Origin of the sequence: Rhodococcus sp. Leaf225 (genome assembly GCF_001426145.1) — a bacterium.
Lineage (GTDB): Bacteria > Actinomycetota > Actinomycetes > Mycobacteriales > Mycobacteriaceae > Rhodococcoides.
On sequence record NZ_LMRN01000012.1, the window covers coordinates 328,722 to 441,596 of the forward strand.

Consider the following 112,875-nt stretch of genomic DNA (forward strand, 5'->3'; position numbering starts at 1 on the left):
GCGGAGGCGGCGCGTCGGGCAGGATCGAGGCCGTGCCCCGCTTCTCCCCCACCACTCCCGACGCGGTGGTGGACCACGTCGTGGACCGCATCGACGCCGTCGACGGACGGTGTGTCGTGGCCGTCGACGGTGCGGACGCCGCCGATCCGGTGGCCTTCGCTCAGCGCGTCGTGGCCCGGCTCCGCGCGGACGGCCGCGCCGCCGATCTCGTCTCCCTGCACGACTGGGTGCGGCCCGCGTCGCTGCGACTCGAGTACGGGCACGAGGACGAACTCTCCTACCGCACCCTGTGGTTCGACTACGACGCACTGACGCGTGAGGTGATCACGGCGGTGCGCACGCGCGATCAGTGGTTGCCCGCGCTGTGGGACGAGCGGTCCGATCGCTCCGCTCGCGCTCGGCCGCGAACGGCGGCGCAGAATCAGGTGGTGGTCGTCGCGGGCCCCATGCTGCTGGGGCGTGGCCTCGATCTCGACGTCACGGTGGCGCTGACGCTCACCGAGCGCACCGCGTCGCGCCTCACCCCGGAGGCCGAGCGCTGGACGGTGCCTGCCCTGACGGCGCACGCGGAGCACGGCGAACGGGCGGACGTCGAGGTGCGGATGGACCACCCCGACCGCCCGGCCCTGCTCGTCGAGCGCTGACCACCCCCGCAGACCGGAGGTGGTGTCAGATCACCAGCCGCGCTCGGCGAGGCGGTGCGGCTGCGGGATCTCGTCGACGTTGATGCCGACCATGGCCTCGCCCAGGCCGCGGGAGACCTTGGCCAGCACGTCCGGGTCGTCGAAGAAGGTGGTCGCCTTGACGATGGCGGCGGCGCGCTGCTCGGGGTTGCCGGACTTGAAGATGCCGGACCCGACGAAGACACCCTCGGCACCGAGCTGCATCATCATCGCGGCGTCCGCCGGGGTGGCGATGCCACCGGCGGTGAACAGGGTGACGGGGAGCTTGCCCGCGCGGGCGACCTCGACGACGAGATCGTAGGGAGCCTGCAGCTCCTTCGCGGCGACGTACAGCTCGTCCTCGGGCAGCGACGTCAGGTGGCGGATCTGGTCACGCAGGGTGCGCATGTGCGTGGTCGCGTTGGACACGTCACCGGTGCCGGCCTCGCCCTTCGAGCGGATCATGGCCGCGCCCTCGGTGATCCGGCGCAGCGCCTCGCCGAGGTTGGTCGCACCACAGACGAAGGGAACCGTGAACTTCCACTTGTCGATGTGGTTCGCGTAGTCGGCGGGGGTCAGCACCTCGGACTCGTCGACGTAGTCGACGCCGAGGCTCTGCAGGATCTGTGCCTCGACGAAGTGGCCGATGCGCGCCTTCGCCATGACGGGGATGCTGACCGAGGAGATGATGCTGTCGATCATGTCGGGATCGCTCATCCGCGAGACGCCGCCCTGTGCGCGGATGTCCGCGGGCACCCGCTCGAGAGCCATGACGGCGACGGCGCCGGACTGCTCGGCGATCTTCGCCTGCTCGGCGGTGACCACGTCCATGATGACGCCACCCTTGAGCATCTCTGCCATACCGCGCTTGACGCGGGCGGTTCCGGTGGACGGAGTGGCGTCCTGCTCGGACGGGAGGGTGGTGGTCACGGTGATCTCCTCAGGCATGCGGGAATGTGTGCACCGCGAGCCTAGGCTCGGCTGGACCTCGTCGCGATAACCACTTCGACCGCACTGGCCCGCTATGGCTGCCATCACACCAGGTCAGTGGATGGCGCGCACGTCCGGATCGGTGCGGAGAGCCAGCACCGTGTCCGCCTCGTCGAGCAGCTCCGCCATCGCGCGCGGATAGACCGCGTCGCCCGAGGCGGCCAGTGACCGGATCTCGTCCGCCGTGCACCAGCGATGTCCGGTGACGACGCGACGCTCGAGCTCCGTGAAGCCCGTGCGCACCGGCTCGAACGCCTCGGCGCGGAGAGCGAAGAACAGCTCCTCCGACCGGATCACGACACCGTCGAAGGAGAACGTCGCGGTCCGACGCCACATGGGCCCGCGCAGGTCCTCCGCCGAGGCGACCATGCCGGTCTCCTCGCGCAGTTCGCGAACGGCGGCGTCGCGCAGGGTCTCCCCCACCTCGACGCCCCCACCGATGGTGAACCAGAAATGCACGTCGGGCACCGACGGATCGTGACCCCGCAGCAGCAGCACGCGGCCGCGCCCGTCGAGCAGCACGACGCGCGCCGAGGTCCGGGTCGACGCGCCCTCGACCTCCTCGAGGGTCGCCTCGCTCTCGGAGAGCTCGAAGTAGGTCGGCATCGCGGCCGTCCCGCCGAGTCGGAGCAGGCGGACGGGTCGACGCGATCGCAGTGCGACGGTGTCGCGGACCGCGTCGTTGTGGAACCGCCGGGCGATCTGCACCCGCGCCTCCGCGTCGGCGAGTTCGGAGATCATCTGCGGGTTCAGCCGGGCGAGGTCGATGCGGCCCAGCGCGACGGACACCGCGTTCTCGGCGCGCTCCCGGTCGGCTCGCTCCGCCCGTTCCGCCCGATCCGCGAGCGTCGTCAGGGTGCGGCTCTCCACCGATCCCGGCGCGTCCAGGGCGGCGGCGACCGCACGGGTCACCACCGACCGACGGGCCAGGGCGGCCTCGAGGGACTGCCAGGACCGGTCCGAGCGCACGTGCAGTCGGTCGAGACGGTGCGCCGTCGAGTACGCCCACAGGCCGAGGAGCAGGACCAGCAGTGCCACGACCACGACGGCGGCGGCCACCCAGAACGTCATCAGTCGATCACCTTCACCGTGCGACCGGCCACCGCGACCGCCTCGTACACCCGGACGATCTGCTCCGCGACGACCGGCCAGTCGTAGGACACGGCGGCGCGGCTCGCCTGACGCACCAGGTCGGCCCGCTCGTCGTCGTTCGACAGCACGCGGATCACCGCGTCCGCCATGGCCTCGGAATCGCCCACCGGGAAGAGCACACCGGCCGTGCCGTCCCGCAGCACGCGGCGGAACGCGTCCAGGTTGCTCGCGACCACGGGCGCGCCCGCTGCCATGGCCTCCACCAGCACGATGCCGAAGCTCTCGCCGCCGGTGTTCGGAGCACAGTAGATGTCGGCGCTGCGCAGTGCCGACGCCTTCTCGGCGTCCGTCGTCTGGCCGAGGAAGCGGAAGTGCTTCGCCAGATCGCCGGCCTCTCGGCACAACTTCTGCTCGTCGCCGCGGCCCACGACCAGCACCTCGATGTCCGGGAACACCGCGGCGATGGGCCGGAGCGCGGCCAGCAGGGTCTGCATGCCCTTGCGGGGCTCGTCGTAGCGGCCGATGAACACCAGCGTCCGGCCCGGCCGGGGATACCCGGGCAGCAGGGGCGCCGTCGCGAACGCGGGGACGTGGACCCCGTTGGGGATCTCCACCGCATCGGACCCCAGTGCCTCCACCTGCCACCGTCGCGCCAGCTCCGAGACGGCGATGCGCCCGGCGATCTTCTCGTGATACGGGCGCAGCACGCCCTGGAAGGTGCTCAGCAGCAACGACTTCGTGGTCGAGGCGTGGAACGTGGCCACGATCGGACCGTCCGCGATCTTCAGCGACAGCATCGACAGACTGGGCGCATTCGGCTCGTGGATGTGCAGGACCTCGAACTCGCCCTTCTCGATCCACGCCCGGATGCGGGTGTAGGTCACCGGACCGAACGCCAGGCGCGCCACGGAGCCGTTGTACGGGAAGCTCAGGGCCTTGCCCGTCGAGACGACGAAGTCGGGCAGCGCCGTCTCGTCGCTCGCCGGAGCCAGGACGCTGACACGGTGACCGCGCTGGATCAGTACCTCGGCCAGCTCCGCGACGTGCGCCTGCACACCACCCGGGACGTCGAACGAGTACGGGCAGACGATGCCGATCTTCACCGGTCGGCCTCACCGGTCATACGGTCACGCCGACCCTGTGAGAGGTCGTCCCACCACAGCGGCTGCAGCATGTGCCAGTCGGCCGGATGCGCGGCGATGTTGGCGGCGAAGTGGTCGGCGAGCGACTGGGTGGCCTGCTCGACGCCCGCGGAGACGTCGATCGGGGGCTCGATCGAGAAACCCCAGCCGGTGGGGGTGAACCAGCAGTGCACCGGCAGCAGAGCCGCACCGGTGTCGATCGCGAGACGCGCGGGCCCGGCCGGCATGCGGGTCGGCTCCCCGAAGAACGTGACGGGCACCCCGTGGCGGGCGAGGTCGCGCTCACCGAGGAGGCACACGACCTTACCGTCTCGCAGGCGCTCGGAGAGTTGCTCGAACGGTGGGCGTTCGCCGCCGCTCAGCGGGAAGATCTCGAACCCGAGGGACTCGCGGTACGCGACGAAGCGTTGGTAGAGCGACTCCGGCTTCAGCCGTTCGGCCACCGTCGTGAACTGGCCGCGGGTGCGCGTGAGCCAGACGCCCGCCATGTCCCAGTTCCCGCTGTGCGGGAGCGCGAGCACGGCGCCGCGGCCGGACGCCAGCGCCGCGTCCAGATGTTCCTGGCCGACGACGGCGTCGTCGATGGCCGCGGCCTGGGCCGCGAGATCCATGGACGGCAACCGGAACGCCTCGCGCCAGTACCGCGCGTAGGAGCGCACCGACGCCTGCACGAGGTCGTCCGGTACCGCGTCCGCGGTGGTGCCCAGCACGCGGGCGAGGTTGCGGCGCAACTGCTCCGGTCCTCCGTTGCGGCGCGCGGCGAGGTCGGCGCCGGCGTCGAAGAGTCGGGTCGCGACGCCGTCGGGCAGCGCCCGGACGACCCGCCATCCGGCGATGTATCCCGCGGCGCCGAGCCGCTCCGACAGACTCATCCAGCCGTGCTGTCCGGCTCGATCCGGTTGGCCTTCGGCTGGATCGGAATGATGTCGCGGGCACCGGCGGAGTTGCGGACGGCCAGTACACGCTGGAACACCGTGACGATGCTCGCCGCGGCCAGAAAGTACGTCGCGACGGGCAGAGCGAACTGCAGCCAGGTGAGATCGGCGAGTTGGCCGATGCCGGTGAGCCCGGATCCGACGAGGACGATCACCAGGCGGTCCGGACGTTCGATCAGGCCACCGTCGGCGGACAGTCCGCTCGCCTCGGCACGGGCCTTGGCGTAGGAGATGACTTGCGACGTCACCAGACACACGAGCATCGCGACGAACAGCGGCCGATCGTTCTGGTGGAAGACCGCCCACCACGACAACCCGGCGAAGATGGCGCCGTCGGCCACGCGGTCGCACGTCGCATCGAGCACGGCGCCGTACTTGCTGCCGCCGCCCCGCGCACGTGCCATCGCACCGTCGAGCATGTCGAACATGACGAACAGCCAGATCACCAGCGTGCCGATGAACAGATGGTCCGCGGGGAACAGCGTGATCGCGGCGACGACGCTCGCGACGGTGCCGATGATGGTGACGGAGTCCGGCGTGAGACCCGTGCTGTTGAGGGCGCGGCCCAGCGGCGCGGTGACCTTGGACGCTGATGCCCTACCGAAGATGCTCAGCACGACGGAGTCAGTCCTTCCACGCGGCGGCGAGCAACGCGCGAGTGTCTCGGAGGAGTTGCGGCATGACCTTCGCACCGCCGATGACGGTGATGAAGTTGGCGTCACCGCCCCACCGCGGGACGACGTGCTGGTGCAGGTGCTCGGCGAGCGAACCGCCTGCGGGCGCACCGAGATTGAGACCGACGTTGAACCCGTGCGGGCGTGAGACCCGCTTCATCGTGCGGATCGCGTGCTGCGTGAACCGCATCAGCTCCACGCTCTCCTCGTCCGTGAGGTCCTCGAGGTCGGCCACCTTGCGGTACGGCACCACCATCAGGTGACCCGGGTTGTACGGGTAGAGATTCAGCACCGCGTACACGTGCTCTCCGCGCGCGACGATGAGCCCGTCCTCGTCCTCCAGCGTGGGGATCTGGGTGAACGGCTCCGACGCCATCTTGTCGTCGACCTTCGGAGCCGTCGCGATGTAGGACATCCGATGCGGCGACCAGAGCCGCTGAAGGCGGTCCTCGTCACCCGTCCCGGTGTCCACGATGGCTCCCGCGTCGGCGGTGGCGTCGTCCTCGCTCATGCTCCGTCACTCCCGCCGGGGATGGTGTCGAAGGTGTCCGCCGTCGGGGACTCGTTGCGGCGCTGCGCCACCCAGGAGGAGACCGCCGTGACCGCGTCGTCGACGGGGACACCGTTGATCTGGGTGCCGTCGCGGAAGCGGAAGCTCACCGCACCGGCATCCGCGTCGTTCTGCCCGGCCAGCAGCATGAACGGCACCTTCTGCGTGGTGTGGTTGCGGATCTTCTTCTGCATGCGGTCGTCACTGGCGTCGACCTCGGCGCGGATGCCCGACTTCCGCAGCGCGGCGATCACACCGAAGAGGTGGTCCGCGTACGCCTCGGCGACGGGGATGCCCACCACCTGCACGGGGGCGAGCCACGCCGGGAAGGCACCCGCGTAGTGCTCGGTCAGCACACCGAAGAAGCGTTCGATGGAACCGAACAGTGCGCGGTGGATCATCACGGGGCGCGTCTTCACACCGTCGCTACCGGTGTACTCGAGGCCGAAACGATCGGGCAGGTTGAAGTCGAGCTGAATGGTCGACATCTGCCATGTCCGGCCGAGCGCGTCCTTCGCCTGCACCGAGATCTTGGGTCCGTAGAACGCGGCGCCGCCCGGATCGGGAACGAGGTGCAGCCCGGAGGCCGCGGCGACCTCGGCGAGGGTGGCGGTGGCCTCCTCCCACACCTCGTCGGAGCCGACGGACTTGTCGGGGTTACGGGTCGACAACTCGAGGTAGAAGTCGTCGAGGCCGTAGTCCTTCAGCAGTCCGAGGACGAAGTTCAGGGTGTTCGTGAGCTCGTCGTGCATCTGCTCACGGGTGCAGTAGATGTGCGCGTCGTCCTGCGTCATGCCGCGCACTCGGGTCAGCCCGTGGATGACACCCGACTTCTCGTAGCGGTACACCGACCCGAACTCGAAGAGCCGCAACGGGAGCTCGCGGTACGAGCGACCGCGGGAGTCGAAGATCAAGTTGTGCATCGGGCAGTTCATCGGCTTCAGGTAGTAGTCCTGGCCGGGCTTGCGCACCGTGCCGTCTTCGGCGAGTTCCGCGTCGAGATGCATCGCGGGGAACATGCCGTCCTTGTACCAGTCGAGGTGACCGGAGACCTCGTACAGCGTGCTCTTGGTGATGTGCGGTGAGTAGACGAACTCGTAGCCCTGCTCGACATGGCGCTGGCGCGAGTAGTCCTCGAGCTCCTTGCGCACGATGCCACCCTTGGGGTGGAAGACCGGCAGGCCGGATCCCAACTCGTCGGGGAAGCTGAACAGATCGAGCTCCGACCCCAGCTTGCGGTGATCGCGACGCTCGGCCTCCGCGAGGAGCTCGAGGTACGCGTCGAGCGCCTCCTGCGACTCCCAGGCGGTGCCGTACACGCGCTGTAGATCAGCCTTCGACTGATCGCCGCGCCAGTACGCGGCCGAGCTGCGGGTGAGCTTGAACGCCGGGATGTACTTGGTGGTGGGCACGTGCGGTCCGCGGCACAGATCGCCCCACTCGCGATCGCCGGTCCGCGGGTTCAGGTTGTCGTAGGCGGTGAGCTCTCCCCCGCCCACCTCCATGACCTCGGGATCGTCGACCGAGCCCTTGTCGTCGACGAGTTCGAGCTTGTACGGCTCGTCGGCCAGCTCGACCTTGGCGGCGTCCAGGGAGTCGTAGACGCGCCGCGAGAACCGCTGACCACTCTTGATGATCTGCTTCATCTTCTTCTCGAGCTTGGTCAGGTCCTCCGGAGTGAACGGGTTCTCCACGTCGAAGTCGTAGTAGAAGCCGTTCTCGATGGGCGGGCCGATGCCCAGCTTCGCGTTCGGGAACATCTCCTGGACCGCCTGGGCCAGCACGTGCGCGGCCGAGTGGCGGATGACGCTACGGCCGTCCTCGCTGTCGGCGCGCACGGGCTCGACCTCGGTGTCCGCCTCGGGCGCCCACGACAGGTCGCGGAGTCGACCCTCCTCGTCCCGGACCACCACGATGGCGTCCGGCCCCTTGTTGGGAAGGCCGGTGTCGCGCAGCGCCGTTCCGGCGGTCGTCCCTGCGGCCACGCTGATGCGAGGTGCGAGGACAGCGGAATCGGGCATGCTCACGGTGATGCGCTCCTACGGACGTGGGTCGGTGCCGCCCGGGTGGGGCGGCGGCGACAGGTGTGGGTCGGGTGTCGTGCACAGCGTATCGGCATCGGGGACGCGGCAGACACCTCGCCCGAACGCCTGGCGCGTCAGAGAAGCGCCGACCACCGTCGGGCTCTGTCCTCGGGGGTGCGACGCGGACAGCTGACGCACATGTCGACCCCGGCCTCGAAGACCAGACAGCACGATCCACGACGGACGACACGGCGCGAGTGCGCATCCGGCGCACTCGCAGTCGCCGGTGTGACGATCGCGTCCGCCGTCACGTCCACGAAACGCGGTTCGGGGAACCGGTGCGTCCGAGCCTGCGACGTGAGGAGCCGCGCCATCGCGGTGGCGTCGGCCACGCGTCCGAGTGCGGAGGCCACGTCGAGCACCCGGTTGGCCACGGAGTCCGAGGCGATCGCCCACAGGCTCGGTGCGGACAGCCCCGGCACGCGCTGTGCGAGCCCCCCGACCAGGCGTTCGACCAGGTCCGCCACGACTGTGTCCGCCGACGTCGCCACCGTGGGCGACGTCAGTGCGGCAACGGTCCCGGTGTCGCCGATCGCCACCACCGCATCGGGAGCCGTCGGGTCGACGCAGTGCCCGGTGACGAGCATCTGAGCGCCGAGGACCAGTGCGAGCGTCGAGCTGGAGCCGTACCACCACAGCGTCGCGCACGTGGTGTCCGAGACGTCGGGCCACCGCGCGGCGGACCGAGCCAGTGCGACGTCCAGCAGCGCTGGATCGGGGATGTCCCAGCCGTCCCCGGGCGGGACCACCATGAGGTTCGCGGTCCACGGCAGCGCCTTCGCGGTGCGCGTGACGACGTCCGCGGCGGTCAGAGTGGGCTCTGCAGCCACGCCCAGTCCAGGCCCACCCAACCGGCGACCAGCTCGAGGGCGCCGAGCAGCCACAGCGTGGCGAGCACGACCACGGTGGTCAACAGTGCGCCGAGTCCCTTGACGACGATGTTCTGCCGACCGAACCACTCCATGAACGTGTCGTACCGGGCCCGCACCCAGTGCAGGACGGTCTTGGCCCACGCGAACTCCGAGGCGAGGATGCCGAGACCGGCGAAGACGATGAGCCATCCGGGACCGGGATACGGGATGGCGACGATGCCGAGGGCGAGGACGACGGTTCCCACCGCGGCCACCGCGATGCGGTACGCACGATCCACGGTCGGGCGCGAGGCGATGCCGTCACGCCACTCGCGGTACCGGCTGCGCTCCTCGCGCCCGCGGCTGCCGCGCTCACGCGATCCGGAGTCCGTCACCGCGGACGGGTCGGCAGTCGCTGCGCGCTCTGCGGGGGCGACCCTGTCTGCGGGGGCCTTGTCGGTACTCACCAGGTCACCATACCCGGGGACACCGGCCTCGGAACGGCGAAAGGCCCCCGCTGCAGCGAGGGCCTGTCGTCTTCTCTGTGGTCCCGGCTGGGATCGAACCAGCGACCTTCCCGGTGTGAACGGGACGCTCTTCCACTGAGCCACGGGACCGGGCCGCGTGCGAGCACGCCGTCCGAACGAGGGGAAACGTTAACACGTCCCCGAGGGTGCTCCCAACACGGACCCCGACCCGCGCCGGCCACCGCTGCGGCCGACCGACCCTGCGGCGGTCGTGACAGGAGTGACGGCAGGGAAACACGGTGTGAACAGCGGATTTGTGACTTCCGGCCGACGTGGGCTAATGTTTCGAACCGCACCACGGAGGCGGAAACGCCACCGAGGAGTGTGCGGACGTGGCGCAGCTGGTAGCGCACAACCTTGCCAAGGTTGGGGTCGCGGGTTCGAATCCCGTCGTCCGCTCGAGGGTATCGAGTCCCCCGGTTCTCACGAGCCGGGGTTCTCGTCACCACGGTGGAGTGGCCGAGTGGTGAGGCAACGGCCTGCAAAGCCGTGCACACGGGTTCGATTCCCGTCTCCACCTCGTCACCCGTCACCGGGTCCCGCGCGATTAGCTCAGCGGGAGAGCGCTTCCCTGACACGGAAGAGGTCACTGGTTCAATCCCAGTATCGCGCACCACCACACGAAGCCCCCGTCCTCGGACGGGGGCTTCGTGCATTCCGCCTCATCCCACTCGGTACCGCTCGAACAGCTCGTCGAGGTGCCGCGTCGTCGTCTCGTCGTCGACGTAGTCCACCTCGTCGCGCGTCGTCACGTGCACGTGATCGTGGGCGTACTGGATCCACTCGAAATCCGCCACCAGCTGATCGCTGCCGTACGCGCCCGCCTCGTCGACGGCCTTCTGAACCGCTGCCTTGACCCGGTCCACGCGACCCGTGAAGTACTGCACCGTCATCTGTTCGCTCATGTCGATCCTCTCGTCGTCGCCACGCTGCGGCGTCGTGACCCCGCGCCATCGTTCGTCGTTCATCCTCCGCCTACCCGATCGTCCGGTGTCGTGAACGACACGTCTCGGACGTCGGGAGTGAGAAGACACAACGGCGATCGCCCGCCGATCACCCGAATCGCCGTGTGCGTCCGGCGCAGGGTGATTGACTTGCCTCATGCCTACCTGGGGTTGGTTCGTCGTGGCTCTCGTGGTCATCGATCTCGCCGTCGTCGTCACCTGGTTCGCGCTGCGACACCGCACCGCCGCCGCACGGACGGAGACCGTCGACCGTCATCCCGTCGACGCCGAGACGCACACCGCCGTGGCCGCTCTGGTGCACGCGCGCAAGCCGGCGCAGGCGATGTCGCTGCTGCGCGATCGCACGGGAATGCCTCTGCGACAAGCGAAGAACGTGGTGGACGCCGTGGAGGCGACGGACCGCCCCCACGCCGCCCACCCTCGATCGGCCTGACGGGTGGCGACACAGCCCACGAGACGCGCCACGCACGCCGACGTGCCGGCCCTCGCCGATCTGGCGGGACGGACCTTCCCCCTGGCGTGTCCACCCGGAACGCTGCAGGAGGACATCGACCATTTCGTGGCGACCGTGCTGTCGGAGTCGGCGTTCCGAACCTACCTCGACGACGACGAGCGCATCGTGCGGGTCGCTCCGCAGGGCACGGCACTGGTCGGGTACACGATGCTGATCCTGTCGGCGTCGACCGACCCGGACGTGTCGAGCGCCCTCACGGCCACGGACGCCGTGGAGGTGAGCAAGATGTACAGCGCCCCCGCCGCCCACGGCACGGGAGTTGCTGCAGCACTGATGGAGTCGGCCGCGGACGAGGCTCGACGGCTCGGACGCAGCGCGCTGTGGCTCGGAGTGAACCAGCAGAACGCCCGCGCGCTGGCGTTCTATCGGCGCAGCGGTTTCCGGCAGCTGGGAGAGAAGCGTTTCGCGCTGGGAGCCGTGCTGCACGAGGACTTCGTCATGCAGCGCGACCTCACCTGACGCCGACTCGGACGGTAGCGACTCAGACGGAGGCGAAGCGCGAGAGCGCCAGCAGACGCGACGTCGCGCGCAGGTACTTCTTCCGGTACCCGCCCTGGAGCATCTCCTCGGTGAAGAGCTCGTCGAGCTTCGCACCCGACACGGTGACCGGCGTACCCGCGTCGTAAAGGCGGTCGGCCAGCACGACGAGGCGCAGCGCCACGGACTGGTCGGGTGCCGCGTGGACGTTCTCGATGAAGACGGCCGTGACACCCTCGATCAACTTCCCGTAGCGCGACGGGTGCAGGGTGCTCAGATGCTTCACCAGCGCGTCGAAGTCGTCGAGCGTCGATCCCTCGACGGCCGCCGCGGCGGCTTCGATCTGGTCCGCGCCGATCGGGTCCGGAGCCGGGGGCAGGTCGCGGTGCCGGTAGTCGGGACCGTCGACACGAATGGACTCGAAGATCGAGCCGAGCTTCTTGATCTCACGCAGGAAGTCCTGAGCGGCGAAGCGACCCTCGCCCAACTGGCCGGGCAGCGTGTTGGACGTCGCGACGATGGAGACGCCCTTGGCGGCCAACTCGGTGAGCAACCGAGACACCAACATCGTGTCGCCCGGATCGTCGAGCTCGAACTCGTCGATGCACAGCACGCTGTGCCCGGACAGCTCGTCGAGCGCCTTCGTGAATCCGAGAGCTCCGACGACGTGGGTCAACTCGACGAAGGTGCCGAACGCCTTGGGCTCCGGCGACGCGTGGAAGATCGACGCCAGCAGGTGGGTCTTGCCGACGCCGAACCCACCGTCGAGGTACAGACCTGCGCCGGAGGCCGGCGTCTTCTTGCCGAACAGACCGCGCTTCCCGCCCGACCGGATCTTCGCGACCTTGCCGGCGAACTCCTCCGCCTTGCGCACGGCCTCTGCCTGCGTCGGCTCGTTCGGGTCCGGGATGTAGGACGCGAAACTCACGTCGTCGAACATCGCCGGCGGCACCATCTGGGCGATCAGCTGGTCGGCGGGCACCACGGGATCGCGGTCGACGAGGCGTTGTGGCATGGGACGAGGTTAACGACGTGGTGTGATGGCTTTTGTGCAGCGTATCGATAATGGGACCTACCTCACAGTGACCGACGACGATCTCACCGACCTCTACGCGTATCCGGCCGAGCTCCACTCCCCCTGGATCCGCGTCAACTTCGTGGCGGGCATCGACGGTGCGGTGTCGCAGGACGGGGTGTCCGGTGGGCTGGGGACCCCTGCTGACAAGGCGGTCTTCGGCGAGCTCCGCTCGCTCGCCGACGCCGTCCTGGTGGGTTCGGGCACCGTCACGGCAGAGAACTACGGCGGTGTCGAGGTGTCCGACGCGGTGCGCGCCGCGCGCACCGCGCGGGGTCAGAGCGAGGTCCCTCCGATCGTCGTGGTGACCGGATCCGCGAGCGTCGATCCCGAGTCGACGGTGGTGACGGACGCGGAGGTGCCGCCGATCGTGCTGACCACCTCGCACGCGCCCGAGGACAAGGTGCAGGCACTGCGCGACGCCGGGCTCACCGTCGTCCGCGCCGACGGCGACCTCACCGGCGACGTCGTGGTCGCGCTGCTGCAGGACCTCGGCCTGCAGCGAGTGCTGTGCGAGGGCGGGCCCGGACTCTTCGGGTCGCTTCTCGCCGCGGATGTCGTCGACGAGGTCTGCGTGACCACCTCGCCCACCCTCAGCGCCGGGACCTCGGGCCGGATGGCGACGTCCGATGCCGCCGTCGACCGCCCGATGACCCCGGGCCACATCCTGCTCGACGACGACGGGACCATCCTGGTGCGCTGGGTGCGCGCGCGCGAGATGGCACGCTGAACGTATGCAGATGTCGAGGTTCGTGTCACGGCTCGCCGCCCTGACGGCCGTCGTCGTGGTCGCCGCCGCGTGCGGGGCCGGACCGTCGACCCGTCCGGACGTGGCGATCGAGGGTGGATCGGCCGGGTCCGACGGCGGGCCCGCGACGACCGAACCCACCGACGAGGGGCCACGTCCCCTCGAGGCACCGGTCACCGACCTGAACTGGACCGACTGCACGGCCCGCACCACCGCTGCTCGCGGGGTCACGGCCGCGCCCGGAGTGCTGGTGGACTGCGCGACCTTCCCCGCTCCCATCGACCGCACCGTCGCCTCGGACGGCACGTTCGAACTCTCCGCGGTCCGCGTGCGCACGGCCGCCACGCCGGCGGACGCGGCGCCGCTGGTCTACACGTCCGGCACCGATCGACCGTCGTCCGCGGACATGGCGGCGCTCGCCGCGCAGCCGGACACCGCGCTCCTCGACGCCCACCCGATCGTCGGCGTCGATCGGCGCGGCATCGGCAACTCCGCGCCGTTCGACTGCTACTCGGGTGCCACGTCCACCCGCGACGCGCTGACCGACCTCGGGCAGTACTCACCCGGCACCGACGCGGCGGACAAGGTCGCGACCCTTGCCCGCGACGCGACGATCGCGTGCACCGACTTCCTGCTTCCCGAGGCACTCATCTTCGGGGTCACCAACAGCGCCGACGATCTCGAGGCGCTCCGGGAGGCGTGGGGAGTGCGTGCCCTGTCGCTCCTGGGATCGGGCAACGGCGCCCTCGTCGCGCTCGGGTACGCGGCCGCGTACGGCGACCACGTCGCCCGCCTCGTGCTCGATTCCCCCACCAGCGTCATCACCGACGCCGTCACCAGCGCCGAGCAGACCGTGCGCGGGGAGGAGGCCGCCCTGACGGCGTTCGCCACCCGATGCGCCGCCGTCGGATGCTCGCTCGGGGCGGATCCGCGCTCACAGGTGGTGGAGTTGTTCCGCCGCGCCGACGCCGGTGATCTCGCACCGCTGTCCGGTGCCACCGTTCGACAGGCAGTCGTCCACCTGCTGGCGTATCCGTCCACCGGCGACGGCGCCGCGCGGGTGCGCTCCACGTCGGACACGGTGGCAGGTGCGCTCGCCGGGAACACCACCGCACTCGACGACGCGGTCGACGAGGTGCGTGCTCTGACCGAGACCGACGGTCATTTCGTGAGCCGCTGCACCGACGGCCAGCAGTGGCCCGCGCCCGACCGGGTCCGGGAGCTGCAGACGTCGTGGTCCGGCCAGTACCCGGCCTTCGGTGCGACGGCGGCGTTGAACCTGCTCACCTGCTCGGCGTGGCCGGCGACCACCCCGCCGCCCGTCCCCTCCACCCTGGGGCTCCCGGTCCTGGTGCTCAGCGGGAACGCCGACGCCGTCACCGGTACGGAGCCGCTTCCGGCGGTCACGGGAGCGTTGGGCGCGGCCGGCGCGGCCACCACGACGATCACCTGGGACGGCATCGGACACCCCGTGTCGGTGGGCTCGGGGTGCGGGCGCGCGGCCGTCGCGGCGTACCTCGAAACGGGCGACGTGCCGGAAGGCGGTAATGCGTGTCCGGCCTAGTTGCCGGGGTACCGTCTCCGGGTGTCGTTCCGTCATCTCGAACCGCGAACTGGTGAGACCACCGCGCAGGTGATCCGTTTCGCGTTGTGGCCCATCGCCATCCTGACGGTCCTCAATCGCGTGATCGTCAAGGCCGTCAACGGCAACATCACCGACGATTTCCGCCCGGTCTACAACGCCGCGTTGGCATTTCTGAATCGACGCGAGGTCTACACGGCGAACTTCGACTCGGTCGACCCGCACTATCTCTATCCGCCGAGCGGGACGCTGATCATCGCGCCGCTGGCCGTACTGGACCCCGAGCGCTCGCGCTGGTTGTTCATCGGAGTCAACGCCGTCGCCGTGATCGTCGCGCTCTACCTACTGCTGCGCATGTTCCAGCTCGGCCTGTCGTCGGTGGCCGCACCGGTGGTGCTGCTCGCCGCGTTCTCCACCGAGACCGTCACCAACACACTGATCTTCACCAACATCAACGGCCTGATCCTGCTGGGCGAAGTGCTGTTCATGATGCTGCTGTTGAGGCGGCACCCGTACTGGTCCGGCGCCGCCATCGGCCTGACCATCGCCGTCAAACCGACTCTCGCACCGCTGCTTCTGCTGCCGCTCGTCCGCAAGGAGTGGCGGGTCTTCGTCACCGCCGTCGGTATCCCCGTCGTTCTGACGCTGCTCGCCCTCCCGCTGTCGGTCGACCCGATGGCCTTCGTCTCCCACACGGTGCCGTACCTCCTCGAGACGCGGGACTACTTCAACAGCGCGATCGTCGGCAACGGCCTCTACTACGGACTGCCCACCGCGCTGGTGCTCGCGCTCCGCGCCGTGTTCGCCGTGATGGTGCTCGTGTCCCTGTGGCTGCTGTGGAAGTACTACCGCCACGACGAGCTGTTCTTCGTGACCACCGCGGGTGGGCTGCTGCTGGTCGCATCGTTCCTGCTCGCGTCGCTCGGCCAGATGTACTACTCGATGATGCTGTTCCCGCTGATCATGTCGGTGGTGCTGCGCAACTCGGTGATGCGCAACTGGCCGGCGTGGCTCGCCGTGTACGGGTTCCTCAGCTATGACAGCTGGCTCGTCGGCCGCTTCCCGGAGTTCGGGCGCTCCATCGAGTACCTCCGCACGACGTGGGGTTGGTCGCTGATCATCGTCGTGATCTTCGCCGTGCTCGTCGGTCGCTATCTCACCGCGCGCCGCGAGGGCCGGCTGGACGGCGGCATCGATCCGGCGTTCCTGCTCGACGAGAACACGACCTCACCGAAGCCTGTACCTGCGACGACAGCGGGAACCGCGGCCACGCATTAGCGTGGAGGCATGAGTTCCGCACCAGAGAAGAAGCCCACGTTCGAGCTGTCCGACGACGAGTGGCGTACCAAGCTCACCGCAGCCGAGTACGCAGTGCTGCGCAAGGCCGGCACCGAGCGGCCGTTCGTCGGCGAGTACACCGACACCACCACCGAGGGCGTCTACAAGTGCCGCGCCTGTGACGCCGAACTGTTCCGCAGCACCGAGAAGTTCGAGTCCCACTGCGGGTGGCCGTCCTTCTTCGATCCCAAGGACACCGACGCCGTGATCCTGAAGGTCGACCGGTCGATGGGCATGAAGCGCACCGAGGTCCTGTGCAGCAACTGCCACAGTCACCTCGGCCACGTCTTCGAGGGCGAGGGCTACCCCACCCCGACCGATCAGCGGTACTGCATCAACTCGATCTCGCTCACGCTGGAGCCGAAGGGCTGAGTGAGCCGTAGTACCCACACTGGGACGGGTGGTAGTCGTCGAAGGACGGCGACCACCCTTCCGTGTGTGTGGAGACCAACATGTCGAGGTAGTACTCCCATCCCGGGCCGATGTCCTCGAGGCCGTCCGTCGTCGTCAGGTGGTGCCGGAACGTCAACGTGGTCCCGTCTCCCGTGGTCCCGAGCGTCACGTCGAACGTCCACCCGTCGGACTCCAGTGCGAGATACCTCGGCGCGTCACACGCCAGGATCGTCAGGTCGGAGGCGGGTGCGTTCTCCTCGAACCCCATCGTCACCCGCACGGTGCTTCCGGCTCCCGGCGTTCCCTCCCAGCTGCCGTACCACCGCGCGGTGCGCTCACTGACGGTGAGACTGTCCCAGACGTCGTCGATCGGTACGTCCAGGACGCGCTCCAGCACGAGATCGACACCCGTCTCGGCGCGCTCGAGTAGGCCGGTGGGTTCCGGGTGTGACGTCATCGGCGCATCGTACTGCGCTCGTCCTGCACACAGGCCGGGTCCGCAGGGCCGGATGTGGCGCCCCGACAGAGGTTCTGTGCAGAACGGCTCGCCGCCGCTAGTGTCGGCTCCATGCGTACCTTCACGTCCGCGGACGACATCGTGTCCGCCCTCGGCGAGACCATCGGCACCAGCGACTGGCTGGAGATCACGCAGGAGCGCGTGAACCAGTTCGCCGACGCCACCGGCGACCACCAGTGGATCCACGTGGATCCCGAGCGCGCCGCGAAGGAGAGCCCCTTCGGTGGTCCCGTCGCCCACGGGTACCTCACGCTGTCCCTGTTGCCGGCCCTGTCCTGGCAGACCTACACGGTCGAGAACTCCACGATGGGAGTCAACTACGGCAGCAACAAGGTTCGCTTCGTCAATCCTGTGCTCGTCGGGTCGCGCGTTCGTCTGACGGCCGTCCTCGCCGCAGCAGATCGGCTGGACGGCGGAGCGGTGCAGATGACCGTCGACTCGACCATCGAGATCGAGGGTGCTACGAAGCCCGCGCTGGTCGCCCAGGTCATCAGCCGCGTCTACTTCTGAAGTACGTCCCCACGATCGACGAACTCCGGCTGATCGTGCGCGCGGATCGGCGGCAGTTGGCCGGTCCACTTCTCGACGTCCACCAGGACGTGCTGGCCGGTGGACCCCTGCGCGAGCGACGACGTGCCGCGGTCGGCGGTGAGCACGTTCGGGTTTCCGTGCACGCACATCGAGCGCGGGTCCGACGGATCGAGCGGGTCGTACCAGGCGCCGGTCGACAGTTGCACCACGCGCTCGCGCAGGCGATCGTCGACGACGAGCCCCGCGAGGCACGAGCCACGGTCGTTGAACACCCGCACCACGTCGCCGTCGCGGAGTCCGCGCGCTGCGGCGTCCGCGGGATGCATGCGCATCGGTTCCCGGCCCTGAATCTTCGACGCGAGGCTCACGGCCCCGTGATCGAGTTGGCTGTGTAACCGGGTCCGCGGTTGGTTCGCGATCAGGTGCAGCGGGAACGCCTGTGCGCGTTCACCGCCCAGCCACTCGTCCGGTGCGTACCACCGTGGGTGTCCCCCGCAGTCGGCGTAGCCGAACGACTCGATGTCGGCCGAGAAGATCTCGATGCGCCCGCTCGGTGTCCGCAAGGGGGCCCGCTCGGGATCGTCGCGAAAATCGGACAGCAGCGTCAGACCGTCCTCGGTGTCCATCCGGAACGTTCCCTCGGTCCAGAACTCGTCGAACACCGGCGGCGTCACCCGCCCCGCATCGGACACGAACCGTCGCCACTGGTCGTAGAGGTGCCGCAGCCAGTCGGCGGACGAGCGCCCTTCCGTGAATTCGTACTCGACGCCGAGCTCTCGCGCGAGCAGCGCGAAGGTGTCGTAGTCGTCGCGGCTGTCGGCGAAGGGCGGGACGGCGGCCTGCATCGCCACGAGCAGCGGGTCGTTGCGGGTGCAGCTCAGGTCGTCGCGTTCGAGGGTCGTCGTCGACGGCACCACGAAGTCGGCGTGCCGTGCCATCGGTGTCCAGTACGGCTCGTGCACCACGATGGTCTCGGGGCGAGCCAGCGCGATGCGCAACCGGCCGATGTCCTGGTGGTGATGGAACGGGTTGCCGCCGGCCCAGTGCAGCAGCCGGATGTCCGGATACGTCGACGCGGTGCCGTCCGCGTCGTACGGCCCACCAGGGTTCAACAGCATGTCCGAGATCGCGGCGACCGGAATCGACGTCGACACACCGTTGATGCCCTGGGGAAGCGTGGGCAGCGGATACGGCACGGGTGCCAGGCCGGGTTCGTTCATCGACCCGTAGCCGTGGCCGAAGCCCGCGCCCGGCACACCGACGCCGCCGAGCATCGCGGCGAGCGTGAGACCCATCCACGGCGCCTGCTCACCGTGGCGGATGCGCTGCAGTGACCAGGTGACGGTGACCAGCGTGGTGGCGCGAGCCATGCGCCGCGCCAGGGCGGTGATGTCCGACGCCGGGACTCCCGTCAGGTTCTGCGCCCACTCCGGTGACTTCGGGACACCGTCGGTCTCGCCGAGCAGGTAGCGCTCGAAGACGTCGTACCCGGTGGTGTACCGCTGCAGGAACGCGGTGTCGTGCAACCCCTCCGAGGCGAGCACGTGTGCCAGCCCCAACATGAGGGCGACGTCCGACCCCGGTACGGGTGCGATCCACTCCGCCGCTCCGTCCGTGTCGTCACGCAGCGGCGAGATCGAGACGATCCGGCCGCCGCGCGCACGGAGGCGATGCAGCGCGTCGCGTGTCGGATGATCGCTGGTGCCACCGTGATTGACCGACGTGTTCTTCAGCGGAACCCCGCCGAACGCGACCAGCAGATCGGTGTGCTCGGCGATCACGTCCCACGAGGTGGAGCGCGAGAACATCTTCCAGTGCGTCCCCATGACCCGCGGCATGATCGTGCCGGTGGCGCCGAGGGAGTAGCTGCCCACCGACCGCGTGTAACCACCCAGGGTGTTCAGGAACCGGTGAACCTGACTCTGCGCGTGGTGGAACCGGCCCGCGCTGCCCCACCCGTACGACCCGCCGAAGACGGCCTCGTTGCCGTGCTCGCGCACGACTCGACGGAGCTCGCCGGCGAGCAGGGGGAGGAACTCGTCCCACTCCATCTCGACGAACGCATCGGCGCCACGCGCGGTGGACGGTCCGGGGCCGTTCTCGAGCCAGCCCCGACGCACCGCCGGTCGACGGATGCGCGAGCGATGGGTCACCGACCCGGGAACGTTGCCCAGGATCGGGGACGGATCGGCGTCGCCCGTCGGCGGACGGACCGCGACCACGTCCCGGCCGTCCGTGTCGGCGGTGTACATACCGAAGTGGGCCATGTGCTGCACCCCACGGCGCGCGGACGTCACGGCGCCCTACGCGAGCGCGAGACCGTGCGCCGCCACGGCGTCGAGCAGAGCCGACGGTCGTTCGGACGTCGGCAGTGGATCGAGCAGCGCGAAGGACATACCGAGCGCCTGCGCTCCGCCGTCGGCCTCCTCGCTGTCGCCGACCATCAGGCACGAGGCCGGGTCGACGCCCAGAGCGTCCACGGCGGAACGGAAGATCGCGGCATCGGGCTTGACGGCGCCCACCTCGAACGACAGAGCGTAGTGCGCGACGGTGTCGTGCACGCCGAGCAGATCGAACGCCGCGCGCAGATCGAACGCGATGTTGCTGACCACCGCCACGGGAACGCCGCGATCGGCGAGGCCGTGCAGCACTCGCGCCGTGTCGGGGTACGGCGTCCACGAGGACGGGTCGATCACTTTGTCGTACAACGCCTCGGCGTGCTCGACGCGGTGCACACCCGACGCCTTCAGCACTGCCAGGTAGGCGGCCCGGTGCATCGCGGGGTCGAGATCGCGAGCCTCCCAAGCCCGGTGGCCGTCGTCGTCCAGGGTGACCACCGACCCGACGGGCTGGGTCATGCGGCGCATCAACTCGGCCTGGAGATGACCGTCGATCTGCTCGTCGTCGCCGACACGCAGATCGGTGAACCAGCTCTCGTCCTCCTCGAGACGGAACAGCGTGCCGGAGAAGTCGAAGAGCACCGCTGCCGGCGTGGTCACGGTAGTGACTCGACGAGCGCCTCGACCGTCACCCGGGGTCCGCTGAAGAACGGAACTTCCTCCCGCACATGACGTCTGGCCTCGGTCGCACGCAGATCACGCATGAGGTCGACGATGCGGTCCAGCGTCGGAGCCTCGAACGCGAGAATCCACTCGTAGTCGCCCAGGGCGAACGACGGGACGGTGTTGGCGCGCACGTCCTTGTAGCCGCGTGCCGCCTTGCCGTGGTCGGCGAGCATCGTGCGACGCTCCGCGTCGGGCAGCAGGTACCAGTCGAGCGAGCGGACGAACGGGTACACGCAGATGTAGGCGCCCGGCTCCTCGCCGGCGATGAAGGCCGGGACGTGCGACTTGTTGAACTCCGCGGGGCGGTGCAACGCGGCGTTGCTCCAGAACGCGTCGCACGCGCGGCCGAGAGCCGTGGACCGACGGAAGCGCGCGTACGCCGCCTGCAGGTCCTCGATCTTCTCCGCGTGCCACCAGATCATGAAGTCGGCGTCGGCGCGCAGTCCGGCCACGTCGTAGATCCCGCGCACCACGACATCGGTCTCGTCGAGACCGTCGAAGAACGCGCGGGCCTCGGCGAGCACCGCCTCCCGATCCTCACCGAGAGCGCCCGGCCGAGCCGTGAACACCGAGTGCATCGAGTAGCGCAACGTGGAATTGAGTGCTTCGAAATCGAGACGTGCCATGACACCCATCGTGCCACCCGGCCGTCCCGATCGGGCCGTCAGGCCAGCGCCTCCGCCAGCCGGGCCGCCGCCGCGGATGCCGTCGCGACGCATGCGGGAACTCCGACGCCGTGCAGGTACGCGCCCGCGAGTTCGAGTCGGCCCACCGCCGAGGCGGCGTCCTCGACGCGGGCCACGAGGTCGGTGTGGCCGGGGCGGTACTGCGGCAGTCCGCCGTGCCAGCGTTGCACGAACGTCGTCGTCGGCTCCTCGTCCACACCGAGCACCTCACGCAGATCCGTGCGGGCCGCCGACACCAGGTCGACGTCGGGCCGGTCGACGATGTCCGCGTCCCCGAAGCGTCCGAAGGAGACCCGCACCAGCTGGCCGCCGCGCTCGGCGAGATGCGGCCACTTGCGGCTCGACAGCGTGAATGCTTTGGCGCGCAACGGAACACCGGAGGAATCGAGCTCCCCCGTGGCGACCAGGACGCCCGAGTTCTGCGGTAGTCCCCCGTCCTCGAACCCGAGGGCCACCACTGCCGACGAGGCGAGTTCCACGTCCCCGAGTTCCCGCGCGAGTGCGGGCGCCGTGTCGACCAGCATCGAGACCGTCTGCGGTGCGGGCGCGGCGAGGACGACGCCGTCCACCACCCCGACGCCGTCGACGTGCCACGCGCCCCGGCCGTCGGACGTCACCCGCCGCACGTCCGCGGCGACGAGTTCGGCACCGGAGGCGGCGAGCAGCGCGTCGAGAAGCACGCCGTAGCCACCGCGCAGTCCGCCGAACACCGGTCCCGGCGACGGCGTCGGGCGCGCTCGCTCGACGGCGTCCACCAGCGACGGGGCACCGGCGTCGAGGGCCGCGGCGAGAGTCGGCACCGCGGCACGGATGCTCGTGGTGACGGCCAGCCCGGAGTAGACGCCGCCCAGCAGCGGGTCGACGCTCCGCGCGGTCACCTGGGAGCCGAAGCGTTCGGACACCAGGTCACCCACCGACGCATCGTCGCCGGGCGTCCACCGCAGCGGCCGGTCACGATCGGTGTCGATGCGGCGGCACGTGGCGTCGTCGACCAGAGTCCGCACCGAGTCGGACGTGGCCGGGATGCCCATCAACGTGCCGGTCGGCAGTCCGTGCAGTGCGCCACCCGAGCGCAGGAGCGGGCGGGCGGCGGGCGACGGCCGCACGAGCTGGTCGGCGAGTCCGAGCTCGTCGAGCAGAGCGGGAACCTCGGGACGACGCGCGATGAACGCCTCGGCACCGACGTCGACCGGGCCACCCGCCAGGTCCACCGACCGGAGTTTGCCCCCGATGCGCGGCGCCTTCTCGACCACCACGATCCGCGCGGCCGGCCCCAGCGACTGCCGCAGCCGGTACGCGGCCACCAGTCCGCTGATGCCCGCTCCGACGACGGCGACCGAGGTCACAGCGAGTGCACCAGCTCCACCACCGACGTCACCACGTCGGGATCGGTGGCGGGCAGGACCCCGTGGCCCAGGTTGAAGATGTGCCCGGTGGCGCCGGCCGCGAGTGCGGCGTCCGCCTCGCCCACGATGCGGGTGACCTCGCGGCGCACCGCATCGGGGCCCGCGAACAGCACGGCGGGATCGAGATTGCCCTGCAGAGCCTTGCCCGGACCGACCCGACGAGCGGCGACGTCGAGCGGGATCCGCCAGTCGACACCGACGACGTCCGCGCCCGCCTCCCCCATCGCCCCGAGCAGCTCGCCCGTCCCGACACCGAAGTGGATGCGCGGCACGCCGGCCGACACCATGGCCTCGAACACGCGGCTGGAGTGGGGGAACACGAACTCGCGGTACTCGGCGAGTGACAGCGCCCCGGCCCACGAGTCGAAGAGCTGGACCGCGTCGACGCCGGCATCGGCCTGCGCGGTGAGGAAGGCGATGGTCATGTCGGCAAGCGACGAGAGCAATGCGTGCCACGTCTGCGGATCCGAGTGCATGAGCGCCTTGGTGCGCTCGTGGTTACGACTCGGACCGCCTTCGACCAGGTAGGACGCCAGCGTGAACGGTGCGCCCGCGAAGCCGATGAGGGGCACGTCCTTCAACTCGGCCAGGAGCAGGGAGATGGCCTTCGCGACCGGCTCGATCTGCTCCGACTCCAGGACCGGCAACGACTGCACGTCGGCCACGGACCGCACCGGGTTCGCCACGACGGGACCGGTGCCGGCCACGATCTCGAGGTCGACGCCGGCCGCCTTGAGCGGCACGACGATGTCGGAGAACAGGATCGCCGCGTCGACCCCGTGCCGCCGGACCGGCTGCATCGTGATCTCGCAGACCATCTCGGGGTCGAAGCACGAGGCGAGCATGGAAGTGCCCTCCCGCAGCGTGCGGTACTCGGGCAGCGACCGACCGGCCTGACGCATGAACCACACGGGCCGACGCGACGGCGTCCGTCCCGTCGCGGCCGCGAGGAAGGGAGCTTCGGGCAGGCTTCGACGCGGACCGACGGCGTCAGGGATGGTGTTCATCGGCGTCCATGCTGCCAGAGACGCACACCTGCCCGGCGCGCCTCCTCCGCTGGGCCGACGGTCGCGGCTAACGTCCGCACACGTGACCACGTCCGAGAGCGCCTCGCAGCCTGCGCCCTTCCGCGCCGCCATCGACGCGATGCACCGGGCGACGGTCCACCCGAGCATCGAGGTCGGGCCGATCCGGCCTCCGCAGCGCCTGGCACCGTTCAGTTACGCACTGGGAGCCGAGGTGCGCCACTCCGAGACGGAGTCGGTGCCCGAGCAGAGCGAGGGTGACGCGTTCGGGCGTCTCATCCTGTTGTACGACCCGGACGGCGACGAGGCGTGGAACGGCACCATGCGCCTGGTCGCCTACATCCAGGCCGACGTCGACGCGTCGCTGGCGTCGGATCCGCTGCTGCCCGAGGTGGCGTGGAGTTGGCTGGTCGACGCGTTCGAGGCGCGGTCCGAGCCGCTGACGGCGCTGGGCGGCACGGTCACCTCGACGAGTTCGGTGCGGTACGGGGACATCGCCGGCCCGCCGCGTGCCCACCAGCTCGAGCTGCGGGCCTCGTGGACCGCGCTCAGCGAGGAACTGTCGGTGCACGTCGAGGCGTTCGGTGAGGTTCTCGCCTACGCCGCGGGGCTGCCCCCGGCAGGCATCACGGCGCTGGGTGCACGCGCCGACTCGGGCAGCTCCGACGCCTGATCGTCGGACAGCCTAGAGTTCGAACAATGCCCGACACGCCCGACTCGACTCCTGCCTCCTCCGGCGACACCGCCGTCGAGCCGGAGGCGACTCCCCTTCTCGCTCCACGCGAGGGGGTCCCGCCGTTGACGGACACGGCGGACGCGGTGCGAGCGGCCGCGGAGCTGCTGGCGTCGGGAACCGGACCGTTGGCCGTCGACGCGGAACGCGCATCGGGTTTCCGATACTCGGCTCGCGCGTATCTGCTGCAGTTCCGTCGCCGGGGTGCGGGCACCGTCCTGCTCGATCCGATTCCGGTGGTCCGCGACGGTGGCGTCGAGGCGCTCGCGGGCTTCGCCGCCGTCGTGAACGACATGGAGTGGGTACTGCACTCCGCCGATCAGGATCTGCCGGGGCTCGCCGAGCTCGGCATGACGCCCGCGTCGCTGTACGACACGGAGCTGGCGGGCCGACTCGCCGGCTTCGACCGTGTCGGTCTGGCGGCCATCGTCGAACGGACGTTGAGCCTGTCGCTGCAGAAGGGTCACGGTGCGGCGGACTGGTCCACCCGACCGTTGCCCGACACCTGGCTCAACTACGCGGCACTCGATGTCGAGGTGCTCGTCGAGTTGCGTGACGCCATGGCCGAGGAGCTCGAGAGCCAGGGCAAGACCGACTGGGCCGCACAGGAATTCGAGTACATTCGCACCGCACCCCCGGCGCCGCCCAAGCCCGACCGCTGGCGCCGCACCTCCGGTATCCACACCATCAAGAACGCGCGGACGCTCGCCGTCGTCCGCGCTCTGTGGACCGCCCGCGACGATCTCGCGCGCCGCCGCGACATCGCGCCGAGCCGCGTCCTGCCGGACTCCGCGATCGTCGCCGCCGCGCAGAGGAACCCCGCCACGGTGTCCGAGCTGAACGCGTTGCCCGTCTTCGGCGGACCTCGTCAGCGTCGCCAGGCGCGCGTGTGGATGGACGCGATCGAGCACGCCCGCGCACTTCCCGACGATGCGCTGCCCCCGGTGACGCAGCCCTTCGTGGGGCCGCCGCCGGTCAGTCGGTGGGCGCGGCGCGATCCGGAGGCCGCCGGGCGTCTGTCCGCCGTCCGCGACGCGATGGCCGCCCTGTCCGCGGATGTCGCGATTCCCGTCGAGAACCTGCTGACTCCCGATCTCGTCCGTCGCATCTGCTGGGACCACCCCGCTCTCGTCGCGGAGTACGGGACGGACGAGGACGTGCTCGTCGACCGTTTCCTCGAGGCGCACGGGTCGCGGCCCTGGCAGCGCGCGGTGGCGGGCCCCGTCGTGGCAGCAGGCCTACGGACCGCCGCTGAGTCGAGGACGGCCGAAGTTACCGGCGAGTAGGCACGGGTTAGAGTGGGCGCGCGAGCCGGGCGTCCGGCTCGTTCCAGCGCCTGCCGGAAGGAACCATGTCTTCTCCGAAATCCGCTCCCGCTCGATCCGCGTCCAGTCGTGGCGTCGCGTTCGTCGACGGTGTTCGTACGCCGTTCGGCAAGGCCGGCCCCAAGGGTATGTACGCGGACACCCGAGCGGACGACCTCGTGGTCAAAGCGATCCGTGAACTGCTCCGCCGCAATCCCGAACTGCCACCCGAGCGCGTCGACGAGGTCGGCATCGCCGCCACGACGCAGACCGGCGACCAGGGTCTGACCATCGGCCGCACGTCGGCACTGCTCGCCGGGCTCCCCCGCAGCGTGCCCGGTTTCGCCGTCGACCGGATGTGTGCGGGCGCGATGACCGCGGTGACCACCACCGCGTCGGGCATCGGCTTCGGACAGTACGACGTCGTCATCGCCGGCGGCGTCGAGCACATGGGCCGGCACCCGATGGGCGAGGGCGTCGATCCGAACCCGCGCTTCCTGGCCGACAAGCTCGTCGACCCGAGTGCGCTCGTCATGGGCAACACGGCCGAGAACCTGCACGACCGCTACCCGTCCATCACCAAGGACCGCACGGACGCCTACGCCGTCGCGAGCCAGGAGAAGTACGACGCGGCGAAGAAGGCCGGACTCATCGGCGAGACGCTCGTTCCCGTTGCGACCAAGTCCGCCGCCGGGTGGGGCCTCGCCACCGAGGACGAACCGCCGCGCCCCGGCACGACCCTGGACGATCTGGCGAAGCTCAAGACTCCGTTCCGGCCCGCCGGACGCGTCACCGCCGGCAACGCCGCCGGACTCAACGACGGTGCGACAGCGGCGATCCTGGCCGGCGAGGACACCGCCGCGGAACTCGGCCTGAAGGTCGGGATGCGCATGGTGGGCTTCTCTTTCGCCGGCGTCGATCCGGCCGTGATGGGCATCGGTCCCGTCCCCGCCACCGAGAAGCTGCTCGGACGCACCGGCCTGTCCATCGAGGACATCGGCCTCTTCGAGATCAACGAAGCCTTCGCCATCCAGGTCCTCGCGTTCACCGAGCACTTCGGTATCGCCGACGACGACGCCCGGATCAACCAGTGGGGCGGCGCCATCGCCTGCGGCCATCCCCTCGCGTCCTCGGGCGTTCGACTGATGACCCAGCTCAGCCGGCAGTTCGCCACTCGCCCCGATGTCCGCTACGGCCTCACCACCATGTGCATCGGACTCGGCATGGGCGGCAGCGTCATCTGGGAAAATCCCGCCTACGACGGAAGCAAGTGATTGCCATGACTTCTGCCTTCTCCGATGAAGTGGTGACCCACGCGTTCACCAGGATCGTCACCGTGCCCGGCCTCGACGGCCCGGTCGCCATCGTCACGCTCGACAACGGCTTCGACCACACCAAGCCGTCCACCTTCGGACCCGCCGGACTCACCGAGCTCGATGCGGCACTGGACGCGGCCTACGCGGCGAATCCGGTGGCCGTCGCGGTGACCGGGAAGCCGTTCATCTTCGCCGTCGGCGCGGACCTCAACGGTGTGCCGAACATCTCCGACCGCGCCGTCGCGCTGGAGATCGGCACGTTGGGGCACAAGGTGTTCCGCCGCCTGCGCGAGTCCACGGTGCCCACGTTCGCGTTCGTCAACGGCGCCGCTCTGGGCGGTGGACTCGAGATCGCGCTGCACTGCCACTACCGCACCGTCGCGGACAACGCTGCGGCACTGGGGCTCCCGGAGACATTCCTGGGCCTCGTTCCCGGCTGGGGCGGAACGCAGTTGCTGCCCAACCTGATCGGGCCGGCCAATGCCGTCACCGTGGTGATCGAGAACGCGCTCAACCAGAACCGCATGCTGAAGCCCGCGGACGCGCAGAAGCTCGGAATCGCCGACGAAGTCTTCGGCGGCGCCGACTTCCTCGAACAGTCGCTGCTGTGGGCCGCGAAGGTCGTCTCCGGTGACGTCACCCCCGCCCGCCCCGACATCGATCGCGGCCAGGGCTGGGACGACGCGATCGCGCGCGCGAAGGCCATCGTGTCCGGCAAGACGGGAGACCACGCACCGGGACCGGTGCGCGCCGTGCAGCTGCTGGAGCTGGCGAAGTCGACCGACATCACCGACTCCGCGTCGCTCGACGCCGCCTTCGCTGCCGAGGACGAGGCGCTGGCCGACCTTCTCATGGCCGACGAACTGCGGGCCGGGCTCTACGCCTTCGACCTCGTGCAGAAGCGTGCCAAGCGGCCTGCCGGAGCGCCCGACAAGTCCCTCGCCCGGAAGGTCACCGGCGTCGGCATCGTGGGCGCCGGCCTCATGGCCAGCCAGCTCGCCCTGCTGTTCGTACGTCAGTTGACGGTGCCGGTGATCCTCACCGACATCGACCAGGAGCGCATCGACAAGGGCGTCGGCTACGTTCACGCCGAGATCGACAAGCTGCAGGGCAAGAAGCGACTCTCCCCCGATGCGGCGAACCGTCTCAAGGCGTTGGTGTCCGGATCGCTCGACAAGTCCGCATTCGCGACGACCGACTGGGTCATCGAGGCAGTGTTCGAGAACCTCGACGTGAAGAAGAAGGTCTTCGCCGAGCTCGAGGAGTTCGTCTCCCCCGAGACGATCCTCGCGACGAACACGTCGTCGCTGTCGATCACCCGCATGGCGGCGGAGCTGAAGCACCCCGAGCGGGTCGTCGGATTCCACTTCTTCAACCCCGTGGCCGTTCTTCCGCTGCTGGAGATCGTCCGCGGCGAGAAGACCGACGATGCCACGCTCGCAACAGCATTCGCGACGGCGAAGTCTCTGAAGAAGTCGGCCGTGCTGATCGCCGACAAGCCCGGCTTCGTCTTCAACCGCTTGCTCACCCGCGCCCTCGGCGAGGTCATGAACGCGATCGACGAGGGCACGCCCTTCGACGTCGCGGACAACGCCATCAGCGAGCTCGGCATGCCGATGAGCCCGCTCACGCTGCTCTCGCTCGTCGGCCCCGCCGTCGCACTGCACACCGGCGAGACCATGGCCGAGTACTACCCGGAGCGCTTCCACGACTCCCCCGGCCTGCAGGCGATGGTCGCGAACAAGAAGTCCGCGGTGTGGACCTACGGCGCCGACGGAGCCAAGACCGTCGACCCCGAGATCGCCGATCTGTGGCCGCAGGGCGACTCACCGTCGACGGCCGAGCAGGTGCTCGATCGCACCCGCCGCGCCTTCGCGGAGGAGATCGACATCATGCTGCAGGAAGGCGTCGTCGCGGCCGCTCAGGACATCGACCTCTGCCTGATCCTCGGCGGCGGCTTCGGGTTCTGGAACGGCGGCATCGTGCCGTACCTCGATCGCACCGGCACCTCCGAGGCCGTCACCGGTCACCGGTTCCTCGACAAGGGTGTCGCCAGCGTGTGATGGGGCTGCGCCCTCGTGCGCCCTTTGCGCATCCCTGGATACGCGAAGGGCGCACGGGGCCGGAGGCCATACATAGGTTAGGCTAACCATGTGAAACGCCTTCGCCTTCTCCCCGCCGTCGCGGCCACCGCCGCGCTCGCCCTCGTCGCCGGATGTTCGTCCGATGCCGACTCCGACGCGCCCGCCGCCGCGTCGGGTGGCGCGTTCCCCGTCACCATCGACCACGCCTTCGGTTCGACCACCATCGACGCCGCACCGGAGCGCATCGTCACGATGGGCTGGAACGCGCAGGACATCCTGGGCGCCCTCGACATCACGCCCGTCGGCCAGCCGAAGTACACCTACGGTGCCGACGAGAACGGTGTGATGCCGTGGGCGCAGGAGTTCTACGACGCGGACGCCACCACCCTGTACGAGGATCCGGCTGCGGGTGAGCCCGACGTCGAGGCCCTCGCGACCCTGGCGCCCGATCTGGTGCTCGCGCCCTACGAGGGTTTCCCGCAGTCGTACTACGACACGTTGTCCGCTGTCTCGCCCGTCGTCGCCTACCCCGGTGAGGCCTGGCAGACGACGTGGCAGGACCAGACCACGATGATCGGTGAGGCAGTCGGGAAGCCCACGGAGGCACAGGCTCTCATCGACGGTATGGGCCAGCGGCTCGCCTCGGAGGCCGAGGCCAATCCGGAGTTCGCGGGCAAGACCGTCGCGGTGGTGAACCTGGACACGGACGCCGGTCAGGCGAACGTCTACATGCCGTCCGATCCACGCGTGCAGGTTCTCAACGAGATGGGTTTCGTCAACGCCCCCGGCGTCGTGGCACTCGACGAGGCCGACTCCGCGGACACCTTCTTCTCCACCGTGTCACTGGAGAACGTGCAGAGCTTCGACGCCGACGTGATCGTCGCGTTCACTCCGGAGGGCTTCGACCTCGCCTCGGTTCCGGCTGTGGCGACGCTGCCCGCGATCGCCTCCGGATCCGCGGTCGCGCTCAGTGACGAGCAGGTCATCGCCGGTCTGAGCAACGTCAACCCGGTGAGCACCCCGTGGGTACTCGACCGGATCCTCCCGCAGTTGAAGGACGCCGCCACCAAGGCGACATAGCGACCGTCAGATGTCGCCGGGCCGGTGAGCGATCCATCCGCGCACCCGGCCGGCGATGTCCGACGGGGTGAGGCCGATGTCGGCGTGAATGCGATCCCGCGAGCTGTGGTCCAGGAACTGCTGTGGCACACCGAGATCCCGACAGGGGACGTCGACGCCGCCGGCGCGCAGGGCAGCCGACACGGATGCACCGATGCCGCCGTGCAGACCGCTGTCCTCGAGCGTGACCACCAGACGGAAGTCCGCGGCGAGCTTCACGAGCGAGTCCGGAACGGGCAGCACCCACCGCGGATCGACGACCGTGGCCGAGACACCGTCCGCGGCGAGTTCTCGCGCCGTGTCCAGTGCCAACGACGCGAACGGACCGACGGCGACGAGGAGTACGTCCGACTCCCCCTCGGGCTCGTGCAGCACGTCGACGGAGTCGTCCAGACGCCGCACCGCCTCGATGTCGTCGGGGATGGCGCCCTTGGGGAAGCGCAGCGCGGTGGGACCGTCGGACACCGCGAGTGCCTCGGCGAGTTCCTCGCGCAGGGTCGCTCCGTCGCGGGGCGCCGCCACGCGCATGTTCGGCACGATGCCGAGCAGCGACATGTCCCACATGCCGTTGTGGCTGGCGCCGTCCGATCCGGTGACCCCGGCGCGATCGAGCACCAGGGTGACCGGCAGGTTCAGTAGTGCCACGTCCATCAGCAGCTGGTCGAACGCCCGATTGAGGAACGTCGAGTAGATCGCCACCACGGGATGCAGACCACCGAGTGCGAGACCGGCGGCGGACGTGAGCGCGTGCTGCTCGGCGATGCCCACGTCGAAGAAACGGTCCGGGAACACCTCGCCGAACGCGGCGAGCCCGGTGGGTCCGGCCATCGCGGCGGTGATGGCCACGACGTCCTCGCGGTCGGTTCCCAGGGCGATGAGTTGACGGGAGAACTCCGACGTCCAGTCCGGAGCCGCGACGCTGGTCGCCAGGCCGGTGAGCGGGTCGATGACTCCCGTCGAGTGCATCTGGTCGGCGACGTCGTTCTCGGCGAACGAGTAGCCCATGCCCTTGCGCGTCACCGCGTGGACGATGACCGGCCCGCCGAAGGCCTTCGCGCGGCGCAGCGCCGATTCCAGAGCCGCCTGATCGTGTCCGTCGACCGGACCGAGGTACTTGATGCCCAGATCGGTGAACATGACCTGCGGGCTGATCGCGTCCTTGAGGCCGGCCTTCATGCCGTGCAACATGGCGTACGCGGCCGACCCGACCACGGGGAGGTTCTTCACCATGTGACGGCCGGTGTCCAGCGCGCGCTCGTAGTTGGGCTGCAGGCGCAGCGTCGCGAGATGGTCGGCGAGGCCGCCGATGGTCGGCGAGTAGGAGCGACCGTTGTCGTTCACGACGATCACGACGGAACGATCCTTGCCGGCCGCGATGTTGTTGAGCGCCTCCCAGCACATGCCACCGGTGAGGGCGCCGTCCCCGACGACCGCGACGACGTGACGATCGCCGCGCCCGGTCAGCTCGAAGGCCTTGGCGAGGCCGTCGGCGTAGGAGAGGGATGCCGAGGCGTGCGATGACTCGACCCAGTCGTGCTCACTCTCGCTGCGGGACGGGTAGCCGGACAGGCCACCCTCCTTGCGCAGGGAGTCGAAGCGGTCCGCCCGACCGGTGACCATCTTGTGCACGTACGCCTGGTGGCCGGTGTCGAAGATCACCGGGTCACGAGGCGAGTCGAACACGCGGTGGATGGCCAGAGTCAGCTCGACGACACCGAGATTGGGTCCGAGGTGGCCACCCGTGGCAGACACTTTCTCGACCAGGAACCGACGGATCTCGTCCGCCAGTTCGGCCAGCTCCACCGGGCCGAGGGCACGCAGGTCGCTGGGCTCGTGCACGCCGTCCAGAACACCCAACGAAATCGCTCCCCTCCGAAGATTGCCTTGTCGTCCGTCGTGCCGTGAGGCACTCGGACAGGCCAGTTCGGACAAGTCTACGTGGACCCGGATCGGCGGGTTACCGTACGAGCGCCGAGCCGCGGCACAGAATCGAGAGAGTGGTGACGATGACCGACGTCGTGCAGGAGATTCTGGAGGAGGTCCACGCGCTGTGTGTGGCGGACACCTCCGGTGGCGTCGCCGACTACATCCCCGAACTGGCGGCCGCGAACCCCGATCGCTTCGGTATCTGTCTCACGACGGCCGACGGCCACGTGTACCAGGTGGGCGACACGGACGTGCCCTTCACGATCCAGTCGGTGTCCAAGCCGTTCACCTACGCCCTCGCTCTCACCGATCGCGGCGAGACCGCGGTGGCCCGCAAGATCGACGTGGAGCCGTCCGGTGAGCCGTTCAACGAGATCAGCCTCGACCCCGTCACCGAGCGCCCGCGCAACCCGATGATCAACGCGGGCGCCATCACCTCCGCGTCGCTGGTGCGAGGCGCGACGCCCGACGAGCAGTTCGAACGGATCCGGGCCTCGTTCTCGCGGTACGCGGGACGCGAACTCGCCATGAACGCCGCCGTGCACGCCTCCGAATCACGCACCGGCCATCGCAACCGCGCCATCGGCCACATGCTGCGCTCCTTCGGCATCGTCGAGGGCGATCCCGACGCGATGGTCGATCTCTACTTCCGCCAGTGCTCGCTGGACGTCACGTGCCGCGACATCGGCGTCATGGCGGCGACCCTCGCCAACAACGGCCTCAACCCGTGTACCGACGTCCGAGCCCTCGAACCGGTGCTCGTCGAGCGTGTGCTGAGCGTCATGACGACGTGCGGCATGTACGACGGAGCCGGCGACTGGGTCAACCGCGTCGGACTCCCCGCCAAGAGCGGTGTCGCCGGTGCGGTGCTCGCGGTCCTGCCCGGTCAGCTCGGTATCTCGGTGTTCTCACCCAGACTCGACGCCCACGGCAACAGCGTGCGCGGAGTCAAGGCGTGCCGCGAGCTGTCCTCGCGCCTCGAACTGCACTTCCTCCACGTCGGCCGGGCCGCACGCAGCGCCGTGCGCGCCGAGTACACTGTCGCCGACTCCCCCTCGCGTCGCCGGCGCACCGCCGCCGAGCAGGAGACGCTCGCCGCGCGGGGACGCCGAGTCCGCGTCTTCGAACTGCACGGCGATCTGCTGTTCTCCGCAGCGGAGAGCGTCGTGCGCGCGGTGTCCACGGCCGTCGACCACGGCGCCGACGACGGGAGCGCACTCGACGGCGTGATCCTGGACATGCGTCGAGTCGACGAGGTGAGCGACGTCGCCCGCTCGATGCTGGACACCCTCGCTGCCGGGCTCCGCCGACAGGGTTGTGCCGCCGTCCTGGTCGATCCCCGAGCTGCGATGGCGCACACCGTGTCGTCCCTGTCCGAACACGACGGCAGTGGCCGGGTCTTCGACGATCTGGACTCCGCACTGCGCTGGGGCGAGGACACCGTCCTCGACCGGTGGTGCGGCGGCGCACGGCAACCCACGGAGGTGACGGTCGATCAGCACCCGATCGTTACCGCGCTGGACGAAGCCCACCGCGATGCGGTCACCTCCCGCACGACGGACGCGCAGTACAGCGCAGGCAGCGTCATCGCCGAGGTCGGTGACGTGTCACTGGGTCTGGTGATGGTGCTGTCCGGCCGCGTCGCGGTCGACTTCATCGGCGCGGACGGCCGGGCCCGCGCCGTGTCGACGCTGTCCGCCGGCATGAGTTTCGGTGAGATGCCGTTGGTCCGGCGCTCACGCTTCGGGCTCCGCATCACCGCGGTGAAGGACACCACGGTCGCGATCCTCGGCCCGAAGGACTTCGACGCGCTGACCGAGAGCAACCCCGCTGCGAAGACAGCCTTGCTGGAGGTGCTTCTCGATCGCGCGTACGAGCAGGCCGAGTCGATCGTCGCCGCACTGCGCCGTTCCGGCGTCGTCTGAGCCGGCGGCTGCGCTCAGGCGTCGAGCGTGACCGCGGCGATGGGCGTGGTGGTGGGTGCGTCCGAACCGCTCTCGGGCTCGACCGTCACCGCCCACGTGGTCGCGTCGCTCAAGCCTGTGACGACGTGCTCGCGAGCGGGCGTGGCGGCATCGGCGGGGACGAGACCGGCCGGGCGCGGCGCGGGATCCTCTCCGATGAGCCACATCTCGAACACCTTGCCGTCGCCGGGCTCCGCGAGCCCGTCGAGCGTGACCACGGCGGCGTCCTGCGAGCGCGACCAGCGCACGGTGGCGGTACCGCCACCCTCGACCTCGACGGTGCTGGTCCTGATGTCACCGGCCGCAAGCACCTGCGACGTGGGCGACGACGGTGCGTCTCCCAGTTGCTGCGTGACCACGGCGCCGCCCACTCCGACGATCACGACGGCCGCTGCGGCTGCCGCGAGCACGCGCAGGCGTGTGCGGCGGCGATCGTCGAGCGACACCACCGGGGCGACCGGAGCGTCGTCGATCGAATCGGCCAGTGGCCGGGCATCACCCTGCGGAGTGCTCTCCACCGCGGCGAGAATGCTCGCACGCAACGACGAGGGCGGTTCCGCGGCCGTGGACGACGCGCTGAGCGCCATCGTCTCGTCGACCGACTCGACGATGCTCTCGAACCACGACCGCGTCGCCGCGTCCGACTGCGCGAGCCTGCGTTCGATGTCCGCCCTCTCGGCGGGGTCGATCGCGTCCAGTGCGTAGGCGTAGGCGTCGTCCACCACGCTGTCGTTCATCTCGTTCACGTCCTGCATCGCATCCTGCTCCGACACGTCGTCGGGTGCGGACGCGTCGTCATGGCGGCGATGGCGACCTTCCCCGTCACTCACCGGTCTCCACCCCCAGACAATTCTTCAACTTGATCAGACCGTCCCGGATCCGGGACTTCACGGTGGGAACGGCCACGCCCAGGCGCTCGGCCACTTCCCGATACGTCAACCCGCTGTAGTACGCCATCCGTACCGATTCGCGTTGGGTCTCCGTCAGCGTGTCCAGGCATCGGACCACCGACTCCGACTCCAGGGTCTGGGTGACGGATTCGAGGACCTCGTCGTGCGCGGGACTGTGGGTCGAGGAGCCGTAGAGCGCCTCGCGATCTGTGCCGGACTGCTCCGACCGGACACGGTCGACGGCGCGGCGATGCGCCAACGTCATCATCCAGGCGAGCGGAGACCCCTGCGCGGGGTCGTATCGGTCGGCCGTCTTCCAGATCTGCAGGAACACCTCCTGCGCGGTCTCCTCGCTGAACCCGGGATCGCGCAGCACACGCAGCACCATGCCGAACACTCGAGACGAGGTCGCGTCGTACAGATCGGCGAACGCTCGGCGGTCACCGGTGGCGACACGCGCGAGCAACGCACGCAGTTCGTCGGCCTCGGCGACACGTCGACGCTTGAGGTCGGGATCGGGAACGGGGCACGACGGATCGGCGGTGTCGTCCGGGGCGCGTCGGTGCCGAGGCTCGCCGGCGCTCGGGTCGGCTGCGCTCGTACCTCCGGCGCTCACAGACCCCCACCTCGCTGCGAGACGTTCATCGTCGAGTTCATCGACCATGAGACTAGTGGCCATCGTCGTCATATCCTCACCCCCTCGGCGATCGTGGTCCTGCGCGTCGCGGTCCTGGCGTACACGCCACCGGATCATGGCGGCCACGCCGCCGGGCAATGGCGCCCACGCCACGGCGCGAACATCGTGCAGGAATCATTCGTCACCGGGGCGTGAGTGGATCGGTGACCGGCGTCTCCGGCGAAAAACCCGTTGCGGACCTGCAATGACTGCGGGACGCTCGTCGCACCGGATCGGACGATCCGGACATACCGATGAGATCGTGGCGGATCAGGAGTCAGCACTCACATGACGACACATGACGGGAAGGCCGGAGGCCGGCCGCTGGAGGACGGGAAGGCCGGGGGCCGGCCGCCGACGGACGGGAAGGCCGGAGGCCGGCCGCCGACGGACGGGAAGGCCGGGGGCCGGCCGCCGACGGACGGGAAGGCCGGGGGCCTGGCGATCGAGGCGGTCGGTCTGGTGAAGAGGTTCGGGGACACCGTGGCGGTGGACGGCGTGGATCTCGCCGTCCCGCGGGGCGGTGTCTACGGGGTGCTGGGGCCGAACGGGGCCGGCAAGACCACGACGATGCGCATGTTGGCGACGTTGACCGGCATCGACGGCGGGTCGGCCCGCGTGCTCGGCCACGACGTGGCGACGGAGTCCGACGCGGTGCGGTCGAAGGTGGCGCTCACGGGCCAGTTCGCTTCGCTGGACGAGGACCTGACCGGAGTGGAGAACCTGGTGCTCCTCTCGCGGCTGTACGGGTTCTCGCGCCCGGCGTCGCGGGAGCGTGCCGATCTGCTGTTGGGCGTCTTCGATCTGGTGGAGGCCGGCGGCAAGCAGGTCAAGGCGTACTCCGGCGGTATGCGGCGCCGTCTCGACATCGCGGCGAGTCTGGTGGTCACGCCGGAGCTGATGTTCCTGGACGAGCCGACCACGGGTCTCGATCCCCGCAGCCGCAACCAGGTGTGGGAGATCGTGCGCTCCCTGGTCGCCGGCGGCACGACGGTCCTGCTCACCACGCAGTACCTCGACGAGGCCGATCAGTTGGCCGACCGGGTGGCCGTCATCGACCGGGGCCGCGTGATCGCCGAGGGCACCACCGGTCAGCTCAAGGCGTCGGTCGGCTCGGGGTCGCTGCACGTCCGCGTCGCGGAACAGTCGCGCCGCGACGACGCCGCCGACGTCCTGCGCGCGACCCTGCACACCGACGTGACTTTCGAGTCCGATCCCTTCGCCGTCACCGCGCTGGTCGACGACACCGCCCTGGTGGCCCGCGCACTCTCGACGCTGTCGGACGACGGCATCGGCGTCACCACCTACGCCCTCGGGCAACCCAGCCTGGACGAGGTGTTCCTGGCACTGACCGGACGAGCGACAGAACTGGAGGCGTCCTGAGAATGACCACCACCAACTCCCCCACCGCCGCGACGGGCACCGCGCAGCCGACCATCGCCGAGTTGCTCCGCGACTCCGGTCCCCGTCCCGATCGACCGTCGTCGATGTCGGCTGCGCTCTCGTTCGGGTGGCGAGCCCTGCTGAAGATCAAGCACGTCCCCGAGCAGCTGTTCGACGTCACCATGTTCCCGGTGATGTTCACGCTGATGTTCACGTTCCTGTTCGGCGGCGCCCTGGCGGGCTCGACCAGTGCCTACATCCAGTTCCTGCTGCCGGGCATCCTGGTGCAGACCGTCGTCATGATCACGATGTACACGGGTCTGACCTTGAACAAGGACATCGAGAAGGGCGTCTTCGACCGGTTCCGGTCGCTGCCCATCTGGCGGCCGGCGCCGTTGGTCGGCGCCCTGCTCGGAGACGTGGTCCGCTACACCCTCGCCTCGACGATCGTGCTCGTGCTGGGTCTCGCGCTGGGCTTCCGGCCCGCGGGCGGCGTACTCGGCGTGCTGGCGTCGGTGGCGTTGCTGCTGGCGTTCTCGTTCTGCGTCTCGTGGGTGTGGACGATGTTCGCGCTGATGCTGCGCAGCGAGACCGCGGTGATGAGCGTGTCCATGCTCGTGCTGTTCCCGCTGACCTTCGCCAGCAACATCTTCGTCGACCCGACGACGATGCCCGGGTGGCTGCAGGCGTTCGTGTCGGTCAATCCGGTGTCGCATCTGGTGACGACGCTGCGCGGCTTCGCCGACGGTGTGCTCGAGACGGACGCGCTGATGTGGACCGGCATCTGGTCCGTCGGACTGCTGGCGGTGTTCGGACCGATCACGATGCGCCTGTACAACGCCAAGTGACGCGTCAGTCCCGGACGAACGATCCGATGCACTCGACGTGGCTGGTCATCGGGAAGGCGTCGAACGCACGGAGATTCTCCAGGCGGTAGCCGTGCGAGAGGTAGAGCCCCGCGTCCCGTGCGAAGGACGCGGGGTCGCACCCGATGTGCACCACACGATCCGGGTGCGCACCGGCGACCGCCGCGATCACCTGTCTGCCGGCGCCGGATCGTGGCGGGTCGAGGACGACGACGGACGGCTGCGGCGGCAGGGATCCGATCGCGCGCTCGACGGGCGCTGCCTCCATCGACAGCTGCGGCAGGTCCGTCACCGCCGCACGCCCGTCCACCACCGCCCGGTGGGAGAACTCGACCGCTGCGACGGTGCCGCCCGGTCCGACCGTCTCGGCGACGACAGACGCGAAGGTGCCCGCACCGGCGTAGAGGTCCCAGGCCGTGTCACCGGGCCGAGCACCGGACCACTCCCGGACCACCTCGGCGTACTGCGTGGCAGCCGCCCGGTGAGCCTGCCAGAACCCCCACGAGTCCACGGTCCACTCGCGCGACCCGACGCGCTCGACGGCCCGACCCGAGCCCTCACGCACCCGGTGCGCGCGGTCACCGGACTTCGCGGCGCGGCGCGAGGAGGCGCCGCGACGACCGGTGTCGGCGCGCACGCGACGGTCGGCGGCAGGAGCGATCTCCACGACGTGACGGGTCCCGTCGGAGTCCACGGCCACCGCGAGATCGGCGCCCGGCGTCCACGACCGGGCAGCCAGCCCGTCGTACATCCCCGGAACCGCTTGTGGGCAGGCCAGATCCGTCACGATGTCGGCGCTGCGGAGCCGGTGGAAACCGGGCCGTCCCTCGTCGTCCACACCCAACCGGATGCGCGTCCGCCAGCCGGTCTGATCACCGAGCGACTCCACCTCGACGGTGCGCTCGATGCCCCCGACGCGGCTCAGCTGCTCGGCGACGACGGCCGCCTTGATCTGGCGTCCGGCCTCGGCGGTCGCGTGGGAGAAGTCGCAGCATCCCGACCCACCGGGGCCGGAGATGGGACACAGCGGCGCGATGCGGTCGGGCGAGGCCTCCAGGATCTCGACGGCGTCCGCGCGGCAGAAGGACTTGCCGGTGTCCTCGGTGACCCGCGCCGTCACCAGCTCGCCGGGAAGGCTGTGCCGGACGAACATGACGCGTCCCTCGTGCCGTGCGACGCAGAAGCCGCCGTGTCCCGGCTTGCCCACGCGGACCTCGACGACCGCGTCGAGCCACGAGTCGGTCATCGTTCGGATCGCCGTTCGGCCGAGGTGGGCTCGTAACCACGACGGGACGAGCCCGGTGCGTTCTCGAGGCTCTCGCGCTTCGCCCGCTCGGACGAGTTGAGCTGCCAGGGCACGCTGGTGACCATGACGCCGGGCTGGAACAGCAGACGACTCTTCAGTCGCAACGCACTCTGGTTGTGCAGCACCTGCTCCCACCAGTGACCCACCACGTACTCGGGGATGAACACGGTGACGACGTCGCGCGGTGAGTCCCGCTTGACCCGGCGCACGTAGTCGAGCACGGGCTTGGTGATCTCGCGGTACGGCGACTCGACCACCTTGAGCGGGACGCTGAGGTCGCTCTTCTCCCACTCGCGCACCAGGGTGCGCGTGTCCGCCTCGTCGACGTTGACCGTGATCGCCTCGAGGGTGTCCGGCCTGGTCGCACGGGCGTAGGCGAGGGCGCGCAGCGTCGGGCTGTGCAGCTTGGACACGAGCACGATGGAGTGCGTGCGGCTGGGCAGCACACCGTCCCACTCGACGTCGGCGAGCTCGGTGGCCACCGAGTCGTAGTGCTTGCGGATCAGCTTCATCAGTCCGAAGATCGCCAGCATCGCGATGATCGCGATCCAGGCACCCGCGAGGAACTTGGTCAGCAGAACGATGACCAGGACGGCGCCCGTCATGGCCAGTCCGATGCCGTTGACGACACGCGAGCGCATCATCGACCGGCGCTGCGCGGGGTCCGTCTCGGTCCGCAACAACCGGGTCCAGTGCCGCACCATGCCGGTCTGACTGAGCGTGAACGAGACGAACACTCCGACGATGTAGAGCTGGATCAGCTTGGTCACCTCGGCGCCGAACATGACGACGAAGAAGATGGCGGCGGCCGAGAGGAACAGGATGCCGTTGCTGAACGCGAGCCGGTCGCCGCGGGTGTGGAACTGACGGGGCAGGAATCGGTCCTGGGCCAGGATCGACCCGAGTACCGGGAACCCGTTGAAGGCGGTGTTGGCGGCCAGCACCAGGATCAGCGCCGTCACGATGGTGATGAAGTAGAAGCCGGGCGTGAAGTGCCGGAAGACGGCCTCGGCCAGCTGCGCGATGAGCGTCTTCTGCTGGTAGTTCTCGGGAGCCCCGACGAGCTGGGTCGCGGGGTCCGCCGCGTACTTCACACCGATCTTCTCCGCCAGCAGGATGATGCCGAGCAGCAACGTGATGCCGATCGAGCCGAGCAGCAGGAGCGTCGTGGCGGCGTTGCGCGACTTCGGCTTGCGGAAGGCGGGCACGCCGTTGGAGATGGCCTCGACACCCGTCAACGCCGCACACCCGGAGGAGAACGCGCGCGCCAGCAGGAACGCGAACGCGATGCCGTAGAGGTGACTGTCCTCCGCCTGCAGCTCGAAGTTCGACGACTCGGCCGACACGTCGTCGCCGAGGACGTACACCTGCACCAGGCCCCACACGAGCATGACGACCATGCCCACCATGAAGGCGTAGGTGGGGATCGCGAACGCGGTACCGGACTCGCGGACGCCGCGCAGGTTGATCGAGGTGATGAGCACGATGGCGGCGACCGCGAACAGCACCTTGTGCTCCGCGACGAACGGCAGGGCCGATCCGATGTTGGAGGCAGCGGCCGAGATGGACACGGCGACCGTGAGCACGTAGTCGACGAGGAGGGCACTGCCGACGGTCAGGCCCGCGGTCGGTCCCAGGTTGGTGGTGGCCACCTCGTAGTCGCCACCGCCGGACGGGTAGGCGTGCACGTTCTGGCGGTAGCTCGCCACGACCACCGCCATGACGACGGCGACGGCGAGACCGATCCAGATGGAGAACGAGTACGCCGAGATCCCGGCGACCGACAGCACCAGAAAGATCTCTTCGGGCGCGTAGGCGACGGACGACATGGCATCGGACGCGAACACCGGGAGGGCGATGCGTTTGGGCAGGAGCGTGTGTCCGAGCGTGTCGCTACGGAACGGCCTACCCAGCAGCAGCCTCTTGGTGGCCGTCGAAAGCTTGGACACATCGCAGAGCGTAGGCCGTACCGGGCTCGACCGTGGGGCAGGGTGACCGATAGCGTTGCGCGAAGTCCCTCCCGGCAGCAATCACCTGGGCACCGTCCTCTCGACTCCCGAACGGAGCGTCTGTTGTACGTAGTCGTCATGGGGTGTGGCCGCGTCGGCTCCGCCCTCGCGGGTGCACTCACCCGCATCGGCCACGAGGTCGCGGTCATCGACCGCGATCCCACCGCGTTCCACCGGCTCGGTCCCAACTTCACCGGACGTCAGGTGATCGGCATGGGGTTCGACCGGGACGTGCTCGTCGAGGCGGGCATCGAGAAGGCCGACGCACTGGCCGCGGTGTCCTCGGGCGACAACTCCAACATCATCTCCGCGCGTGTCGCCCGCGAGACGTTCGGTGTCGAGCGCGTCGTCGCGCGCATCTACGACGCCAAGCGCGCCGCGGTGTACGAACGCCTCGGCATCCCCACGGTGGCCACGGTGCCGTGGACGACGGATCGATTCCTGCACACGCTGATCCACGACAACGAGCTCACCAAGTGGCGCGATCCGTCGGGCAGCGTCGCGGTGGCCCGCCTCGACATCGGCGAGGGATGGGTGGGCAAGGGCGTGACCGCGCTCGAGAGTGCGACCAAGTCCCGAGTGGCCTTCATCATCCGCTTCGGTGCCGGACTTCTGCCCGACCGCAAGACGGTGATCCAGGCCGACGACGAGGTGTGGATCGCGGCGGTCGACGGCATGGTCGCCGAGGCCGTGGCGCTCGCGAGCAACCCTCCGCCCGAGGACTGACGGCTCCTGCCTCACCTCGTGTCCGTCCCCGCACCAGACCTGTCACCGAAGGATCCGTCATGAGAGTCGCCATCGCCGGAGCGGGAGCCGTGGGCCGTTCGATCGCCCGCGAGCTCCTCAGGTCCGACCATCACGTCCTGCTGATCGAACGCAAGGCCGACCACGTCGACCCGGCATCGGTCGAGGCGGCCGAGTGGATCCACGCGGACGCCTGCGAGCTGGCCACCCTCGAGGGCGCAGGCATCGAGTCGTACGACGTGGTCATCGCCGCCACGGGCGACGACAAGGCCAACCTGGTCCTGAGCCTGCTGGCGAAGACCGAGTTCGGCGTCGACCGAGTGGTCGCCCGCGTCAACGACCCGCGCAACGAGTGGCTCTTCGACGCGTCGTGGGGAGTCGACGTCGCCGTGTCGACACCGCGCATGCTGGCCTCGCTCGTCGAGGAGGCGGTCTCGGTGGGAGATCTGGTGCGCCTGATGACGTTGCGCCAGGGCAAGGCGAACCTCGTGGAGATCACGTTGCCGGCGAACACGCCGCTGGCGGGCAAACCGGTGCGGCGCATCACGCTTCCTCGCGACGTCGCGCTGGTCACCATCCTGCGCGGTGGTCGCGTCATCGTCCCGGAGAAGGACGACCCGCTCGAGGGCGGCGACGAACTGCTGTTCGTCACCACCGTCGACGTCGAGGACGAACTCCGCGAGGTGCTGGGACTCTCCCAGCGTTGACCGACAGGACCGACTGACAGCCGTCAGGGCTCGATGCGGTCCGCGTCCACGACCTCGGTGGTCTCGCTCTCCCGGTGCGTCGCTGCGGCCACGACAGCGTCGGCCCGTCGCACGGCCCAGAACGTGACGGCGAACGCGACCGCCGCGAGCGGCCAGCCCATCGCGATGCGGGCGACCGCGAGCCACCCGGTCTGGTCGGAGTCGTAGAGCTGCGATTGCACGACGTACCGCGCGACGAACACGAGAACCCAGGCGAACGTCGCGATGTCGTACGCGCGGACGGCGGCCCGATGCTCGCGCCAAGCCTTGCCGGTGCCGTTGAGGTAGCCCCACACGATGCCGACGAGCGGCCGACGAGCGAGGATCGAGACGAGGAACACCCCGCCGTACGCGAGCGAGGTGTAGATCCCGAACAGGAAGTAGCCCTTGGCGTCTCCGGTGCGGTAGGCGATGAACGCGCACACAGCCACGCCGAAGAATCCCGACACGGCCGGCTGGATCGGATCCCGCTTCACGAGGCGCCACACCAGGATCGCCACGGCCAGACCGAGGGCAGCCCAGATGGCCGCGGTGAGACCCGCGAGGGAATTGACCGGAACGAAGACCAGCACGGGCAGGGTGGAGAACACCAGTACGCTGACCCCACCGAGCTGGGACAGGATCGTCTCGGGAGGCGCGTCCTCGGTGGGCTGACTGTTCGGTGACTCGCTCATGCAGTTCAGGGTGCCAGACGATGCGGCTCCCGAAGAACTAGTCCTCGGTGCGCAGCTCGTAGTACGGGTTGTAGATGACCTTGCGGCCCTCGCGCTCCCCCACGCGACCACGGACCAGCAACTGCGTGCCGGACTCGATGCCGGCGATCTTGCGTCGGCCGATCCAGATCAGCGAGATGGTGTCGGTGCCGTCGAAGAACTCGGCCTCGACGATGGCGTTGGCGGCCTTGCTGCACGTCTCGACGCTGCGGAGCCGTCCGACCATGGTGACCTCGTCACCGCGAGTGCAATCGCATGCTCGTTGGGCGCCGGACGCCTTCGACGTCGACTCCAACTCCTCGGCATCGAGTTGATCGATGTCCTCGGTCAACTTCCGGGCCATGCGGCGGAAGTATCCTGCGGCAGCGGGTGCCATGAGTGCTCCTGGAGCGGTTCGCGCGGGCCTTCCGCGGCGGATGTTCTGCTTCTGTCAGCGCCACTGTAGACCTTTCCGAGCACGCCTCACCACACCCGGCCGGTCGGGTCGGTGAACGCCACGAGAAGATGCGGACACCATGGAGACAACCACCGTCGTACTGCTGCCCGGCACCGGCTCCGACGCGTCGTTCGTCGAGGGGGCCTTCGGTGATGCCGTGGCGGATCTCGGCTGGTCACTGCGGGTGATCGAGCCCGAACCCGCCGACGTCGTCGGGGGCTACGTGCGGGCGCTCGACCACGTACGAGGCGCCGTTCGAGGGGACCTGATCGTGGGCGGTGTCTCACTCGGCGCGGCGGTCGCGGCGCGGTGGGCGCTCGACCGTCGGGGCGCCGCGCAGGGCGCCGTCCTCGCGATGCCGGCGTGGACCGGATCTCCGGGCGACTCCCCCGCTGCGGTCGGTGCCGCCGCGACGGCGGCGACGCTGCGGGCCCACGGCCTCGATGCGTCGGTGGCGGCGATGGCGCAGTCGAGTCCGCGGTGGCTCGCCGAGGCGCTGACGCGGTCGTGGCGAGCACAGTGGCCGATGCTGCCGACGGCGCTGGACGACGCCGCCCGGTACGTGGCACCCACCCTCGACGACCTGCGATCCCTCGCGGTGCCGGTCGGCGTGGTGGCAGCGATCGACGACCCGGTGCATCCGCTCGGTGTCGCGCAGGACTGGTGCGCGGCTCTTCCCACGGCGCACCTCGACCCCTTCGCGCTCGACGTCCTCGCCGCGTCCCCGGGCGAGCTCGGCAGGCTGGGCGTCACCGCGCTCCGCCGTGCGACGGGCGGGTCCTAGTCGAGCTGCTCTCGCCGAGAACTCAGTCGAGCTGCTGCATCGCCGAACCGGAGGGCCCGCGCCGACGTTGCGCCTCGGCAGCGGCGTCCACGTCGGGGGCCTGCTGCTGAGGTACCTGCTGCTGGGGCACCTGCTGCTGCACCGCAGCTCGGGCCTGCGCCTGTGCGGCAGCCATCTGCTGCTGCTGCGCGGCCGCGAGCTGCTGGGCGAGTGCCGGCGGCAGACTGATGGGCAACGGCGTCCGCACCGGGTGCGGGTCCGAGCCGCGATCGACCACGGTCGCCGCCACGACGGCACGCGCCTGCTCGACCAGCGGCGATCCGGCCTCGACACTGCCTGCCGGTCCGCTCGCCACGCCGCGGATCATCCAGCGGTACCCGTCGACGCCGATGAAACGCAGATCCCCGCCGGCCGCGGAGCCCACCACCTCACGGCCCCACGGGCCGGTCTCGGTGGCCACCCGCGCGTTGTCGCGGCGCAGCGTGTCGGCCAACTCTGCGGCGACGTCACGCCACTGACCGGGCGACTTCGGAGCGGCGAAGGCCGCCACGGTGATGCGCCCGTTCGGAGTGACGATGTGGACGGCCTGGGGTGCGCCGGCCTGCGTCATCTCGACCTGCAGCTGTCCTCCGGCCGGAAGCATCAACAGCACGGACCCCAGGTCGAGCCGTCCCTCCGCGATGCTCTCGCGGTCGCCGTCCAGGTCGTCGATCGACCACGGCCCGGTGGTGTCGTCCGCCGTACCGTCCACCTCGTCGACCTCGTCCACCTCCTCGACCTCGACGTCCTGCGCGGAGTCGAGATCGGTGGCGTCGACGTCGTCGCGCCCCTTCTTCTTGCGTCCGAACATGCTCAGTTCTCCTTCTCGCTGGCGGTGACGGCATCGAGAACCGCGTGTCCGCCGCTGGAGCCGTAGCCGCCGACACCACGGGTGGTGTCGTCCAGCTCGGCCACCTCGACGAAGTCGGGCAGTTCGACCCGCTGCACCAGCAGCTGGGCGATGCGGTCCCCGCGCCGCAGTTCGATGGGGGTGCGTGGATCGTGGTTGATGAGGCAGACCCTGATCTCGCCGCGATAACCGGCATCGACCGTTCCCGGCGTGTTGACCACCGACAATCCCGCTCGCGCGGCGAGGCCGGACCGGGGGTGGATCAGGCCGACGGTGCCGACCGGCAGCGCCACGGCGATGCCCGTACCGACCATGGCACGCTCACCGGGTTCGATGACGACGTCGACGGTGGAACACAGATCCACACCCGCGTCACCGGCGTGTGCACGGACGGGCAGCGGGATGTCCGGATCGAGTCGTCTGACGGCCACCGTCTCGACGGCCGGTGCCGATCCCTGGTCTCCGCGGGTCGTGCGTGTCGCCGTCTCGGCCGTCAGATCGCTCACATCGGTCGAGATTACTCGTCGATGCACCGTCGACCTCCCGCCCGTCCGACCCTCTACTCTGGAGAGGTGTCCGACGCAGCTTCGAGAGAGACCTCAGCAGATCACGCCACCCGGACGTCCGGGACGGCACACGACGGCGGGGGTGAGACGGTCGTCTACAGCGAACGGCTCCGCGTACCCGTCTGGTACTGGGTGGCCGCGATCGGCGTCGCGGCGATCCTCTCGGCCGAGGTGCACATGGGATCACCCGGCGTGATGGCCTGGCTGCCGTACGTGGTGCTGGTGCCGTTCGCGATCTGGGTGGTCACGTACCTGGGCCGGATGCGCGTCGAGGTGACGGAGCAGAACGGCGAGCGCATGCTGCACGCCGGCAAGGCGCGGCTCCCCGCATCGGTGATCGATCGGGTGGCGGTGGTGCCGGGGACGGCGAAGAGTGCCGCCCTCGGACGCCAGCTCGACCCCTCCGCCTTCGTGCAGCATCGTTCGTGGGTCAAGCCGATGGTGTTGGTCGTCCTCGACGACGAGAACGACCCGACACCGTACTGGTTGGTGAGCACCCGGAACCCGGATGCAGTGGCTGCGGCTCTGACTCCGCAGCCACCGACCTCCTGACGGAGGTCTCCTCGGTCAGGCCGCGCAGTCGCGGCAGACCAGAACGCCGCCGTTGTCGGACGACAGCCGCGAGCGGTGATGCACCAGGAAGCAGCTCGAGCACGTGAACTCGTCGGCCTGCTTCGGCACGACACGCACGGACAGTTCCTCACCGGACAGGTCTGCGCCCGGCAGTTCGAAGGACTCCGCGGTGTCCGTCTCGTCGATGTCGACGACGGCGGACTGCGCCTCGTTGCGGCGTGCCTTCAGTTCTTCGAGGGAGTCCTCCGACACGTCGTCGGACTCGGTACGGCGTGGTGCGTCGTAATCGGTGGCCATGTTGTTCCCCTTACCTTCCTGCTGAGACCGGGTGTGCCCGGTCTCCTTCGATCGCCTTCATGGGGGATGTTCAAGACGTCGACCGCTTCTTGTTCGACGAACTCGTCCTCTGTCGGACTCACACCCTCGGATCCCGATGCAGGTCGTTCGTGTTCCTCGTCTGCTGTTCGTGGCAGAACATCGATCCGGTCGGACTTCTTCCCGACTTCCGCCGGGAGGATCTCCGTCCTTCTCGCTCACCTATTCGCAGCCGTCGTCCTGACGGATGACGGCCGGCGTGCGGGTGAGCCGACTGTGCCCGAATCCCCGTGACGGGAAACATTCTCTTGCTGCGGGCGTGCAGGCCCGAGGAGCCCGACCGGCCGTGAGTTCGATCCGCCGGGCCGCCAGACAATAGCCGACGACGAGCCGGTGTGGAAAACACCCTGCCCAGCGCGGTGTGTCGTGGCGCGAACGGCTCCCGGAGGAACCGCATCTCCCCTGTTCACCCCGGCCAACGCCGTCGACCGTGCAGACGTTCCCACCTGCCGTGCGTCGCGCGTCACATGCCGACGCGGCCCACTACAGTGAGCGAGTCACCGCCCGTGACACGACAGCGCGACACGTATCAGCAGAAGGGCACGCTCCCGTGGTCTCACTCATCACTCACGGCTCCTCGACCGACGACAAGGGGCGGCCGTACGCGCGGCGTCGGGCCTTCCCGATCCTCGTGGTGCTCGTCGTGCTCGCCCTCGCCGGTGCGGCCGTGTGGGTGAACATCCTGACCACGACCGAGACCGGCACGGACGCCGTCGCCTGCAACGCCCCCCAGCCGGCCTCCGATCCCGCCGCCCCCGCGGCCGCCGAGCCCGGCAGCGTCGTGGACGCCTCGGTGGTCACGGACACCCAGCCCGCCCCGTTGTCCGCCACCCGCGTGCGCGTGTTCAACGCGAACGGACAGGGCGGCCAGGCCGCCGAGATCGCCGCCGATCTCAGCGATTTCGGCTTCGCCAGCGCACCGGACGTGCAGGTGGGCAACGACCCGGTCTACGTCGACCAGAACATGCAGTGCATAGCTCAGATCCGGTTCGGCGCGGCCGGCGTGGCCGCCGCTGGCACCGTCGCACTGGTCGCGCCGTGCGCCGAGTTCGTTCAGGACACCCGCGAGGACGACACCGTGGATCTCGCGCTGGGCACCAACTTCCGTGCGCTGGAACCGAACACCGACGGCGAGGAGGTCATCCGCTCGCTCGCGGACGTGGCTCCGGGCGCCGCGGCACCGAACCTGGACGTCGATCTGCTCGCCGCCGCGCACCGCGTCAACTGCTGACGCGGGTCAGGCCTTCGCGATGGCGGCGACGCCACCGAGACGGTCGAGTACGGACAGGAACCCGTCTGCCACACCTTCCGCCACGGCGATCGTCACCTCGCCGTCGTCGCTGCGGGAGTGCGGCGACGGAGTGATCACCCGCGCACCCGCCTCCGCCGCGACCAGAGCGCCCGCCGCCCAGTCCCACGGGCTGAGCCCGTGCTCGAAGTGGGCGTCGACGCGCCCCGCCGCCACCATGCACAGATCCAGTGCCGCCGAGCCGATGCGACGAACGTCCCGCACCTCGGGCAGCAGAGCCGCGATCAGCGCGCCCTGACGGCGGCGGCGCGCCGCGTCGTAACCGAATCCCGTGGCCACCAACGTGAGTGCCACGTCGTCGATGTCGTTGACTCGGAGGCGCACCCAGTCTCCGCCCGCGTCCGAGCACCACGCGCCGCCGCCGAGCGACGCCGCGTACGTGCGATCCCCCACCACGTCCTCCACGGCGCCCGCCACCGACGCACCGTCGATCTGCGCGGCCACGGAGACCGAGTAGGCCGGGATGCCGTAGAGGAAGTTCACGGTGCCGTCGATCGGATCGAGGACCCACCGGACACCGGACGGGGCGATGTCCTCCCCGCCACCCTCCTCGCCCAGTACCGCGTCGTCGGGACGCAGCCGGCTCAACAGGTCCCGGATGACGTGTTCGGTCTCGGTGTCGACCACCGTCACCGGATCGGTGGGCGTCGACTTCGACCGGACGGCGTCCACCGCCGCACCGCCCGCGCCGAACACCTCCGGCCGACGCCGACGTACGTGGCGTCCCGCCTCACGTGCGACGTCGACGGCGATGCGGCGCAACGTCTCCGGGTCGAGCGTGCTCGTCGAGTCGTCCTGCGGCAGATCGTCATGAGGAGTCACCCGGTAATCCGAACACATCGGGCGGCGGAACGGTACGGCGCGCCACCCGCCACGGTGCCGCGCGACCGGGAACGCCGCCAGCAACTAGGGTGACGTGCGCGCACCAGATCTCGCACGAACGCGCCGGTCGCCGACGCGTGCGTACGCCACCAGGAGGTTCTGTCATGACGAACGACCACACCGAACCCGGCCCGGTCTCCATCGCCGGGAAGACGGGCTCGCACCCCGAGGGCCGAGGCTTCGGTGTCGACGTCGGTGGCAGTGGCGTCAAGGGTGGCGTGGTCGATCTCGCCACCGGCGAACTGATCGGCGAGCGCTACAAGATCGAGACCCCGCAACCGTCGACTCCCACGGCCGTGGCCGAGACGGTCGCGGCCATCGTCGACCACTTCGAGTGGACCGGGGACGTGGGCATCACCCTCCCCTGCGTCGTCACCGGTGGCGTGGCGCGAACCGCCGCGAACGTCGACAAGGGCTGGATCGGGACCGACGCCGGCGCGCTGTTCCGCGACCATCTCGGGGGTCGTTCGGTGACCGTGCTCAACGACGCCGACGCCGCGGGCATCGCGGAGGACAAGTTCGGCGGCGGCAAGGACTCCAAGGGTGTGGTCATCCTGCTGACCTTCGGCACCGGCATCGGATCCGCGATCCTGCAGAACGGCGTCCTCCTGCCCAACACGGAGCTCGGGCACATGGAGGTGGACGGCAAGGAGGCCGAGCACCGCGCCGCGTCGTCGGTCAAGGACGACAACGGACTGTCGTACAAGGCGTGGGCCAAAGAGGTCTCGCGCGTGCTCGAGCGCATCGAGGATCTGTTCTGGCCGGACCTCTTCATCGCCGGCGGCGGCATCAGCCGCAAAGCCGAGAAGTGGATTCCCCTGCTCACCAACCGCACCCCGGTGCAACCCGCGACGCTGCGCAACGCCGCCGGAATCGTCGGCGCGGCCCTCGCCGCACAGTCCGGTGTGGCGCCCTGATTCTCGCCGAGGGCGGACACGCGCCCCTCTGACCTGCGCCGCGTCGGCTCGCCGATGCGCGATGTGACTCACACCCCACTGCCGGTGAGCCGGGAACCTCGGCGTCCTCCCGCGCGTTGGTGCTGTGCACTCGCGGCGGTCGTTACAATGGTCCACGCCCCGGTTTCACGCCGGGAAATCCACAGACCTCTCCGCCGGATCATCACTCTGGCGTGACGCCGCACGACACCGTCACGAAAGGGCGTACGTGGCAGCCATCGATATTCGTCAGACCGCGGACACCGCGCCGGCAGTAGACAGCACTCCGGCCGTCGACACCGCGTCGGCCGACGGCACCGCACCCGGCGCCGTCGGAACCGCACCCGCGAAGGCCCCGGCCAAGAAGGCGGCCCCGCGCAAGGCAGCAGCCAAGAAGGCCGCGCCGCGCAAGGCCGCAGCGAAGAAGACCGCAGCGAAGAAGGCGACGTCTCCTGCGACCGGCGACGACGCCGACGAGCCCACCGCGGACATCGAGGACATCGACGTTCCCGAGGGCGAGCTCGCAGCCGAGTCGGACGTCGTCGAGGTCGTCGCCGTCGGCGACGAGGTCGAGGACGACGCGACCACCGAACCCACGCCGGAGGACAAGGCGTCGGGCGACTTCGTGTGGGACGAGGAGGAGTCCGAGGCGCTGCGACAGGCCCGCAAGGACGCCGAACTCACCGCCTCCGCCGACTCCGTCCGCGCCTACCTCAAGCAGATCGGCAAGGTCGCCCTCCTCAACGCCGAGGAGGAGGTCGAGCTCGCCAAGCGCATCGAGGCCGGTCTCTACGCCGTCCAGCTCATGGCCGAGTCCGCCGAGAAGGGCGAGAAGCTTCCCGTGGCCCAGCGCCGCGACATGACCTGGATCTGCCGCGACGGCAACCGGGCGAAGAACCACCTGCTCGAGGCCAACCTGCGCCTCGTGGTCTCGCTGGCCAAGCGCTACACGGGCCGCGGCATGGCGTTCCTGGACCTCATCCAGGAGGGCAACCTCGGTCTGATCCGCGCAGTGGAGAAGTTCGACTACACCAAGGGCTACAAGTTCTCGACGTACGCGACGTGGTGGATCCGTCAGGCCATCACCCGCGCCATGGCGGACCAGGCCCGCACCATTCGTATCCCGGTGCACATGGTCGAGGTCATCAACAAGCTCGGACGCATCCAGCGTGAGCTCCTGCAGGACCTGGGTCGTGAGCCCACTCCCGAGGAACTCGCCAAGGAGATGGACATCACGCCCGAGAAGGTGCTGGAGATCCAGCAGTACGCTCGCGAGCCGATCTCCCTCGACCAGACCATCGGCGACGAGGGCGACAGCCAGCTCGGCGACTTCATCGAGGACTCCGAGGCCGTCGTCGCAGTCGACGCGGTGTCGTTCACCCTCCTGCAGGACCAGCTCCAGTCGGTTCTCGAGACTCTCTCCGAGCGCGAGGCGGGTGTCGTGCGACTGCGTTTCGGCCTCACCGACGGCCAGCCGCGCACGCTCGACGAGATCGGCCAGGTCTACGGGGTCACGCGTGAGCGCATCCGACAGATCGAGTCGAAGACCATGTCGAAGCTGCGGCACCCGAGCCGGTCGCAGGTGCTGCGCGACTACCTCGACTGACAGTTCCGCACCTCACCCGACGGCGACGAACGTCCCGTCGTCGTCGGGCAGGTATGGCTGCACCTCGACCACCGCGGTGAGCGGGACCGGTCCGTAGAGGTGTGGGAACAGCATCGAACTCGGATCACCGGGTACTCCCGGCTCCCACTCCAGCCGGTCCTTCAGTCGAGTGGGGTCCAACGACAGCAGCACGATGTCCCGGCGCCCGGCGAACAGCCGGTTGGCCGGGAGATGAACCTGCTGCGGCGTCGACAGATGGACGAACCCCTGCTCGGCGAGCGACGCGGGTGCCACCTCCCCCGCGGCCACACTCGCCTCCCAGTCCGCCGCCGGGCACATGTGCACCAGGATCTCGGTCATCGGCCGTCCTCTCGTGTCGGGTCCTGCAGTCGCGTCGTGTCGGCCGGCGGCGCCGGTCGTGCGCGTCGTTCCACACCGCCCAGCGCGACGGCGACGATCACACACAGGATGCCCGCGAGTTCGGCGATCGAGGGCACCTGCCTCAGCACCACGACGCCGACCACCGTCGCAGTGGTGGGCAGCAACGCGAGCAACAACGCGAACCGCGCCCGTCCGACGGTGCGCAGGACCACCTGGTCGAGCGCGTAGGGGATCACGCTCGACAACACACCCACCCCGACACCCAGCAGCCACGTGGACGGCGCGGTGAACACCGACGGATCGTCGAGGACCTGGGGCGTCAACGCGAGCGGGGCGAGAATCACCGACGCCACCGCCATGCCGACGGCGAGGGAGTCCAGCCCGTCGCCCGCCGTCGCGACCGACTTCCCGAGCACCACGTAGCCGGCCCACAGTCCGGCGGCGAGGAGTGCGAAACCGACCCCGACCAGGCCCACGTCGAATCGCGCTCCGGCCACCAGCGCGACTCCCGCGACCACCAGGACGAGTGCGAGCACGTCGCGAGCGCGCCGCGATCCGAGTGCGGCGACGAGGACAGGACCGAGGAACTCGATCGCCACGGCGGTGCCCAACGGGATGCGGGCGATCGCCTCGTAGAACGCCAGGTTCATTCCCACCGTGACGACACCGAACCCACCGGCCACCGCGATGGTGCGGGCCGTCCATCGCGTGCGCCAGGGACGACGCCAGGCCAGCAGAACGGCCGCTGCGCCTGCCGCGCGCAGCCACGCCACAGCCGCCGGCGAGATGGTGTCGAACAGATGGACGCCGATGGCGGCACCGAGATACTGCGCGAGCGCTCCGACCACGAAGACGAACGGCACCGACCACGGCGGGAACGAACGCCCCACCGACGCGAGGCCGCGCGCGTCCACATCCGTCATGGTCGAACCGTATCCACCGGTCGCGACACGGGCGCACAGGGGCGGGTGCGTTCTGCCGACAGCGAACGATGCTCGGGAGGGACGTGGTTCACCAGCATGTTTCGTGTCTGTGACAACACACGGCCATCCGCGTGGGAACAACGCACGAACCCCGTACGTCTGTAAGAGTGAACGAACCGCGTCGAACCGACGTGGCGGACCGACCCCAGGACCGTGGTAGTCACGGTCAGTACGGAGGAGTCATGCCCGAATTGTTGACCGACACCACCCTCACCGCTGCCGACAGGTGTGATCGTTGCGGAGCGGGAGCGCGCGTGCGTGCCGTCCTCCCCACCGGCGGAGAACTGCTGTTCTGCCGTCACCACGCCAACGAGCACGAAGCGCGTCTCCTCGAGATGAACGCCACCATCGTCGCGGACGCGGATTCCGACGCCATGGCGTGATGACCGGGGCACTCGGTCCCACAACATCAGCACTCGACTCCTGACACCACGAAGGGCGACCACCGATCCGGTGGTCGCCCTTCGTCGTGCGCGGGGCTCGTGCAGTGCTGCGATCACCACGAACGCAGGGCCGAGATCCTCTCGGTGAGCTGCTCCGCCGTCGCGATCGCGGTGGGCGGCCCACCACAGCTCCGTCGGAGTTCGCCGTGGATGATGCCGTGGGCCTTGCCGGTGCGGTGGTGATGCATCGCCACCAGGCCGTTGAGCTCCTTGCGCAGATCTGCCAGCTTCGCGGCGTCCGCGGACCGCCCGGCGGGCGGGAGGGTGACCGGAGCCGGAGTCTCCGTGGGCGTCGCCGGGCGTGCCAGCTGCGTCTCCTGCCGTTTCCGCAACAGCGCGCGCATCTGGTCGCCGTCCAACAGGCCCGGCAGGCCGAGATAGTCCGCCTCGTCGTCGCTGCCCGAGAACGTCGCGGTGCCGAAGGAGGAGCCGTCGAAGATCACCTGGTCGAGCTCTGCGTCGGCACCGAGCGAGGTGAACGCCTTCTCCTCCTCGCCGGGCTCGTCCTTCTGCTGGTTCGCCTCGATGAGCAGGTCGTCGTCGAGACCGTCCTTCTCCCGGTGCGGCTTCCCGATGACGTGGTCGCGCTGCGCCTCGAGCTGGCTGGCCAGGTCCAGGAGCACCGGCACCGAGGGCAGGAACACGCTCGCCGTCTCACCCTTGCGGCGAGAACGCACGAAGCGCCCGACGGCCTGGGCGAAGTACAGCGGTGTGGAGGCGCTGGTCGCGTAGACGCCGACCGCGAGGCGCGGGACGTCCACGCCCTCCGACACCATGCGCACGGCCACCATCCAGGTCGACGTTCCCGCGCCGAACTCGGCGATGCGGGCCGAGGACCCGGGATCGTCGGACAGCACGAGCGTCGGGGTCTCCCCCGTCGCCGCCTCGAGGATTCCCGCGTAGGCGCGCGCGGTGGTCTGATCCGACGCGATGACGAGGCCACCCGCGTCGGGAATGCCGCCCTGCCGGAGTTGGTGCAGCCGGGTGTTGGCCGCGGCGAGCACCGACGGCACCCACTCGCCGGACGGGTCGAGAGCGGTGCGCCAGGCCCGCGCCGTCTGCTCGGCGCTGAGCGGCTCCCCGAGACGGGCGGCGAACTCCTCGCCCGCACTGTTGCGCCAGCGTGCCTCGCCCGAGTACGCGAGGAAGACGACCGGCCGCACGACACCGTCCGCCAGCGCGTCGGCGTAGCCGTAGCTGTGGTCCGGGCGCGACCGGGGCAGGCCCTCGTCGTCCGGCTCGTAGTTCACGAAAGGAATGGGGCTGTCGTCGCTGCGGAAGGGCGTTCCCGTCAATGCCAGGCGGCGCGTCGCGTCGCCGTAGGCCTCGCGGATGCCCTCGCCCCAGCTCTTGGCGTCACCGCCGTGGTGGATCTCGTCGAGGATCACGAGCGTCTTGCGGTTCTCGGTCCGCACCCGGTGGCGGGAAGGGTGCGACGCCACCTGTGCGTACGTGACGACGATGCCGTGGAAGTCGCTGGACGTCTGCCCGGTGCTGTTGGAGAAGCGGGAGTCGAGGGCAAGTCCGACGCGCGCCGCCGCCTCCGCCCACTGGTGCTTGAGGTGCTCGGTGGGAGCGACGACCGTGACCTGGTCCACGGTGCGGTCGCTCAGCAGCTCGAGCGCCACGCGGAGCGCGAACGTGGTCTTGCCGGCTCCCGGAGTGGCGACGGCCAGGAAGTCGGTCGGACCCGCCGACAGGTACTTCGTGAGCGCTCGCCGCTGCCAGGCGCGCAGTGGCGGCAGGGCGACTCCGGCCGGCCCTGTCACAGGGAGACCTCCTGCGCTGTCGACCTTCTCGCCGATCTCGGCCGTCATGAACGGGCCTCGTCCGGCGCCGTACGTCCACCTGAAAGGATGCGAACCACCCGTGGCATGGAACTCCCGTTCGGCTCGTCGTCTCGTGTGCACATCCGTCGATCAGACTATCGCGGACGTCGGCGCGCCCACCAATGCGCACGTCGCCGCCGGTGCCCGCGACGGCGACACACCGGGCCGGGACGTGCCCGAGCGACGCCGGTGGGCCATGCTGGAGTCATCATGAGCGCACCCGCCGACAACACGTCCGATCGGGACACCGCGGCAGCGTCGACGCCCGACGGAGAGCCGGGGCCCGGTCCCGTCCCGGGACGGCCGCTGCGCACGGCCTGGCGCGTCGTCGCGAGGACGGCGGGCAAGGCGTGGGACGACTCCATCTTCGGCAAGTCCGCCACCGCCGCCTTCTGGCAGACCCTGTCGCTGCCGCCGCTGGTGCTCGCACTCCTCGGCAGCCTCACCTACATCGCGGGGTGGTTCGGACCGAACACTCTCGACATCATCGAGTCGAAGATCGTGACGTTCAGCTCCACGCTGTTCAGCGACAACGTCGTGGACGAGATCATCGCCCCCACGCTGACGGACATCCTCAACAGCGGACACGGTCCCGTCGTGTCCGTGGGCTTCCTGCTGTCGTTGTGGGCCGGCTCGTCGGCGATCTCCACCTTCGTCGACTCCATCGTCGAGGCACACGGTCAGCAGGACGCGCGCAACCCCGTGTGGCAGCGCATCTTCGCTCTGCTGCTGTACGTCGCGTTCCTGATCGTCGCGGTGTTCGTCCTGCCCCTCGTCGCGCTGGGGCCCACCATCATCGGTCGGGTGCTGCCGTCGTCGTGGTTCGAGATCGGCTCGCAGGTGATCGACATCGCGTACTACCCGGGTGTCGGACTGCTGCTCATCGTCGGCCTGACGACGCTCTACAAGGTGGCTCTGCACACCTCGCTGCCGTGGCACCGCCTGCTCGGCGGATCGCTGCTGGCCGGAGTGTTCTTCATGCTGGCGAGTGCGGTGCTGCGCACCTACCTGTCCTGGGTGACCGGAACGGGCTACACCTACGGCGCGCTCGCGGCTCCGATCGCCTTCCTGCTCTTCACGTTCTTCCTGGGATTCGCGGTGGTGCTGGGGGCGGAGTTCAACGCCACGGTCCAGGAGTTCTGGCCGGCGCGCGCCACACGCATGGACCAGGTCAAGGGATGGATCGCCGAGAAGGCAGCCGATCCGGGTGCGGGCACCGTCGGCGCTCTCGGCCGGCTGGCCACCGGCCCGATCCGCATCGCACGGTCGGATCGGGACGGCGGCGAGTCACCGGAGAAGCGTCAGGTGACGCGTGATCGGCAGGATCACTCGCCCTTGCGCAAGCCGTCGTAGACCTTCTTGCAGTCGGGGCACACGGGTGACCCGGGCTTGGCCGACTTCGTGACGGGAAAGACCTCGCCGCACAGTGCGACGACGTGGGTGCCCATCACCGCGCTCTCGGCGATGCGGTTCTTCTTCACGTAGTGGAAGAACTTCGGAGTGTCGTCGTCGGTGGTCTCGTCGGTGCTGACGTCGGGGCGTTCCTTGGTCTGCGTGCTCATGCATCGATTATGACGGTTGTTCCCGACACGCGCGTCGCACATCTCACCACCTCCGATTACTGCACACTTCGTTCAGTAGTGACACAGTGGAGTCATGGCACACGACGGCATCTCACCCCGCGACAGCGTTCGCGAGGCCGTACTGATCACCGAGGCACGAACGTCGGTCGAGGAACAGCACCGAGCGCGCGTGCGCAAATACCTCTTCATCATGTCTTTCCGTATCCCGGCGCTGGTCCTCGCGGCGCTGTCGTACGGCGCGTGGCAGAACCCGTGGATCGCCATGGCCATCGTCGGCGTGTCCATTCCTCTCCCGTGGATGGCAGTCCTGATCGCCAACGACCGACCGCCGCGGACCGCGGACGAGCCCAGCCGCTACGGCTGGCGGGCGACCGACTCCACCGCGCTGGAGGCCCGCAGCCACCCGGTGGTGAACCTCGACGAGGAACCCGATCTCGACCGCCGCGCGATCTCGAATCCGCGCGCCACGTCCTGAGACAGGTCCGTCCCGAGATCGGTCTGCTGACACACTTTTGCGGTGACCGACTCGAACCACCGCACCTCGCCTCCCCCGTCCGTCCCGGTGGACGCGGACCGCCTCGTCGACCTCGCGTCCACGTTGCGGGTCGCGTTCGACCGAGCGGACTTCACCGCGGACGGGATCCTGGAGGCACTGGGCGACTCGGTTCATGCCGCGTTGGGACGTGGCGAACCCGCACCGGTGCGACGCCGGTGCGGAGAACTCGGTCCCCTCGGCACGCTCGTCCGGCTGTTCCTGCTCTCCGACGACGTGGCGATCGACGCCGCGACCACCGCCCTCGCGCCGACGACACTCGACGGAGCGGTTGCTGCCGGCCTCCTCGAGACCGGCAGCGACACCGTGCGCAGTCTGCTCGACATCCGCCCCCTCGATCTCGGCACGGGCACGCGGTGGGTGGTGTCCGACATCGACGGCAGCATGCGCGACGTCCGTATCGGATCCGATCACGTGCTCGGCGTCGGTCACGCGTCGCTGTCGCTGGTCCGCGGGACACCCACCCGTGTCGACGGGAGTCCGCCCACCGTCCTGGATCTCGGTACCGGCTGCGGCATCCAGGCGCTCCACGCGGCGCCGTACGCCCGGTCGATCACCGCCACCGACGTCAGCGATCGGGCCATCGCCCTCACCCGCATGACGGCTGCCCTCAACGGTCTGGACTTCGAGACGATCCCGGGCTCGTGGTTCGCACCCGTCGCGGGGCGGACCTTCGATCGCATCGTCGCCAACCCGCCCTTCGTCGTCGGATCGGGCCGAGTCTCCCACTCCTACCGCGATTCCGGCCTGGACCTCGACGGTGCCAGCAGCCTCGTCGTGGGAGCGGCACCGGACCATCTCGCTCCCGGCGGGACCGCGTCGTTGCTCGCCTCCTGGGTTCACGTGGACGGTGAGGACTGGCGGTCACGGGTCGCCTCCTGGCTGCCGGACCACGGTGTCGACGCGTGGATAGTGCAGCGCGACATCGCGGACCCCGCTCTCTACGTGGGCACGTGGCTGCGGGACGGCGGACTCGATCTGCGAGACCCGGCCGTCGACGAGACGGCGACCGCCTGGCTCGATCACCTCGACGCCGCCGGCGTCACGGGTGTCGGCTTCGGCTTCGTGTACCTCCGCCGGACCGACCGGCCCACCAGCGTCCTCGCGGAGGACCTGATGCACGGGTACGAGGATCCCCTCGGCGACGAGGCACTCGACGTCCTGGACCGGGTGGACTGGCTCCGCACACACGATCTGCTCGACGAGTGTGTGGCCGTCGCCCCGACCACGGCACTCGAGGAGGTCTCCACCCCCGATCCGGACGGTGGGTGGACCACCGTCGTACGCCGGGTCCACCGCGGCGACGGGCCCGCGTGGTCCCACGAGATCGACGCGGACGGGGCGGCACTCCTGGCCGGGATGCGCGCGGGCGGACTGACGGTCGGCGACCTCACCGAGCTTCTCGCGGCCGCACGCGGTGTGGACGCCGCGGAGCTGACGGACTCGGTCGTCGCGTTGGTCGCGGGGCTCGTCGTGCACGGGTTGGTGATCCCCACCTGAGCCGAGCAGTCGTTTCTCTCAGCAACTTCTCAGGGCTGAGGTGGTGAAACCGCAGCTCAGAGTGTTTGACGGAGGTGGGCTTCGGGAACTTTTCTGACGTGTCCCGGCGTTGTAGCCAGTGAGACACCACCGATCAGGAGGCACGTCATGACCAGCCCCACCACCATTCGCCCTCGACCGAGTGATGCCGACCTGGATGCACAGAGCCCGGCAGCGGACCTCGTTCGCGTCTACCTCAACGGCATCGGCCGCACGGCTCTGCTGACGGCCGCGGAGGAAGTCGATCTGGCGAAGAAGATCGAGGTGGGTCTGTACGCGACCCATGTGCTCGCGACCGGCAAGCGCCTCTCCCCCGCCAAGAAGCGTGACCTCGCGCTCATCGTCCGCGAGGGCCAGTCCGCTCGGGCACACCTCCTCGAGGCCAACCTCCGTCTCGTCGTCTCACTCGCCAAGCGCTACACGGGCCGCGGGATGCCGCTGCTGGACCTCATCCAGGAGGGCAACCTGGGTCTGATCCGTGCGATGGAGAAGTTCGACTATGCCAAGGGCTTCAAGTTCTCGACGTACGCCACCTGGTGGATCCGTCAAGCCATCACGCGCGGCATGGCGGACCAGAGCCGCACCATTCGTCTCCCCGTGCACCTGGTGGAGCAGGTGAACAAGCTCGCGCGGATCAAGCGTGAGCTGCACCAGCAGCTCGGCCGCGAGGCTACCGACGACGAGCTCGCCGAGGAGTCCGGCATCCCGGTCGAGAAGATCGCGGATCTGCTCGACCACAGCCGAGACCCGGTGTCGCTCGACATGCCCGTCGGCAGCGACGAGGAGGCGCCGCTGGGCGACTTCATCGAGGACTCGGAGGCCACGTCCGCCGAGAACGCCGTGATCGCCGGGCTGCTGCACACCGACGTGCGCAGCGTGCTCGCCACGCTGGACGAGCGTGAGCAACAGGTCATCCGGTTGCGCTACGGCCTCGACGACGGTCAGCCGCGCACCCTCGACCAGATCGGCAAGCTGTTCGGCCTCTCGCGTGAGCGCGTACGCCAGATCGAGCGTGAGGTCATGGGCAAGCTGCGTCAGGGCGACCGCGCCGAGCGACTGCGGTCCTACGCCAGCTGATCGTCCCCCGCATCACGAGACAGGCCCCCGGCTCTGGCCGGGGGCCTGTCGTCGTTCACGGGCTCAGCGCAGGCGACGGGGGCCCAGATCGATACGGCTGGGCTCGGGCCCGATGCGGATCCGTGCGTCGGTGGTCTCCGCGCCACTCGGTGACGCGAGGACCGGGTCGCACACCAGCTCGCGCACCTCGGACAGATCGTCCGCCAGTGTGGAGACCCGGAGCACGACGTCCACCAGCGCGCCCTTGTTCACCGGGGACGCGGTGCGGTACCCCGACAGCATCGGCGCGGCCCGCGGCGCGTCGATGAGCTCCGCGGCTTCCCTCTCGGTGAGTGGGAGCACACGGTACGCCCTGTCTCCCAGCAGATCCGACATGATGCCGGACAGCCCGAACGACACCAGTGAGCCGAACGACGGATCGTCCTGGACCCGCACCAGGCACCCGATCCCCTTGGTCGCCATCCGCTGCACCTGCATCACCGGGGTGCCCGATGCCTCGAACAGATCCCGGTACGCGCGGGCGACGGCGTCCGGCCCCACGACGTCGAGGCGGACACCGCTCAGGTCGGGGCGGTGTCGCCACTGATCGCCGGTGGCCTTCACCGCGACGGGTCCTCCCAGCTCGCGAGCCGCCTCCACCGCCTCGGCCTCGTCCGTCACCGTGCGGAAGGCGGCGATCTCCACGCCGTAGCACCGCAGCAACTGCTCGGTCTCGACGTCCGAGAGCCACCGCCCCGACGGACTGGCCGCCATCCAGCCGGCCACCAGTGCGCGCGCCGCGTCGGCGTCGACGCCGCCGGGCCGCACCACGCTGTCGGCCGGTCGATTCAGCCACGAGGCGTACCGCCACGCCTTCTGCAACGCATAGACCGCCCGCGCCGGGTCGGGATAGGACGGCACCGATCCGCGGATCGGCGTTCCGTCGTCGCCGCGGACCGCCAGCACGTCCGGAATGCCCTCGGCGGCGAGGAAGGTCGTCAGCACCGGCTTGTCGGCGCCGCGGACCGCCGCGCCGAGTGCCTCGGCGTAGGAGGCGACACGGACGGCGACCGGAGGCACGAAGACCGCGAGAACGGTGTCCACGTCGTCCGACCGCAGCGCCGTGGTGACCGCGGCCGCGAACTCCTCGGGCGTGGCCTGCGCGCCCACGTCGACCGGGTCCGGTGCGGTCATGCCGCTGTCGCGTGCGGCGTCGACGGCGAGGACGCCGAGCGCCGTCGAGTTGCCCACCACCGCGACCCGCGGACCTGCCGGCAGCGGCTGATAACCCAGAAGGATGGCGCAGTCGAACAGTTCCGCGATCGAGTCGACCTGGATCACTCCCGCCTGCTCGAAGAGGGCACGCACGATCGTGTCGTCGATGTCCGTGCCGGTCGCCAGCGCGGGCGGCACGGCTCCGCGTCCGCTCTTGACCGCGACGATCGGCTTGGACCGCGCGACCCGGCGCGCGATGCGCCAGAACTTGCGGGCGTTGCCGAAGCTCTCGAGGTAGAGCAGGACCACCTCGGTGGCCTCGTCCTGGTCCCAGTACTGCAGCAGGTCGTTGCCGGACAGGTCGGCGCGGTTGCCGGCGGAGACGAACGTCGACAGTCCCAGGAGCCGTTTCGACGCCTGCGCCAGGATGGCGATACCCAGGGCACCCGACTGGCAGAAGAAGCCCACGCGTCCGCGACCCGGGAGGTCCGTCGCCAGCGTGGCGTTGAGCGACACCGCGGGATCGAGGTTCGCGACGCCGAGAGCATTGGGGCCGACCAGGCGCATGCCGTGTGCACGAGCGGAGTGCACCAGGCGCCGTTCGTTCGCGCGCCCGTCCTCTCCCGTCTCACCGAACCCGGACGAGACCACCACCAGCGCCTTCACACCCTTGGCGAGACAGTCGTCGAGCACCGCGTCGATCTGGTCGGCCGGCACGGCGGCCACCGCGAGATCCACCTCGTCGGGAATGTCCCGCACCGTCGGGTACGCGCGCACTCCGCGCACCGACGTGTGTTCCGCGTTCACGGGATAGACGGGTCCGGTGAACGACCCGCGCAGCAGGTTGGTCAGCACCGCGTTGCCCACCTTCTCGGGGTCCGTCGAGGCACCGATGACGGCGACGGAGCGTGGGCCGAGCACGTTGCGGACGCTGCGGGCCTCGGCCGCGCGCTCGCGGGAGTTGCGCACCTGGACGAGCGCGTCGCTGGGATCGATGTCGAAGTCCAGGTTGAGCACGCCGCCGTCGAAGCTGCGACTGACCTGGTAGCCGGCCTGCCGGAACACGGTGACCATGTTGCGGTTCTCCGCGAGGACCTCGGCGACGAAGCGGCGCACCCCGTTCTCGGCGGCCGCCCCCGCCAGATGCTCGAGCAGGATCGGACCGAGCCCACGACCCTGGTGCGCGTCGGCGACGACGAAGGCCACCTCGGCGGAGTTGCCGTCGCCCTGCGGCAGGCGCTCGTACCGGCCGACGGCGATGATCTCGTCGCCGAGCGTCGCGACGAGGGCCACCCGCGACGTGTGATCGACCGTCGTGAAGTTGAGGATGTCGCGCTTGGGCATGGTGGGGTACGGACCGAAGTAGCGCAGGTACCGCGTCCGCTCGGACAGCTTGCCGTGGAACTCGACCAGGGCGTCGGCGTCACCGGGCACGATCGGCCGCAGATGCACCACGCGGCCGTCGGACGCGAGCACGTCGGCGGCCCAGTGCCGCGGGTAGTTCTCGGCCCGCTGCCGCTCGAGCTCCTTGGGATCCGGCGGCGTCGGCGCGTCCGGTGCCGTCTGCGCTGTCGGTGTCTCGGGTGCGGGTGTCTCGTCAGTCACGCGGATCCTCCGGGTCGAGTCCCCACAGCGGGTAGACGGCGCGGCGGGTGGCCACGATGGCGGTGTCGATGCGTTGGATGGCGCGATCGACGTGCTCGACACCCGACTCCGGGGAACCACCCGGCCCGTCCCACGGCGGGTAGTCCACGTCGCCGTCGTCGCTCATCGTGGACGGCAGGTCGATGCTCGGCGCGGCGAGCCGCACCTTCTCGTGCCACTCGTCCGGAATGGAGGTCGTCGGATCGAGATCGCGGTCGAGCACCGCGGCGATGAGATGGGTCCAGGCACGGGGCACCACCCGCACCAACCCGTATCCGCCACCCCCCACCGCGAGCCACCGACCCTCACAGACCTGGTCGGCGAGGTCGCGCATCGCACGGAACGCGGCGCGCTGCCCGTCCACGGTGAGTCCCAGATCGGCGAGCGGATCCTCCCGATGACTGTCCACGCCGCACTGGCTGATGATGATCTGCGGCTTGAACGCCGCCACCGCTCCGGGTACCACCGCGTGAAACGCTCTCAGCCACAACCGGTCTCCCGTGCCGGGCAGGACCGGCACGTTGACGGAGGTGCCCTCCGCGGCGTCGGCACCCACCTCGGTGGACCATCCGGTGTTGGGCCACAGCGTGGCCGGGTGCTGGTGCACCGAGACCGTCATGACGCGGGGATCGGCGAGGAACGCCGCCTGGACACCGTCACCGTGATGAGCGTCCACGTCGATGTAGGCGATGCGGTCGTACCCGTTGTCGAGCAGCCACGAGATGGCGATGGCCGCGTCGTTGTAGACGCAGAAGCCCGACGCCCAGTCGGCCATGGCGTGGTGCATGCCCCCGCCGATGCTCACCGCGCGGCGCGAGCGTCCCGACGCTATGGCCCGCGCGGCGGTCAGGGTGCCACCCGCGATGACCGCACTGGCCTCGTGCATGTCGGGGAACACCGGGTTGTCCTCGGATCCGAGACCGTGCAGCACCTCGGACGCCCGCGAACCCAGCGGCAGGTCACGCGGCGCGCGCTTGACCGCCTCGACGTACCCCGGTGTGTGCACCCGCAACAGCTCACTGTCCGACGCGACCTCCGGCGGCAGCAGTTCGGTCCCCTCGAGCAGACCGATCCCCCGTGCCAGATCCATGGTGAGTGCGAGGCGGGTGGGATTCATCGGGTGGTCGTCGCTCCACCGGTAGTTCAGGTAGTCCGCGCTCCAGACCAGAGCGGGCTGCCCCGGAGGCGACTGCGATGTCGAGGACGACTGCAGAGTCATGGCCCTCAACCTACGTGTCCGATTCGGCGTTCGTGATCGACTCGCGCACACGTGCTCGACGGGTCGTGGCAGGGCGGACACACCGCGGCTCACCACGCCGCACCTGGACCCACCGGTGAACCGTCCGTACCGGTAGAATCCACGACGACGAAGGGTGTGATTGTGAAGGATCTGGTGGACACCACCGAGATGTATCTCCGGACCATCTACGACTTGGAAGAAGAAGGGGTCGTTCCCCTGCGCGCCCGCATCGCCGAGCGCCTCGAGCAGAGCGGACCGACCGTGAGCCAGACCGTGGCTCGGATGGAGCGCGACGGGCTGCTCCTGGTCGCGGGCGACCGGCATCTGCAGCTGACGGAGAAGGGCCGTGAGCTCGCGGTCGCCGTGATGCGCAAGCACCGGCTCGCCGAGCGGCTGCTCGTGGACGTGATCGGCCTGCGCTGGGAGGACGTGCACGCCGAGGCCTGCCGCTGGGAGCACGTCATGAGCGAGGAGGTCGAACGTCGCCTCGTCGAGGTGCTGGACAACCCGACCACCTCGCCGTACGGGAACCCGATTCCCGGTCTCGCACTGCTGGGTTCGTCCCGGCCGACCGAGCAGCCGGAGGATCTGGTGCGCCTCAGCGACATCGCGCCCGGAACGCCCACCGCCGTGGTGGTGCGCCGCCTCGCGGAGTACGTGCAGTCCGACCCCGACACGATCGCGCGCCTGCGCGAGGCCGGAGTCGTCCCCGACGCGCGCGTCACCGTGTCCGTCACGCCGGGCGCGGTCACCATCACCGTGCCGGGCCACGACGACGTCGACCTGTCCGAGGAGATGGCGCACGCCGTTCAGGTCCGCACCATCTAGCTGCTCGGGTCTCTCGCGGAGTTCCCAGACACAGGAATCGGAGTTCGAGTGAAGTTCGTGGTGACCGGCGGCGCCGGCTACGTCGGCAGTGTGTGTGCGGCCGTCCTGATGGAGAACGATCACGACGTCGTCGTGGTCGACGATCTGTCCACCGGCAACGCCGACGGGGTGCCCTCGGGTGCGGAGTTCGTCGAGGGCCCCGTCGCCGAGGTCGTCTCGTCCGTGCTCGGACGCGAGAAGGTCGACGGGGTCCTCCACTTCGCGGCTCAGTCGTTGGTCGGCGAGTCGGTGGAGAAGCCGGAGAAGTACTGGCGCGGCAACCTCGGTGCGGCGCTGGAACTGCTCGATGCCATCGTCGAGCACCAGGTTCCGCGCCTCGTGTTCTCCTCGACCGCCGCGACGTACGGGGAGCCCGAGCGCACGCCCATCACGGAGGACTTCCCCACTCGGCCCACCAACCCGTACGGAGCCAGCAAGCTCGCGATCGACCATGCGATCACGGGATACACCGCGGCGCACGGGTTCGGGGCGACCAGCCTCCGGTACTTCAACGTGGCCGGAGCACACGCCGGCCTCGGCGAGAACCGTGTCGTCGAGACCCACCTCATTCCTCTCGTCCTGCAGGTCGCTCTCGGACACCGTGAGTCCATCTCGGTGTTCGGCACCGATTGGCCGACACCGGACGGTACGGCCGTCCGTGACTACATTCACGTCCGCGATCTGGCCGACGCGCACCTGCGCGCCCTGTCCCAGAGCGTCCCCGGGAGTCACCGGATCTTCAATCTGGGTAGTGGCGAAGGGTTCTCGGTGCGCGAGGTCATCGACGCGTGCCGCCGCGTCACCGGGGTCGACATCGCCGTCACGGACGCACCCCGGCGAGCCGGCGATCCGGCAGTGCTCGTCGCGTCGAGCGAGAAGGCCATGGCCGAGCTCGGCTGGAAGCCCGAGCTCACCGATCTCGACGTGATCGTCGCGGACGCCTGGGCGTTCCTGCAGTCTCTCGGCGACAGGGCGCACTCCGCCCGTCGCTGACCCCGGGCTCACACCGCGTCCGGCGGCAACTCGACCCCCAGGTCCTCCGCCAGTGACCGCGCGGACAGCACGAGCTCGCGCACCACGGTGGGTCGCACACCGTTCTGCAGAGCCGTGTCCAGCAGTTGCGCGAAGCGGTACTCCGGATCCGCGGTCAACGCCGTCTGCAGCGCCACCCCGGCGAGCGGTCCGTCTCCGCGCAGGTACGCCCACGCCCCCAGCATCGTCGCGGGGTGCGCTCGGTCCGGTCCGCTGACCCGCCGCGTCAGCTCGACCCACACCGCCTCGGCCGTGGGTCCCAGCGCGGTCGTCGCGAGGCCGAGAACGGCGTCCCGCACCGCGATCGTGCTGATCGCCACCATGATGCGTGCCGCCGTCAGGTGGTCGAGCTCGTCGGAGGCGTGCAGCGCCTCGAGGAAGACGACCGTGTCCGCCAGCAGGTCCGAGTGGCCGACCGGCCCGTCCTCCAGCTCGACCCGCAGTCGGCTGTTGCGGAACCGTTCGCACTCCGACTCCGGAACGGGTTGCAGCAGCAGCGCGATCTCCGACCGGGACGTGCGGATCTGCCGTCCCGCCATCACTCGGGACGCCGCGACCTGCGACGATCCGGGATCGGGCAGTGTGCCGCACCGCGGATCACCACCCAGGCTGCGCCACCGCTGACCGACCGCCAGGTGGGACACGTGGTGCACACCGAACAGGTCGATCCCGCGCGGGTCGAGTGTGTCCCGCAGCGCATCGGCCACCACCTCGTACGGCATCGTGAACTTCGACCCGGTGATCAGCACCGCGACGACCGCGTCCAGACCCTCCCTCGTGCAGACCTCACCGCACCGCTGGATCACGTCGGCGAGCTCGGGTGAGTCGAGCCGGTCGGAGAGGTCCTGCCGCATGCACATCTCCACGACGGTGGGGCTGCCGGTGCTGAGGCAGATGAGCACGATGGACCGCGCCGGCACGAAGCCGAGCAGAGCCGGAACGGCGGCGATGAGGTCGCCCACCGACGTCACGACGGGGTGGTCCGCCGTCGTGGACGACGGGGATCGATGGCGGGGAACGGGGTACGGGCGTCGAGTCATGAGGAGGACTGTCCGCGTGCGGCCGACAGGTCCTCCGGGGTCGACCTGGGCCGATGAAACGGCCTGTGGATCGGCCCGCGCCCGGGGATGGACGCTCGCGCGGCTGCCACACTCGTCAGGAGACGACGAGAGGCAACCGTGCGCGCAGTGATTCAGCGAGTGAGCGAAGCGACCGTTCGAGTCGACGGCGTGGAGGTCGGACGTATCGGCGCCGGACTCCTGGCCCTCGTCGGGGTGTCACCGTCGGACGGCGCCGCGGACGTCGAGCACCTCGCCCGCACGATCGCGGATCTCCGCATCCTGCCGGGCGAACGATCCGTCTCGGACGATCCCGACGCAGCCGAGGTCCTCGTCGTGTCCCAGTTCACGCTGTACGGGGACACGCGCAAGGGCCGTCGGCCGTCGTGGAACGGTGCGGCGTCGGGCGACATCGCGGAACCGCTGGTCGATGCGGTGGTGGCGTCGCTCCGTGCGCGCGGCATCACGGTCGCGACAGGTGTGTTCGGCGCATACATGGCGGTGCAGTCGGTGAACGACGGGCCCATGACCGTCCTCGTCGACAGCCCCTGACTCACCGGCCTCGTCGGCGCCGCGGACGGCGCCACACCACTTCCTCCGGCAACATCCAGCCGCGACGGCGCGCGAGGAGACACAGGGCCGCGCCGACCACGGTCGCGGCGATCAGAGCGATCGTCGGTTGCCCTACAGCTTGCACCACCACGAGGGTGGCGCTCGCGATCAGGGCGCACGACGCGTAGAGCGTGTTGCCACCGAAGATGGTGGGGATGCGCCCCACCGCGACGTCGCGGATCGCACCGCCGCCCACCGCGGTGACGGCGCCGAGCCCGATGGCCGGGAGCCACCCGAGCCCGACGCCCAAGGTCTTCTGCGCTCCCGCCGCGGCCCAACAACCGAGTGCCAGCGCGTCGACGTAGGGGAAGACGCGGTCCCACCCACGCCCTTCGAAGCGCACGGCGAACGCGACGACGGCACCGATCAGCGCCACCGTCAGATAGCGGTAGTCGGTGAGTGCGACGGGCGGCCCGGCCTGGAGCAGCGTGTCGCGGATGATGCCGCCGCCGAGCCCCGACACGATGGCGAGAACCGAGAAGCCGACCAGGTCGAAGCGGAAGGCCCGAGCGACGGCGCCGCCGAGAAGGGCATTGGCGAAGACACCCGTGAGGTCGAGGACCCGGAACAGCTCGGGCACTGCCCATGACATGGGCTATCCCCCGGCCTTGACCTTCTGCACCGCGGCGGTGAACGTCCGGTCGAGCGTGGCGGAGTCGGGCGTCAGTTCCCCGAAGGACATGTACGTCGCCGTGACGCGGACGTCGTCGACCTGGGCGAGCAGCGACAGCATGGACTGCGTGACCTCGCCCGCCTGGCCACCGGAGGTGACGGTACGACGTAGCGCGAGGGTGTCGTCGGCACCGATGGGCGGGGGCGGGACGATGTCGGTGGTCACCAGGCTCGTCACACCGGCTGAGGTGGCCTCGACCTCGGAGCACTGCTCCCAGAGTGCCTTCCGATCCTCCAGCGTCGTGTCCACCCGCGACAACTCGATGGAGATGGTGGCCCGGTCGTCGGGATCGGTCGCGACGAGCAGTGCCGTCGAGTCGGGATCGGACGATCGTGCCTCGGGCTTGCATCCCGTCGGTTCGACGGACGCGTCGGCCGCGATGCCGTCGAGGTCCTGAGCCGCCTGCGCCACGGCCTGCGGGGGCAACACCACGGCCTGGTACGGCGCCGTGAAGGTGCTGGGATCGAGGAGCAGGGCCGACAGCGATCCCGCCGCGTCGGGACTCGCCGAGGTGCTGGAAGGAGAGCTCGACGGTGTGGTGGTGGTCGACGACGACGATCCGGGTGCACTGGACGGCGCGGCGGAGGGCGGCGGACCGCCGGCCTCCGGCGTCCCGCTCACCGTGGAGCCACCGCATCCCGCCAGCACGGCGGCGGCGAGGGCGACGAGCGCACCGGCACGCACCGCGGACACTCTGCTGGTGGCACCGGTACTCGTCGCTCGCGTCTGCATGTCTCCCCTGTCGGTGAGGTCCCCGGGCGTCCGGTGACCGTGCGTGGCCTCGACGCTGCCACACCGGCGCCCGCCCGCCCGCGGGCCACACCGAGGGGTGTCCGGTTCGTTACCCGGCACTCGGCTCAGGATCCGCGTGCGATCCATTCCTCGAGATGGGGCGATTCGTCGCCGATGGACGTCCCGTCCCCGTGTCCGGTGTTGACCACCGTCTCCGGTGACAGGGCGAACAGTCGTTCCCGGATGCTGCCGATGATCGTCGGGAAGTCCGAGTAGGACCGCCCGGTGGCACCGGGCCCGCCGGAGAACAACGTGTCGCCGCTGAAGAGCTGACCGGCCTCGGGGAGGTACAGGCAACTCGATCCCGGTGAGTGACCCGGCGTGTGCAGGACCTCGATCTCGGTGCCGGCGACCGAGATCCGGTCCCCGTCCGCCAGATCACGGTGAGCCAGTCCCGGGTGCGTCTGTTCCCAGAGCACGTCGTCTGCCGGGTGCAGCAGGATCGGTGCGTCGAGCCGCTCCGCGAGCTCGGGCGCGACCGTCACGTGGTCGTTGTGTCCGTGGGTGCACACCACGGCGACGACCTTCCGGCCACCGACGGCGTCGACGATCGGGCCGGCGTCGTGTGCGGCATCGATCACCACGACCTCGGAGTCGTCGCCGACGATCCAGATGTTGTTGTCGACGTCCCAGGATCCGCCGTCGAGCTCGAACGTGCCCGAGGTGACGACCTTCTCGACACGGAAGCCCCCGACCCGGGAGCCGGAAGGCGTGGTCACAGAACCACCACCGAGCGCAGGACCTGACCCTTGGCCATGGTGTCGAACGCCGCCTCGACGTCGTCCAGCGCGATGCGCTCGGTCACGAACTTCTCCAGCGGCAGACGACCCTGCTGGTACAGGTCGACCAGCATCGGGAAGTCGCGCTCGGGAAGGCAGTCGCCGTACCAGGAGGACTTGAGTGAACCGCCGCGACTGAAGAAGTCGATCAACGGCATCTCGAGCGTCATGTCCGGCGTGGGGACACCGACCAGGACGACGGTGCCGGCCAGGTCGCGGGCGTAGAAGGCCTGCTTCCACGTCTCGGGACGTCCGACGGCGTCGATGACCACGTCGGCACCGAAGCCGCCCGTCAACTCCTGGATGGCCTCGACAGCGTCCACGTCGGAGGCGTCGACGGTGTGCGTGGCACCCAGGCCCGTCGCCCACTCGAGCTTGCCCTTGTCGCGGTCCACCGCGATGATCGTGCCCGCTCCTGCCAGCCGGGCACCGGCGATGGCGGCGTCGCCGACACCACCGCAGCCGATCACCGCGACCGAGTCGCCGCGACCGACGTTGCCGGTGTTCATCGCCGCACCGAGGCCTGCCATGACGCCGCAGCCGAGCAGTCCGACGACGGCGGGGTCGGCGGAGGGATCGACCTTGGTGCACTGGCCCTCGTGCACGAGGGTCTTGTCGGCGAAGGCGCCGATGCCCAGTGCGGGCGAGAGTTCCGTGCCGTCCTCGAGTGTCATCTTCTGCGAGGCGTTGTGCGTGTCGAAGCAGTACCAGGGCTCACCGCGCTTGCAGGCACGACACTGACCGCACACCGCGCGCCAGTTGAGCACCACGAAGTCGCCGACCTCGACGTGGGTGACCGCGTCGCCGACCGTCTCCACGATGCCGGCCGCCTCGTGGCCGAGCAGGAACGGGAACTCGTCGTTGATGCCACCCTCGCGGTAGTGCAGGTCGGTGTGGCAGACGCCGCAGGCCTGCACCCGCACGACCACGTCGTTGGAGCCCGGATCGGGAATGACGATCGTCTCGAGGGACACCGGAGCACCCTTGCTCCGAGCGACGACGCCGCGGACCTGCTGTGGCATTTCTTGCCTCCATCTGTCGGTACTGCCGGGTGCTGCGAACCTGACCGTCACCCTAACGATGCATAGGTGCGAACTGCTGCATCGGAGAGGTGTTCACCCAGTCGTGACACGCACGGCACACCGGATTCTCCTGACGGGACTACTTGTTGGGGCATGTCGGACCAACTCGAATACGACCTGGTAGTCATCGGTTCCGGACCGGGAGGGCAGAAGGCCGCGATCGCGGCGGCGAAACTGGGCAAGCGCGTCGCCATCATCGAGAAGGGCAGCATGCTCGGCGGCGTGTGCGTCAACACGGGCACCATCCCGTCGAAGACGCTGCGCGAGGCGGTTCTCTATCTGACAGGCCTCAATCAACGCGAGCTCTACGGAGCGAGCTATCGCGTCAAGGCGAACATCACGCCGTCGGATCTGCTGGCCCGGACGTCCCACGTGATCGGCAAGGAGGTCGAGGTCGTCCGATCGCAATTACTGCGCAACCGAATAGAGATGATCACCGGCGAGGGCCGGTTCCTCGACGCGCACACCATCGCGGTGGACGACCGCAGCCGCGGCGAGCGCATCACGGTCGGCGCGCGGAACGTCGTGATCGCCACCGGGACGGCGCCCGCCCGTCCCGACGACGTCGAGTTCGACAACTACCGCGTGCTGGACTCCGACGGCATTCTGGATCTGCAGTTCATCCCGTCGTCGATGGTGGTGGTCGGAGCCGGCGTCATCGGGATCGAGTACGCCTCCATGTTCGCGGCGCTCGGATGCAAGGTGACCGTGGTCGAGAAGCGCGACACCATGCTCGACTTCTGTGACCGTGAGATCGTCGAGTCGCTGCAGTTCCACCTGCGCGACCTCGCGGTCACGTTCCGCTTCGGCGAGGCGGTCACGGCCGTCGACGTGGGTCCGTCGGGAACGGTCACCACGCTGGCGAGCGGGAAGAAGATCCCGGCCGAGACGGTGATGTACTCGGCCGGACGTCAGGGCATGACCGACGGGCTGGATCTGGAGAAGGCCGGACTCGAGGCGGACGCCCGAGGACGGATCGACGTCGACGACGACTTTCAGACCAAGGTGGACACGATCTACGCGGTCGGTGATGTCATCGGATTCCCCGCGTTGGCCGCGACGTCGATGGATCAGGGCCGACTGGCCGCGTATCACGCCTTCGGCGAGCCGGGGAACAAGCTCACCGACCTTCAGCCCATCGGCATCTACTCCATCCCGGAGGTGTCCTACGTCGGCGCGACCGAGGTGGAACTGACGAAGAACTCCGTTCCCTACGAGGTGGGCGTGTCCCGCTACCGCGAACTCGCGCGCGGACAGATCGCGGGAGACTCCCACGGGATGCTGAAACTGATCGTGTCCACCGTCGACCGTCGGGTTCTCGGCGTGCACATCTTCGGTTCCGGCGCGACCGACCTCGTGCACATCGGCCAGGCGGTCATGGGGTGCGGGGGCACGGTCGACTATCTGGTCGACGCCGTCTTCAACTATCCGACCATGTCCGAGGCGTACAAGGTCGCGGCGCTGGACGTCGCCAACAAAATTCGGGCTCTGGAGGCTTTCACGCGCTGACCGGCGACGGCGGGGAATGTCGGGGTCCCCGCCGTCGTTGGGAGGAGAAACGGGTGAAGCCCGGTCGCGCAGGGTCGCTGTGGGAAAATGGGGTAACCGCACAGTGGTGCCCCGGCAGGACACGCACGGCGACGAGGAAGGACACCGGCATGGACGAGAAGTCGAGAATGTACGAGCTGGAGTTTCCAGCGCCCCGAGTGTCGTCCGAGGACGGCGTGGGTCCGGTGCTGGTCCACGGCCTCGAGGGTTTCTCCGACGCAGGTCACGCGGTCAAGCTGGCCACCACGCATCTGCGTGAGACCCTGGAGACCGAACTGGTGGCGTCCTTCGACGTCGACGAGTTGCTCGACTACCGCTCACGTCGCCCCATGATGACGTTCTCCGCCGACCACTTCTCCGACTACGACGAGCCGCACCTCAATCTCTACGCGGTGCAGGACGCCGTGGGCACCCCGTTCCTGCTGCTGGCAGGTCTCGAACCCGACCTGAAGTGGGAGAAGTTCACCACCGCGGTGCGTCTGCTGTCGGAGCAGCTCGGAGTACGCCGCACCATCGGCCTCAACTCCATTCCCATGGCGGTGCCGCACACCCGGCCGCTGGGCGTCACCGCCCACTCCAGCGACACCGACCTGGTGGGCGAGCACCACAAGTGGTCGGGTGAGCTGCAGGTGCCGGCCAGCGCCTCGTCCCTGCTCGAGTACCGCATGGCTCAGCACGGCCACGAATCGATGGGCTTCTCGGTGCACGTGCCGCACTACCTGGCACAGACGGCGTACCCGAGCGCGGCGGAGACGCTGCTCGAACTGGTAGCCGAATCGTCGAAGCTGACCATTCCGTTGAACGCACTGACGGAATCTGCGGCACGGGTGCGCGAGCAGGTCGACCAGCACGTCGAGGGCAACCCGGAGGTCCAGTCCGTGGTCCAGGCACTCGAGCGTCAGTACGACACCTTCGTCACGGCGCAGGAGCAGCAGTCGACGCTCCTCGCCGCGGACGAGGAACTGCCCAGCGGCGACGAACTGGGTGCCGAGTTCGAGAAGTTCCTCGCGGAGCAGACCGAGTTCGTCGAGGACGAGCCGTCGCCCGAGGGTCCCGAGGACGGAACAGACCGCTCCTGACGTCACGAGTTCTTACCCAGCCGTAACCCGACGGCTGTGTGAACGGTGACGATCCCGGTTTACGCTCGGTCGGCGACACACACGGTGCCGCCGATCGAGAGGGGCCGGGATGTCCGACACACGCCGCCGCGCCCTGCGTCCGGTTCCCGACGCGGAACCGCGGCTGCACTTCCGCACGGTGCACGGTTATCGACGTGCCTTCCGGATGGCGGGAGACGGACCGGTACTGCTGCTGATCCACGGCATCGGTGACAGCTCCGAGACCTGGCTCGACGTGCTCCCCCATCTCGCGTCGAAGTACACCGTCATCGCGCCGGACCTGCTCGGCCACGGACTGAGCGACAAGCCTCGTGCCGACTACTCGGTGGCCGCATACGCGAACGGCATCCGCGATCTGCTCGTCACCCTCAACATCGACGCGGTGTCCGTGGTGGGCCACTCGCTCGGCGGCGGTGTGGCCATGCAGTTCGCCTACCAGTATCCGGACATGGTCGAGCGCCTCGTCCTCGTCTCGGCGGGCGGTGTCACCAAAGACGTCCACCCGGCGCTGCGACTCATGTCCACGCCCATCGTCAACGAGGCGTTCAAGTTGCTGCGCCTGCCCGGCGCCATGCGCATGCTGCGCATGGCGGGCGCTGCGATCGACCAGTTGGACGGCACTCCTCTGCACCCCGGGGCCGTCCTGCACGACACACCCGATCTGGTCCGCGTTCTCGGCAACCTCCTCGACTCCACCGCCTACGACGCCTACCTGCGCACGCTGCGGGCCGTCGTCGACTGGCGCGGGCAGGTGGTCACCATGCTCGACCGGTGTTACCTGACCGAGAACCTGCCCGTGCAACTCATCTGGGGTGATCAGGACACGGTCATCCCCATCGCCCACGCGACGCTCGCGCACGCCGCGATGCCCGGCTCCCGCCTCGACGTCTTCGCCGGCGCGGGCCACTTCCCGTACCGCGACGATCCGATGCGCTTCCTCGAGGTCCTGGAGAACTTCCTCGGGACGACGATGCCGCTGAAGTTCGACGAACAGCGATGGCGGCAGATGCTCGTCTCCGGTGTCGGCGAGGACGCCATCACCGGCAGTGCGACGACGAGGCAGGCGGTCCTGGGTGCCATGGGGTCGGACGAGAGGTCGGCTACGTAACCTGTAGTGATGCTGCTGACCGAGATGGTTCCTGACTCCGCGTCGGCCGACGATCTGTACGACGCGTTCACCACCTGGGTCTCCGACCGTGGACTCGAGCTGTATCCGCTGCAGGACGAGGCCGTCATCGAGTTGGTCTCCGGCAACAACGTCGTGCTCGCCACCCCCACCGGGTCGGGAAAGTCGATGGTGGCCATCGCCGCTCACTTCGCCGCGTACGCGGCCGGCATCCGATCGTTCTACACGGCGCCGATCAAGGCGCTCGTCAGCGAGAAGTTCTTCGCACTGTGCGAGATCTTCGGTGCGGACAAGGTCGGCATGGTCACGGGCGACGCCTCGGTCAATGCGTCGGCACCCATCATCTGTGCGACAGCGGAGATCGTCGCCAACATGGCACTGCGGGAGGGGCCGGACTCGTCCATCGGCCAGGTGATCATGGACGAGTTCCACTACTATTCCGAGCCCGATCGCGGCTGGGCGTGGCAGGTGCCGCTCATCGAACTCCCCCACGCCCAGTTTCTGCTGATGTCCGCCACTCTCGGCGACGTCTCCTTCTTCCGCGACGACCTGACCCGCCGGACCGGACGGGTCACCACCGTCGTCGAGGGCTCCGAACGCCCTGTGCCGCTGATGTTCTCCTACCGACTCACACCCGTCGTCGAGACCATCGAGGAACTCGTCTCCACGCACCTCGCACCCGTCTACGTCGTGCACTTCACGCAGGCCTCCGCACTCGAACGGGCTCAGGCGCTCACCTCGATCACCGTCGCCTCCAAGGAGACCCGTGCGGCCATCGCCGAGGCCATCGGTGGGTTCCGGTTCACCACCGGATTCGGTAAGACGTTGTCCCGCTTGGTCCGTCACGGCATCGGCGTGCACCACGCGGGCATGCTGCCGCGCTACCGGCGGCTCGTCGAGAAGCTGGCGCAGGAGGGTCTGCTCGCCGTGATCTGCGGAACGGACACTCTCGGCGTCGGGATCAACGTGCCCATCCGTACCGTGCTGCTCACCGGACTGACGAAGTACGACGGTGTTCGCACGCGCCAGTTGCGCGCCCGCGAGTTCCATCAGATCGCCGGTCGCGCAGGCAGAGCCGGGTACGACACGCTCGGCACCGTCATGGTGCAGGCACCCGAACACGAGGTGGAGAACGCCCGGTTGGTGGCAAAGGCGGGCGACGATCCCAAGAAGCTGAAACGTATTCAGCGCAAGAAAGCACCCGACGGTTTCGTTTCCTGGGGCAAGCCCAGTTTCGAGCGACTCGTGGCGGCGAGCCCGGAGCCGCTGACCTCGAAGTTCTCGGTGAACAACTCGATGCTGCTCAACGTCATCGCCCGCCCGGGCAGTTGTTTCGACGCGATGCGGCATCTGCTCGAGGACAACCACGAGACCAGGACGAACCAACGGCGACACATTCTCCAGGCGGTGCGGTTGTACCGGGGTCTACGCGACGCCGGCATCGTCGAGCAGCTTCCCGAGCCGGACGAGGACGGGCGCACCGCACGGCTCACCGTCGACCTGCAGCGCGATTTCGCTCTCAATCAGCCGCTGTCGCCGTTCGCGCTCGCGTCGTTCGAGCTGCTCGACCAGGAGTCGCCGTCCTACGCGCTCGACGTGGTGTCCGTCATCGAGGCAACCCTCGACGATCCCCGGCAGATCCTGATGGCCCAACAACACGCGGCGCGCGGCGAGGCAGTGGCGCAGATGAAGGCGGACGGTCTCGAGTACGAGGAGCGTATGGAGCTGCTCGAGGAGGTCACGTGGCCCAAGCCGCTGGCCGATCTTCTGGGCCCCGCCTTCGAGATCTACCGCGGTGGGCACCCCTGGCTGTCCGAGTTCGGTCTCTCCCCCAAGTCCGTGGTGCGCGACATGATCGAGAAGTCGATGACGTTCACGGAGCTGATCTCGCACTACGGTCTCTCCCGCTCGGAGGGGTCCGTCCTGCGGTACCTCGCCGACGCGTATCGCGCTCTGCGACAGACGGTTCCACCGGAGGCGCGCACCGAGGACGTCCAGGACATCACCGAATGGCTCGGCGAGACGGTGCGCCAGGTCGACTCCAGCCTTCTCGACGAGTGGGAGAACCTCACCGATCCGACGTTCGAGGAGGACGGCACACCCGTCGTCGCGTACGGAGCCGACACACCGAAACCCATCTCCGCGAACCCCCGAGCGTTCCGGATCATGGTGCGCAACGCCCTGTTCCGACGCGTCGAGCTGGCGTCCCGTCGGCGCTGGGACCTCCTCGAGGAGCTGGGCGACGAGGTCGACTGGCAGGACGAGCTCGAGCCCTACTTCGAGGAGTACGGCGAGATCGGCATGACGCCCGCCGCCCGCGGACCGCACCTGTTCTCGTTCGTCCAGACGCGTGAGGAGACCACTGCGCGTCAGGTTCTCGACGATCCGGACGGCGACCACGGCTGGTCGCTGGACGCGACGGTGGACGTCGAGGAGTCCGACGCCCTCGCCGAGATCGTGTTCGACGACATCACCGTCACCGCAGGCTGAGAGGAAGACCATGTCATTCGACGTCCATGTCGTGCGGGTGTTCACCGACGACCAGGGTCGGTGGGGCAACCCTCTCGGCATCGTCGACGCTGTGTCCGTTGCCCCGGTCGACCGCCAGTCCGTGGCGCACGACCTGCAGTACAGCGAGACGGTGTTCGTCGATGTTCCCGAGGGCCCTGTCGACTCCACCGCCCTCCGCATCCACACGCCCGCCGTCGAGTTGCCGTTCGCCGGGCACCCCACCGTGGGCACAGCAGCATGGCTGGCCGGCCGCGGCACTCCGGTGGAGACGTTGCTCGTCCCCGCGGGCGAAGTCGCCGTCCGAGTCGCCGGCGACACCACCTACGTCCGTGCACGGCCCGAGTGGGCACCACACTTCGAGTTCCGTCAGGTCGACAGCGCGGACGACGTTCTGGCCGTGGACCCCGCCGAGTTCACCACGGGCCATCACTACGTCTGGGCATGGGTGGACGAGGAGCACGGGGCGATCCGGTCACGCATGTTCGCCCCCGACATGGGCGTCCCCGAGGACGAAGCCACAGGCTCGGCCGCCGTCCGGGTCACCGAACTGCTCGGGCGCGATCTGAGCATCGTGCAGGGCCGAGGCTCGGTCCTGTCGACCACGCTCTCCGACGACGGATGGGTGGAGCTCGGTGGGCGCGTGGTGGCGGACACCTCGCGCACTCTCTAGTCCAGCACGACCGCGATCTCACGCCCCAGCTCGACGCCCTCCGCCAAGGGAAGGTGATCGCCGCTCCAGAACCGGCCGGGGTCGTACCAGTTCGCGCGGCGCCGCGGTGGCTTCAGGCCCACCTTGTCGAAAGGCTTCAGCGGCGTCGGTGACTCTCGCGGATCGAGTAGACCCATCGCCTCGTACGTCAGGGCAACCACCTCCGCGCAGTAGGCGGTCTCGAGTCGACGGTCGTCCTTGGCCGACACCGCTGGGAGCCGCCCCGCGAACCATCTACCCGCCAGCTTCGCGGTGGTCGGGAATGCGGTGCCGTCGAGTCGCGCGATGGTCCGCATCAGCTCGTCTTCATGTTCACGCGTGATCGGCGACTGCAGTTGCCGGAACCAGCATTTCTGGTCGTAGCGCTCGCCCCAGTGAGTGACGGCGTCGCGTAGGTCGTGCAGCTGCACGCCGCGCTGATGGCGCCCGGTCCACATGTCGGGCAGTGACTGGCCCAACTCGGCATGCCACATCAAGGGCGGCAGGTCGTCGAGGACCACGGCCATGCCCACGTGATTCACCGGGCTGTTCGTCAGCGTCTGGATCGCACGATCCGCCGCCGACCGGCCGCGGAAGATCCAGAGATCGCCTGTCCGCGTGGTCTCCACGGCGGTGGCGAGGTTGACTGAGGACACTCCGTCGACGCTCATCGACGCCGAGCCTAGTTCGTGGCGCTAGCCTTCATGAATGGCTGCACGATCCCGAAAGATCTCCGTGCGCGGTCTGCTGAAGGTCGCAGGTCTCGCCGGCGCCGTCGGCGTGGCAGCGTCCGGCGTCCTCGTCGCCCGCAACGAGCGTCAGCGTCGTCAGTACGAACCGGACGAGGTGCGCGAGCGGTTGCACCAGCGGCTGGCCGTGGCCACGTCCACGAAGCGCTAGCGTTCGATCGTCACCTCCTAACTGCTCGGAGTGGTGATCGAGCGCGCGAGCGCAGTCGCGGGAAACCGCTCGTCGCGCCGGTAGTCCCGCAGTCGGCGCGCGAGCGCCTCGGCAACCTGTCCGGGCGCGTCATCGCCCACCAGCAGTCGCAGCCTGTCGTCGCCCGGGCTGCGGACATGGTCGACGATCACGGCCGCAGCATCCGCAGGCGCCGTTCCGCCGCCCGTCCCCTCCCTCGGCCACGGCACGTCGGGGGTGCCGAACACCGCGGTCCGCAGATCGTCGTAGTCGGGAGACGGAGCGCTGAATCGCATGCTTAGAGTGCCCCACTGGGTGTCGACCGCGCCGAGCTCCGCGATGCTCACGCGAATCCCGAAGTCCTTCACCTCTGCTGCCATCGCCTCGCTAAAGGCTTCGAGCGCCCACTTCGACGCGGCGTACAGGCCCAGGGTGGGCATCGTGCCGACGGCTCCGACTGTCGAGATCTGCACGATGTGGCCGGACCGCCGAGGCCGCATGACCTCGACGGCCGCTTGACTGAGCCAGAGCGCACCGAAGAAGTTCGTGTCGACGATGTCGCGGGCCTCCTGCTCCGTCGTCTCCTCGATGGCACCCACCGCCCCGTGACCCGCGTTGTCGACCAGTACGTCGAGGCGGCCGAACTTCTCGACGACGGACGAGACGACCGCCCGCGCCGCGCCGCGATCGCGCACGTCCAGGTGATCGACGACGAGTCGCTCGTGAGCGGGAAGGTCTGCCTCGCCCCTCACGGTCGCGATCACGCTGTCCCCCACGTCGAGCACACGGTCCACGAGCGCGCGACCGAGCCCTCGACTCGCACCGGTGATCAGCCACACCCGGCCGCTCATGATCCGACACCCGCTCGACGGGTGTACTCGGCGATGACGACTCCGGAGTCGAACGCCCGCAGTCGGGTGCGCTCGAACGGCCGGTCAACGTATCGGGCACCGGCGAACAGGCGCACACCGTCTCCGAGAACAACCGGGTTGATCTTCAGGACGAGTCGGTCGATCCGGTCGACGAGGTCACCCGCCAGCGCTCCCCCACCCGCCAGCCAGATTCCGGCGCCGTCTTCCTCACGGAGCTCGCGGACGGTGGCGACGGGGTCCGCGGTGACCGTCACGTCCGGCGACACCGTCTGCCGGTGCCGAGAAGCCACGAACTGCCGCAGGTGCGGGTAGGGGCTGACGATCCCCACGTCCAGGGCCGCGGAGTATGTCGTCCACCCCATGATCACCGTGTCGAACAACATTCCGCTGGAACGGATTCCGAGAGCGCTCTGCACGTGACCGGGAAGTGTGTCCGCGAACTCGTCCACGAGCACGTCCATATGGTCGCCCTCGTCGAGGAACGCGCTCCAGGTGCCGTCGGGAGCCGCGATGAATCCGTCGAGACTCGTGGCGACGTAGTAGGTCAGTTCTCGCATGGTCGAACCCCTCTCGGTCGGCCCTTGCACGGTAGGTGCTCGACCAGCGAGCGCGCGACCCCATTTTCGTGGCTGCAGTCGGGGCGCGCCTGACGCCACATGATTGCGACACATTCTGCGGATCGGTGGACATCGTGACGATCGTGTGGCAAAAAGCGCACAGAGGGGTTGAGTAGCCGCCGATGCCGAGGTTCGATGCCCGGATGGCTGTCATGACACGGCGGTGACCGGGTGGCAGAGGACACGTACCGCGCGCGGCCCGGGTTTCGTACCGTCGAACGATGTGGCGACGACGCGTGCGCGGGCCTCTCGTACCCGAGGGAACGCTGGCCGCAGCAGCGGCGACGCAAGGGCTTGTTCTCGACACGTCTCAGCTCGAGGCCGCAACCCGTCTCGAAACCATGGCCGGCCAGGGGATCTACCTCTGGGGTCCGCCCGGTCGGGGCAAGAGCTGGCTGATGGACACCTTCCTCGCGGAGGCACGCACCAGCCGGACGACGAGGACACACTGTCACCGCTTCTTCACCGACCTGCACGCCGAGCTGAACCTGCGCGCTCACGACCTCGACGCCGCGCTCGATCACATGCTCGGTGATGCGGAACTGGTGTGCTTCGACGAGTTCCACGTCCATGACCCGGCGGACGGCATCTTCGTCGACCGACTGCTCGACGCGTTGTTCCGGCGGCCCGTCAGAGTGATCCTGACGTCGAACTACCCTCCGCGACGGCTGCTTCCAAACCCTCTGTTCCACAGCATGTTCGAGCCCACCATCCACCGCATCGAGCAGGCACTGGCGATCGTGCACGTCGACGGCCCGATCGACTATCGCACCCTGGACCTCGACACACCGCGCAGCGGGTTCGCCGCGGGACGGTGGATGACGGGGGACCGATTCTCCGATCGGCGAGAACCAGGTGACGGAGACGCGGCCTCACTCTCGATCGGGGTACGTACGGTCGTCGCTCGAGCTGTGCGTCCGGACCTGGTGTGGTTCACGTTCGACGCTCTGTGCGCGCGACCCACCGCACCGTCCGACTTCCTCGAGCTCGCGGACCGATTTCCACGGTGGGTCATCAGCGAGGTACCGGGACCCGACCGCCTCGGACGAGACGCCGCCCATCGGTTCGGCAGCCTCGTCGACGTGCTCTACGACGCGTCGATACGCACCGATTTTCTCGCGGAGGTTCCACTCGGACAGTTCCTCCTGAGCCGGCATCTTCCGGTCGATGCCGAACGTATGGCGAGCCGCCTGAGCCAGTTGCAGACGACCCCTTGAGCAGCCGTCCCGCGGATCGAATCGGTTCCCGCTGATGCTGCAGCATCCACCACTCCCGATGACGTCCGCGGGAACTACGGCGACTCCACCAACTCCGGCCCCGCGGGGAAGTCGAGCACGTATTCCTCGCCCACGTCCCCCACAGCATCGGACGCGGCGGTCGTCAGGACGATGCGGTGGTCGTCCAGAGATCGGATGCGCACCGTGCGCCCCTCGAACCGGAACCTGTTCATGAGGAACCGGAGGCCGCGGCGCTCCAACGCTTCTTCCGCATCGGGCCACTCCGACACCGCCGACAGGGGTCGACCCAGTCGATCGCTGGGGATCAGATTCGGAGTCGCCGTCTGCATGTCGATCCACCCGATCACCTCGCCGTCCTCGCGGGCGTGCGGGATCCAGTGATCGGGAACTGCCACGACGCTCAGCTCACCGTGGCGTCCAGCGCCCGCGCGGTGGCGGAGGCCATCTGTTCGACCTGCTCGTCGGTCATGACGAACGCCGGCGAGAACTGGATCGCGCCGTTTCCGGCCGCTCGCGCGGAGACACCTTCGCGGCGCAGAGTCTTGACGAACGGCATCGCGTAGGACGGATCGGCGAACTGCACCGCGGCGACGACACCCATCCCACTGCGGACCTCGCTGACCAGGTCGTGCGAGGCCAGGGGCGAGAGATGCCGGTGCAGCGTGGCTTCGAGGCGCGACGCGTGCGTCAGCAGGTCCTCGTTCTCGATGATGTCGAGGTTGGCCATGGCCGCGGCAGCGGCGCCGGCGTGACCGCCGTACGTGTAGCCGTGGCGCCACCAGGCGCCGCCCTCGTAGAACGGCTCGGCGACCCGCGGGGCGACGAAGACCGCACCCATCGGCACGTAGCCCGACGTCAGACCCTTCGCGGTGCACATCATGTCGGGCTCGAGGCCCAGCTTCGACGACGCGAACCACGCTCCGCCGATACGACCGAATCCGGTCACCACCTCGTCGGCCACGAACAGGATGTCGTGGTCGCGGCAGATCTGACGCACCTCGTGCAGGTAGCCCTCGGGCGGCAGGTAGACCCCGCCGGCACCGATGATCGGCTCGGCGAAGAACGCGGCGATGGTGTCCGCGCCCTCCTTCTCGATCAGTTCGAGCAGCGCCTTGCCCTCGTCCCACGCGACCGTCCGCGCGTCCGTCATCAGCTCGCCGTAGTTCTCCCGGTTCAGCGGGAGTCCGGACAGTGCGGTGCCGGCGACGTGCATGCCGTGGTACGCCTTCTGGCGGCCGACGACGACGGTCTTGCCGGGCTTGCCCATCTGGTGCCAGTAACGCCGGGCCAGCTTGGCAGCGGTGTCGATCGAGTCGGAGCCGCCCGAGGTGAAGAAGATCTTGCTGCCCGCGACGGGCGCGATCGCTGCGAGGCGGTCGGCGAGTTCCAGCGTCACGTCGGGAACGACGTCGCCGAACGTCGAGTAGTGCGCGAGCGTGGACAGCTGCCGCGCCACGGCGTCCGCGATGGCGGTGCGGCCGTGACCCACGTTCGTGAACCACAGACCCGCGGTGCCGTCGAGATACTCGGTGCCGGCCGTGTCCCAGATGCGCGCGCCCTCACCTCGGGCGACGACGAATCGGCCGCCGGACTCGACGGTGTGCATGTCGGCGAAGCCGTGCCAGAACGCGGAGGACGTGTGCTGGGGAGTGGTCACGAGAGGTCAGCCTAGGCCACTCGTGGCGTGCTTCCGCGACCGGCGGGACGCCGCCAGTTCGCCCACTCTGTCGACCGCCAGGGCGATGAGCAGGAACGCCACGACCAGGACGGCGAGCCCGATCGCGAGGGGGCCGTACCCCCGCTCCCGCGGGTCCAGGAACGGATACGGGTACCAGTCGACGATGGGCCCGCGGATCAGGCTGTAGACCCCGTAGACCACGGGAAAGACCAACCACAGCACCGGCCCGCTCTCCGCGCTGCGACGACGTGGTGGCGCCAGGATCCAGTCGAGAACGATGAGGACGGGCACGATGCGGTGCAGCACCGAGTTGGTCCACGCGTCCTGGATCTGCACGTCGACGTTCGACAGCAACACCGCGTACACGATCCCGGTGATCACCATGTAGGTCGTGGCCGCCCCGCGAAGCCTGTCGAAGGTCTCGGAGCGGGGATCGACGACCCCGCCGATCACGAAGACCACGACGGCCAGCACGTTGCTCAGCACGGTGAAGTAGCTGAAGAAGTTGGCTAGCGAGAATCCGGCGACGTCCGCGGACCGGACGGGGATCCAGATCAGGGCGGCCAGCCCGAGCAGCGCGGCGACGACTCGGAGAACGCGCAGCGCGACAGGGGTGGCGACGCGATCGTCCGGCGGAGTCATGGAGCGATCCTCACACGAGCGCGGTCCTCGGCGGCGAGCAACGAAGCACTAGATCGCGACGCGATGCTCCCTGTCGCCCTGCCATGCGTCCACCGCGTCGGATACCGGCAGTCCCAGTGCCGCACAGATCTGCAGCACGGTCCCGAAGCTGGGGCTCGCGATCCGACCCACCTCGATCTTGCGGAGCGTCTCGGGTGAGATCCGGGCGTCACGGGCGACGATCTCGGGGTCTCGTCCCGCTCGTGCGGCGCGCAGGACGGCGCCGAGGCGACGACCGGCCTCGACCTGCTCGGGACTCAGGGGAATGCGGACCACGAGGTCAGCATAGCGGTATTCCTGTACCGGTCTGCTACCGTTCGTTGGTATTGAAATACCGACAGGAAGCGGTGGACGGATGATCGAGCTCAAGGGCCCTGCCGAGATCGACAAGATGGCGGTGACCGGCGCGTTCGTGGCCGAGACACTGACGACGCTGTCGGAGCAGGCGCAGCCCGGCGTGAACCTGATGGATCTCGAGCATCACTGCCGCGACCTCGTCGCCACCCGCGGCGCGGTGTCCTGCTACTGGGACTACGCCCCCGAGTTCGGCAGCGGGCCGTTCCGCAACGTCATCTGCCTGTCGGTCAACGACCGTGTACTGCATGGCCTCCCGTTCGACCACACGCTCGCCGCAGGGGACGTCCTCAGCCTGGACTTCGCTGTCTCCATCGACGGATGGGTCGCCGACTCGGCGCTGACCGTCGTCGTCGGCGACAACCCTGATCCCGCAGACGTCGAACTGATCGAGAGCACCCGGCGCGCACTGGATGCCGGCATCGCCGCGGCCGTCGTCGGTGGGCGACTCGGGGACATCTCGGCGGCGATCGAGAACGTCGCCCGGGAGACCGGAAAGCAGGTCAACACAGATTTCGGTGGTCACGGCCTGGGCCGGACGATGCACGAGGACCCGCACGTGGCCAACGCCGGCCGTGCGGGATCGGGATTGACACTCCGGGCCGGCATGACACTCGCGTTGGAACCCTGGTGGTCCCGCGGGACGGCGAAGCTCGTCATGGACCCGGACGGATGGACCCTCCGGTCGGCCGACGGATCCATGACCGCCCATTCCGAGCACACCATCGCGATCACGGACGACGGGCCACGCATCCTGACACCGCGGTGACGGATAAACTGGCGTGAGCCATGTCGACATCTGCTCCCCCGTCCTCCGGACCCACCCGCCGCGACCTCACGGCCCGCCTGTCCGACCTCACCTTCCGTGACGCGCACAGGCTGCGCCGTCGGCTCGACCGCAGCCGCAAGCCCGCCGAACTCGAATCGATCGCTGCCGACATCGGCCGCGCCGAAGCCACGATCGCGGCTCGTCGAGCCTCCGTTCCCACGATCACGTACCCCGAGGCACTGCCGGTGTCCGCCCGCAAGGACGACATCGCAGCCGCCATCGCGGAGAACCAGGTCGTCATCGTCGCGGGCGAGACCGGCTCGGGCAAGACGACACAGATTCCGAAGATCTGCCTCGAGCTCGGTCGCGGCGTCCAGGGCGTCATCGGACACACACAGCCCCGGCGACTGGCCGCCAGGACGGTCGCGGAACGTATCGCCGACGAACTCGGGCAGGAGATCGGCGACGCCGTCGGTTACACGGTGCGCTTCACCGACCACTCCAGCGACAACACCCTCGTCAAGCTGATGACGGACGGCATCCTGCTCGCCGAGATCCAGCGGGATCGGCTGCTGCGTCGGTACGACACGATCATCATCGACGAGGCGCACGAGCGCAGCCTCAACATCGACTTCATCCTGGGATATCTCGCCCGGTTGCTCCCCCAGCGTCCCGATCTGAAGGTCATCGTCACCTCGGCCACCATCGACCCTGGCCGCTTCGCGCACCACTTCGCGGTGAACGGCGTCGACGCGCCGATCGTCGAGGTGTCGGGCCGGACGTTCCCCGTCGAGGTCCGGTATCGGCCGCTCACTGTCGAGAACGGCGAGCAGACCATCGAACTCGACCCGGTCGACGCCACGTGCGACGCCGTCGAGGAACTGCTCACCGAACCGGAGGGCGATGTCCTCGTGTTCCTGTCGGGCGAGCGCGAGATCCGCGACACCGCCGATGCTCTGAAGGACCGCCGACTGCGCAACGTCGAGATTCTTCCGCTCTACGCCCGGCTGTCGGCAGCCGAGCAGCACCGCGTCTTCACCGGCCACACCGGTCGACGAGTCGTGTTGTCCACCAACGTCGCCGAGACGTCGCTCACCGTGCCCGGCATCCGGTACGTCGTCGACCCCGGAACCGCGCGCATCTCGCGGTACTCGCTGCGCACCAAGGTGCAGCGTCTGCCGATCGAACCCATCTCGCAGGCGTCGGCCCGCCAGCGTGCCGGCCGGTGCGGTCGCGTCGCGGACGGCATCTGCATCCGGCTGTACTCGGAGGAGGACTTCGAGGCCCGCCCCGAGTACACGGATCCCGAGATCCTGCGCACGAACCTCGCATCGGTGATCCTGCAGATGGCCTCGCTGGGACTGGGCCGAATCGACGCGTTCCCGTTCGTCGAGGCACCGGACCCGCGCAGCATCCGTGACGGCCTGGGCCTGCTCGACGAACTCGGGGCGCTCGGGTCGCAGGGCGAGGACGGGCCCGTCCTCACCTCGCTCGGCAAGGAGCTCGCCGGCCTCCCGGTCGACCCGCGCATGGCGCGCATGCTGGTCGAGGCCAACCGCAACGGATGCCTGCGGGAAGTTCTCGTCATCGTATCGGCGCTCTCGATCCAGGACGTGCGCGAGCGGCCCGCGGAGCATCAGCAGGCCGCCGACGAGATGCACAAGCGTTTCGTGGTGGAAGGTTCGGACTTTCTCGCACTGTGGCAACTGTGGACGTATCTGGGAGACCAGCGCCGAGAGCTGTCCTCGAACCAGTTCCGACGCATGTGCCGATCGGAATTCCTGCATTACCTGCGCATCCGCGAATGGCAGGACCTGCACGGTCAGCTGCGCCAGATCACGCGCGGCCTGGGCTGGACCATGCCTGACGCGGGCGACTCCTCGGAGCCGAACCATGCCGTGATCCACCAGGCACTGCTGCCGGGTCTGTTGTCGCACATCGGTCTTCGTGAGGGCGACAAGAAGGATTTCCTCGGAGCACGTGGGTCGACCTTCGCCGTCTTCCCCGGTTCGAGCCTGTTCCGCAAGCCGCCGCGCTGGATCATGGCGGCCGAACTCGTGGAGACCAGCAGACTCTGGGCCCGGATGGGTGCGCGCATCGAACCCGAATGGGCCGAGAAGCTGGCCCCGCACCTGATCAAACGCCAGTACTCGGAGCCGCACTGGTCGACGAAGCGCGAAGTGGCGATGGCCTACGAACGCGTCACGCTGTACGGCATTCCTCTCGCCGCCAGTCGGCCCGTCACCTTCAGCGGTATCGATGCCGAGGTGTCTCGCGACTTGTTCATCCGCCACGCTCTCGTACAGGGCGAGTGGCGGACGCACCACCGCTTCTTCCACGCGAACCAGGAGATGCGCAGCGACGCCGAGGAACTGGAGTCGCGCGCCCGCCGACGCGACATCGTCGTCGACGACGACACCCTCTTCGCCTTCTACGACGAGCGTGTACCTGCGACCGTGGTGTCGGCCCGTCACTTCGACCGGTGGTGGAAGAAGGCGTCCCGCACGACGCCGGACCTGCTCGACTTCGACCGCGCCACCGTCGTCAACCCGGACGCCGCCGCGGTCGTCGAGGGCGACTACCCCGACGCCTGGCGTCAGGGCGAGGCGCAGTTCCCCCTGACCTACCAGTTCGAGCCGGGCAAGGAGGACGACGGCGTCACCATCACCATTCCCATCGCCCTCCTCCCCCGCGTCGCCGACGTCGGATTCGATTGGCTCGTCCCCGGCATGCGCGTCGAGTTGGTGACGGCCCTGATCAAGACTCTTCCGAAGGAGTTGCGCCGCAACGTCGTCCCAGCGCCCGACCACGCGGTGGCCGCCGTCGCGGCGATGCGACCGAGGACGGAACCACTACTGGTCGCACTGTCGTGTGAACTCACCCGCATGGGCGCCGTGCCGATCGCACCGTCGGATTTCGACCCGTCCGCGCTGCCCCGCCACCTGAAGATGACGTTCGTGGTGGTCGACGATCGCGGCCGTCGACTGGACAAGGACACGTCCCTCTCCGCCTTGCGCACCCGACTCGGTGCCGCCGCGGCCGCTGCGGTCGGCGTCGCCGCCAAGGACTCGGAGAAGGCCCCGGTGACACGGTGGACGTCCGAGACCATCGGCACACTCGAGCCCACCGTCACCCGAACGGTCAACTCGCAGAAGGTGACCGGGTATCCCGCCCTGGTTCCCGAGAAGGGCGGGGTCGCCGTTCGTGTCCTGGGCACCGCCGCCGAGCAGCGAGCAGCGATGCGCGAGGGCACCCGACGCCTCCTGCTCGACGCCATCCCATTGTCGACGAAGAACCTGCTCACCGGACGCTCCCCGGCTCAGCGGCTCGCGCTGGGGCAGAATCCGCACGGAAGCATCGAAGCGTTCGTCGAGGACTGCCGCACCCTCGCGGCCGACGAGCTCATGATGAAGCACGGCGGCCCGGTGTCCACGCCCGAGGCGTATGCAGTGCTGGAGAAGGCGGTCCGGGGCGAGCTCGCCGGCCGGACGGCCGCGGTGCTCCGGGTGGCGGAACCATCTCTCGGTGCCGCGACGAGGGTCCGCCTCGCACTCGACGACGCGACGGGTGATGCCGCGGACGACGTGCGCCAGCAGCTCGACGGGCTGATCTTCCCCGGATACGTCTTCGAGACCGGCGAAGCGCACCTGCCACATCTTCCGCGCTACCTCGAGGCGGCCGAGCGCCGACTTCGCGCATTCCCGTCCAGCGCTCGCCGCGACGCGGCGGGGATGGACGTGCTGGACCGCGTCTATGCGGACTACGACGCCCTGCTCGGGTCGGTACCGGACTCGGTGGGCCGCAGCGATGCCGTGCGGGAGATCGCCTGGATGATCGAGGAGTTGAGGGTCAACCTGTTCGCTCAGACCCTGGGAACGCTGTACCCGGTGAGCGAGAAGCGGGTGCGCAAGGCCATCGACGACGTCCGACGTGCGGTGCGGCGCTGACTCACCGCTGAGCGGCGGGCTCCGCGTCCCGGGCGGGGGCGGCATCATGCTCGGCGCGGTGGCGACGAAGGTCCTCGATCTCGCGCTCGAAGTCGTCCGCACTGCTGAACGAGCGGTAGACGGAGGCGAATCGGAGGTAGGCCACCTCGTCGAGATCGCGCAGTGGCCCGAGGATGGCGAGCCCTACCTCGTTGCTGGGGATCTCGGCCGACCCGGAAGCCCGCACCGTGTCCTCGACCTGCTGGGCGAGGAGGACGAGCGCGTCGTTGTCGACCTGGCGGCCCTGGCAGGCCCGACGGACTCCCTTGACCACCTTCTCGCGACTGAACGGCTCACTCACGCCACTGCGTTTCACGACGGAGAGCACTGCTGTCTCCACCGTGGTGAAGCGTCGACCGCACTCGGGGCAGGAACGACGCCGCCGGATCGCCTGGCCCTCTTCCGCTTCACGCGAATCGACGACGCGCGAGTCGGGGTGACGGCAGAACGGGCAGTGCATCGGACAGAGACCCCTCGATGGCTCAGGCATTTCCCGAGCGCCACGGCGGCTCTCGGTGTGTCCAGCGTACCGGGACGGCCTTCCGCGGCCCCGGGGGCGTGTCCGGCCGGTGTCAGCGTCCGGAGACGACGCCCATCTCCACCTGCTCCGAGATGGACGGCTGTGCCGGAACGTCGGCGGAGCGCATGTTCGCCAACCCCACCAGCCCCAGAACGGACACTGCTGTGATCAGCGCCACAGCGATGGGCGTCGCGAATCCGTGTCCCCGACGAGTGCGGTGTTCGACCTGCGAGACACCGTTCGAGCGGCGACGGTAGTCGACAGTGCCGCCGTCGGGGCGGCGGGAGTCGCGCGGAGCGGGGCTGCGGCGGACCGTGGTGCGCTCGCGCACGTCGGTCGTCGTGGACCCGGCCGCGCGGTCGGCCACACCCCAGTAGGAATCGTCGTCGCAGGTCCAGCGCGTGCGGACGGGTGCATGCATGTCGATGGAACGTGCGGTGCCGACAGTCAGCAGGTCACTTCGAGTCATTGCAACCACTCCTTGTGGATAGCCGGTGGCCGTCCGCGTCGCCGATGCACCGAGGTGTTCGAACAACACATTCGCCCACGCGTTCGAATGAACGCATGTTCGATGTATAGCAGTCCGGTCCGACAAAGTGCATCGAACACGCGACACGCTTCGAACAGGTGTTTGATCCGAGTCCCGTTTCGGTTTAGGTTCGACACACGCACAACGGACGTGACACCAGCACCACCTGCCCCACGTCCACTGCTACCGATGGAGGTATCTCGATGAAGGACGACAGCTCATCCGGCACGGTCGGCGGGCGCGCGTCAGCGACCGGCTCGGCCACGACCGCCGACACCGAGTCCGGTCTCACCGAACGTCAGCGGCGAGTGCTCGAGGTGATCCGTGCGTCGGTCGTCGAACGCGGCTATCCGCCGAGCATCCGGGAGATCGGTGATTCCGTCGGATTGACGTCCACCTCGTCGGTCGCGCATCAACTGCGCACCCTCGAACGCAAGGGGTTCCTGCGCCGCGACCCCAACCGTCCCCGCGCCGTCGACGTGCGTCTGCCGGGCGAGAACGGGCGCCCCGAAGAGGTCTCTGCCGTCGCGCAGGACGATCTCGTCGCCGCGGACACCACGAATCACCTCGACAGCGCGGACACACCGTCGTCGGACGACGATCGCCTGCCCGCACCGACCTTCGTCCCCGTCCTGGGACGTATCGCCGCGGGTGGTCCGATTCTCGCGGAGCAGGCCGTCGAGGACGTGTTCCCGCTTCCGCGCGAGCTCGTCGGGTCCGGCTCGCTGTTCCTTCTCCGCGTCGTCGGTGAGTCGATGATCGACGCCGCCATCTGCGACGGTGACTGGGTGGTCGTGCGTCAGCAGAACGTGGCCGACAACGGGGACATCGTCGCCGCCATGATCGACGGAGAGGCCACCGTCAAGACGTTCAAGCGGACTGGTGGGGACGTCTGGCTGCTCCCCCACAACGACCTGTTCGAGCCCATTCCCGGGAACGACGCCGTGGTGCTGGGCAAGGTCGTCACCGTGATGCGCAAGCTCTGATTCCGGACACACGAACGCCGGCGCTGGATGTCCAGCGCCGGCGTCGTCGTGTTCGAGGTTCCTACAGGTCCAGACCGCGACCGATGATCTCCTTCATGATCTCCGTCGTGCCGCCGTAGATGGTCTGCACGCGGGAGTCCATGTACGCCTTGGCGATCGGGTACTCCTTCATGTAGCCGTAGCCACCGTGCAGCTGCAGGCACCGGTCGATGAGCTTGACCTGGTTCTCGGTGGTCCACCACTTCGCCATGGCGGCTTCCTGGACCGACAGCTCGTTCGCGTTGAGCTGCTCGATGTACTTGTCCACCATGATGCGGACGGCAGTCGTCTCGGTCGCGCACTCCGCCAGCACGAATCGCGTGTTCTGGAACTTGCCGATCGGCTTGCCGAACGCCTTGCGGTCCTTGCAGTACTGGATCGTCATCGCGAGCGCGGACTCCATCGCGGCAGCCGCGACGACGGCGATCGACAGGCGCTCCTGCGGCAGGTTCTGCATCAGGTAGATGAAGCCCATACCCTCCTGACCGAGCATGTTGGCGGCGGGGATGCGGACGTCGGTGAAGCTGAGCTCCGCGGTGTCCTGCGCCTTCATACCGATCTTGTCGAGGTTGCGGCCGCGCTCGAAGCCCGGCATGTCGCGCTCGACGACGAACAGGCTGAAGCCCTGCGCGCCCTTCTCCGGATCGGTGCACGCCACCACGATGACGATGTCGGCGTTGATGCCGTTGGTGATGAACGTCTTGGAGCCGTTGAGCACCCAGTCGTCACCGTCACGGACGGCCTTGGTCTTGATGCCCTGCAGGTCACTGCCCGTGCCCGGCTCGGTCATCGCGATCGCGGTGATCAGCTCACCGGAGCAAAAGCCGGGCAGCCAGCGCTGCTTCTGCTCGTCGTTCGTCAGCTCGATGAGGTACGGAGCGACGACGTCGTTGTGCAGCGTGAACCCGATGCCGCTGTACCCACCGGCCGTGGTCTCCTCGGTGACGATGGCGTTGTAGCGGAAGTCCTTGACTCCGCCGCCGCCGAACTCCTCCGGCACTGCCATGCCCAGGAAGCCCTGCTTACCGGCCTCGACCCAGACACCTCTGTCGACGATGTTCTGCGTCTCCCACTCCGCGTGATGCGGCGCGACGTGCTGCTCGAGAAACTTCTTGTACGAGCTGCGGAACAGGTCGTGCTCGGGCTCGAACAACGTGCGCTTCATGGTTCTCCTCGTTAGGCGTACGGCGGATCTGTCTCGAGCCTAGAACCAGGTACGAGCGGGGTCGATGACCAGTGCGAGCACGTTCGGTGACCTCGGCGTCAGCCGATATCGCCTGGCCCGTCCGCAATCGGCTCCGTAACCTCTGCGCGATGCCTTCTCACTTCCATGTCTCGTCGTCACGTAACCGCGACTCAATCTCGCGGTTCGGGCTGGACTGGCAGCGCATGGGTGCGGCACGGGGCATCGCAGGCAGCAATGAGCCCGAGCAGCAGGGATGCTTTCTGGCGCGAGACGAGTGGGAGTGTGACTGGTTCGTCCGGATGAACAACACCGGCGGGCCGGTCGATGTCTGGGAAGTGGCAGGTATCCGTTCCTCCGATCTCGTCGAGTCGCCTCACCACTACTTCTACTACCCCGGCGTGATTCCGCCCGCGCGGCTCACACGGCGTCACTGACTCGAATCCGGTGTGCTGAGCCGCGGTATCCGCGGCTCAGCGCACCCAGCCGCCTCACGGCCCGAGCACCCACCGGTGCCCGACGCGCTCGGCCACCACACCGCCGCCGGTCGCGGACGCGAGGACACCGTCGAGCCGGTCGCCGTCACCGATCACCCGGAGCCGCACGTCGGATCCGTAGGCGACGTCGTCGACGGCGAATCCGTGCACTCGCAGGACGCCCTCCACCCGACCGGCATCAGCATGGGACAAGTCCATCTCGAGGACGTCGACTCGCGCGAGCTCGCCGACCTCCGCGCGGTCGAGCGCCGCACTCACCGCGCCCGAATACGCGCGAACCAGGCCACCGGCGCCGAGCTTGACGCCCCCGAACCACCGACTGACGACGGCCACCACATCGACCAGGTCGCGGCCGGTCAGCACGCCGAGCATCGGAACACCTGCCGTACCGCCAGGTTCGCCGTCGTCCGATGCGCGCTGACGGCGGTGCTCCTGATCTGCGCCGACGACGAAAGCCCAACAGTGGTGGCCCGCATCGGGAAACTCTGCCGACACCGCAGCGACCACGTCGAGCGCCTCGGACTCGGTGTGGACGGTGACCACGCGGGCGAGGAACCGGCTCCGCTCGATCACCGTTTCCGCATCGACGTGTCGGGTCGAGACGAGGGCATGCGGCACGGAACCAGCCTAGATCCGGTGCAGAAATCGTCGGTGAGCGACGAAATCTGCACCGGATCGCGTGACCCGGCGGTTGTGCCGAGCCTGCAGGACGAGGGGCGGCAGAACCCAGGCGACGATTGCCAGAGTCACCCACCAGTACTGACCCGGCACGCCGTTCAGAGCGAAGCCGACGACCACCACCGCCGAACCACTGGCACTCCGCAGCAGGTCGACGTCACGGCGACGCACCGCGGGGCCGCGCAACCAGGAGATGCGCTGGTCGCCGCTCTCGCGCACGGTCCGCATCGTCGACGCAACGGCGAGAACCACAGCAACGATCAGGGCAACAGCCGCAACGGCCGCACGAGCAACAGAGTTCGGCAGCGCGAAGGTCGCCACGACGATTGCAACCCAGACGACGCCGATCAGCGGAACCTTCCACGCCGGCGTCGACGGCCACTCGTCCGGCGCGAGGCGCACGGGTCGCATCGGGTCGAGGTGTGGGTGGCTCACCGCTTCAGCGTGGCACAGACCGCTCAGTCTCGTCGCCGCTCCGACAGCGCGCGCAGCACCGGGTACGCGACCAGGATGCCGACCGAGCCCCACACGATGCCGCCGAGTTCGACGGATCCGATGGTCAGCGTCAAGTCACCGACACCGGCGACGAGGGCGGCCGCCGCGACCATCAGGTTGAGCGGCTTGGTGAAGTCGATCCCCGCTTCCTGCCAGATCCGCACGCCGAGAAGGCCGATGAGACCGTAGAGCACGAGCGTCGCGCCGCCGATCACACCGCTCGGGACCGTGAAGATCAGAGCGCCGAACTTCGGGGAGAACGAGAGCACCAGCGCCGTGGCGGCGGCGACCCAGTAGGCAGCGGTGGAGTACACGCGGGTGGCGGCCATGACGCCGATGTTCTCCGCGTAGGTCGTGGTGCCCGAACCACCACCGGCACCGGCGAGGACGGTCGCCGCGCCGTCCGCCATGAGGGCGTCACCGGCGACGTCGTCGAGGGACCGACCCGTCATCGCCGCGACCGCCTTCACGTGACCGACGTTCTCGGCGACGAGCACCACGACGACGGGCAGTGCGACGAGCACGACGGACAGCTGGAACGAAGGGCCCGTGAACTCGGGCAGTCCGATCCACGACGCGCTACCGAGTGCGTCGACGCGTGCGGGATCGAGAGCACCGGTGACGGCAGCGAACACCCATCCCACGACGACGCCGACGAGGATGCCGAGGCGGCCGATCAGCCCCGGCACCGCGACGGTGACCAGCAGGACCGCCACGAGAGTCACGGTCGCGACGAGCGGCTGAGCTTCGTACGAGGTCGCGGCGGTGGACGCGAGGTTCAGGCCGATGAGCGCCACGATCGCGCCGGTCACGAGCGGCGGCATGACGGCGTCGAGGACGCGGCTCCCTGCCAGCCGGACGAGCAGGCCGACCAGGAACAACACCACGCCCACCACGAGCACCGCGCCGAGCTGCGCAGCGGGACCGTCGCCCGCCGTCGCCGCCAAGGGTGCGATGAAGGCGAAGGACGAGCCCAGGTAGCTCGGGATCCGGCCGCGCGTGGCCAACAGGAAGATCGCGGTACCCAGACCGGAGAAGAACAGCGTCGTCGTGACCGGGAACCCGGTGATGGTCGGCACCAGCAGAGTGGCGCCGAACATCGCGACGACATGCTGCATCCCGATCCCGATCGTGCGCGGCCACGAGAGCCGTTCGTCCGGAGCGACGACCGCGTCGGGCGCCACGGTGCGACCGTCACCGTGGACGGACCAGCGAGGGAAGAACTGCCTGGATCGAGTTGTCGTCACGGCGGAAATGATGTCATGCGGGAAGGCCGGAGGCCGGTCGGCAGGTCACCGGGAAGGCCGGAGGGCGGCCGGAGGGCGGGAGCGCATCACCCGAGCAGGCCGGCGGCCACCTCGCGTGCTTCGGCCGGGCTGGAGGTGGACAGCACGGCCTCGGCCGCGGCCCTGCACTGCTCGAGCGTCACGGTGCCGAGCTTCGCGCCGACACCGGCCACGGCGGCCGACGCGGCCGAGAGGGACGTGACGCCGAAGCCGACGAGGACACAGGCCAACAACGGGTCCGCGGCGGCCTCTCCGCAGACTCCGACAGGCTTGTTCACCGCTGCGCCGGCCTTCGCCGCGTGGGCGACGAGCGTCAGGACGGCGGGCTGCCACGGATCGGTCAGTGCGGCCAGGTCGGCGGACATGCGGTCGGCCGCCATCGTGTACTGCGCGAGGTCGTTGGTTCCGATGGACAGGAAGTCGACGTGATCGAGGATCCGGTCCGCGAGCAGCGCCGCGGCGGGCACCTCGATCATGACGCCGGGGGTGAGCCCGCGTTCCCGCACGTCGGCGGCGAAGGCCTGCGCCTCGGCGGACGTGGCGATCATCGGGGCCATCACCCACGGGGACGACTCGGTCGAGGCCGCCGCGGCCGCGATGGCGTCGAGCTGGCGGTGCAGGATGCCGCGATTGCCCTCGGCGATACGGATGCCGCGCACTCCGAGGGCCGGGTTGGCCTCGTCGGCGTGGTTCGCGAAGCGCAGCGGCTTGTCCGAGCCGGCGTCGAGCGTGCGGACGACCACCTTGGTGCCCTCGAACGCGGTGAGCACCTCGGCGTAGATCGAGGCCTGCTCGTCGACGGTGGGCTCGACGTCGCGGTCGAGGAAGCTGAGTTCGGTGCGGAAGAGTCCGACGCCGTCGGCTGCGGTCGACCGGGCTGCGCGAGCGCCGGCGCCGTCCTGCACGTTCGCGAGGATGTCGACACGGTGACCGTCGGACGTCCGGCCCGGCCCGCTCCAGTCGGCGACCTCGGCGAGGTGGGTGGCCGATTCCTCGACCGCGGAGCGTGCCGTGGACGGATCGGGCTCGATCTCGATGCGGCCGGTGGTGCCGTCCACCATGACGAGCGTCCCGGCGGGGACGTCGTCGAGGCCCGTCGCCGCGACGATGCACGGGATGCCGAGCTGACGGGCGATGATCGCGGTGTGGCTGGTGGGTCCACCGAGCGAGGTCGCGAGGCCGACGACCAGCGTGGCGTCGAGTCCCGCGGTGTCGGCGGGTGCGAGGTCCTCCGCCAGGAGAACCGAGGGCTCCGACGGGGTGGGCACGCCGGGCTCCGGGAGATCGGACAGCTCGGCGATCACGCGGTCGCAGATGTCCATGAGGTCGGTGATGCGCTCGGCCATGCGTCCGCCGAGCTTGGCGAACATGGCGACGAACTGGTCCGTCGCGGTGACGGCGGCGTACGCGGCGTCGGAACCCTTGCCGATGGCCTTGACGCCGGCGCCGATCCACCCGCGGTCCTCGGCCATCGCGGCGTTGGCGGCGAGCACCTCGGACGCGGAGCCGGTTGCCAATGCGGCACGGGCATGCAGACGTCGACCGACCTCGGCCGCCGCGGCGCGGAAGCGCTCCTTCTCTGCATCTCGCGCGTCCTCGGCGATCTCGACGGCTGTGTCGGGACGTGAGGGGCGCGGCGCCGGGCGGATCGCGGGGCCGTAGCCGACGCCGGGCACCACCGGCGTGCCCTGCACCGCGTGGGCCGTCGGCTGTGCCTCGTTCGCGGTGAGCGATCCCGTCATCTGCTTCCTCCTGCTGCGCGGTGGTGCGGGGGCATCTCGCCTACCCGCTGTGCATCGCGTCTCCCGCGATGGCTCTTGTGACTCAGATTACTCGAACCTCTTGACATGTCAACAGAGACGGGCGTAAAACAACATAAACCAACAGTGAAACAACGGATCGGACGGAGGGGCGGTGAACACGATGTACGCGGAAGAGCGGCAGAACGCCATCGCCGGCCTCATCGGACAGCGCGGTCGCGTCTCCGTCGCCGACCTGGCCGACACGTTCGGTGTCACCACCGAGACCGTGCGCCGTGACCTGGCCTCGCTCGACCGTATGGGCGTCGTGCGCCGAGTCCACGGTGGCGCAGTGCCCGCCACGTCGGTCACCGCGGTGGAGCCAGGGATGGCCGAGCGCGAACACACCCGCGCGAAGGAGAAGGACCGCATCGCCGCTGCCGCCCTCGCCTACCTGCCTGCACCCGGCGGATCCATCGCGCTCGATGCCGGCACCACCACCGGTCGCCTCGCCGCGCTGATCCCCGTCGAGTCGGATCTGACGGTGGTGACCAACTCGCTTCCCATCGCGACGCGTCTCGCCGCGGTTCCGTCCCTCGATCTCCACCTGCTCGGTGGCCGCGTCCGCGGTGTCACGCAGGCGACCGTCGGCGAGGACACCCTGCGAGTGCTCGGGACCGTGCGTGTCGACGTGACGTTCATGGGCACCAACGCGATCAGCGTCGGCCACGGTCTCTCGACTCCCGACACCGACGAGGCCGCCGTCAAGCGCGCGATGGTGAGCGCGGCGGACCGCGTGATCGTCGTCGCGGACTCGGCCAAGATCGGCCTGCAGTTCTTCATGTCCTTCGCCGCACTCGACTGTGTGGACGTCCTCGTCACCGACGACGGCATCACCGACACCGACTGCACCCGTCTGCAGCAACACGGATTGGAGGTGGTGGTCGCATGATCCTCACCCTGACGGCCAACCCCAGCATGGATCGCACGGTCTCCCTCGACGTGCCGTTGGTGCGCGGATCGGTGCATCGCAGCGCACTGACCACGACGGAGCCCGGCGGCAAGGGGGTCAACGTCGCACGCGTCGTCACCTCCGCCGGTCGGACCGCCACCGCGGTACTCCCGTGCAGCGGTTCCGATCCGCTGCTCAGCGCGCTCGGCACCCTCGGAGTCCGGTACCACGCCGTACCCACGTCGGGTGTCGCGCGCACGAACCTGACCATCAGCGAGTCCGACGGCACGACGACCAAGATCAACGAGCCCGGGGCCGGACTCGCGCCCGAGACGGTCGACGCCCTGATGGCGTCCGTCCTGGAACTCGCGCAGCGCGCCGACTGGGTCGTCCTGTCCGGATCGATCCCGCCCGGAATCGACGCCACCTGGTACGGCCGCCTCGTCACCGCGCTGCACGAGGTGTCGGCCAAGGTCGCGGTGGACACCTCCGACGATCCGCTCTCGGCACTCGCCGCCGGCTTCCCGGCGACGGCACCCGATCTGATCAAGCCGAACGCGGAAGAACTCGCGCACCTCACCGGCCACGACGGCGCCATGCTCGAAGCCAGTGCCGCACAGGGTGACCCGTATCCCACGGTCGAGGCCGCGCGCATTCTCGTCGACCGCGGAGTGGCTGCCGTCCTGGCGACACTCGGTGGGTCCGGGGCCGTCCTGGTCACCGCGACAGGGTCGTGGTTCGCCACCCCTCCCCCGATCACCCCGCGAAGCACCGTCGGCGCGGGCGACTCGTCGTTGGCCGGATACATCCTGGCCGATCTCGACGGCGAGGACGGTGCCGGTCGACTCGCCCGGGCCGTCGCCTACGGATCCGCAGCCGCCGCCCTACCGGGCACCCGGTTGCCGACGCCGTCCGACGTCGACGTCACTGCCGTCCCCGTCCACACCCTCGACTCGTCACCCGCCGTACCCCAGTCCTGAAAACCCCAGTCCTGATCCCCCAGCTCCACTCCACTCCCAGAGGAAACGACATGTCCAGTCCCACCACGGCTCACGATGCCAAGCCCGGCATCATCGCCGAGGACCTCATCCTGCTCGACGCCGATCTCGGCTCGACGAAGGACGATGTCATCGCCCGCCTCGCTCGCGTCCTCACCGACGCGGGCCGTGCATCGGATGCCGACGCCCTGCGCGACGCCGCGATGGCTCGTGAGGCGCAGTCGGCCACCGGCCTGCCCGGCGGCATCGCGATTCCACACTGCCGCTCCGCCGCGGTCACGACGGCATCGCTCGGATTCGCTCGCCTGAACCCGAAGGTCGAGTTCGGCGCACCCGACGGCGACGCGGACCTGGTCTTCCTCATCGCCGCACCGGAGGGCGCCGGCGCGGAGCACATGAAGCTGCTGTCCTCGCTCGCACGCGCGCTGGTCAAGCCCGCATTCGTGACGTCGCTGCGCGAGGCGGCCACCCCCGCCGACGTCGTCGCACTGGTCGAGGGCGTTCTGGCCCCCAAGCCTCCGAAGGCTGCGACTCCCGTCACGACCACGAAGACCGCTCCTCCCGCTCCGACCGCCACGGCGGACGCTGCCAAGCACATCGTCGCCATCACCGCGTGCCCCACCGGCATCGCCCACACCTACATGGCCGCCGACTCCCTCAAGGACGCCGGCGACCGTGCGGGCGTCACCGTGCACGTCGAGACGCAGGGCTCGAGCGGCTCCACGGCACTGGACCCGGCGCTCATCGCGTCGGCCGAGGCCGTCATCTTCGCGACCGACGTGGGCGTCAAGGGCCGCGAGCGCTTCGCGGGCAAGCCCGTCATCGAGTCCGGCGTCAAGCGCGCGATCAACGAGCCCGACAAGATGGTTGCCGAGGCTCTGCGGGCCGGCGGTGACCCGAACGCCGCACGCGTCTCCGGTACCGCACCGGGAGCGTCCGCTGCGGCCGCTGCCGGTGGACTCGGCTGGGGCACCCGGTTGCGCCAGATCCTCCTGACCGGTGTCAGTTACATGATCCCGTTCGTGGCGGCCGGTGGACTCCTCATCGCCCTCGGCTTCCTTCTCGGTGGATACGAGATCAAGGGTGTCGCCGAGGACATCATGACCAACAACAGCCTCACCAACCTGCCCGACGGCGGGCTCCGCATCTTCATCGGCGCGGTGCTGTTCCAGCTCGGCGGCCTGGCCTTCGGCTTCCTCGTCCCGGCCCTGTCCGGTTACATCGCCTTCGCCATCGCGGACCGTCCCGGTCTGGCTCCCGGCTTCACCGCCGGTGCGGTGGCCCTGTTCGTCGGTGCCGGCTTCATCGGTGGCCTCGTCGGTGGCCTCATCGCCGGCTTCGTGGCGCTGTGGATCAGCCGGATCGCGGTGCCGCCGTGGCTCCGTGGCCTGATGCCAGTCGTCATCATCCCGCTGGGTGCGACCCTCGTCGTCGGCGGTCTGATGTTCCTCGTGCTGGGCCGCCCGCTCGCTGCCATCACCACCGGCCTGACCAACTTCCTCAACGGCCTCTCGGGCTCGTCGGTCATCATCCTCGGCATCATCCTGGGCCTCATGATGTGCTTCGACCTCGGTGGACCGGTGAACAAGGCCGCCTACGCCTTCGCTACCGCCGGGCTCAGCGTCGACAACGAGGCATCGCTGCGCATCATGGCCGCCGTCATGGCTGCCGGTATGGTTCCCCCGCTCGCCATGGCACTCTCGTCGACTCTGCGTCCGAAGCTCTACAGCGAGGCAGAGCGCGAGAACGGCAAGGCTGCATGGCTTCTCGGAGCTGCGTTCATCTCCGAAGGTGCGATCCCGTTCGCCGCGACCGACCCTCTGCGCGTCATCCCCTCGATGATGGCCGGCGGCGCTGTGACCGGCGCCCTGATCATGTCCTTCGGGACGACGCTCAGCGCGCCCCACGGCGGACTGCTGGTGTTCTTCGCGATGAACAACTTCTTCCTGTTCCTGCTGGCTCTGGCGATCGGCACCGTGGTCTCCGCGGCGCTCATCACCGCCGCCAAGCAGTTCGCCGGCAAGAAGCCTGCGGAGATCGTCGACGAACCCGTCGCCGTCGCAGCCTGACACCCACGTCACCACCCCCACAGCTGGCAGTATCGACACCAGCACTCACCTGACGAAGAAGGAGATCACCACGATGCCCAGCACCACGGTCACGGTCGGATCCGCCATCGGCCTGCACGCCCGTCCCGCCGCCGTCATCGCCGAGGCGGTCGCCGACTCCGGCGTCGACGTCACCCTCGAGGTGGAGGGCGAAGAGGCCGTCGACGGCGGCTCCGCGCTCATGATCATGACGCTGGGGGCCACCAAGGGCACCGAGGTCACGATCACCAGTGATGATCAGGCCACGCTCGACAAGGTCGCCGCACTGGTCGCGTCGGACCTCGACGCCTGATCTTCCGCACAGACGACGACGGCCCCCACACACCGTGGGGGCCGTCGTCATGTGTGCTTCTGTGTCTACCGCGACCGGAACAGTCGACGCACGAAGAACAGGGTCAGCACCACGACCACACCGACCGACGCCGCGGCGGCGATCAACGGAACGAGGATGGACCCGGTGGGCTCGGCGGGTGATTCGGAGTCCGCGGTCTCGGTGGCCTCCGGGCCGGCCTCGGCGGAGGGTGCCACATCACGCAGGACGAGGACGGCGGGAAGAGCTGCAGCCGTGTCCACACCCTGCTCGGACCCGAGCAGCACCTCGTCGTCCGAGGTGAAGGCGATCGACTCGCCCTGCGGCTGCGGCGGGAGCGCGACGACGCGGGCGGGGGCCGACGCGAAGGCCGCGGCCACGTCACCGTCCCGCACGGACCACAGGTACAGATCGGTGTAGGTGCGCACGGCAGCGATGGACCCGTCGGCGCTCACGGCGCCGCCGGTGACCAGGCGACTGCCGTCGAGCAGCGGCGGACCCCCGGGTGTGGTCGTCGCGGACGGCGCGAAGTCGGCCACGCGGCGCAGCGGGGTGGGACCGGGACTCGGGAGATCGGACACCGACGTGTCCGCGGTGTACACGGCACCGGTTCCGAGACCGTCCTTCGTGACGACGACGGGACGGCCGTCGGGCCCGATGAGGAGTGCTTCGGCATCGTGCGCACCGTCGGGATAGGTGAGCCGGTGCAGTTCACCGGCACCACCGGCCGCAGGATCCATCCGGGTGAGGGCCACGGCGTCGCGTCGACGGTCGTTGTCGCCGATGTCCGCGAGCCACAACGACCCCTCGAACGACGAGAGATCCTCGACGTCATACGGATCCACCGGATTCGGAAGCCACTCCGCGACAGCACACTCGGAGTCGAGGCGCGCGACACGGTCGTCGGCGCCGCTGTCCCCGATCGCGTACACCGTCCCGTCGAGCACCGTCATACCCGAGAGTTCGGACAGTCCCGGATCGGTCGGCACACAGTACGGCTCCGCATCCGGTGCCTCGGTCTGCGCCGCCGCGGGAGACGCTGCCACGAGCGCCACCACGGCAGCGCCGAGCACCGGCGCGAACCGACGGCTCACGCGCTGTGGGCGTATCGCGTGAGTATCGAGGCCAGCGCCGTCGGCACGGTCGCGTCGATGCGCGTACCGCCGCTCTCGTGACTCGTGCTCGAGATCCGTCCGTCCGCATGGATGCGCGACACCAGGTCGCCGCGGTCGTAGGGCAGCAGGACGCTCACCGACACCTCGGGCGGGCGGACCAGCTCGCCGAGTCGTGTCCGCAGCTCCTCGATGCCCTCACCGGTCTTCGCGGACACGAAGACCGCACCCGGCACCAGGCCCCGCAGCTGCGTCAGCGTGACGGGATCCGCGGCGTCGATCTTGTTGACCACGATCAGTTCCTCGGGCGCCGCGGCGTTCTGCTCGCGCACCACCGAGACGATGACCTCGCGGACCGCCTCGATCTGCCCGATGGGGAGCGGGTCGGACCCGTCCACCACGTGCAGCAGCAGATCGGCGTCCGTCACCTCCTCGAGCGTGGAGCGGAACGCCTCGACCAGCTGGGTCGGCAGGTGGCGGACGAAGCCGACGGTGTCGGTGAGCACGCACTCGCGGCCGTCCTCGAGCGTCGCCTTGCGCGTGGTCGGGTCCAGGGTCGCGAACAGTGCGTTCTGCACCAGCACACCGGATCCGGTCAACGAGTTGAGCAGCGACGACTTCCCCGCGTTGGTGTAGCCGACGATGGCGATGGACGGCACGTTGCCCTGCAGCCGGCGCTCACGTTTGGTGTCGCGGGCCTGCTTCATGCCCCGGATCTCGCGACGTAGCTTCGCCATGCGCTCGCGAATGCGACGACGATCGGTCTCGATCTTCGTCTCACCGGGACCACGCAGGCCCACACCGCCGTTGCTGCCGGCGCGGCCACCCGCCTGACGCGACATGGACTCACCCCAGCCGCGCAGACGCGGGAGCATGTACTCCATCTGCGCCAGGGCTACCTGCGCCTTGCCCTCGCGGGAGGAGGCATGCTGAGCGAAGATGTCGAGGATCAGCGCGGTGCGGTCGATGACCTTCACCTTCACGATCTTCTCCAGTGCCGTCAGCTGCGCAGGCGTGAGTTCACCGTCGCACACGACGGTGTCCGCGCCGGTCGCGATGACCACCTCGCGCAGTTCCTTCGCCTTGCCGGAGCCGATGTAGGTGGAGGCGTCGGGTCGGTCGCGACGCTGCACCAGCCCTTCGAGCACCTCGGAACCTGCCGTCTCGGCCAGAGCCGCGAGTTCGGTCATGCTGGATTCCGCCTCCTCGGCGGAACCGCTGGTCCAGACACCGACGAGCACCACGCGCTCGAGCCGCAACTGGCGGTACTCGACCTCGGTGACATCGGTGAGCTCGGTGGAGAGTCCGGCCACACGGCGCAGTGCGCTGCGATCGTCGAGCTGCATGTCGCCGGTGGACCACTCGGCGTCCTGCTCGAACCCGTCGCTGTGGGAGGAACCTGTCGTGTCGGCCCTGTCGGCCGCTGCATTCGTTGTCGTCATACGAGACCCATGATCCACGAGAACGTCCTGACGTGCACTGTCATTTACGCAACCGTGTCGCGGGGAATACCCGCACCCCGGCCGTCACGCTTCCAGCCCCGCCCACCAGGCGTCCGACAGCTCCCCCGACGCCACCAGCACCGACGGCCCCCGCATCGACGCGGAACCGTTCGACACGCGCACCGACACGACACCACCGGGAACGTGGACGGCCAGCTCGCCGTCGCCGGACCCGTCGAAGCGCAGGGCCGCGACCGCGGCGGCGACGATGCCCGTGCCACACGATCTGGTCTCCCCCACGCCGCGCTCGTGGACACGCATGCTCACCGCACCGTCCTTCGGCACGGTGACGAACTCGATGTTGACCCCGTGCGGGTACACCGCACCGTCGAAGGTGGGTTGCGCCGTGAGGTCGAGGTCGCCGAGGGTCTCCGCATCGAGATCGGCGGACACGCAGGCCAGGTGCGGATTGCCGACGTCGACGCCGATGCCCGTGAAGGACCTGCCGTCGACCTCGGTGTCGGAGGTCTCGAAGACCTGCGGGGTGCCCATCTCGACGGTGACCACGGCGTCGGTGGCGTCGTGCGAGTGCACCGTGACCGGTTTTCCGCCGGCGCGCGATCCGACGACGAACTCGTCCGAGTCCACGAGACCGGCCGCACGAACGTAATGGGAGAACACCCGGACACCGTTGCCGCACATCTCCGCGATGGACCCGTCCGCGTTGCGGTAGTCCATGAACCAGTCGCCGGCGGACACGCCCTCGGGCAGCGCGTCGAGCACGCCGCGGTCGACGAGAGCACCGCTGCGGGCGACTCGCAGTACCCCGTCCGCGCCGAGCCCGGCTCGGCGATCGCACAGCGTCGCCACGCGGTGTGCGCTCAGATCGAGGAGTGCGTCCGGGTCCGGCAGCACGACGAAATCGTTCTGCGTTCCGTGTCCCTTGGTGAACTGCATGGGATCAGTCTCCCACCGGCGCGGACGTCCGCGCGATCAGCCGTTGGCGGGTGATCTCGTACAGCCCGACGGCGCCGGCGGACGGTGCTCCGAGGGAGCTCGCCGCGCCGCCTATCGGGATGGACACGACGACGTCGCAGGCATCCCGCCACGCGGCACTCATGCCGCGGGTCTCGTTGCCCACCACCAGCACCGTTCCTCCTGTGAAGTCGTGCTCGTGCGCTGCCACCGTGCCGGTCTCGTCGGTGCCCACGATCGTCATGTCGGTGCCCTGCTGCCGCAGCCTGTCCACCATCGCGCGAACCTGCTCCGGACCTCCGACCTGTCCCACGGGGAGTGCGAACAGGGAGCCGGTGGTCGCGCGGACGCACGCGGGATCGAACGGGTCCGCGGCATGCCCGCTGACCAGCAGCCCGGACGCTCCGAAGGCGTCCGAGGACCGGATCAGGGTGCCGAGATTGCCCGGCGACGTCGGCCGATCGAACGCGACCACCACCGGCGCGTCGCCCGTCGGAGTCCAGTGGCCGGGATCGAGGAGCCGGGACCGTGCGAGGAGCAGGATCTCCGGTGGTTGATCGACGCGTTCGCCGAGCTCCGCCATCAACTCCGGCGCGACACCCACCGCGGGCACGCCTGCGGCCCGGCAGCGGTCCACGGTCGACGTGGCCCAGGACGACAGGGAGTCGCCGGTTCGATACAGCACGGACTCGAGAGGCCACTCGTGCTGGACGGCCAGTGTGACCGGCCGCACTCCCTGCACGAGGAAGACTCCCGCCTTGGTGCGCTTGCCGCGGGTGACGAGGTAGGACTGCCACTGCTGGAACCGCGCGTTCCTCGACAGGACGAGCGCATCGCTCATCGGTGTTCTCCCCTCGTGCGCAGTGCGGCGTCCAGCAGGTCCGATGCGCCCCCGCGCAGCCAGTGCACGCGGGGATCACGACCGAACCAGGACCGTTGGCGGCGAACATAGCGGCGGGTACCGACGAAGGTCGCCTCGCGCGCGGCCGCCTCGTCGATCTCGCCGTCCAGCAGCTGCAGCACCTGCGCGTAGCCGATCGCCCTCGGGGCGGTGACTCCCTCGCGCAGTCCCTGCCCCACGAGGGTCTCGACCTCGGCGACGAGCCCCTCGGCGAACATCGCGTCGGTGCGTGCCGCGATGCGCGCGTCCAGCTCGTCGGTGTCACGGTCGATGCCGAGGACGACGGTGTCCCAGCGCGGCTCGCCGATGGTGGGCGCCGACGCGGCGAACGGCTTCCCGGTGAGGCGTCCCACCTCGAGCGCGCGGACGATGCGTCGGCCGTCGGTCGGCAGGATCGATGCCGCGGCCGCCGGATCGGACTCGGCGAGTGCGCGATGCAGCGCCGCGACCCCCTCGTCCGCGAGCCTGGCCTCGAGTTCGGCACGCACCGCGGCATCCGTGGCCGGGAACTGCCATCGGTCCAGCAGAGCCTGGACGTACATCATCGATCCGCCGACGACGACGGGCACGACGGACTGCTCGAGCAGCTCCTCGATCTCCCGCACCGCGGCGTCCTGGTACGCCGCCACCGTTGCCGTCTCCGTGACGTCCAGGACGTCGAGTCGGTGGTGCCGGATGCCGCGACGCTCCGCGACCGGCGTCTTCGCCGTGCCGATGTCCATGCCTCGGTACTGCTGCATCGCGTCGATGTTCACGATGTGCCCGCCGAGGCGCTCGGCGAGATCGAGCGCGAGGGCCGACTTGCCCGTGGCCGTGGGTCCGATCACCGCGACCGGTGTCGGTCGCGTCACAGCGACCACGAGGCGACGTGATACCCGACTCCGTAGGGGGCACCGCGAAAGAGACTGTGCGGCACCACTCGTGTGGGTCCGACCAGCGTGGCCGCCACCTGCCATGCCACCCGCCCGTCCACGCCGAGGGCATCACACAGAGCAGGATCCAGGGACGCCAGCGCATCGACGTCGGCTCTGCCGAGCGCATCGTCGATCGCGTGCTGCACCGCCTCGGCCCGGTCGTCGAACGCGCCGGGCGCCTTGTCGGTCAGGGTCGTCGCCCCGTCACCGACGACGAGCAGCCCCACGGGGCCGGGCGCGGCGTCGACGCGGCCGCGCAGGTCGAGCGCCACCGCCGCCACGTCCTGGACACTCGCGTTCCGAGCGACGAGCTGTACGGGGACCGACCACTGCGGAACAGCCTGCCCGCGGAGCAGCCCGACGGTCAGCGCGGCCAACTCCATCGCGCGATCGACAGGCCCGCGATCCGGGGCGAGACCGACCACGACATCGGCCCCGAAACCGGCGTACGTACCCGCGGCATCGCCGTCGATCCAGGTCGTGGTCGCACCGACCCCGACCCCGATCCAGCCGTGACAGGACTGCCCCAGGTCGTCGCACGCCTCGCGCACGGCTGCACGCAGATCGTCCAGTTCGCCTGTGGCGGAACCGGCGAGCTCCGCGAGCAGCAACGGAGGCGACGGGACGAAGGCGAGGGCGGACAGCACGGACGCCACGGTAGTCGACCGTCCGAGGGCGTCCCTTTTCCGCGCGTCCCTCGGGGTTTGCATGGTCGCCGACGCGCGGAGGGGGTTGAATGGGCCGAGAACGACCGAGCAGAGAACCACGTAGCGCCAGGCAGCCGTGACGCGCGGCAGAGACGGAGAGAACCATGACCGAGCACGAGACGACCGAGAACGCCCCCGGCGAGGCGCAGGCGAGCCCCACACCTCCCCGGCCCGGGCCCCGACCGGGTCCTCGACCCGGCGGCGCACCGCGCCCGGCGCCCACCCGGCCCAGTGCCCCGGCCGATCCGTCCGCACCGTCGTCCTCCACAGGCGACGGGGAGTCGCACCCGACGCCGCATCCGGCTGCACACCACGTGCCGACGACGCCCGCTGTCGTCCCGGTCGTGACCGATCCGTCCCGCTGGGGCCGGGTCGACGAGGACGGTTCCGCGTGGGTACGTACCACCGACGGAGAGCGGCAGGTCGGTTCCTGGCAGGCCGGTGACGCGGCCGAGGGCCTCGCACACTTCGGGCGCCGCTACGACGATCTCGCCACGGAGGTCGCACTCCTCGAAGCGCGACTCGCCTCCGGCGCCGGCGACGCCAAGAAGACGAAGACCGCCGCCGTCGCGCTCGCCGAGACCCTGCCCACCGCTGCTGTGATCGGCGACATCGACGCGCTGGCGACCCGCCTGCAGGCCGTGATCGAACACTCCGACGAGGTCGCCGCCGAGCATCGCAAGCGCAAGGATTCCGAGCGGACCGAATCGACGGCACGCAAGGAGGCGCTGGCCGTCGAGGCCGAGACCATCGGCAGCGAATCCACGCAGTGGAAGGCCGCGGGTGACCGTCTTCGCGTGATCCTCGAGGAGTGGAAGACCATCCGCGGCGTCGACCGCAAGGTCGACGACGCCCTGTGGAAGCGCTACTCCAAGGCACGGGAGGCGTTCAACCGCCGCCGCGGCGCGCACTTCGCCGATCTCGACCGCGAACGCGGTGCCGCCAAGGTGCGCAAGGAAGAACTGGTCGCCAAGGCCGAGGAACTGTCGTCGTCCACCGACTGGGTGGGCACCGCGCAGGTGTTCCGCGATCTCCTGACCGAGTGGAAGGCCGCCGGCCGGGCTCCCCGCGACGCCGACGACTCGCTGTGGCAGAAGTTCAAGGGCGCCCAGGACGTGTTCTTCGAGGCACGCAACGCGGCTCAGTCCGAGCAGAACGCGGAGTTCGAGCAGAACGCCGAGGCGAAGGAACGGCTGCTGGCCGAGTCCGGTCACATCGACCCGTCCAAGGACATCGAGGCGGCCCGCGCAGCACTGCGGACATTGCAGGACAAGTGGGACGCCATCGGCAAGGTCCCGCGGGAGAAGATGCACGATCTCGAGGGCAAGCTCCGCGCGATCGAGAAGCGCGTCCGCGACGCCGCCGACTCCGAGTGGCGACGCACCGACCCCGAGGCGATGGCGCGCGCGGCTCAGTTCCGCGAGCGGGTCGCGCAGTTCGAGGAGCAGGCCCAGAAGGCCGAGGCCGCGGGCAAGGCCAAGGACGCCGAGAAGGCCCGTGCGCAGGCACAGCAGTGGCGCGAGTGGGCCGACGCCGCCGACAGCGCCCTCGGCGGTCTGTGACTCCGGAGGATCAGTTGTCGCGGCGCCGGGACGTGTCCAGCACGTTCTCGCGCCGCGCCTCGTCCATCACGGCCGCGTCGCGCCGGGCGGCGGCAGCCGCCCACTGAGCGTTGGAGCGGTTCCACACCACCTTGAACCAGTGGAACGCCAGCACGACCACGAGCAACCAGCCGAGGACGAGGCCCAGCCCGGGGCCGGCCCCGGTAAGGCCGACGGGAACGGTCTGACGCGACCAGATGGCCAGGATGCCCAGCACCGTCGCCACCCCGGACCCGTAGAGCGCGACCCAGGCCAGCGCCCAGCGTTGAGTGACCAGGGCGAGGGCCGAGAAGCCGACCGCGAACACCAGGGTCAGCCACACGAAGATGCGTGACGGCAGTGCCACCGACTCCGCCACGGCGTCCTCGTCGTGCACCAGCACGTCCCACGCGTTGGCCGAACCTGTGTGCGGCAGTGCGAAGCTCAGTAGCAGCAACAACACCACCACTGCCACGACGACGGCGCGGACCCCCGGGTCGATACGCCCCGAGATCCGCTTCTCGGCGGCCGCCGGATCGGACCCCGTCGTCGGCTCGGTACTCACAGTGAACATCCCATCGTCGTGACCGGCTCGGGCGCCGGGGCGCCGACGGACGGCAACCCCAACCCGACACCGACCGGTGCGGTCCGGGGCATCGTGCCCCGCTCGTGTCGGTCGCCGGCCGTGGTGCGCCGGTGCGAGCGCACCGGGACGTCGGCGACCAGGTGATAAGGCTTCGCGTCGGTCACCGTGGTGACGACGACGTCGCCGGGCCGGACGGCGCGGTCGATGGCGCCCGTCGGGGTGAAGTGCACGAGTCGCCCGTCGCGGGTGCGTCCACTCATCCGCTCGGTGACGGCGTTCTTGCGTCCGGCCCCGTCGGCGATGAGCAACTCCACCTCGGTTCCGACGACGCGACGGTTCTCCTCGTGGGAGATCTCCTCCTGCAGAGCGGCGAGCCGTTCGTAGCGTTCCTGCACGACGGCCTTCGGCACCTGATCCGGCATGTCGGCGGCCGGCGTTCCCGGTCGCTTGGAGTACTGGAACGTGTAGGCGCTGCTGAAGCGAGCGCGACGGACGACGTCGAGGGTCTCCTGGAAGTCCTCCTCGGTCTCCCCGGGGAAGCCCACGATGATGTCCGTCGTCAGTGACGCGTGCGGGATGGCTTCGCGCACCCGGTCGATGATGCCGAGGAACTTCTCCTTGCGGTACGAGCGGCGCATGGCACGCAGCACGCGGTCCGATCCGGACTGCAGAGGCATGTGCAGCGTCGGGCACACGTTGGGCGTCGACGCCATCGCCTCGATGACGTCGTCGGTGAACTCGGCGGGATGCGGCGAGGTGAACCGGACGCGCTCGAGACCGTCGATCTCCCCGCACGCGCGCAGGAGCGATGCGAACGCACCCCGGTCACGCGGCTGCTCGGGATCCGCGAACGAGGCGCCGTACGCGTTGACGTTCTGTCCGAGCAGCGTCACCTCGAGCACGCCCTCGTCGACGAGGGCCTGCACCTCGGCGAGGATGTCGCCCGGCCTGCGGTCGACCTCCTTGCCGCGCAGTGCGGGCACGATGCAGAAGGTGCAGGTGTTGTTGCACCCCACCGAGATGGACACCCACCCGGAGTAGGCGGAGTCGCGCTTGGCCGGGAGAGTCGAGGGGAACGCGTCCAACGACTCGAGAATCTCGACCTCGGCGCGCTGGTTGTGGCGCGCCCGATCGAGCAGCGCCGGCAGGGATCCGATGTTGTGGGTGCCGAACACGACGTCCACCCACGGCGCCTTCGTGACCACGACGTCGCGGTCCTTCTGTGCGAGGCACCCACCGACGGCGATCTGCATGTCGGGGTTCTCGTCCTTGGCCGGCCGGAGTTGGCCGAGGTTGCCGTACAACTTGTTGTCGGCGTTCTCCCGTACCGCACACGTGTTGAAGACGACGAGATCGGGGGACGACCCGGAGTCGGCCTTCTCGTAACCAGCCTCCTCGAGAAGGCCGGACAGTCGTTCGGAATCGTGCAGGTTCATCTGGCAGCCGTACGTGCGCACCTCGTAGGTGCGCGCAGTCCCGGACCGCGCAGGCAGGGTCTGGGTGTCGATCGTGTCCACCCCTCCAGGGTACGGCGGCGCTCGAACCCGACCCACCGAGCGGTCCGAGTAAAGTTTCCATTACATATCCGCGGTCCCCGCACCAAAACGAGCAGTGGCGGAGGAAACTACCTCTAGGGTCATCGCCATGACCCACCCTGACGGCGAGCGCGAACATCGCTCGTCCACAGCATCGTCTGCCCCCATGATCGCGATGCACGGCGTGCAGAAGCACTTCGGTGATCTGCACGTCCTCAAGGACATCGAACTCGACGTTCCCAGCGGCCAGGTCGTCATCGTCCTCGGCCCCTCCGGGTCGGGTAAATCGACGTTGTGCCGCACCATCAACCGGCTCGAGCCCGTCGACGAGGGCACCATCGAGGTCGACGGCAAGGCACTTCCCTCCGAAGGCAAGTCGCTCGCCGCGCTCCGCGCGGACGTCGGCATGGTCTTCCAGTCCTTCAATCTCTTCGCGCACAAGACGATTCGTGAGAACGTCATGCTCGGGCCGACGAAGGTCCGCAAGATGAAGAAGGACGAGGCCGAGAAGACCGCGCAGCGTCTGCTCGAACGCGTCGGCATCGCCAACCAGGCCGACAAGTACCCGGCGCAGCTCTCCGGCGGCCAGCAGCAACGTGTCGCCATCGCGCGTGCACTCGCCATGAACCCCAAGGTGATGCTCTTCGACGAGCCGACCTCGGCGCTCGATCCCGAGATGGTCAACGAGGTGCTCGACGTCATGACGTCGCTGGCCAAGGAGGGCATGACCATGGTGGTCGTGACCCACGAGATGGGCTTCGCCCGCCGCGCCGGCGACCGTGTCATCTTCATGGCCGACGGCCAGATCGTCGAGGACACCGATCCCGAGACCTTCTTCACCACACCGAAGTCCGATCGCGCCAAGGACTTCCTCGGCAAGATCCTGAGTCACTGATCTCCCACCCGCTCGTCCCAACTTCTGGAGGATCTCGATGAGAATCACCCGCACCGCCCGTGTCGGCGTCGCCGCACTCGCGCTCGCCTTCGCCGCCACCGCGTGTGGTGGCGACGAGGCCACCAGCGCGTCGTCCAGCGCCGAGAGCGGCAAGCTGACCGTCGGCATCAAGTTCGACCAGCCGGGCCTGGGCCTGCGCACCCCCGACGGCTCGTTCAGCGGCTTCGACGTCGAGGTCGCGAAGTACGTCGCCGGCAAGCTCGGTGTCACGCCGGAGAACATCACGTTCAAAGAGTCGCCGTCGGCGCAGCGCGAGACGCTGATCGAGAACGGTGAGGTCGACTACATCGTCGCCACCTACTCGATCACCGACGCCCGCAAGGAGAAGGTCGACTTCGCCGGACCGTACTTCGTCGCCGGACAGTCGCTCCTCGTTGCCGACGGCAACACCGACATCACGGGCCCCGAGTCGCTCAGCGG

Annotated in this window: 110 protein-coding genes and 4 tRNA genes (1 of these 114 cut by a window edge); 52 read left to right on the forward strand and 62 right to left on the reverse strand. The window is 69.2% G+C overall.

The genetic code is table 11. From position 1 onward, the window contains the following. The first annotated feature begins 32 nt into the window (after positions 1 to 32). On the forward strand, positions 33 to 644 hold the full coding sequence (locus ASG69_RS11210; RefSeq protein WP_200933804.1) for a hypothetical protein: 612 nt from the start codon (positions 33 to 35) through the stop codon (positions 642 to 644). Positions 645 to 674: 30 nt separating this feature from the next. Here the strand turns inward: ASG69_RS11210 and pdxS are convergent, their stop codons facing one another. From pdxS to ASG69_RS11260, 10 genes are all read right to left on the reverse strand, one after another. After that, entirely contained in the window at positions 675 to 1,610 is a 936-nt protein-coding gene (pdxS, locus tag ASG69_RS11215) for a pyridoxal 5'-phosphate synthase lyase subunit PdxS (RefSeq protein ID WP_051613209.1), read from the reverse strand. Positions 1,611 to 1,706: 96 nt separating this feature from the next. Then, entirely contained in the window at positions 1,707 to 2,723 is a 1,017-nt protein-coding gene (locus ASG69_RS11220) for an NUDIX hydrolase (protein ID WP_027505221.1), read from the reverse strand. Continuing rightward, positions 2,723 to 3,847, reverse strand: coding sequence for a glycosyltransferase family 4 protein (locus tag ASG69_RS11225; RefSeq protein WP_027505220.1), 1,125 nt, complete (start codon positions 3,845 to 3,847; stop codon positions 2,723 to 2,725). Before ASG69_RS11225 ends, ASG69_RS11220 begins: the two co-directional genes overlap by 1 nt. Then, positions 3,844 to 4,758 carry a phosphatidylinositol mannoside acyltransferase gene (locus ASG69_RS11230; protein ID WP_056444780.1) on the reverse strand — a complete coding sequence of 305 codons (915 nt, stop codon included), beginning with the start codon at positions 4,756 to 4,758 and terminating at the stop codon, positions 3,844 to 3,846. Before ASG69_RS11230 ends, ASG69_RS11225 begins: the two co-directional genes overlap by 4 nt. Then, a complete protein-coding gene (gene pgsA / locus ASG69_RS11235) occupies positions 4,755 to 5,438 on the reverse strand; it encodes a phosphatidylinositol phosphate synthase (protein WP_056444783.1) in 684 nt (227 codons plus the stop codon). Before pgsA ends, ASG69_RS11230 begins: the two co-directional genes overlap by 4 nt. A 7-nt stretch (positions 5,439 to 5,445) precedes the next feature. Next, positions 5,446 to 6,006, reverse strand: a complete 561-nt coding sequence (locus ASG69_RS11240) for an HIT family protein (RefSeq protein ID WP_027505217.1) — start codon at positions 6,004 to 6,006, stop codon at positions 5,446 to 5,448. Then, positions 6,003 to 8,066 (reverse strand): threonine--tRNA ligase, encoded by a 2,064-nt coding sequence (thrS, locus tag ASG69_RS11245; protein ID WP_056444786.1) that lies wholly within the window; start codon positions 8,064 to 8,066, stop codon positions 6,003 to 6,005. Before thrS ends, ASG69_RS11240 begins: the two co-directional genes overlap by 4 nt. A 137-nt stretch (positions 8,067 to 8,203) precedes the next feature. Next, a complete protein-coding gene (locus ASG69_RS11250) occupies positions 8,204 to 8,959 on the reverse strand; it encodes a (2Fe-2S)-binding protein (protein WP_056444789.1) in 756 nt (251 codons plus the stop codon). Next, positions 8,938 to 9,375 (reverse strand): TIGR02611 family protein, encoded by a 438-nt coding sequence (locus tag ASG69_RS11255; RefSeq protein ID WP_051613207.1) that lies wholly within the window; start codon positions 9,373 to 9,375, stop codon positions 8,938 to 8,940. The genes ASG69_RS11250 and ASG69_RS11255 overlap by 22 nt, the downstream gene beginning before the upstream one ends. Before the next feature lie 150 nt (positions 9,376 to 9,525). Beyond that, positions 9,526 to 9,597: transfer RNA gene (locus ASG69_RS11260), tRNA-Val, on the reverse strand. A gap of 236 nt (positions 9,598 to 9,833) precedes the next feature. On the opposite strand from ASG69_RS11260, the gene ASG69_RS11265 reads away from it, so the two are divergent. The 3 genes from ASG69_RS11265 to ASG69_RS11275 all read left to right on the forward strand — a co-directional run bounded on the left by ASG69_RS11265 (position 9,834) and on the right by ASG69_RS11275 (position 10,123). Next, a tRNA-Gly gene (locus ASG69_RS11265) sits at positions 9,834 to 9,906 on the forward strand. A 50-nt stretch (positions 9,907 to 9,956) separates the two neighbouring features. Then, positions 9,957 to 10,027 (forward strand) — tRNA-Cys (locus ASG69_RS11270). 21 nt (positions 10,028 to 10,048) lie between these two features. Beyond that, positions 10,049 to 10,123 (forward strand) — tRNA-Val (locus ASG69_RS11275). A gap of 46 nt (positions 10,124 to 10,169) precedes the next feature. Here ASG69_RS11275 and ASG69_RS22770 read toward each other — a convergent pair. Continuing rightward, entirely contained in the window at positions 10,170 to 10,412 is a 243-nt protein-coding gene (locus ASG69_RS22770; RefSeq protein WP_162246765.1) for a hypothetical protein, read from the reverse strand. A 196-nt stretch (positions 10,413 to 10,608) separates the two neighbouring features. Here ASG69_RS22770 and ASG69_RS11285 point away from each other — a divergent pair, with 196 nt between their 5' ends. Next, positions 10,609 to 10,905, forward strand: a complete 297-nt coding sequence (locus tag ASG69_RS11285; protein ID WP_162246766.1) for a hypothetical protein — start codon at positions 10,609 to 10,611, stop codon at positions 10,903 to 10,905. Between the two features lie 3 nt (positions 10,906 to 10,908). Continuing rightward, positions 10,909 to 11,445 carry a GNAT family N-acetyltransferase gene (locus ASG69_RS11290; protein ID WP_056444792.1) on the forward strand — a complete coding sequence of 179 codons (537 nt, stop codon included), beginning with the start codon at positions 10,909 to 10,911 and terminating at the stop codon, positions 11,443 to 11,445. A 22-nt stretch (positions 11,446 to 11,467) separates the two neighbouring features. On the opposite strand, the gene zapE (ASG69_RS11295) is transcribed toward ASG69_RS11290, so the two are convergent. Beyond that, positions 11,468 to 12,478 (reverse strand): cell division protein ZapE, encoded by a 1,011-nt coding sequence (gene zapE / locus ASG69_RS11295; RefSeq protein WP_027505213.1) that lies wholly within the window; start codon positions 12,476 to 12,478, stop codon positions 11,468 to 11,470. A 25-nt stretch (positions 12,479 to 12,503) separates the two neighbouring features. On the opposite strand from zapE (ASG69_RS11295), the gene ASG69_RS11300 reads away from it, so the two are divergent. The 4 genes from ASG69_RS11300 to msrB are packed head-to-tail and all read left to right on the forward strand — an operon-like array spanning position 12,504 to position 16,578. Next, positions 12,504 to 13,268 carry a pyrimidine reductase family protein gene (locus tag ASG69_RS11300; protein WP_082544477.1) on the forward strand — a complete coding sequence of 255 codons (765 nt, stop codon included), beginning with the start codon at positions 12,504 to 12,506 and terminating at the stop codon, positions 13,266 to 13,268. A gap of 4 nt (positions 13,269 to 13,272) precedes the next feature. Next, a complete protein-coding gene (locus ASG69_RS11305; RefSeq protein WP_056695774.1) occupies positions 13,273 to 14,850 on the forward strand; it encodes an alpha/beta hydrolase in 1,578 nt (525 codons plus the stop codon). Between the two features lie 21 nt (positions 14,851 to 14,871). Beyond that, complete coding sequence (locus ASG69_RS11310) at positions 14,872 to 16,146, forward strand: glycosyltransferase family 87 protein (protein ID WP_155956979.1); 1,275 nt, start codon at positions 14,872 to 14,874, stop codon at positions 16,144 to 16,146. A gap of 9 nt (positions 16,147 to 16,155) precedes the next feature. Beyond that, positions 16,156 to 16,578: a peptide-methionine (R)-S-oxide reductase MsrB gene (gene msrB / locus ASG69_RS11315; protein WP_027505209.1), complete on the forward strand. Its 423-nt coding sequence runs from the start codon at positions 16,156 to 16,158 to the stop codon at positions 16,576 to 16,578. Here msrB and ASG69_RS11320 read toward each other — a convergent pair. Then, the gene (locus tag ASG69_RS11320) at positions 16,556 to 17,056 is read right to left on the reverse strand and encodes an SRPBCC domain-containing protein (protein WP_056444798.1); all 501 of its coding nucleotides are present in this window, start codon (positions 17,054 to 17,056) and stop codon (positions 16,556 to 16,558) included. The genes msrB and ASG69_RS11320 overlap by 23 nt on opposite strands. Before the next feature lie 111 nt (positions 17,057 to 17,167). Between ASG69_RS11320 and ASG69_RS11325 the strand changes: the two genes are divergently transcribed. After that, on the forward strand, positions 17,168 to 17,626 hold the full coding sequence (locus ASG69_RS11325) for a MaoC family dehydratase (RefSeq protein ID WP_056444801.1): 459 nt from the start codon (positions 17,168 to 17,170) through the stop codon (positions 17,624 to 17,626). On the opposite strand, the gene ASG69_RS11330 is transcribed toward ASG69_RS11325, so the two are convergent. Genes ASG69_RS11330 through hemE form a run of 5 tightly spaced genes read right to left on the reverse strand, consistent with a single transcriptional unit; the run spans position 17,617 to position 23,811 of the window. Further along, entirely contained in the window at positions 17,617 to 19,914 is a 2,298-nt protein-coding gene (locus tag ASG69_RS11330) for a molybdopterin-dependent oxidoreductase (protein ID WP_056445249.1), read from the reverse strand. The two genes, ASG69_RS11325 and ASG69_RS11330, sit on opposite strands and share 10 nt — an antisense overlap. Before the next feature lie 36 nt (positions 19,915 to 19,950). Beyond that, positions 19,951 to 20,646 (reverse strand): HAD family hydrolase, encoded by a 696-nt coding sequence (locus ASG69_RS11335; RefSeq protein ID WP_037185352.1) that lies wholly within the window; start codon positions 20,644 to 20,646, stop codon positions 19,951 to 19,953. Next, entirely contained in the window at positions 20,643 to 21,338 is a 696-nt protein-coding gene (hemQ, locus tag ASG69_RS11340; protein WP_027505205.1) for a hydrogen peroxide-dependent heme synthase, read from the reverse strand. The genes ASG69_RS11335 and hemQ overlap by 4 nt, the downstream gene beginning before the upstream one ends. Positions 21,339 to 21,376: 38 nt before the next feature. Continuing rightward, positions 21,377 to 22,744, reverse strand: coding sequence for a protoporphyrinogen oxidase (locus ASG69_RS11345; protein ID WP_056444804.1), 1,368 nt, complete (start codon positions 22,742 to 22,744; stop codon positions 21,377 to 21,379). Continuing rightward, complete coding sequence (gene hemE / locus ASG69_RS11350) at positions 22,741 to 23,811, reverse strand: uroporphyrinogen decarboxylase (protein ID WP_056444807.1); 1,071 nt, start codon at positions 23,809 to 23,811, stop codon at positions 22,741 to 22,743. Before hemE ends, ASG69_RS11345 begins: the two co-directional genes overlap by 4 nt. An 82-nt stretch (positions 23,812 to 23,893) precedes the next feature. On the opposite strand from hemE, the gene ASG69_RS11355 reads away from it, so the two are divergent. The 5 genes from ASG69_RS11355 to ASG69_RS11375 all read left to right on the forward strand — a co-directional run bounded on the left by ASG69_RS11355 (position 23,894) and on the right by ASG69_RS11375 (position 30,346). Next, positions 23,894 to 24,502, forward strand: coding sequence for a DUF3000 domain-containing protein (locus tag ASG69_RS11355; protein ID WP_027505202.1), 609 nt, complete (start codon positions 23,894 to 23,896; stop codon positions 24,500 to 24,502). A 26-nt stretch (positions 24,503 to 24,528) separates the two neighbouring features. Next, positions 24,529 to 25,848, forward strand: coding sequence for an HRDC domain-containing protein (locus tag ASG69_RS11360; RefSeq protein ID WP_056444811.1), 1,320 nt, complete (start codon positions 24,529 to 24,531; stop codon positions 25,846 to 25,848). Between the two features lie 65 nt (positions 25,849 to 25,913). After that, positions 25,914 to 27,140: a thiolase family protein gene (locus ASG69_RS11365; RefSeq protein WP_027505200.1), complete on the forward strand. Its 1,227-nt coding sequence runs from the start codon at positions 25,914 to 25,916 to the stop codon at positions 27,138 to 27,140. A gap of 5 nt (positions 27,141 to 27,145) precedes the next feature. Then, complete coding sequence (locus ASG69_RS11370) at positions 27,146 to 29,245, forward strand: 3-hydroxyacyl-CoA dehydrogenase NAD-binding domain-containing protein (protein ID WP_056444814.1); 2,100 nt, start codon at positions 27,146 to 27,148, stop codon at positions 29,243 to 29,245. Between the two features lie 90 nt (positions 29,246 to 29,335). Continuing rightward, the gene (locus ASG69_RS11375) at positions 29,336 to 30,346 is read left to right on the forward strand and encodes an iron-siderophore ABC transporter substrate-binding protein (RefSeq protein WP_056444817.1); all 1,011 of its coding nucleotides are present in this window, start codon (positions 29,336 to 29,338) and stop codon (positions 30,344 to 30,346) included. Between the two features lie 6 nt (positions 30,347 to 30,352). Here ASG69_RS11375 and dxs read toward each other — a convergent pair whose 3' ends face one another. Beyond that, positions 30,353 to 32,242, reverse strand: a complete 1,890-nt coding sequence (dxs, locus tag ASG69_RS11380; protein ID WP_027505197.1) for a 1-deoxy-D-xylulose-5-phosphate synthase — start codon at positions 32,240 to 32,242, stop codon at positions 30,353 to 30,355. Positions 32,243 to 32,391: 149 nt separating this feature from the next. On the opposite strand from dxs, the gene glsA reads away from it, so the two are divergent. Further along, positions 32,392 to 34,236: a glutaminase A gene (gene glsA / locus ASG69_RS11385; protein ID WP_056445252.1), complete on the forward strand. Its 1,845-nt coding sequence runs from the start codon at positions 32,392 to 32,394 to the stop codon at positions 34,234 to 34,236. Between the two features lie 14 nt (positions 34,237 to 34,250). Here the strand turns inward: glsA and ASG69_RS11390 are convergent, their stop codons facing one another. Beyond that, on the reverse strand, positions 34,251 to 35,105 hold the full coding sequence (locus ASG69_RS11390) for an anti-sigma factor (RefSeq protein ID WP_156380496.1): 855 nt from the start codon (positions 35,103 to 35,105) through the stop codon (positions 34,251 to 34,253). Then, positions 35,098 to 35,781 (reverse strand): sigma-70 family RNA polymerase sigma factor, encoded by a 684-nt coding sequence (locus ASG69_RS11395; protein WP_268788561.1) that lies wholly within the window; start codon positions 35,779 to 35,781, stop codon positions 35,098 to 35,100. Before ASG69_RS11395 ends, ASG69_RS11390 begins: the two co-directional genes overlap by 8 nt. A gap of 348 nt (positions 35,782 to 36,129) precedes the next feature. On the opposite strand from ASG69_RS11395, the gene ASG69_RS11400 reads away from it, so the two are divergent. Both ASG69_RS11400 and ASG69_RS11405 read left to right on the forward strand, forming a co-directional pair. Next, positions 36,130 to 37,224 (forward strand): ATP-binding cassette domain-containing protein, encoded by a 1,095-nt coding sequence (locus ASG69_RS11400; protein WP_082544478.1) that lies wholly within the window; start codon positions 36,130 to 36,132, stop codon positions 37,222 to 37,224. A gap of 2 nt (positions 37,225 to 37,226) precedes the next feature. Further along, a complete protein-coding gene (locus ASG69_RS11405) occupies positions 37,227 to 38,072 on the forward strand; it encodes an ABC transporter permease (RefSeq protein WP_056444823.1) in 846 nt (281 codons plus the stop codon). A gap of 4 nt (positions 38,073 to 38,076) precedes the next feature. Here ASG69_RS11405 and ASG69_RS11410 read toward each other — a convergent pair whose 3' ends face one another. Then, positions 38,077 to 39,336, reverse strand: coding sequence for a class I SAM-dependent RNA methyltransferase (locus tag ASG69_RS11410; protein ID WP_056444825.1), 1,260 nt, complete (start codon positions 39,334 to 39,336; stop codon positions 38,077 to 38,079). Further along, positions 39,333 to 41,345 (reverse strand): APC family permease, encoded by a 2,013-nt coding sequence (locus tag ASG69_RS11415; protein ID WP_027505190.1) that lies wholly within the window; start codon positions 41,343 to 41,345, stop codon positions 39,333 to 39,335. Before ASG69_RS11415 ends, ASG69_RS11410 begins: the two co-directional genes overlap by 4 nt. 123 nt (positions 41,346 to 41,468) lie before the next feature. Between ASG69_RS11415 and ASG69_RS11420 the strand changes: the two genes are divergently transcribed. Next, positions 41,469 to 42,131 (forward strand): potassium channel family protein, encoded by a 663-nt coding sequence (locus tag ASG69_RS11420; protein ID WP_027505189.1) that lies wholly within the window; start codon positions 41,469 to 41,471, stop codon positions 42,129 to 42,131. Between the two features lie 59 nt (positions 42,132 to 42,190). Beyond that, on the forward strand, positions 42,191 to 42,856 hold the full coding sequence (locus tag ASG69_RS11425; protein ID WP_027505188.1) for a potassium channel family protein: 666 nt from the start codon (positions 42,191 to 42,193) through the stop codon (positions 42,854 to 42,856). A gap of 23 nt (positions 42,857 to 42,879) precedes the next feature. On the opposite strand, the gene ASG69_RS11430 is transcribed toward ASG69_RS11425, so the two are convergent. Together ASG69_RS11430 and ASG69_RS11435 are read right to left on the reverse strand one after the other, a co-directional pair. Further along, positions 42,880 to 43,569, reverse strand: a complete 690-nt coding sequence (locus ASG69_RS11430; RefSeq protein ID WP_056444828.1) for a DUF3159 domain-containing protein — start codon at positions 43,567 to 43,569, stop codon at positions 42,880 to 42,882. 37 nt (positions 43,570 to 43,606) lie between these two features. After that, a complete protein-coding gene (locus ASG69_RS11435; protein WP_027505186.1) occupies positions 43,607 to 43,984 on the reverse strand; it encodes an OB-fold nucleic acid binding domain-containing protein in 378 nt (125 codons plus the stop codon). A 139-nt stretch (positions 43,985 to 44,123) separates the two neighbouring features. Here ASG69_RS11435 and ASG69_RS11440 point away from each other — a divergent pair, with 139 nt between their 5' ends. Then, entirely contained in the window at positions 44,124 to 44,828 is a 705-nt protein-coding gene (locus ASG69_RS11440) for an alpha/beta fold hydrolase (RefSeq protein WP_082544479.1), read from the forward strand. Positions 44,829 to 44,850: 22 nt separating this feature from the next. Here the strand turns inward: ASG69_RS11440 and ASG69_RS11445 are convergent, their stop codons facing one another. Together ASG69_RS11445 and dut are read right to left on the reverse strand one after the other, a co-directional pair. Then, positions 44,851 to 45,678, reverse strand: coding sequence for a DUF3710 domain-containing protein (locus ASG69_RS11445; protein WP_056444831.1), 828 nt, complete (start codon positions 45,676 to 45,678; stop codon positions 44,851 to 44,853). A 2-nt stretch (positions 45,679 to 45,680) separates the two neighbouring features. Beyond that, positions 45,681 to 46,148 (reverse strand): dUTP diphosphatase, encoded by a 468-nt coding sequence (dut, locus tag ASG69_RS11450; RefSeq protein WP_027505183.1) that lies wholly within the window; start codon positions 46,146 to 46,148, stop codon positions 45,681 to 45,683. Positions 46,149 to 46,289: 141 nt separating this feature from the next. Between dut and ASG69_RS11455 the strand changes: the two genes are divergently transcribed. Continuing rightward, complete coding sequence (locus ASG69_RS11455; RefSeq protein ID WP_268788562.1) at positions 46,290 to 46,835, forward strand: DUF3093 domain-containing protein; 546 nt, start codon at positions 46,290 to 46,292, stop codon at positions 46,833 to 46,835. A gap of 15 nt (positions 46,836 to 46,850) precedes the next feature. Here ASG69_RS11455 and ASG69_RS11460 read toward each other — a convergent pair whose 3' ends face one another. Then, a complete protein-coding gene (locus ASG69_RS11460) occupies positions 46,851 to 47,153 on the reverse strand; it encodes a DUF4193 domain-containing protein (protein WP_027505182.1) in 303 nt (100 codons plus the stop codon). A 628-nt stretch (positions 47,154 to 47,781) separates the two neighbouring features. Here ASG69_RS11460 and cei point away from each other — a divergent pair. After that, positions 47,782 to 48,462, forward strand: coding sequence for an envelope integrity protein Cei (gene cei, locus ASG69_RS11465; RefSeq protein WP_027505181.1), 681 nt, complete (start codon positions 47,782 to 47,784; stop codon positions 48,460 to 48,462). A 6-nt stretch (positions 48,463 to 48,468) separates the two neighbouring features. On the opposite strand, the gene ASG69_RS11470 is transcribed toward cei, so the two are convergent. After that, a complete protein-coding gene (locus ASG69_RS11470) occupies positions 48,469 to 49,380 on the reverse strand; it encodes an inositol monophosphatase family protein (RefSeq protein ID WP_056444834.1) in 912 nt (303 codons plus the stop codon). Between the two features lie 146 nt (positions 49,381 to 49,526). On the opposite strand from ASG69_RS11470, the gene ppgK reads away from it, so the two are divergent. After that, positions 49,527 to 50,339: a polyphosphate--glucose phosphotransferase gene (ppgK, locus tag ASG69_RS11475; RefSeq protein WP_081821182.1), complete on the forward strand. Its 813-nt coding sequence runs from the start codon at positions 49,527 to 49,529 to the stop codon at positions 50,337 to 50,339. Positions 50,340 to 50,586: 247 nt separating this feature from the next. Then, positions 50,587 to 51,963, forward strand: a complete 1,377-nt coding sequence (locus ASG69_RS11480) for an RNA polymerase sigma factor (protein ID WP_056444837.1) — start codon at positions 50,587 to 50,589, stop codon at positions 51,961 to 51,963. A gap of 12 nt (positions 51,964 to 51,975) precedes the next feature. Here the strand turns inward: ASG69_RS11480 and ASG69_RS11485 are convergent, their stop codons facing one another. Both ASG69_RS11485 and ASG69_RS11490 read right to left on the reverse strand, forming a co-directional pair. Next, positions 51,976 to 52,323 (reverse strand): DUF952 domain-containing protein, encoded by a 348-nt coding sequence (locus ASG69_RS11485; RefSeq protein ID WP_027505177.1) that lies wholly within the window; start codon positions 52,321 to 52,323, stop codon positions 51,976 to 51,978. Further along, complete coding sequence (locus tag ASG69_RS11490; protein WP_082544481.1) at positions 52,320 to 53,267, reverse strand: EamA family transporter; 948 nt, start codon at positions 53,265 to 53,267, stop codon at positions 52,320 to 52,322. Before ASG69_RS11490 ends, ASG69_RS11485 begins: the two co-directional genes overlap by 4 nt. Positions 53,268 to 53,509: 242 nt before the next feature. On the opposite strand from ASG69_RS11490, the gene ASG69_RS11495 reads away from it, so the two are divergent. After that, a complete protein-coding gene (locus ASG69_RS11495; RefSeq protein WP_027505176.1) occupies positions 53,510 to 53,710 on the forward strand; it encodes a DUF7455 domain-containing protein in 201 nt (66 codons plus the stop codon). Positions 53,711 to 53,823: 113 nt separating this feature from the next. Here ASG69_RS11495 and ASG69_RS11500 read toward each other — a convergent pair whose 3' ends face one another. Further along, entirely contained in the window at positions 53,824 to 55,587 is a 1,764-nt protein-coding gene (locus ASG69_RS11500) for a DEAD/DEAH box helicase (RefSeq protein ID WP_027505175.1), read from the reverse strand. 222 nt (positions 55,588 to 55,809) lie between these two features. Between ASG69_RS11500 and ASG69_RS11505 the strand changes: the two genes are divergently transcribed. Beyond that, entirely contained in the window at positions 55,810 to 56,952 is a 1,143-nt protein-coding gene (locus ASG69_RS11505) for a YihY/virulence factor BrkB family protein (protein ID WP_081821180.1), read from the forward strand. On the opposite strand, the gene ASG69_RS11510 is transcribed toward ASG69_RS11505, so the two are convergent. Then, the gene (locus ASG69_RS11510) at positions 56,925 to 57,161 is read right to left on the reverse strand and encodes a DUF3039 domain-containing protein (RefSeq protein ID WP_027505173.1); all 237 of its coding nucleotides are present in this window, start codon (positions 57,159 to 57,161) and stop codon (positions 56,925 to 56,927) included. The two genes, ASG69_RS11505 and ASG69_RS11510, sit on opposite strands and share 28 nt — an antisense overlap. A gap of 94 nt (positions 57,162 to 57,255) precedes the next feature. On the opposite strand from ASG69_RS11510, the gene ASG69_RS11515 reads away from it, so the two are divergent. From ASG69_RS11515 to ASG69_RS11525, 3 genes are all read left to right on the forward strand, one after another. Then, positions 57,256 to 57,657: a DUF3099 domain-containing protein gene (locus ASG69_RS11515; protein WP_056444840.1), complete on the forward strand. Its 402-nt coding sequence runs from the start codon at positions 57,256 to 57,258 to the stop codon at positions 57,655 to 57,657. An 87-nt stretch (positions 57,658 to 57,744) separates the two neighbouring features. Continuing rightward, a complete protein-coding gene (locus ASG69_RS11520) occupies positions 57,745 to 59,235 on the forward strand; it encodes a DUF7782 domain-containing protein (protein ID WP_056445265.1) in 1,491 nt (496 codons plus the stop codon). A gap of 147 nt (positions 59,236 to 59,382) precedes the next feature. After that, entirely contained in the window at positions 59,383 to 60,351 is a 969-nt protein-coding gene (locus ASG69_RS11525) for a sigma-70 family RNA polymerase sigma factor (protein WP_027505171.1), read from the forward strand. A 63-nt stretch (positions 60,352 to 60,414) separates the two neighbouring features. On the opposite strand, the gene ASG69_RS11530 is transcribed toward ASG69_RS11525, so the two are convergent. Then, entirely contained in the window at positions 60,415 to 63,150 is a 2,736-nt protein-coding gene (locus tag ASG69_RS11530; RefSeq protein WP_056444843.1) for a bifunctional acetate--CoA ligase family protein/GNAT family N-acetyltransferase, read from the reverse strand. Further along, the gene (locus ASG69_RS11535) at positions 63,143 to 64,408 is read right to left on the reverse strand and encodes an acetoin utilization protein AcuC (RefSeq protein WP_027505169.1); all 1,266 of its coding nucleotides are present in this window, start codon (positions 64,406 to 64,408) and stop codon (positions 63,143 to 63,145) included. The genes ASG69_RS11530 and ASG69_RS11535 overlap by 8 nt, the downstream gene beginning before the upstream one ends. 162 nt (positions 64,409 to 64,570) lie before the next feature. On the opposite strand from ASG69_RS11535, the gene ASG69_RS11540 reads away from it, so the two are divergent. Then, positions 64,571 to 65,257 carry a metal-dependent transcriptional regulator gene (locus ASG69_RS11540; RefSeq protein WP_027505168.1) on the forward strand — a complete coding sequence of 229 codons (687 nt, stop codon included), beginning with the start codon at positions 64,571 to 64,573 and terminating at the stop codon, positions 65,255 to 65,257. A 48-nt stretch (positions 65,258 to 65,305) separates the two neighbouring features. Next, positions 65,306 to 66,289 (forward strand): UDP-glucose 4-epimerase GalE, encoded by a 984-nt coding sequence (gene galE / locus ASG69_RS11545; RefSeq protein WP_027505167.1) that lies wholly within the window; start codon positions 65,306 to 65,308, stop codon positions 66,287 to 66,289. A gap of 8 nt (positions 66,290 to 66,297) precedes the next feature. On the opposite strand, the gene ASG69_RS11550 is transcribed toward galE, so the two are convergent. Next, positions 66,298 to 67,368, reverse strand: a complete 1,071-nt coding sequence (locus ASG69_RS11550; protein ID WP_082544482.1) for a DUF4192 domain-containing protein — start codon at positions 67,366 to 67,368, stop codon at positions 66,298 to 66,300. A gap of 138 nt (positions 67,369 to 67,506) precedes the next feature. Between ASG69_RS11550 and dtd the strand changes: the two genes are divergently transcribed. Beyond that, entirely contained in the window at positions 67,507 to 67,938 is a 432-nt protein-coding gene (dtd, locus tag ASG69_RS11555; protein WP_056444849.1) for a D-aminoacyl-tRNA deacylase, read from the forward strand. A gap of 1 nt (position 67,939) precedes the next feature. On the opposite strand, the gene ASG69_RS11560 is transcribed toward dtd, so the two are convergent. From ASG69_RS11560 to ASG69_RS11575, 4 genes are all read right to left on the reverse strand, one after another. After that, the gene (locus tag ASG69_RS11560) at positions 67,940 to 68,590 is read right to left on the reverse strand and encodes a trimeric intracellular cation channel family protein (RefSeq protein WP_056444852.1); all 651 of its coding nucleotides are present in this window, start codon (positions 68,588 to 68,590) and stop codon (positions 67,940 to 67,942) included. 3 nt (positions 68,591 to 68,593) lie between these two features. Continuing rightward, positions 68,594 to 69,403, reverse strand: coding sequence for a sensor domain-containing protein (locus tag ASG69_RS11565; protein ID WP_235578924.1), 810 nt, complete (start codon positions 69,401 to 69,403; stop codon positions 68,594 to 68,596). 125 nt (positions 69,404 to 69,528) lie between these two features. After that, complete coding sequence (locus ASG69_RS11570) at positions 69,529 to 70,182, reverse strand: MBL fold metallo-hydrolase (RefSeq protein WP_027505162.1); 654 nt, start codon at positions 70,180 to 70,182, stop codon at positions 69,529 to 69,531. Then, positions 70,179 to 71,264 carry an S-(hydroxymethyl)mycothiol dehydrogenase gene (locus ASG69_RS11575; protein ID WP_027505161.1) on the reverse strand — a complete coding sequence of 362 codons (1,086 nt, stop codon included), beginning with the start codon at positions 71,262 to 71,264 and terminating at the stop codon, positions 70,179 to 70,181. The genes ASG69_RS11570 and ASG69_RS11575 overlap by 4 nt, the downstream gene beginning before the upstream one ends. A gap of 153 nt (positions 71,265 to 71,417) precedes the next feature. Between ASG69_RS11575 and sthA the strand changes: the two genes are divergently transcribed. The 5 genes from sthA to ASG69_RS11600 all read left to right on the forward strand — a co-directional run bounded on the left by sthA (position 71,418) and on the right by ASG69_RS11600 (position 78,297). Next, entirely contained in the window at positions 71,418 to 72,833 is a 1,416-nt protein-coding gene (gene sthA, locus ASG69_RS11580; RefSeq protein WP_027505160.1) for a Si-specific NAD(P)(+) transhydrogenase, read from the forward strand. 149 nt (positions 72,834 to 72,982) lie between these two features. Further along, positions 72,983 to 73,951, forward strand: coding sequence for a proteasome assembly chaperone family protein (locus ASG69_RS11585; RefSeq protein ID WP_056444855.1), 969 nt, complete (start codon positions 72,983 to 72,985; stop codon positions 73,949 to 73,951). A gap of 109 nt (positions 73,952 to 74,060) precedes the next feature. Next, positions 74,061 to 75,098, forward strand: a complete 1,038-nt coding sequence (locus ASG69_RS11590; protein ID WP_027505158.1) for an alpha/beta fold hydrolase — start codon at positions 74,061 to 74,063, stop codon at positions 75,096 to 75,098. A 9-nt stretch (positions 75,099 to 75,107) separates the two neighbouring features. Continuing rightward, entirely contained in the window at positions 75,108 to 77,606 is a 2,499-nt protein-coding gene (locus tag ASG69_RS11595; protein WP_056445272.1) for a DEAD/DEAH box helicase, read from the forward strand. 10 nt (positions 77,607 to 77,616) lie between these two features. Next, positions 77,617 to 78,297 carry a PhzF family phenazine biosynthesis protein gene (locus tag ASG69_RS11600; RefSeq protein WP_056444858.1) on the forward strand — a complete coding sequence of 227 codons (681 nt, stop codon included), beginning with the start codon at positions 77,617 to 77,619 and terminating at the stop codon, positions 78,295 to 78,297. On the opposite strand, the gene ASG69_RS11605 is transcribed toward ASG69_RS11600, so the two are convergent. Further along, complete coding sequence (locus ASG69_RS11605) at positions 78,294 to 78,986, reverse strand: hypothetical protein (protein WP_056444863.1); 693 nt, start codon at positions 78,984 to 78,986, stop codon at positions 78,294 to 78,296. The two genes, ASG69_RS11600 and ASG69_RS11605, sit on opposite strands and share 4 nt — an antisense overlap. 37 nt (positions 78,987 to 79,023) lie before the next feature. On the opposite strand from ASG69_RS11605, the gene ASG69_RS11610 reads away from it, so the two are divergent. Then, positions 79,024 to 79,215, forward strand: coding sequence for a hypothetical protein (locus ASG69_RS11610; RefSeq protein ID WP_037185345.1), 192 nt, complete (start codon positions 79,024 to 79,026; stop codon positions 79,213 to 79,215). A gap of 17 nt (positions 79,216 to 79,232) precedes the next feature. On the opposite strand, the gene ASG69_RS11615 is transcribed toward ASG69_RS11610, so the two are convergent. Together ASG69_RS11615 and ASG69_RS11620 are read right to left on the reverse strand one after the other, a co-directional pair. Further along, positions 79,233 to 80,084, reverse strand: coding sequence for an SDR family NAD(P)-dependent oxidoreductase (locus tag ASG69_RS11615; RefSeq protein WP_056444865.1), 852 nt, complete (start codon positions 80,082 to 80,084; stop codon positions 79,233 to 79,235). Further along, a complete protein-coding gene (locus ASG69_RS11620) occupies positions 80,081 to 80,662 on the reverse strand; it encodes a dihydrofolate reductase family protein (RefSeq protein WP_056444866.1) in 582 nt (193 codons plus the stop codon). The genes ASG69_RS11615 and ASG69_RS11620 overlap by 4 nt, the downstream gene beginning before the upstream one ends. A 281-nt stretch (positions 80,663 to 80,943) precedes the next feature. Between ASG69_RS11620 and zapE (ASG69_RS11625) the strand changes: the two genes are divergently transcribed. Continuing rightward, entirely contained in the window at positions 80,944 to 81,939 is a 996-nt protein-coding gene (zapE, locus tag ASG69_RS11625) for a cell division protein ZapE (protein ID WP_082544483.1), read from the forward strand. 74 nt (positions 81,940 to 82,013) lie between these two features. Here the strand turns inward: zapE (ASG69_RS11625) and ASG69_RS11630 are convergent, their stop codons facing one another. From ASG69_RS11630 to ASG69_RS11645, 4 genes are read right to left on the reverse strand one after another with little or no spacing between them, the layout of a single operon-like run. Then, complete coding sequence (locus tag ASG69_RS11630; protein WP_056444872.1) at positions 82,014 to 82,355, reverse strand: hypothetical protein; 342 nt, start codon at positions 82,353 to 82,355, stop codon at positions 82,014 to 82,016. A 5-nt stretch (positions 82,356 to 82,360) separates the two neighbouring features. After that, positions 82,361 to 83,566 carry an aminotransferase family protein gene (locus ASG69_RS11635; protein ID WP_056445275.1) on the reverse strand — a complete coding sequence of 402 codons (1,206 nt, stop codon included), beginning with the start codon at positions 83,564 to 83,566 and terminating at the stop codon, positions 82,361 to 82,363. A gap of 57 nt (positions 83,567 to 83,623) precedes the next feature. Continuing rightward, a complete protein-coding gene (locus tag ASG69_RS11640; RefSeq protein ID WP_056444876.1) occupies positions 83,624 to 84,280 on the reverse strand; it encodes a Pr6Pr family membrane protein in 657 nt (218 codons plus the stop codon). A gap of 48 nt (positions 84,281 to 84,328) precedes the next feature. Further along, positions 84,329 to 84,595 carry a helix-turn-helix domain-containing protein gene (locus ASG69_RS11645; RefSeq protein ID WP_027505150.1) on the reverse strand — a complete coding sequence of 89 codons (267 nt, stop codon included), beginning with the start codon at positions 84,593 to 84,595 and terminating at the stop codon, positions 84,329 to 84,331. A 79-nt stretch (positions 84,596 to 84,674) separates the two neighbouring features. Here ASG69_RS11645 and map point away from each other — a divergent pair, with 79 nt between their 5' ends. Continuing rightward, positions 84,675 to 85,442 carry a type I methionyl aminopeptidase gene (gene map, locus ASG69_RS11650; protein WP_027505149.1) on the forward strand — a complete coding sequence of 256 codons (768 nt, stop codon included), beginning with the start codon at positions 84,675 to 84,677 and terminating at the stop codon, positions 85,440 to 85,442. A gap of 20 nt (positions 85,443 to 85,462) precedes the next feature. Then, positions 85,463 to 89,389 (forward strand): ATP-dependent RNA helicase HrpA, encoded by a 3,927-nt coding sequence (hrpA, locus tag ASG69_RS11655; protein ID WP_056444879.1) that lies wholly within the window; start codon positions 85,463 to 85,465, stop codon positions 89,387 to 89,389. A gap of 1 nt (position 89,390) precedes the next feature. Here hrpA and nrdR read toward each other — a convergent pair whose 3' ends face one another. Together nrdR and ASG69_RS11665 are read right to left on the reverse strand one after the other, a co-directional pair. Continuing rightward, entirely contained in the window at positions 89,391 to 89,888 is a 498-nt protein-coding gene (gene nrdR, locus ASG69_RS11660) for a transcriptional regulator NrdR (protein WP_056444882.1), read from the reverse strand. A gap of 112 nt (positions 89,889 to 90,000) precedes the next feature. Further along, the gene (locus ASG69_RS11665; protein ID WP_027505146.1) at positions 90,001 to 90,417 is read right to left on the reverse strand and encodes a hypothetical protein; all 417 of its coding nucleotides are present in this window, start codon (positions 90,415 to 90,417) and stop codon (positions 90,001 to 90,003) included. Between the two features lie 263 nt (positions 90,418 to 90,680). Here ASG69_RS11665 and lexA point away from each other — a divergent pair, with 263 nt between their 5' ends. Then, a complete protein-coding gene (lexA, locus tag ASG69_RS11670; protein ID WP_056444884.1) occupies positions 90,681 to 91,463 on the forward strand; it encodes a transcriptional repressor LexA in 783 nt (260 codons plus the stop codon). A gap of 61 nt (positions 91,464 to 91,524) precedes the next feature. Here the strand turns inward: lexA and ASG69_RS11675 are convergent, their stop codons facing one another. After that, positions 91,525 to 92,667, reverse strand: coding sequence for an acyl-CoA dehydrogenase family protein (locus tag ASG69_RS11675; protein ID WP_027505144.1), 1,143 nt, complete (start codon positions 92,665 to 92,667; stop codon positions 91,525 to 91,527). Positions 92,668 to 92,816: 149 nt separating this feature from the next. Between ASG69_RS11675 and ASG69_RS11680 the strand changes: the two genes are divergently transcribed. Then, entirely contained in the window at positions 92,817 to 93,122 is a 306-nt protein-coding gene (locus tag ASG69_RS11680) for a hypothetical protein (protein ID WP_056444888.1), read from the forward strand. A 54-nt stretch (positions 93,123 to 93,176) separates the two neighbouring features. Here the strand turns inward: ASG69_RS11680 and ASG69_RS11685 are convergent, their stop codons facing one another. From ASG69_RS11685 to ASG69_RS11700, 4 genes are all read right to left on the reverse strand, one after another. Then, positions 93,177 to 93,800 carry an IMPACT family protein gene (locus ASG69_RS11685; RefSeq protein ID WP_056444890.1) on the reverse strand — a complete coding sequence of 208 codons (624 nt, stop codon included), beginning with the start codon at positions 93,798 to 93,800 and terminating at the stop codon, positions 93,177 to 93,179. 9 nt (positions 93,801 to 93,809) lie between these two features. Further along, entirely contained in the window at positions 93,810 to 94,295 is a 486-nt protein-coding gene (locus ASG69_RS11690; protein ID WP_156380497.1) for a hypothetical protein, read from the reverse strand. A 23-nt stretch (positions 94,296 to 94,318) separates the two neighbouring features. Continuing rightward, entirely contained in the window at positions 94,319 to 95,602 is a 1,284-nt protein-coding gene (locus tag ASG69_RS11695; protein WP_027505141.1) for a uracil-xanthine permease family protein, read from the reverse strand. Positions 95,603 to 95,688: 86 nt separating this feature from the next. Continuing rightward, the gene (locus ASG69_RS11700; RefSeq protein ID WP_056444896.1) at positions 95,689 to 97,383 is read right to left on the reverse strand and encodes a phosphoenolpyruvate--protein phosphotransferase; all 1,695 of its coding nucleotides are present in this window, start codon (positions 97,381 to 97,383) and stop codon (positions 95,689 to 95,691) included. Between the two features lie 181 nt (positions 97,384 to 97,564). Here ASG69_RS11700 and ASG69_RS11705 point away from each other — a divergent pair, with 181 nt between their 5' ends. From ASG69_RS11705 to ASG69_RS11720, 4 genes are all read left to right on the forward strand, one after another. Next, positions 97,565 to 98,332 carry a DeoR/GlpR family DNA-binding transcription regulator gene (locus tag ASG69_RS11705; protein ID WP_027505139.1) on the forward strand — a complete coding sequence of 256 codons (768 nt, stop codon included), beginning with the start codon at positions 97,565 to 97,567 and terminating at the stop codon, positions 98,330 to 98,332. Continuing rightward, the gene (locus tag ASG69_RS11710; protein WP_056444899.1) at positions 98,329 to 99,312 is read left to right on the forward strand and encodes a 1-phosphofructokinase family hexose kinase; all 984 of its coding nucleotides are present in this window, start codon (positions 98,329 to 98,331) and stop codon (positions 99,310 to 99,312) included. Before ASG69_RS11705 ends, ASG69_RS11710 begins: the two co-directional genes overlap by 4 nt. A 50-nt stretch (positions 99,313 to 99,362) precedes the next feature. Next, positions 99,363 to 101,399 (forward strand): PTS fructose transporter subunit IIABC, encoded by a 2,037-nt coding sequence (locus tag ASG69_RS11715; protein ID WP_056444900.1) that lies wholly within the window; start codon positions 99,363 to 99,365, stop codon positions 101,397 to 101,399. A gap of 73 nt (positions 101,400 to 101,472) precedes the next feature. Then, complete coding sequence (locus ASG69_RS11720; protein ID WP_027505136.1) at positions 101,473 to 101,730, forward strand: HPr family phosphocarrier protein; 258 nt, start codon at positions 101,473 to 101,475, stop codon at positions 101,728 to 101,730. A 65-nt stretch (positions 101,731 to 101,795) separates the two neighbouring features. On the opposite strand, the gene ASG69_RS11725 is transcribed toward ASG69_RS11720, so the two are convergent. From ASG69_RS11725 to ASG69_RS11750, 6 genes are all read right to left on the reverse strand, one after another. Next, the gene (locus ASG69_RS11725) at positions 101,796 to 102,842 is read right to left on the reverse strand and encodes a hypothetical protein (RefSeq protein ID WP_156380498.1); all 1,047 of its coding nucleotides are present in this window, start codon (positions 102,840 to 102,842) and stop codon (positions 101,796 to 101,798) included. After that, a complete protein-coding gene (gene hflX, locus ASG69_RS11730; RefSeq protein ID WP_056444903.1) occupies positions 102,839 to 104,302 on the reverse strand; it encodes a GTPase HflX in 1,464 nt (487 codons plus the stop codon). The genes ASG69_RS11725 and hflX overlap by 4 nt, the downstream gene beginning before the upstream one ends. Positions 104,303 to 104,386: 84 nt before the next feature. Next, positions 104,387 to 105,259, reverse strand: coding sequence for a diaminopimelate epimerase (gene dapF, locus ASG69_RS11735; RefSeq protein WP_027505134.1), 873 nt, complete (start codon positions 105,257 to 105,259; stop codon positions 104,387 to 104,389). Between the two features lie 4 nt (positions 105,260 to 105,263). Beyond that, entirely contained in the window at positions 105,264 to 106,118 is an 855-nt protein-coding gene (locus ASG69_RS11740) for a TrmH family RNA methyltransferase (protein WP_056444906.1), read from the reverse strand. After that, positions 106,115 to 107,029 (reverse strand): tRNA (adenosine(37)-N6)-dimethylallyltransferase MiaA, encoded by a 915-nt coding sequence (miaA, locus tag ASG69_RS11745; protein ID WP_200933805.1) that lies wholly within the window; start codon positions 107,027 to 107,029, stop codon positions 106,115 to 106,117. Before miaA ends, ASG69_RS11740 begins: the two co-directional genes overlap by 4 nt. Continuing rightward, the gene (locus ASG69_RS11750) at positions 107,026 to 107,739 is read right to left on the reverse strand and encodes a hypothetical protein (protein WP_162247032.1); all 714 of its coding nucleotides are present in this window, start codon (positions 107,737 to 107,739) and stop codon (positions 107,026 to 107,028) included. Before ASG69_RS11750 ends, miaA begins: the two co-directional genes overlap by 4 nt. A 164-nt stretch (positions 107,740 to 107,903) precedes the next feature. Here ASG69_RS11750 and ASG69_RS11755 point away from each other — a divergent pair, with 164 nt between their 5' ends. Beyond that, positions 107,904 to 109,361: a DUF349 domain-containing protein gene (locus tag ASG69_RS11755; RefSeq protein WP_051613197.1), complete on the forward strand. Its 1,458-nt coding sequence runs from the start codon at positions 107,904 to 107,906 to the stop codon at positions 109,359 to 109,361. 10 nt (positions 109,362 to 109,371) lie between these two features. Here ASG69_RS11755 and ASG69_RS11760 read toward each other — a convergent pair whose 3' ends face one another. Together ASG69_RS11760 and miaB are read right to left on the reverse strand one after the other, a co-directional pair. Next, positions 109,372 to 109,953, reverse strand: a complete 582-nt coding sequence (locus tag ASG69_RS11760; RefSeq protein WP_037185326.1) for an Rv2732c family membrane protein — start codon at positions 109,951 to 109,953, stop codon at positions 109,372 to 109,374. Beyond that, on the reverse strand, positions 109,941 to 111,482 hold the full coding sequence (miaB, locus tag ASG69_RS11765) for a tRNA (N6-isopentenyl adenosine(37)-C2)-methylthiotransferase MiaB (protein ID WP_056444909.1): 1,542 nt from the start codon (positions 111,480 to 111,482) through the stop codon (positions 109,941 to 109,943). Before miaB ends, ASG69_RS11760 begins: the two co-directional genes overlap by 13 nt. Positions 111,483 to 111,666: 184 nt before the next feature. Here miaB and gluA point away from each other — a divergent pair, with 184 nt between their 5' ends. Next, the gene (gene gluA / locus ASG69_RS11770) at positions 111,667 to 112,395 is read left to right on the forward strand and encodes a glutamate ABC transporter ATP-binding protein GluA (protein ID WP_027505130.1); all 729 of its coding nucleotides are present in this window, start codon (positions 111,667 to 111,669) and stop codon (positions 112,393 to 112,395) included. Between the two features lie 37 nt (positions 112,396 to 112,432). Then, positions 112,433 to 112,875, forward strand: the 5' portion of a protein-coding gene (locus tag ASG69_RS11775; RefSeq protein WP_027505129.1) for a glutamate ABC transporter substrate-binding protein. Its footprint extends 391 nt past the window's final position; only the first 443 of its 834 coding nucleotides appear in the window; the start codon lies at positions 112,433 to 112,435; its stop codon lies off the right edge, out of view.

What these genes read in the sequence shown, in the direction of transcription:
- pdxS (WP_051613209.1), bottom strand. Translation starts at nt 1,610, where the DNA reads ATGCCTGAGGAGATCACCGTGACCACCACCCTCCCGTCCGAGCAGGAC.
- ASG69_RS11220 (WP_027505221.1), bottom strand. Translation starts at nt 2,723, where the DNA reads ATGACGTTCTGGGTGGCCGCCGCCGTCGTGGTCGTGGCACTGCTGGTC.
- ASG69_RS11230 (WP_056444780.1), bottom strand. Translation starts at nt 4,758, where the DNA reads ATGAGTCTGTCGGAGCGGCTCGGCGCCGCGGGATACATCGCCGGATGG.
- ASG69_RS11240 (WP_027505217.1), bottom strand. Translation starts at nt 6,006, where the DNA reads ATGAGCGAGGACGACGCCACCGCCGACGCGGGAGCCATCGTGGACACC.
- thrS (WP_056444786.1), bottom strand. Translation starts at nt 8,066, where the DNA reads ATGCCCGATTCCGCTGTCCTCGCACCTCGCATCAGCGTGGCCGCAGGG.
- ASG69_RS22770 (WP_162246765.1), bottom strand. Translation starts at nt 10,412, where the DNA reads ATGAGCGAACAGATGACGGTGCAGTACTTCACGGGTCGCGTGGACCGG.
- ASG69_RS11285 (WP_162246766.1), top strand. Translation starts at nt 10,609, where the DNA reads ATGCCTACCTGGGGTTGGTTCGTCGTGGCTCTCGTGGTCATCGATCTC.
- zapE (WP_027505213.1), bottom strand. Translation starts at nt 12,478, where the DNA reads ATGCCACAACGCCTCGTCGACCGCGATCCCGTGGTGCCCGCCGACCAG.
- ASG69_RS11300 (WP_082544477.1), top strand. Translation starts at nt 12,504, where the DNA reads ATGGCTTTTGTGCAGCGTATCGATAATGGGACCTACCTCACAGTGACC.
- ASG69_RS11305 (WP_056695774.1), top strand. Translation starts at nt 13,273, where the DNA reads ATGCAGATGTCGAGGTTCGTGTCACGGCTCGCCGCCCTGACGGCCGTC.
- msrB (WP_027505209.1), top strand. Translation starts at nt 16,156, where the DNA reads ATGAGTTCCGCACCAGAGAAGAAGCCCACGTTCGAGCTGTCCGACGAC.
- ASG69_RS11320 (WP_056444798.1), bottom strand. Translation starts at nt 17,056, where the DNA reads ATGACGTCACACCCGGAACCCACCGGCCTACTCGAGCGCGCCGAGACG.
- ASG69_RS11325 (WP_056444801.1), top strand. Translation starts at nt 17,168, where the DNA reads ATGCGTACCTTCACGTCCGCGGACGACATCGTGTCCGCCCTCGGCGAG.
- ASG69_RS11330 (WP_056445249.1), bottom strand. Translation starts at nt 19,914, where the DNA reads ATGGCCCACTTCGGTATGTACACCGCCGACACGGACGGCCGGGACGTG.
- hemQ (WP_027505205.1), bottom strand. Translation starts at nt 21,338, where the DNA reads ATGGCACGTCTCGATTTCGAAGCACTCAATTCCACGTTGCGCTACTCG.
- hemE (WP_056444807.1), bottom strand. Translation starts at nt 23,811, where the DNA reads ATGAACACCATCCCTGACGCCGTCGGTCCGCGTCGAAGCCTGCCCGAA.
- ASG69_RS11360 (WP_056444811.1), top strand. Translation starts at nt 24,529, where the DNA reads ATGCCCGACACGCCCGACTCGACTCCTGCCTCCTCCGGCGACACCGCC.
- ASG69_RS11365 (WP_027505200.1), top strand. Translation starts at nt 25,914, where the DNA reads ATGTCTTCTCCGAAATCCGCTCCCGCTCGATCCGCGTCCAGTCGTGGC.
- ASG69_RS11370 (WP_056444814.1), top strand. Translation starts at nt 27,146, where the DNA reads ATGACTTCTGCCTTCTCCGATGAAGTGGTGACCCACGCGTTCACCAGG.
- glsA (WP_056445252.1), top strand. Translation starts at nt 32,392, where the DNA reads ATGACCGACGTCGTGCAGGAGATTCTGGAGGAGGTCCACGCGCTGTGT.
- ASG69_RS11400 (WP_082544478.1), top strand. Translation starts at nt 36,130, where the DNA reads ATGACGACACATGACGGGAAGGCCGGAGGCCGGCCGCTGGAGGACGGG.
- ASG69_RS11405 (WP_056444823.1), top strand. Translation starts at nt 37,227, where the DNA reads ATGACCACCACCAACTCCCCCACCGCCGCGACGGGCACCGCGCAGCCG.
- ASG69_RS11410 (WP_056444825.1), bottom strand. Translation starts at nt 39,336, where the DNA reads ATGACCGACTCGTGGCTCGACGCGGTCGTCGAGGTCCGCGTGGGCAAG.
- ASG69_RS11425 (WP_027505188.1), top strand. Translation starts at nt 42,191, where the DNA reads ATGAGAGTCGCCATCGCCGGAGCGGGAGCCGTGGGCCGTTCGATCGCC.
- ASG69_RS11430 (WP_056444828.1), bottom strand. Translation starts at nt 43,569, where the DNA reads ATGAGCGAGTCACCGAACAGTCAGCCCACCGAGGACGCGCCTCCCGAG.
- ASG69_RS11435 (WP_027505186.1), bottom strand. Translation starts at nt 43,984, where the DNA reads ATGGCACCCGCTGCCGCAGGATACTTCCGCCGCATGGCCCGGAAGTTG.
- ASG69_RS11440 (WP_082544479.1), top strand. Translation starts at nt 44,124, where the DNA reads ATGGAGACAACCACCGTCGTACTGCTGCCCGGCACCGGCTCCGACGCG.
- ASG69_RS11445 (WP_056444831.1), bottom strand. Translation starts at nt 45,678, where the DNA reads ATGTTCGGACGCAAGAAGAAGGGGCGCGACGACGTCGACGCCACCGAT.
- ASG69_RS11460 (WP_027505182.1), bottom strand. Translation starts at nt 47,153, where the DNA reads ATGGCCACCGATTACGACGCACCACGCCGTACCGAGTCCGACGACGTG.
- ASG69_RS11470 (WP_056444834.1), bottom strand. Translation starts at nt 49,380, where the DNA reads ATGTGTTCGGATTACCGGGTGACTCCTCATGACGATCTGCCGCAGGAC.
- ppgK (WP_081821182.1), top strand. Translation starts at nt 49,527, where the DNA reads ATGACGAACGACCACACCGAACCCGGCCCGGTCTCCATCGCCGGGAAG.
- ASG69_RS11485 (WP_027505177.1), bottom strand. Translation starts at nt 52,323, where the DNA reads ATGACCGAGATCCTGGTGCACATGTGCCCGGCGGCGGACTGGGAGGCG.
- ASG69_RS11490 (WP_082544481.1), bottom strand. Translation starts at nt 53,267, where the DNA reads ATGACGGATGTGGACGCGCGCGGCCTCGCGTCGGTGGGGCGTTCGTTC.
- ASG69_RS11495 (WP_027505176.1), top strand. Translation starts at nt 53,510, where the DNA reads ATGCCCGAATTGTTGACCGACACCACCCTCACCGCTGCCGACAGGTGT.
- ASG69_RS11500 (WP_027505175.1), bottom strand. Translation starts at nt 55,587, where the DNA reads ATGACGGCCGAGATCGGCGAGAAGGTCGACAGCGCAGGAGGTCTCCCT.
- ASG69_RS11505 (WP_081821180.1), top strand. Translation starts at nt 55,810, where the DNA reads ATGAGCGCACCCGCCGACAACACGTCCGATCGGGACACCGCGGCAGCG.
- ASG69_RS11510 (WP_027505173.1), bottom strand. Translation starts at nt 57,161, where the DNA reads ATGAGCACGCAGACCAAGGAACGCCCCGACGTCAGCACCGACGAGACC.
- ASG69_RS11515 (WP_056444840.1), top strand. Translation starts at nt 57,256, where the DNA reads ATGGCACACGACGGCATCTCACCCCGCGACAGCGTTCGCGAGGCCGTA.
- ASG69_RS11525 (WP_027505171.1), top strand. Translation starts at nt 59,383, where the DNA reads ATGACCAGCCCCACCACCATTCGCCCTCGACCGAGTGATGCCGACCTG.
- ASG69_RS11535 (WP_027505169.1), bottom strand. Translation starts at nt 64,408, where the DNA reads ATGACTCTGCAGTCGTCCTCGACATCGCAGTCGCCTCCGGGGCAGCCC.
- ASG69_RS11550 (WP_082544482.1), bottom strand. Translation starts at nt 67,368, where the DNA reads ATGACTCGACGCCCGTACCCCGTTCCCCGCCATCGATCCCCGTCGTCC.
- ASG69_RS11560 (WP_056444852.1), bottom strand. Translation starts at nt 68,590, where the DNA reads ATGTCATGGGCAGTGCCCGAGCTGTTCCGGGTCCTCGACCTCACGGGT.
- ASG69_RS11565 (WP_235578924.1), bottom strand. Translation starts at nt 69,403, where the DNA reads ATGCAGACGCGAGCGACGAGTACCGGTGCCACCAGCAGAGTGTCCGCG.
- ASG69_RS11575 (WP_027505161.1), bottom strand. Translation starts at nt 71,264, where the DNA reads ATGCCACAGCAGGTCCGCGGCGTCGTCGCTCGGAGCAAGGGTGCTCCG.
- sthA (WP_027505160.1), top strand. Translation starts at nt 71,418, where the DNA reads ATGTCGGACCAACTCGAATACGACCTGGTAGTCATCGGTTCCGGACCG.
- ASG69_RS11585 (WP_056444855.1), top strand. Translation starts at nt 72,983, where the DNA reads ATGGACGAGAAGTCGAGAATGTACGAGCTGGAGTTTCCAGCGCCCCGA.
- ASG69_RS11590 (WP_027505158.1), top strand. Translation starts at nt 74,061, where the DNA reads ATGTCCGACACACGCCGCCGCGCCCTGCGTCCGGTTCCCGACGCGGAA.
- ASG69_RS11595 (WP_056445272.1), top strand. Translation starts at nt 75,108, where the DNA reads ATGCTGCTGACCGAGATGGTTCCTGACTCCGCGTCGGCCGACGATCTG.
- ASG69_RS11600 (WP_056444858.1), top strand. Translation starts at nt 77,617, where the DNA reads ATGTCATTCGACGTCCATGTCGTGCGGGTGTTCACCGACGACCAGGGT.
- ASG69_RS11605 (WP_056444863.1), bottom strand. Translation starts at nt 78,986, where the DNA reads ATGAGCGTCGACGGAGTGTCCTCAGTCAACCTCGCCACCGCCGTGGAG.
- ASG69_RS11610 (WP_037185345.1), top strand. Translation starts at nt 79,024, where the DNA reads ATGGCTGCACGATCCCGAAAGATCTCCGTGCGCGGTCTGCTGAAGGTC.
- ASG69_RS11615 (WP_056444865.1), bottom strand. Translation starts at nt 80,084, where the DNA reads ATGAGCGGCCGGGTGTGGCTGATCACCGGTGCGAGTCGAGGGCTCGGT.
- ASG69_RS11620 (WP_056444866.1), bottom strand. Translation starts at nt 80,662, where the DNA reads ATGCGAGAACTGACCTACTACGTCGCCACGAGTCTCGACGGATTCATC.
- zapE (WP_082544483.1), top strand. Translation starts at nt 80,944, where the DNA reads ATGTGGCGACGACGCGTGCGCGGGCCTCTCGTACCCGAGGGAACGCTG.
- ASG69_RS11635 (WP_056445275.1), bottom strand. Translation starts at nt 83,566, where the DNA reads ATGCACACCGTCGAGTCCGGCGGCCGATTCGTCGTCGCCCGAGGTGAG.
- ASG69_RS11640 (WP_056444876.1), bottom strand. Translation starts at nt 84,280, where the DNA reads ATGACTCCGCCGGACGATCGCGTCGCCACCCCTGTCGCGCTGCGCGTT.
- map (WP_027505149.1), top strand. Translation starts at nt 84,675, where the DNA reads ATGATCGAGCTCAAGGGCCCTGCCGAGATCGACAAGATGGCGGTGACC.
- hrpA (WP_056444879.1), top strand. Translation starts at nt 85,463, where the DNA reads ATGTCGACATCTGCTCCCCCGTCCTCCGGACCCACCCGCCGCGACCTC.
- nrdR (WP_056444882.1), bottom strand. Translation starts at nt 89,888, where the DNA reads ATGCACTGCCCGTTCTGCCGTCACCCCGACTCGCGCGTCGTCGATTCG.
- ASG69_RS11665 (WP_027505146.1), bottom strand. Translation starts at nt 90,417, where the DNA reads ATGACTCGAAGTGACCTGCTGACTGTCGGCACCGCACGTTCCATCGAC.
- lexA (WP_056444884.1), top strand. Translation starts at nt 90,681, where the DNA reads ATGAAGGACGACAGCTCATCCGGCACGGTCGGCGGGCGCGCGTCAGCG.
- ASG69_RS11675 (WP_027505144.1), bottom strand. Translation starts at nt 92,667, where the DNA reads ATGAAGCGCACGTTGTTCGAGCCCGAGCACGACCTGTTCCGCAGCTCG.
- ASG69_RS11680 (WP_056444888.1), top strand. Translation starts at nt 92,817, where the DNA reads ATGCCTTCTCACTTCCATGTCTCGTCGTCACGTAACCGCGACTCAATC.
- ASG69_RS11700 (WP_056444896.1), bottom strand. Translation starts at nt 97,383, where the DNA reads ATGACGGGATCGCTCACCGCGAACGAGGCACAGCCGACGGCCCACGCG.
- ASG69_RS11705 (WP_027505139.1), top strand. Translation starts at nt 97,565, where the DNA reads ATGTACGCGGAAGAGCGGCAGAACGCCATCGCCGGCCTCATCGGACAG.
- ASG69_RS11710 (WP_056444899.1), top strand. Translation starts at nt 98,329, where the DNA reads ATGATCCTCACCCTGACGGCCAACCCCAGCATGGATCGCACGGTCTCC.
- ASG69_RS11715 (WP_056444900.1), top strand. Translation starts at nt 99,363, where the DNA reads ATGTCCAGTCCCACCACGGCTCACGATGCCAAGCCCGGCATCATCGCC.
- ASG69_RS11720 (WP_027505136.1), top strand. Translation starts at nt 101,473, where the DNA reads ATGCCCAGCACCACGGTCACGGTCGGATCCGCCATCGGCCTGCACGCC.
- hflX (WP_056444903.1), bottom strand. Translation starts at nt 104,302, where the DNA reads ATGACGACAACGAATGCAGCGGCCGACAGGGCCGACACGACAGGTTCC.
- dapF (WP_027505134.1), bottom strand. Translation starts at nt 105,259, where the DNA reads ATGCAGTTCACCAAGGGACACGGAACGCAGAACGATTTCGTCGTGCTG.
- ASG69_RS11740 (WP_056444906.1), bottom strand. Translation starts at nt 106,118, where the DNA reads ATGAGCGATGCGCTCGTCCTGTCGAGGAACGCGCGGTTCCAGCAGTGG.
- ASG69_RS11755 (WP_051613197.1), top strand. Translation starts at nt 107,904, where the DNA reads ATGACCGAGCACGAGACGACCGAGAACGCCCCCGGCGAGGCGCAGGCG.
- ASG69_RS11760 (WP_037185326.1), bottom strand. Translation starts at nt 109,953, where the DNA reads ATGTTCACTGTGAGTACCGAGCCGACGACGGGGTCCGATCCGGCGGCC.
- gluA (WP_027505130.1), top strand. Translation starts at nt 111,667, where the DNA reads ATGATCGCGATGCACGGCGTGCAGAAGCACTTCGGTGATCTGCACGTC.